Here is an 85763-nt window from a genome sequence, read left to right as displayed (position 1 = left end):
GGTGCCGTCGCGGCCGGGCGCGAATCAGCCGCGGCCCAGGGTGACGCCGACCGCGCCGACGACCACGCCGAGCGCGGCGATCAGCCGCCGCCACATGTCGCGCTCGCCCAGGAACCGCGCCCCGAGGAACACCACCAGCAGCACGCTGACCTCGCGCAGCGGCGCGACCACGGTCACCGGGGCCATCGTCATCGCGGTCAGGGCCAGCATGTACGCCCCCGGCGAGCAGATCGCGGTGCCGAACACCTCGCGCCGGTGCTCGCGCCACACCTGCTTGACCTTCGTCCGGTGCCGGATCAGCCACGGGGCCAGCAGCAGCGCCCGGCCGGTGTCGCCGCCCCAGTTGACCAGGATCGGCGACAGCACGGCGACCGCGACCGCGTTGCGGTCCCACAGGGTGTACGCGGCGATGAAGACGCCTGTCGCCAGCGCGTACAGGATGGGGGCCTTGCGTTTGAGGGCGTCGGGGGAGGGCTTGCCGATCAGTGCGACGCTGACCGACAGCGCGAGCGTGCCCGCCCAGCCGAGCAGGCCGGGGTCCTCGTCGAAGAACGGCACCGCGACGGCGCAGATCAGCACCGGGCCCAGGCCCCGGGCGACCGGGTACACCACCGACAGGTCGCCGACCGCGTAGCCGCGCTGCAGCAGCAGGTAGTAGCCGGTGTGCAGCAGCGCCGCGCCGCCGAGCAGGACCAGGCTGCCCCAGCCGAGTGCGTCCCAGCCGGTGACCAGCGCCCAGATGCCGAACGGGGCCCAGATCAGCGCGGCGACCACGGACCAGACCGCGACGAACACGGTGCCCGCGACGGCGGCCCGCTTGGACAGCAGGTTCCACGTCGCGTGGCACAGCACCGACGCGGCGACCAGGGCGAAAGCGGCGAGCGACACGTCAGGCCACCGCGACGGGCTCGGCGGTCGCGGCAGGCTCTGCGGCCGGGGCGGGCCGGCGCTCGGGCACCAGGGACGTGCCCGCGAGGTGGCTCTCGCCGATCAGGGGCTGGCCGAGCACCGCCAGCACGGTCGGGGCGACCGAGACGTGGCTGACGTCGGCGGGCGGCGTGGCGCCGATGCCCGCTCCGCAGGCGGCCAGCCACGCCGTGCGCTCCCAGCGGCTGCGACCGCCGTGGCCGCCCTCGTCGCGGTGCCCGTGGTCGGTGACGACGAGGACCGTCCAGCTCTCCTCGGCATACCGGGGGCGGGCGCGGACGGCGTCGAGGACCTGGCCGAGGCGGCGGTCGGCGCGCTCGATGGCGGCCGTGTACTCGGCTCCGGTGCCCAGTTCGTGGGCGACCTCGTCGGGTTCGCCGAGGTAGACGAAGGAGGCGTGGAACGTGCCCTGGCCCAGGGCCCGCGCGGCGGCGTCGGCGACGTGCTGGTCGGCGGTGTCGTGGCCGAGCGTGTGTCCGTCGGCGAAGGTGAGCAGGCTGGGCGAGGCGAACATCGGGCCGCCGTACGCGGTGGTGACCAGCGGGGCCCAGCTCGCCCCGACGAACGTGGTGAAACCCCGGCGCTTGGCCGTGGTGAACACATCGGGGAAGGCGTCGAGGCGGTGGCCGGAGAACACGTTGCCGTAGATGCCGTGCACCCGCGGCCACAGCCCGGTCGCGACCGACGCCCAGGTCGGCCCGGACAGGGTGGGCGCGTCGGTGCTCGGCTCGAACTCGGCCAGCCACCCTTCACGCTCGATCGTGTCCAGGTGGGGGGTGTGCGCCGCGCGTGCGGTGTCCAGCCGGACTCCGTCGATGCCGACGACCAGGATGTGTGCGCTCATGCGGTGGCTCCAGGGTGTTCAGGGCATGGTCGTGGTCCTGCCCGCCGCGGGCTGGCGGGCAGGTGGGTCAGGGCAGGTCAGGCGACGCGCATCCAGACGGCGCTGTTCGGGGCGACCTTCAGGTCCTCCAGCGGGTCGCTGGTGAGCAGGAGGTACTCGTAGGGCGGCAGCTCGGCGGGGGCGTCGCTCAGGTTGACCAGGCAGGCGAAGCCGTCGCCGCGCTGGAACAGCAGCACGCCGTCGGGGGAGGGCAGCCACTGCATCGGGCCGTCGCCGAGGTCGGGCTCGGTGCGGCGCACGTGCAGGGCGCGGCGGTACAGCTCCAGCATCGAGCGCCGGTCCCCGGTCTGCGCGGCGGCGGACAGCCGGGCCCAGCTCGCGGGCTGCGGCAGCCACGGGTCGGCGGCCGCCCTGTCCGGGCTGAAGCCGTACGGCACGGCCTCGCCGGACCAGGGCAGCGGCACCCGGCACCCGTCGCGGCCCCGGTCGGTGAAGCCCGAACGCAGCCAGCGCGGGTCCTGCAGCAGTGCGTCGGGGATGTCCTCGACCTCGGGCAGCCCCAGCTCCTCGCCCTGGTACACGTAGGCGGAGCCGGGCAGCGCCAGGGTCAGCAGCGCGGCGGCGCGGGCGCGGCGGGTGCCGAGCGCGAGGTCGCTGGCCTCGAAGTGCTTGGCGTCGTCGAACGAGTGCGCGGTGTGCGCCCGGCCGTAGCGGGTGACGTGCCGTACCACGTCGTGGTTGGACAGCACCCAGGTCGCGGGCGCGCCGACCATGGCGTGCGTGGCCAGCGTCGTGTCGATGACGTCGCGGAACGCGGCCGCGTCCCAGGGGCAGGACAGGAACGGGAAGTTGAAGCCGGTGTGCAGCTCGTCCGGGCGCAGGTAGCGGGTGAACCGGTCGGGGTCGTCGTCCCACAGCTCGCCGACGAACACCCCGCGCTGCGGGTACGAGTCGGCGATCTTGCGCCACTCGCGGTAGATCTCGTGCACGCCCTCCTGGTCGCGCCAGGGCCGGATCACGTTCGGGCCGAGGGTGGCCACGTCGGGCAACGCCGGGTCCTTGACCAGGTGATCGGCGACGTCGATGCGGAACCCGTCGACGCCCCGGTCGAGCCAGAAGCGCAGCGTGGTCTGGAAGTCCTCGGGCACCGCCGGGTTGTCCCAGTTCCAGTCGGGCTGCTCGGGGGCGAACATGTGCAGGTACCACTCGCCGTCGGGGACCCGGGTCCAGGCCGGGCCGCCGAAGTGCGAACCCCAGTCGGTGGGCGGCAGCTCGCCGTGCTCGCCGCGGCCGGGGCGGAACCAGAACAGCTCCCGCTCGGGCGAGCCGGGTCCGGCGGCGAGCGCGGCCTGGAACGCCGGGTGCCGGTCGGAGCAGTGGTTGGGCACGACGTCGACGATGACCCGCAGGTGGTGCTGGTGGGCCTCGGTGATGAACCGCTCGGCCTCGGCGAGGGTGCCGAAGACCGGGTCGATGTCGCGGTAGTCGGCCACGTCGTAGCCGGCGTCGGCCATCGGGGAGACGTACCAGGGGCTCAGCCAGACCGCGTCGACGCCGAGGTCGCGCAGGTACGGCAGGCGCTCGCGCAGGCCGGTGAGGTCGCCGAGGCCGTCGCCGTTCCCGTCGGCGAAGCTGCGCGGGTACACCTGGTAGATGACGGCGTCACGCCACCAGGGGTGTTCGTGTCGTGAGGACATGTCCGGCTCCGATGGGCGAGTGCGGGTACGTGGCCCGATGGTAACGCGATGGAAAACGTTTTCCATCGCGGTCGCCCACCCTACCGGGACCTTTCACTCACGGTCAACGGCCCGTTCACCTCGTTGATCGCCCGACTTGCCCGGCACCTGTGCGTATCTTGAGCGCGTTTCCCACAGGTGCCAGGCAATTCGAGCGATCTTGGTGGGCGCCCGGACCGAACGGGGCGGCCACGGCCCCGTGCGACGGCGGGTCCCGTGCAACAGCGCTCTCGGGCGTGCTCGCAGGTTCAACGAGAAAGCGCAGGAGCGGCGGTAGTGGGCGGCCCGATGGCCTACGAATGCAGGGCGAGCAGGGCGGCGACGCGGTCGACCGGCAGGCCTTCCGACGTGTTGCCGCTGCGGCCGACCACCGTCGGGGCGTTGAGCAGGCTGTTGAGGACGCTCTCCTCCGTCGCCTCGACCACGGCGGCGAAGAACGGGTCGAGCTGGCGGCCCTGCAGCGGGGTGACGGTGGAGGCCGTGCCGCGCGGGGCGCGCAGGCCGGTGGCCAGGGCCAGGAAGATCTCGCCGCTGGCGTGGTGCGCGGTGGAGCCGGTGCGGGCCAGGCCGAGCCCGGCGCGGCGGGCCAGCCGCCGGCAGCCCGCCGGATCGATCGGCGCGTCGGTGATCACGATGACGATGCAGGAGCCCGCCGGCGGGGCGGTCGGGGCGGGCGCGGGCGGCAGCAGCTGTCCGACCGGGACACCGGACACCGTCAGGCGACCGCGCTCGCCGAAGTTCGTCATCACGAGCACACCCAGGGTGTGACCCGACGGCAGCACCCGGGACGCGGTGCCGATGCCGCCCTTGAAGCCCAGGCAGCTCATACCGGTGCCCGAGCCGACCGCGCCTTCGGCGGGCGCGGCGGGGGGCCGTCCCACCGCGCGGTCGGCCTCGGCGGCGGCGGCGCTCGCCCGCGCGGCGTCCAGCGCGGCGGCCACGTCGTCGCGGGTCACCTGCATGCGGCGGGACTCGGACAGGAAGCTGTCGTCGCATTCGGCCACCACCGGGATGACCACGTCGTCGTCGCCGATGCCGGGCTCGGACTCCATCAGCAGCTCGCAGGCGGCGTCGTACACCCGGCCCAGCTGCATCGTGGAGGTCAGGAAGATCGGCGTCTCGACCAGGCCCCACTCCTGCGCGGACATGAAACCGGTGCACTCGCCGGCCCCGTTGAGGATCGCGCCGCCCGCCGGGATCGGCTCGCGGAACGCGTTGCCGCCCGGGTCGAGCACGGTCACCCCGGTGCGGGCGACACCCCGTCCGGCCGGCGGAGGCTCCTCGTCGCGCCACACGGTGGTGTGGCCGACGCCCACGCCGGGCACGTCGAGGATGGAGCGGCTGGGGCCGCTGGGCAGCTCACCGATGGTGATGCCGAGGTCGTCAACACGAGGCATGGGCGCAGCCTAACTGAGTCTCGACTCAGTAACGATCCCCGTCGCGGGCCGTCTGCGCTGGCATCATGCCGGGATGGCGAAGCTGGACCTGCCCGTGGTGTGGAGCGACGACGTGCTGCGGCACGTGCCGGACGCGGAGATCTGGATCGGGGTGCGCACACCCGGCACGGAACTGCCCGAGCGGGCCACCGTGCTGCGCTCGGCGCTGGTGCGGGCCGGGGCGCGGCTGGTCGAGGCGCGGCCACTCGGGGACGAGTTGCTCGCCCAGGCGCACACGCCGGAACTGCTGGCGCACCTCGAAGGCGTCTACGGCCAGTGGGCCGACGGCGGTTACGTGGAGTATCAGGACCGGGTGGTGCCGTACGTCTTCCCGACCCCGGCGATGCTGGAGGGGCTGCCGGTGCGCCGGCCCACGGCCACGCATGCGCGGGCGGGGCAGTTCTGCTACGACACGATGACCCTGGTCGGTCCGGGCACCTGGCCCGCGGCACGGGCCGCCGCGCACGCCGCCGCGACCGCGGCCGACCTGGTCGCCGCGGGGGAGCGGGCCGCGTACGCCATCTGCCGCCCGCCCGGCCACCACGCCACCCGCAGCGGTTTCGGTGGCTCGTGCTACCTCAACAACGCCGCCGTGGCGGTGCTGGCGCTGCGGCGGGCGGGCGTGGCCCGGGTCGCCGTGGTCGATGTGGACGCCCACCACGGCAACGGCACTCAGTCGATCTTCTATGACCGCGCCGACGTGCTCTACACCTCGGTGCACGTGGACCCGGGCGAGGGCTGGTTCCCGCACTACGCGGGTTTCGCCGACGAGGCCGGCGCCGGTGCGGGCGAAGGCGCGAATCTGAACGTGCCGCTGGCCCCGGGCACCGGCGACGAGGGCTGGCTGGCCGGGGTACGCCGGCTCGTCGAGTTCGTCGGCGACCGGGCCGACGCGGTGGTGCTCTCGCTGGGCGTCGACGCGGCCAAGGACGACCCGGAGAGCCCGCTGCAGGTCACCGAGGACGGCTACGGCCGCACCGGCGAGCTGGTCCGTGAGCTGGGCCTGCCCGTCGTCGCCGTGCACGAGGGCGGCTACCACCTGCCGACGCTCGGCCCGCTGACGGTCGCCACCCTGGCGGGCGTCACCGGAACCCGCTAACCTCTCTGCGGTAAGCGCTTTCCGCAACGGGAGAGGTGGCGGGTCCGCGTGGAGTTCACGGTGGCGGGACGGGTGGTCGCGGCATACCGCTCGGGCCTGGAGATCGAGGCGACCCTCGGGCCGCGGCCCCACCTGCATCCGATCCGGACGCTCGCCGGGACCGTGGTCACCGACACGCTGCCGGCCGACCACCGGTGGCACCTGGGCCTGTCGCTGGCCATGCAGGACGTCAACCGCAACAACCTCTGGGGCGGGCGTACGTACGTGCGCGACCAGGGGTACACCTGGCTCGACGACCACGGGTCGATCACCGGCGAGGGCTTCGACGAGGTGCGGCCGGACGGGTTCGCCCAGCGGCTGGCCTGGCGCGGCGCGGACGGCAAGGTGCTGCTGTCGGAACGGCGCACCATGGCGGCGACCTACCTCGACGAGCGGTCCTGGGCGCTGGACCTGGGCTGGGCGCTGACCGCCGAGCAGACCGTGACGCTGGGCAGCCCGGCGACGAACGGGCGGCCGGGCGGGGCCGGCTACGGCGGGTGCTTCTGGCGTGTCGCGCCGGGGCCGAACCTGGGGCTGACCGCGGGAGACCTGACCGGCGAGGAGCAGGTCAACGGGAGTGCGGAGCCCGAGCTGGTCTGGCGGGGCGAGTCGGGCGGGGCGGCGTACACCCTGCGGTTCTCGGGCCTGGGCGACGGCGACCGCTGGTTCGTGCGGACCACCGAGGGCTCGACCGGGTATCCGGGCGTCTGCGCCGCCTGGGCCTACGAGCACACCCGGGTCATCGAGCCGGGCGATACCCGCACCGGCGCCCTCCGCGTGGTGATCAGCGACTGAGGCAGGCAGGTCGCGGCAGTTTCGGGGAAACTGCGGCAATAGCGGCGCTGATTCGTGCAGTTTCCGGAAAGTGCGCGCCGGCCCGGCCGTGTGACGGCGGGGCGTCAGGCCAGGGCGGCGGGGTCGAGGCCTACTTCGCGGGCAGCGGTCATGCGCATCCATTCGAAGGCCTGTTTGCGGGAGATGGCCTTTTCGTGGACGGTGAGCTGGACGGCGAGGCCGTCGATGATGGCGTTGATGCGCCAGGCCGCGCCGGCCGGGTCGTCGCAGGTGAACGAGCCGTCGGCGACCCCGTTGGCGATGACCTCGGTGAGGCCCTCCTTCCAGCGCAGGTCCATGCGGCGCGACACCTTCTCCAGCTCAGGGGTGCGCAGCGCCTCCGACCAGCCGTCAATCCACATCATCCAGGACTTGGACCGCCCGGTCGGGGCGAGCAGCTTCACCAGTTTCTTGAGCTTCTCGACGGACGACGCGTTGGAGTCGATCACCGCGTGCAGCCGGGCCATGTCCTGCTCGGCGGCGTACGCGAACGCCTGCGCCAGCAGCGCGTCCTTGCTGGTGAAGTGGTAGAACACCAGCGCCTGGCTGACCCCGGCCGCCTTGGCGACGTCGGCGGTGCGGGTGTTGGCGAAGCCGCGCTCGACGATCACGTCCACTGCGGTGCGCAGCAGCGCGTCCAGGCGCACTTCGGCAGTTCGTCGAGCCACCGCTGAACCCTAACGCACGCCCGTCCATGCCCCACCATCCACCAACTCGCCGACCAGGCCCTGCCCACCGGCCCGCGCGCCCGCCCCGGCCAGTCGCAACTCTTACGGACTAGCGGCCTCACGGGAGCCATGAGGCCGCGACTCTTTAAGAGTTGCGGCAGGTCAGGGGGTCAGTGGGCGGCGGCGGGGGTGGGGAAGGCGGCGGGGTCGGGGTTGGCGGCGGCGTCGGCGGCGATGCGGCGGCTGGCGGTGATGGCCAGCAGGGCTCCGGTGCCGACCATGGCGGTGGCGATCAGGATGACGACACTCAGGCTGGTGCCCTGGTTGATGATCAGGCCGGAGATCGACGAGCCGGCCGCGAAGCCGACGTAGATGCCGGTGCCGACCCAGGTGAAGGCCTCGGTGCTGCGCCCGGCGGGGGCGATCCGGGTGACCAGCGCGCACTCGACCGCGGTGGTCGGGGAGATGACCATGCCGCCCAGGAACAGGATCAGCGCCAGGCTGGGCAGGCCGAAGGCCAGCAGCATCGCGCCGAAGCCGACCGTGTTCAGGCACAGCAGCAGCGCGAACAGCTTCGCCTGGCCGAGTTTCGGGTTCATCCCGGAGAACCAGACGCCGCCGACGATGGAGCCCGCGCTCCAGGCGGCCACCACCGCACCCGCGGCCTGCGGCGCGCCCAGGTCGGCGGCGTACTTGGGGATCGCCACCTCCATCACGCCGTAGGCGGCCGCCTCCAGCGCGCCGACGACCAGCACGACGACCAGGCTCAGCCGCATCAGGCGGTTGGCGCGCAGCGCGCGGGTGCGAGCGGCGGCGCTGAGGTCCGAGGTGGTGGCCGCGGCGGCGAGCGCGGCGGTGCGCACCTCGCGGTAACGGGCGGTCAGCCCGGGTGCGGCGGCCAGGCCCAGCGAGCCCACGGTGGCCAGCAGGGCGGTGACGATCACCGCGACGTACGGGTTGGTGGCCGCCGTGACCAGGGCGATCAGCATCGGCCCGAGCACGTAGGTGAGCTCGACGGTGATGGCGTCGAAGGCGTACGCCGTCTGCACGTGTGCCGGGGCCAGGCCGGGCAGCACGACGCGGGTGACCGCGCCGACGGGCGGGTTCGCGGCTCCGGCCAGCGCGGCCAGGCCGATGATCAGGGCTACCGGCTGGTGCGTCCACAGTGCGGCGACCATGCCGGTGAGCAGCAGCGCGTAGAGCACGCCGGTGACCCGCAGCACCGCGACGGCGTGCCCGCGGTCGCACAGCCGGCCCAGCCACGGCGAGGTGAACGCCGTGATGGCCGAGTGCGCGCCGGTGGCGATGCCGGCGACGGCGTACGAGCCGGTGCCGTGCTGGACGGCGAGGATGAACACGAGGGTCGCCATGCCGTAGGGCAGGCGGCCGATGAGGGACGGCAGCGCCACCCGGGCGACACCCGGGCTGGCCATCAGGGCACGGTAACGGCGGGCAGCGGTGACGACCGCGAGGCCGGACATGGAAAGGGCTCCCAAGCAGGAAGTGAGGAAAGGGTCGACGTCGGCGCGGTGGGCGGCGTCAACCGAAGCGGCGGGCCGCCTGGTGGTTCCAGCAGCGCTTGCTCACGACGGCGGCGCCGTCGTACGCCTGCAGCGTGATCGCGACCGTCAGGTGGTCGGCGTCGGCGGTCAGTTCGACCGCGCATTCGGTGCTCACGCTGGTCTCGCCCCAGGTGAGCGTGAACCGGGCGGTGGACGTCGACGTCTGCCGCCAGGTGCGCCGGTCGACGGTGACCGAGGCGCTGTACCGGTCGGTGCAGGTGCCGCCGGCGATGTCCCAGGTCGAGCCGTGCTCCACGGTGGCCGTGGTGACACGGTCGATCACGTCGTCGCTGATCCGCCACGCCACGGCGTCGCCCTCGACCGCACGCTGCCCCTGGTCGTAGCGGGGCGCCGGGTCGTGGTTCTGCGGGGCGGGCAGGTGGATCGTGCTGCGGTCGCCGTCCACGGCCAGGGTCACCGGGCGCGGCGGCGCGACGGTGTTCGGCCAGTCCACGCCGCTGACCGACAGCCGCAGCCGGCGTCCGGGCAGCACCGTGTAGGCGCAGGTCTCCAGCTCGACCTCGACGTCGGTGAACTCGACCGGCGTGAGCGGGACCGGCTCGGTGTGGCCGGCGCGGTGGGCCAGGTTGAGGAATCCGCGCGTGATCAGCGTCGAGGTGCCGTCGTCGGCGACGTCGCACAGCTTGACGGACACGCTCGCCAGCGGCTGGTCGGCCGCGACGCGCAGGCTGACCCAGCCGGGCCCGATGAGCGTCAGCGGCTCCGTCTCGGTGGGGAGATCCCAGGTGAGCGAGGCGGCGTCGTCGAAGCGCTGGTCGGTGGGCTGGCCCCAGGGCAGCCGCCCGGCGCAGCTGTTCCACGCCGCGGTGCCGGTGTCGGCGCGCACCGCGAGCACCCGCGTGCCACCGCCGATCGCCCAGGACCGCGGGCAGCGCCAGGTCGTGTTCGGCCAGTCCGGCATGCTCCGCCAGGACCCGGCGACCTGCGCCGCGTCCGGCTCCGGGGCGCCGCCGGATTCGCGCAGGAAGAAGGTGTACGGCGGCTCCGCGTCCACCCCGTTGTCCGCGCCCCGCAGCCAGCGGTCGAACCAGCGCGCCAGCTCGGCGACCAGGTCGAGGTGCGGTCCGGGCAGCGCGGACTCGGCGGACATGTGGCTCCACGGCCCGGCCAGCAGCCGTGCCGGGGTGCCCGCGTCACGCAGCTGCGCGACGGTGCGGAAGCTGTTGTTGCGGTAGCCGTCGGCCCAGCCCGCGACGACCATCGTGGGCACGGCGATCCGGGCGTAGTCGTTGCCGTAGCTCTCGCCGGTGTCCAAAGACGAGTCGCGCAGCGAGCCGTGCCGCCAGTAGGGGCCGTCGAGGGGCTCGTCGAGCCAGCGCAGCAGCCAGGGCTCGGTGCGGTCGAGCCGGTCGTGCCAGCGCTCGCGCCAGTCCGGCCCCGCGATCGACGGCACCGGCGGCAGCGCGTTCATCGCGATCATGTACGTCGGGTAGTCGACGACGTCGAGCAGCCGCAGCGAGCCGCCCATGTAGTGCACGTCGTCGGTGTAGCGGTCGTCGGTCGCGTAGATCGGCACGATCGCCTTCAGCGCCGGCGGGCGGCGCATGGCGACCTGGATCGCGTTGAACCCGGAGTAGGACGTGCCGTACATGCCGACGCCGCCGTCGCACCAGGGCTGAGCGGCCAGCCAGGCGACGACGGCGACCAGGTCGTCCTGTTCGCGCAACGGGTACTCGTCGACGGCGACGCCCTGGCTGGAGCCGGTGCCGCGCAGGTCGACCCGGCATACGGCGTACGAGAACTCGTCGCGCAGGCGCTCGTACTCCTCGGTGTACGAGGAGGTGATGTCGTCCTTGCGGTAGGGCAGCGCCTCCAGCAGGCAGGGCTGCGGGGCGTCGCTGGCGGGGAGGAACAGGGACGCGGCAAGCCGGATGCCGTCGTCCATGGTGATCCAGACCTGCTCGCTGCGCCCTGCGGCCCGCGTGGCCATGCCGACACCCCTCCCGGTTCCCCGCAAGGTTACTTGCTGACTGAGTCATCAGTCAACAAAGCGCGCATGAACCGCAGCGGTCACCCAGGTCACAGCCGTATGACCGGGTCTCAGTTCTTGTCAGGAGAGTGCAGGAGTGCCGTGATGCCGGCGAGGAAGGTGTCCGGATCGGGCCGGCCGAGCAGCACCCGCTGCAACGCGTACCCGGGCACCATGCTGAACAGCACCGCGCCGACCGCCTCGGGGTCGGCGTCGGCGGGCAGCCGCCCGGCGGCCTGCTGGTCGCGGGCGATCTCGTCGAAGTGGCCGCGGACCCGCCCGTAGATGGTGCGGACGAACGCGGCCAGCTCCGGGTTGCGCAGTGACTCGGCCCAGACCTGCAGCGCCATCGGGAACACGCCCTCCGGGCTGAACTGCGGGTCGACGGTCTGCAGCAGGCGGCGCATCACGTCCTCGATCGGCGGTGGCGGGTCGATCGCGCGCACCTCGTCGAGCAGGTCGCTGACCCGCCCGATCACCTGCTCGGCGATGGCGGTGACGAGCTCCTCCTTGCTCTTGAAGTAGCGGTAGAACGCGCCGACCGACAGCCCGGCCTCGGAGATCACGTCCTGCATCGAGGTGGCGTGGAAGCCGTTGCGCGCGAAGCAGGCCCGTGCGGCGTCGAGGATCTGCTGGCGGCGGGCGGCGAGGTGGGCTTCGGAGACGCGTGGCATGGCTCTCATCATAAAACGAACGATCGTTCTTGACAGGTGGCGGGGATCGGGCGCATGGTTCTGCTAAAGAGAACGAACATTCGTTTTAAGGAGATCCACCATGCGCCGCACCCCGCCCCCGGCGGCCCTGGCCGTGGTCATCGCCGTCGGGGTGATGGCCCTGCAGGCCCTGCTGCTGCCGTTGTTCGCCGGGCCCGCCGCCAACCTGGGTCCGCGTGACCTGCCCGTGGCCGTCGCCGGACCCGCGCCGGCCGTCGAGGCGTTCACATCCAAGATCGAGTCGATGAGCCCGGGCGCGTTCGAGGTCACCGCGGTCGCCGACGCCGCGGCGGCCGACGCGGCGGTGCTCGACCGGGAGGCGTACGCCGCGTTCATCCTCAGCCCCACCGGCGTCACCCTGCACACCGCCTCGGGCGCCGCCCCGGCCGTCGCGAACCTGTTCGCCGCCGCCGCCACCCAGCTCGGCGCGGGCACCGGCATGCAGGTCACGGTCAAGGATCTGGCCCCGCTGACCGCCGACGACCCGCACGGGGCAGGCTTCGCCGCGGGCTTCTTCCCGCTGATCATCACCGCCATGGCCGCCGCCATCGCGCTCTACTTCGCCGTGCCGGGCTTCGCGGCCCGAGTCGTCGGCCTGTTCACCTTCGCGGCGCTGGCCGGCGTAGGTGGCGCGGCCGTGCTGCACAGCTGGCTCGGGGTCGTCGGCGGCGACCGGTGGGCGGTGGCCGGCGTCATCTCGCTGCTCACCATGGCCATCAGCGCCACCATCCACGGCCTGGCCACCGTCGCCGGCCCGCGCGGCATCGGCGTGGGTGCGGTGCTCATCCTGCTGGTCGGCAACGCGCTCGGCGCGGTCGGCGCGGCCCCGGAGATGCTGCCGCAGCCCTGGGGCGAGTTCGGCCAGTGGCTGCCCATCGGCGCCGGGGCGACCCTGCTGCGCTCGGCCGCCTGGTTCGGCGGCGCGGGCGGCGGCCCGGCCGCCTGGGTGCTGGCCTCGTGGGCGCTGCTCGGCCTGGCCCTGGTCGGCCTCGGCCGGCTCGGGCGCAAGGAGCAGGGGCTGCCGGAGGAGGCGGAGGCGCACGAGGCGGCCCGCCGGCTCGGCGCTACGGTGGCAGCCTGAGCTGACGTACGCCGGGCGCGCCCGCCTGCGCGCCCGGCGTATCCCCCTGCGGAACGGGGTTCCGTTAGACGGCGGCGCGGGAATCCGGAACGATGGTGTTCCGGAACAGGAATGCGCTCCCCGTGCGCGTTGTTGGCTTCGGTGGAACGACCATCTGCAGGAGGCGAACGACGTGCTCGACCCACAGAAGCTCTACCAGCTGACCGACGAACTGCCCGAGCTGGGCCGTCCGGTCCTGCTGCACGCGCTCTCCGGGTTCGTCGACGCCGGTTCGGCCGGCAAGCTCGCCCGCGAGCACCTGCTCGACTCGCTGGAGTCGACCGTGGTGGCCGAGTTCGACCTCGACCAGCTCTACGACTACCGCTCCCGCCGTCCGCTGATGCACTTCTCGGCCGACCACTGGGAGGCGTACGACGAGCCCAAGCTGGAGCTGCACGCCCTGCGCGACCACGACGACACCCCGTTCCTGCTGCTCACCGGCCCCGAGCCGGACTTCCAGTGGGAGCGGTTCGTGGCCGCCACGACCGGGCTGATCGAGCAGCTCCAGGTGCGGCTGACCATCGGCGTGCACGCGATCCCGATGTCCGTGCCGCACACCCGCCCCGCCGGCATCACCGCCCACGGCACCCGGCCCGAACTGGTGGTCGGGCACGAGCCCTGGATCGCCGACGTGCAGGTCCCGGCGAGCATGACCAACCTGCTGGAGTACCGGCTGGGCGAGGCCGGGCACGACGCCATGGGCTTCGCCGCGCACGTGCCGCACTACCTCGCCGACAGCGAATACCCGCAGGCGGCCGAGCTGCTGCTGACCTCGGTGTCGCGGGCCACCGGCCTGCTGCTGCCGACCGAGGACCTGCGCGAGGCCGGGGACCGGGTGCGCGCCGAGATCGAACGCCAGCTGACCGACAACCACCAGGCCGCGGCCGTGGTCAAGGCGCTGGAGGAGCAGTACGACGCGTTCATGCGCGGCCGCGCCAGCAACCTGCTGACCGAGCCCGCGCCGCTGCCGACCGCCGACGAGCTGGGCGCGGAGCTGGAGCGTTTCCTCGCCGAGCACAGCAAGGGCGACAAGAGCGAGGGCTGACCAGGTACGACGGAAAAGGGGCGGCACGCGTGGCGTGCCACCCCTTCGCCATGTCTGCTCAGGTGGCCAGGGCGAACTGGAAGCCGGTCGAGACGTCCTTCGGCTTGTCCAGCCCGGTCACCACGGTCGCCGGGACGAGCACCGGGTCGAACCCGGTGAAGCCGATGCCGACCTGGCCGGACGCGTTGTCGCCCCAGGCCTTGATGACGCCGTTGCTGATGGCGACGGTGAAGCCGCCGTCGAGGCCCGCTCCGGACCCGTTGGTGGAGATGTCGACGACGCCGGTGAGGCCGACCGCCTCGGCGGGGCGCAGCTGCGGGGTCGCGGTCGTGCCGAGGCCGAGCTGGCCGTCGCCGTTCGCGCCCCAGCCCTTCACCCGGCCGTTGGCCAGGATCGCCAGGCTGGAGAAACCGCCCGCGTTGACGGTCCTGGCCCCGGTGAGGTCGACGACCGGGGTCGGGGTCGGCACCGGGGCGGTGCTGGCGGTGCCGGTGCCGACCTGGGCGCGCGAGTTCTCGCCCCAGCCGCGTACCGTCCCGTTGCCGAGCACCGCGAGCGCGTGGCTGTCACCCGCGTCGACCTGCTTGACCCGTACGCCCGCCAGTCCGCCCACCGTCACCGGCGTGGTCTGCGGGTCGAGGCTTGCCTCGCCGGTGCCCAGCTGGCCGGAGCGGTTGTCGCCCCAGGCGCGCAGCGTGCCGTCGGCCAGCAGCGCCAGGCTGAACTGCGAGCCGGCCGCGATGCCGACGACCTTCAGCCCGGTCAGCCCGGTGACGGGGACCGCGGTGGTGCGGTCGTCGGTGGTGCCGTCGCCGAGCTGGCCGCGGGCGTTGTCGCCCCAGGCGAGCACGGTGCCGTTGTTGAGCAGGGCGAGGCTGTGCGCCCCGCCCGCGGCCAGGGCCTTCACCCCGCGCACGTTCGGCACGGAGCCGGGGATCGGCCGGTCGATGGTGGTGCCGTCGCCGAGCTGGCCGTCGTCGTTGTCGCCCCACGCCTTGACCGTGCCGTTGTGCAGCAGCGCCAGGCTGAACCGGCCGCCGCCCTCGACGTCGCGGACCTCGTCCGGCACGGCGGCGCTGACCGCGCTCGGCCGGGTGATCAACGTGCCGTCGCCGAGCTGGCCGGAGTCGTTGAAGCCCCAGGACTCGACGCCCGCGACCGGCGCCTGCGGTTTCGGCTTCGGCTTCGGTTTGCCGTGGCTGCCGCCACCGTGGCTGCCACCGCCTTTCACGTCCTCTGCCCAGACGGCGTGTGGCGCCGCCAGGGCGATCATGGTGGTGACGGCGACGGCCCCCAAGGCGCGCAGTCCTGTCGTGACAGGTCGCATGTACGTTCCCCCGCATGGTTGCGACATGAGTCGGCCGCACCGAGCGCGCGATGAAAGCGCAGCTCACGGCCTCGTGCTAGTTGTATCGCAGGGCGGTCCGGCGATCATCGCGACGCGCGACGGCGGACCGGTCCGGATCGTCGCCGACCGTTGCCGGGGTATTGCCGAACGGTGAACGTGCACGCATGATGACGGAACTTCGACGTGCACCGCGTACGAGAGTGAGGCGACGATGCCCTTTTCCAGCCCCATGGCCGACGTGGAGATCCCTGAGGTCTCCGTCCCGCAGCTCGTGATCGGACCCGCGGCGGCACGCGGCGATCATCCCGCGCTCGTCGACGGCCGCACCGGGCAGACGCTGACGTACGCGCAGCTCGCGCACATGGTGGACCGGCTCGCCGCCGGGCTGGCCGGGGCCGGGCTGCGGCCGGGCGACGTGCTGGCCCTGTTCAGCCCGAACACGCTGCTCTACCCGGTGGTGTTCCACGCCGCCCTGGCCGCCGGGGCCACGGTCACCACCGTCAACGCGCTGGCGACCCCGAAGGACCTGACCACCCAGCTCGCCGACTCCGGCGCGAAGCTGCTGGTCACCGTGTCGCCGTTCCTCGACCGCGCGAGCGCCGCCGCCGCGCAGGTGCAGGAGATCCTCGTCTGCGACACGGCCGAGGGATACCGCTCGGTCCAGGAGTTGATGGCCACGGCCGAGCCCGCGCCGGTGGTGGACATCGACCCGGCGGCGGCGCTGGCCGTGCTGCCGTACTCCAGCGGCACCACCGGCGTGGCCAAGGGCGTCATGCTCACCCACCGTAACCTGGTCGCCAACATCGCGCAGACCCAGCAGGTGGTGAAGTACGACCCCGCCGACAAGGTGCTGGCGGTGCTGCCGTTCTTCCACATCTACGGGCTGACCGTGCTGATGAACATGGCCCTGTCGAAGGGCGCGACGCTGATCGTGCTGCCGCGCTTCGACCTGGTCGAGTTCCTGACCGCGATGCAGGACCAGAAGGTCAGCCGCGCGTTCGTCGCGCCGCCGATCGTGTTGGCGCTGGCCAAGCACCCGCTCGTCGACCAGTACGACCTGTCGGCGTTGCAGGTCGTGTTCTCCGGCGCGGCCCCGCTCGACGGCGAACTCGCGCAGGCCTGCGCGACCCGGCTCGGCTGCGTGGTGCAGCAGGGTTACGGCATGACCGAGCTGTCGCCGGTGTCGCACGCGCAGGTCCACGGCGACACCCGGGTCAAGCCCGGCACGGTCGGCCCGCTGATCCCGAACACGCTGGCCCGGGTGGTGGACGTGGCCACCGGCGACGACCTCGGCACCGGCGAGCCCGGCGAGCTGTGGATCAAGGGACCGCAGGTGATGCAGGGTTACCTGGGCCGCCGCGAGGACACCGACGCGACCGTCGACGCCGACGGCTGGCTGCACACGGGCGACGTGGGCCTGGTCGACGCCGACGGGGACTGGTTCATCGTCGACCGGGTCAAGGAGCTGATCAAGTACAAGGGTTACCAGGTGCCGCCGGCCGAGCTGGAGGCGGTGCTGCTGGGTCACCCGCTGATCGCCGACGCGGCCGTGGTCGCCGGGCACGACGCCGAGGGCGAGGAGATCCCGCACGCCTTCGTCGCGGCCGCACCCGGCGCCGAGCTGAGTGCTCAGGACGTCAAGGACTACGTCGCCGAGCGGGTCGCGCCGTACAAGCGGGTCCGTGCCGTCACCTTCGTCGACGCCATCCCCAAGAGCGCCTCCGGCAAGATCCTCCGCAAGGACCTCCGCGCCCAGCTCTGATGGGCAAGGGAAGGGCGCCTTCTTAACGCTCCGCGTTACAGAAGGCGCCCTTCTTAACGCGGGGAGCGGGGTGAGCAGGGGCAGGCGGGCCCGACGGCCCGGTGGGCGTGTCCGGCACCCGGCCGCGCGGGCGTGTCGGGTGGAGGACTAGCGTGACCAGGTGTTCGCCGCGTTCGCTCCGATCTGGATGATCACCGCCCTGGGCTGGGGCACGATGCGGTTCGGGGTGCTGACCCGGGCCACCCAGCAGGCGCTGGCGAACTTCACCTTCGTCATCGCGATCCCGTGCGTGCTGTTCACGTCACTGGTCAAGGTGCCGCTCGGCGACCTGCCGCTGCGCCCGCTGGCCGCCGTCGCGCTGAGCACGCTGCTGATCGGGTTGTCGGTGTACCTCGTCGCGCGCCGGCTCATGCCCGGCCCCGACGGGGACCGGGTCATCGCGGCGATGGCGTCGGCGTACGTCAACGCGGGCAACCTCGGCGTGCCGGTGGCGGTGTACGTCCTCGACGACGTTTCGCTGATCATGGCGGTGCTGGTCTTCCAGACCATGCTGGTGACCCCGTTGATCGTCGGGCGGCTCGACGCCTCCGCGCACCGGGCCGAGCTGGACCGGCCGGCGTCCGGTCCGGAGGACGGCACCGGGGCGGGGGAGCGGGCCGGGAGCGCCGCGGCGTCGCGCTGGCGGCGGCTGGCGATGCTGCCGCTGCGTACCCCCGTGATCCTGGGGTCGATGGCGGGTGTGACCGCGAGCGCGGCCGGGTGGCTGCCGCCGGAGTGGCTGCTGCGGCCGCTGGAGCTGCTGGGCGGCGCGGCGGTGCCGGCGGCGCTGTTCGCGCTGGGCATGTCGCTGCACCAGACGGACACGGAGTCGTGGCGGCTGCCCGGGCGGGAGGTCACCGTGGCGGTGCTGCTCAAGGTGGTCGCGCAGCCGGTCGCGGCATACGTGATCGGGCGTTGGCTGCTGGGCCTCGACGGCGCGGCGCTGCTGGCGGTGACGCTGATCGCGGGCCTGCCGACGGCGCAGAACACCTTCGTGTACGCGTCGGAGTTCCGCGCCTCGACCGCGCTGAGCAGGGACGCGATCCTCTTCTCCAGCCTGCTGTCGATGGGCACCCTCACGCTGATCCTCTGGCTGCTGGGCCCGGCCTGACGCGGACCTGCTCCGCGCCTGCTCACCGTGGGTGGAGCGTTAACAAGGTGCCCTTGCGCTACGGAGAGCGATGTGAAGGTGCCCTTCCTTTCCTCGGTGGGGGAGGGAATGATGGGGGGTGGAGCTGAGGCGCCGCGTGCGAAGGGCAGAACCATTCGGTCGTACGCGAGGCGTCGGGCCGCGCCGTCTGTCGTAGCCGGGTCCGGGCAGGAATCTGCACGTCGACCGTTGCACAGACGTCTCAAGGAGAATGCGTTGACCCCCGATCCCCAGTCATCGCCACGCCGTCGCCGCCGGGCTGACCGCCGCCTGGTCGCGCTCGGCGCGGCCGCCGCCATGACCGCCGCCACCGCCCTGGCGGGGGTGCTGCTGGCGAGCACCGAAGCCGCCGCCGGCACGTTGAGCGGCAGTTTCTACCGCGATCCCACGTCCGGCGTGAACCAGTGGCTCGCGGCGAACCCGAACGACTCCCGCGCGTCGCTGATCAGCCAGCGCATCGGCAGCCAGCCGCAGGCGCGCTGGTTCGCCAACTACAACCAGAGCACCATCCAGTCCCAGGTCACGTCGTACGTCAACGCCGCGAACAGCGTGAACCAGATCCCGGTGCTGGTGCCGTACATGCTGCCCAACCGTGACTGCGGCGGGGCGAGCGCGGGCGGCGCGCCGAACATCAGCGCGTACCGCACCTGGATCGACAGCTTCGCCGCGGGTCTCGGCACGCGCACCGCCGTGATCATCCTCGAGCCGGACTCGCTGGCCCTGCAGACCTGCCTGTCGTCGAGCGACAAGGCCGACCGCAACTCCGCGCTCAGCTACGCCGTGACGAAGTTCAAGCAGGTCAACTCCAACGCGAAGGTCTACCTCGACGCGGGCCACTCGGCCTGGAACAGCGCGTCGGACACCGCGTCGCGGCTGCAGGCGGCTGGTGTGTCCAACGCGGCCGGCTTCTACTCCAACGCGTCCAACTTCCGCTGGACCGCCGACGAGGTCAACTTCGGCCGCAACGTGCTCAACGCGCTCGGCAACGGCAACCTGCACCAGGTCATCGACACCGCCCGCAACGGCAAGGGCCCGCTGGGCAGCGAGTGGTGCGACCCGGCCGGCCGGGGCACCGGGCAGGCACCGACGACCGCCACCAACGAGTCGACCGTCGACGCGTTCATCTGGATCAAGCCGCCGGGCGAGGCCGACGGCTGCGCCGCGGCTGCGGGGCAGTTCGTGCCGGACCTGGCGTACTCGCTGGCCCAGAACGGCATCGTGACCAGCCCGCCGCCAAGCCCGTCCACGGTGCCGTCGCCGTCGCGCTCGGCCTCGCCGTCCCCGTCGGCTCCGCCGTCGCCCTCGGCTTCACCGTCGACCCCGCCCTCGCCGTCACCGTCGGCGAGCCAGGGCACCGGGGCCTGCTCGGTGAGCTACAAGGTGGACAGCCAGTGGAACAACGGCTTCGTCGTCTCGGTGGTCATCACCAACCGCGGGCCGGCGATCACGTCGTGGACGCTGACCTGGACGTACAGCGGCAACCAGGCGGTCACCAACGCCTGGAACGCCACGGTCACGGCCAGCGGGGCTAACGTCACGGCCCGCAACGCCGCGCACAACGGCAACATCGCCACGAACGGGACGGCCAGCTTCGGCTTCCAGGCGTCCTACAGCGGGACCAACACCAACCCGACCGCCTTCAAGCTGAACAACGTCACCTGCAGCTGAACGCCGCTGAGCAGGACCGGAGGGCCGATACGCTGCGTATCGGCCCTCCGGCCGCCGGTGGTGGGAACAGCCGCGCCGAGGTCGGTGTTCGACCTGGGCGGACACGAATACGATTCGGGTCCTACGGTGGATGTTCCGGTGACAGTGGAGGCAGGCATGGCGAAGGCACGTGGTCCGCAGGTGGGCGAGGTGGCCCCCGACTTCGAGCTGCCCTCGCAGGGCGGTGAGACGGTGCGGCTCAGCGACTTCCGGGGCAAGCAGACCGTCGTCCTGTACTTCTACCCCAAGGACAACACGTCCGGCTGCACCGCGGAGGCCTGCTCCTTCCGGGACAGCTACGAGGTCTTCACCGAGGCGGGCGCGCAGGTCATCGGCGTCAGCTCCGACTCCGTCGAGTCGCACGACGGCTTCGCCCAGCGCTACAAGCTGCCGTTCCTGCTGCTGGCCGACGCGGGCGGCGAGGTCCGCAAGGCGTACGACGTCCCGGCCACCTTCGGCCTGCTGCCCGGCCGGGTCACCTACGTCATCGACCGCGAGGGCGTGGTCCGCAACGTCTTCTCCTCACAGGCCAACATCGGCAAACACGTCACCAGCGCCCTGGAAGTCGTCCAGTCCCTCGCCTGACCGAGGGCAAGGAAGGGCACCTTCTTAACGCTCCGCGTTGCAGAAGGTGCCTTCTTAACGCCCGATGGTGCCCGAGCAGGGCGGGAGCGGCGCCACCGCGACGGCGTGACGCAGGCCGCCCTGGCCGCACCGGTCGCCGTCGCCTAGGCTCGTGCCCGGACTTCGAAGGCGAAGGGCTGCTCGCCGCACCCGAGGACCCCCCGAAGCGCGCGGGCCGCCCGGCGAGGCAGGTAACGAACATGGCGCTGGCCCAGCACCCCCTTGACCACCGCTACCACGGCGAACACCCGGTACGCACCGTCGCCTACCTGCTGCGCGAGGACCGCTGGCGGCTGCTGCTCGGCGTGCTGGCGTTCGCCGTCAAGCACAGCCCGACCTGGCTGCTGCCCCTGGTCACCGCCAATGTGATCGACGTCGTGGTGCGCCACGAACCCGTCGAGCGGCTGTGGTGGAACGCGGGCCTGATGCTCGCCTGCCTGAGCCTCAACTACCCGTTCCACGTGCTGTTCGTCCGCAACCACAGCGGCTCCGTCCGCCGCATGGGCACCCGGCTGCGTTCGGCCCTGTGCCGCCGCATGCAGGAGCTGTCCATCGGCTACCACTCCCGCTCCAGCGCGGCCGTGCTGCAGTCGAAGGTGATCCGCGACGTCGAGGCGATCGAGCAGATGGTGCAGCAGGCCGGCGACGTCGGCGTGGGCGCGCTGATGATGCTGCTCGGCGGCACCGTCGTCATCGCGCTGCGCGCCCCGCTGTTCCTGCCGGTCTTCCTGGTGCTGGTGCCCTGCGCGGCGTTCCTGGTGATGAAGCTGCGCAACCGGATGCGCACCGACAACGAGTCGTTCCGGCGCGAGGTCGAGCGGCTGTCGTCGCGGGTCGCCGAGATGACCACGCTGATCCCGATCACCCGCGCGCACGGCCTGGAGCGCGACGCGCTGCGCCGGGTCGACGGCTCGCTGGACCGCGTACTGCGCGCGGGTCTGCGCCTGGACCTGCTCAACGGCCGCTTCGGCGCGCTGGCCTGGACCCAGATGCAGGTGCTGAGCGTGGCCTGCCTGGCCGGCTCGGCGCTGGTCGCGTACTACGGCTGGGCCCCGATCACCGAGGGCGACGTGGTGATGCTCAGCGCGTACTTCTCCACGCTGACCGGCTCGGTGATGACGCTGATGAGCCTCGGCCCGATCTTCGTCAAGGGGCTGGAGTCGGTGCGCTCGGCGGGCGAGCTGCTGCAGGCCCCCGACCTGGAGGTCAACGCGGGCAAGCTGCGGGTCGACGAGGTGCGCGGCGCGGTGCGCTTCGAGGGCGTGGGTTTCGCGTACGACGGGGCAGCCGGCAGCGCCGTCCGCGACTTCGACCTCGATGTCGCGGCGGGCGAGCGCATCGCGCTGGTCGGCCCGTCGGGCGCGGGCAAGTCCACCATCCTGAACCTGGTCATCGGCTTCCTCCGGCCGACCTCCGGCCGCCTCCTGCTCGACGGCCGCGACATGGAGACCCTGGACCTGCGCACCTACCGGCGCTTCGTCTCGGTGGTGCCGCAGGAGCCGATCCTGTTCGAGGGCAGCATCTTCGACAACGTCACGTACGGCATGGCCGACGTGCCCCTGGAGCGGGTGCGCCAGGCGCTGGCCGACGCGAACGCGCTGGACTTCGTCGACCAGCTCACCGACGGGCTGGACACGGTGGTCGGTGAGCGCGGCGCGCGCCTGTCCGGCGGCCAGCGCCAGCGCCTGGCCATCGCGCGCGCCCTGATCCGCGACCCGCGGGTGCTGATCCTCGACGAGGCGACCTCCGCCCTGGACACCCACTCCGAGGCGCTGATCCAGCAGGCGATGGAGCGGCTGGTGGCGGGCCGCACCGTCTTCGTCGTGGCGCACCGCCTGTCCACCATCCGCAACGCCGACCGCATCATCGTCATGCGCGACGGCCGCGTCGAGGAGATCGGCCCGCACGACGAGCTGCTCTCCCGCCGCGGCTCGTACGCCCGCCTCCAGTCCACCCAGCTCGCCTGAAAAGCGGAGGAAGGGCACCTTCTACAACGCTCCGCGTTGTAGAAGGTGCCCTTCCCATCATGCTGCGCGGGTCGGCGCTGGTGGCAGGGCTCAGCCGGCGGCGAGGGTGTGGAAGGCGCCTGCGGCAACCTGGCGTACGCCGGTCAGGTCCACCACGTCCACCGGCAGGTTGCTCTGCGGCAGGTTGGTGCCGAGGCCGAGCTGGCCGCGGTTGTTGTCGCCCCAGGACTTCACCGTGCCCTTCTTCACCAGGGCCAGGTCGTGGCTCTCCCCGGCGGCGATGCCGCGCACCCCGGACAGCCCGGCCACGGCGACGGGCAGGTTGCTCTCGGCGACGTTGCTGCCGTTGCCCAGTTCGCCGGAGCCGTTCGAGCCCCACGTGCGCACCGTGCCGTCGGACAGCAGCGCCATGCTGTGTGCGCCGCCCGCGGCGACCGCGGTGACCTTGGCCAGCCGGGACACCGCGACAGGAGTGCGGCTGATACCGCCGGTCACGCCGTTGCCGAGCTGCCCGGAGCCGTTCGCGCCCCAGGCGACCACGCTGCCGTCGCCGAGCAGGGCCAGGGTGTGGTCCGCGCCCGCCGCGACGGCCTTGACCCCGGTCAGCGGCTTGGCCGCCGCCCGCAGCACCTGGACGGGGACGCTGCTGAACCCCGTGGCCACGCCGTCGCCGAGCTGGCCGCGGGTGTTGTCGCCCCAGGTCCAGACGGTGCCGTCGGCGCGTAGCGCGACACTGTGGAACGAGCCCGCGGCGACGGCCTTCACGTCGCTGAGGCCGACCACGGTGCCGGGCGTGAACCGGATGTCCTGGGTGCCGTCGCCCACCTGGCCCCGGTTGTTCTGCCCCCAGCCGCGCACGGTGCCGTTGATGAGCAGGGCGAGGCTGTGCTGGAATCCGGCGGCCACGGCCTTCATGCCCGCGTTGCCGGCGACCGCGATCGGGGTGACCCGGTCGTCGTCGGTGGCGTCGCCGAGCTGCCCGACGCCGTTGGCACCCCAGGCGTCGGCGTACGGCGTCTCGACCACGGCCTCGACCAGGTGCCGGGCGGGTTCGGGACCGGCCCAGGCCGATCCCACAGCGGGTAGCGTGAGCAGCGCGCCGAGTGCGGCGGCGCCGAGTCGGCGCCGAGTGAGGTGTCGGTCGGTCATGTGTTCCCCCGTGTCTGCGGACTGTCGGACCTGGATGGTCAGGCGTGGCGAAACCACTGGTCCTGGCCGTGCACGGTGTACCAGGTCGGAGAGGTCGTCCCGGAGCGGACACGCGGTGCCCCGCGAGGTTCTGCGTTCGGCGGACGATGCGTGCGCGCAGGAGCGCAGGCCCGCCGTCGCTGGACCCGGTCAGGCGGGCGTTTCGGCCGTGCGCCGTTCAGCCGGGGCTAGCAGGAACAGGGCTACCGGCACGCACAGGCCCGCGACCAGAGTGAACAGGCTCGCCGTGAGGTCGAGCCCGGCGAGCGTGCCGTGATGGAAGGTGTGGTAACCGAGGTGCAGGGCGTTGAACGACATCGAGCCGGTCAGTGCCAGCCGGGCCGTCGTGCGGCGGTAGCGCACCGCGGGCACTGCCAGCAGGACGGCCAGGGTCAGGAAGGTCGCGCCGAGGTCCGCGGTGAGGTGCTCGTTGAACGGCGGGTACGCGGCCGTCCAGTGGTGTCCGAACCCGGGGAACGTGGCGAAGAAGTGGCGCGGGGCGGCATACGCCCACAGCCCCCACCACAGGTGCACCACCGCCATGCCGGCCAGCCCGAGCCGGACGATCACCCGCCGCATGCTTGGCCGCCGATCCCACGACTGGCTCGCTGCCGCTCGCTCATGCCCGCAGTGTGCCCTACACCTCCAGTTGCTGTACGGCCGCCTCGATGGCGCGGTGGAAGGTCGGGTACGCGTAGATCATGTGCTGCAGGACGTGCACCGGGACCTGGGCGTGCACGGCGACGGCCAGCGCGCTGAGCACCTCGCCGCCGGTCGGCCCGGCCGAGGTCGCGCCGACCAGCACGTCCCGGTCGCGGTCGGCGACGAGCTTGATGAACCCGTCGTTGCCGGCCTTGTGGATCCAGCCGCGGGTGGACTCGGGCAGTTTCGTGTACGCGGTCTGCACGTGGATGCCCTGGTGGCGGGCCGCCTCCTCGGTCAGCCCGACCGAGCCGATCTCGGGGTCGGTGAAGGTGACCCGGGGGTGCGCCCGGTAGTCGGCGGGCGGCCCCTCCTGGCCGAGGATGTCGCGGATCGCGATGGCCGCCTGGTACATCGCCATGTGCGTGAACGCGCCGTGGCCGGTGCAGTCGCCGACGGCCCACAGCCCGTCGGCGGCCCGCATGTGCCCGTCCACGGCGATCTCCTTCGCGGCCGGGTCCAGGCCGACCGTGTCCAGGCCGAGCTTGTGCAGGTCGGCGGTGCGCCCGGTGGCGACGAGCAGCTTCTCCGAGGCGAACTCCCGGCCGTCGGCCAGGTGCACGGTGTTGCCGTCGACTCGTATCGCCCGGCAGCCGGTGTGTACGGCGACGCCGTCGCGCTGGAGCACCTCGGTGATCAGCTCCGACGACTCGGGCTCCTCGTACGCCATCAGCCGGTCCATGGCCTCGATGACGGTGACCCGGACCCCGAAGCGCTGGAACATCTGGGCCAGTTCGAGGCCGATCGCGCCGCCGCCGAGCACGGTCAGCGACGTCGGCAGCTCCTCGACCTCGATGGCCTCCTTGTTGGTCCAGAACGAGGTCTCGGCCAGCCCCGGGATCGGCGGGATCGCGGCCTTGGTGCCGGTGCCGACGACGACGCCCTTGCGCGCGGTGTAGACCTGCCCGTCGACCTCGACCCGCTTCGGCCCGGCCAACCTGCCGGTGCCGCGCAGGAAGCGGCCGCCGCGCCCGGTGAACCGGTCGACGGCGACCTTGTCGTCCCAGAAGTCGGTGGCCTCCTCCCGGATGCGCTTGGCGACCGGGGCCCAGTCGGGGAAGACCTCCGCGGAGCCCGCCATGCCGTTGATCCGGCGGCCCTCCGCGAGCAGGCCGGAAGCCCGGATCATCATCTTGCTGGGGATGCAGCCCCAGTACGGGCACTCGCCGCCGACGAGCCGGTTCTCGATGCCGAGCACGCTCAGCCCGGCCATGGCCAGCTTGCCGCCGACCTCCTCGCCGCCGACGCCCATGCCGAGGACGATGACGTCCACTTCTTCAGCCATGAGTCCTGTATATCCGAATCCTGTCAGGCTGATGCGCGTACCACGAGTTCGGTCGGCAGGACCACGGCCGGCGGGACCTCCTCGCCCGCGATGACCCGCAGCAGCTGGCGGGCCAGCTCCCGGCCCAGTTCCAGGATCGGCTGGCGGACCGTGGTCAGCGGCGGGTCGGTGTACCGGGAGATGTCGAAGTCGTCGAAGCCGACCACGGCGACGTCCTCGGGGATGCGCCGGCCCAGCTCGCGCAGCGTGGTGATGGCCCCGTGCGCCATCAGGTCGGAGGCCACGAAGACCGCGTCGAGCTGCGGGTCGTCCTCCAGCAGCTGGCGCATCGCGGTCGCGCCGGACTCGCGGGTGAAGTCGCCGACGGCCACGATCGAGCGCCGGTCGGAGCCGCGCAACTCGGCCCGGTAGCCGGCGAGCCGGTCGATGCCGGCGACCATGTCCTGCGGCCCGGCGATGGTGGCGATGCGGGACCGGCCCGAGTCGAGCAGGTGGCGCACGGCTGCCCGTACGCCGCCGATGTGGTCCACGTCGACGTACGGGACCGCCGAGCGGCCCAGGGGGCGGCCGCTGACGACGACCGGCATGCCGAGCCGGTGCAGCTGTCCGGGCAGCGGGTCCACGCCGTGAGTAGAGGCGAACAGCACTCCGTCCACGTGTCGCGCGGTGGTGTAGCGCTCGACCCGCTCGTATCCGCCGACGGTGTTGGTCATCATCAGCACGAGCTGCTTGTCGGCCGCGTCGAGCTCCTGGCTGACGCCGTGGATGATGCTCGGGAAGAACGGGTCGTCGGAGAAGACGCGGCTGGCGCTCTCCGGCAGGACCAGGGCGATCGAGTCGGTGCGCTGGGTGACCAAACTCCGGGCGGCCGCGTTGGGGATGTAACCCAGCTCCTCGACGGCCCGCCGCACCGCGCTGCGGATCGGTTCGGCGACCTTGGGCGAGCCGTTGACCACCCGCGACACGGTCGCCCGGGACACCCCGGCCAGACGCGCCACGGCCTCCAACGTAGGCCGCTCATGTGCCTGGCTCATGCGTGCTCCCTGTTCCTGTGCGACCCGCCCCGGGCGGGTCCGACGAAGGTGACCTTACCTCCTCCCCGTTACGGCACGAAGCCGCACGTGAGAGCGCTTTCAGGGAGAGAGCGATTGCACAGCTCGGTAACGAGAAGGTAATCAACCCTTGACAGGGCCTAAGTCCGACTCCATTCTCTGCTGTGAGAGCGCTCTCTCAACCCGGCCGCGAATTGCCCTGATGAGCGGCCGGGTTCCTACTGACACCCCCAAAGGAGGGTCGTCATGCGTGCCTCCCTGCGCCGCCTGCTGGTCCCGATCATGGTGACCGGACTGCTGGCGACCGCCGCGTGCGGTTCCGACGAGCAGCCCAGCGGCAACGAGAAGATCACTTTGAACGTCGCACTCTTCGGCGACTTCGGCTTCAAGCCGCTGTACGAGGAGTACTCCAAGGCACACCCGAACATCACGATCAAGGAGCGGATCTCCGACTACGCCGCGCACCACCAGAGCCTGATCTCGCACCTGGCCACCGGCAGCGGCGCGGCCGACATCGAGGCCGTCGAGATCGGCTACCTGTCCAGCTTCACCGCCACCCCGAACCGCTTCCACAACCTGCTCGACCTGGGCGCGGGATCGCTGGAGAGCCAGTGGCTGCCGTGGAAGTGGCAGCAGGGCCTGTCGACCGACAAGAAGACGCTGATCGGCCTCGGCACCGACGTGGGCGGCATGGCCATGTGCTACCGCACCGACCTGTTCAAGGCGGCGGGCCTGCCGACCGAGCGTGAGGCCGTGTCCAAGCTGTGGCCGACCTGGGAGGAGTACGTCGCCACCGGCAAGAAGTACAAGGCCGCCGCGCCGAAGTCGTACTTCATGGAGGCCTCGGGCAACATGTTCCGGGCCATGGTCGAGCAGGCCCCGACCGGCGTGTACGACGACGCCGACAAGCTCATCGTGGACAGCAACTCCTCCGTCAAGAAGGCCTGGGACCTGACCGTGGACGCGATCGCCTCGGACCAGTCCGCGAAGCTCGCGGCCTGGACGCCGGAGTGGAGCGCGGCGTTCGGCAAGGGGACCTTCGCCACCATCGTGTGCCCGGCGTGGATGACGGCGTACATCGAGACCAACGCCAAGGACGCGGCCGGCAAGTGGGACATCGCGGCGGTCCCGGGCGGGGCGGGCAGCATGGGCGGCTCGCACCTGGCGCTGCCCAAGCAGGGCAAGAACGCGCAGGCGGCGTACGACCTGATCAAGTGGCTGACGGCGCCCGAGCAGCAGAAGAAGATCTTCAAGGCGACCGGCAACTTCCCGTCGACCCCGTCGCTGTACACCGACCCGGACCTGACCGGGTTCAGCAAGCCCTTCTTCAACAACGCGCCGCTCGGCAAGATCTTCACGGCCTCGGCGCAGGCGGTGCAGCCGCAGCACCAGGGCCCGAAGCAGGGCGACGTGTTCAACACGATCGGCGCCGGGCTGGGCCGCATCGAGCAGGGCAAGCAGTCCGCCGACGACGCCTGGAAGCAGGTCCTGTCCGACGTGGCCAAGCTGGGCTGACGCGTTTCCACCGATTTCCGGGGGCCGGGCGGCGCACACCGATGCCCGCCCGGTCACCGGGCCCTTTCAGGGAAGGGGAGCGCTCCGTGCGCACCTGGCTCTACAAGGCGGACACGCAGCTGTCCCCGTACGTCTACATCTCGCCGTTCTTCATCCTCTTCGCGGTCTTCGGCCTGTTCCCGCTCGGCTACACCGCCTGGGTGTCGCTGCACGACTGGAGCCTGCTGTCCGACGAGCACTCGTTCGTGGGCCTGGGCAACTACTCGGAACTGCTGGCCGACCCGTACTTCTGGAACGCCCTGCGCAACACCCTGTCCATCCTGGCCCTGTCCACCATCCCGCAGCTGATCCTCGCGCTGATCCTGGCGCACCTGGTGAACCGGCCGCTGCGGGCCAAGACGCTGTGGCGGCTGGGCATGCTGCTGCCGAACGTCACCAGCGTGGTCGCGGTCGTGGTCATCTTCAGCCAGCTGTTCGGCCGCGACTTCGGCCTGATCAACTGGCTGCTGGAGAGCTTCGGCCTCGGGCGCATCGACTGGCAGGCGGGTGTCGCCTCCTCGCACGTGGCCATCGCCGCGATGATCACGTGGCGGTGGACCGGCTACAACGCGCTGATCTTCCTGGCCGCGATGCAGGCCGTGCCCAAGGAGCTGTACGAGTCGGCCACGCTCGACGGGGCCACCGCCGGCCAGCAGCTCCGGAAGATCACCATCCCGTCGATCCGGCCCACCATCATCTTCGTGGTCATCGTGTCGACCATCTACGGCCTGCAGGTCTTCGCCGAGCCGCAGCTGTTCGCCGGGGGCGGGCCCAACGGCATCATCGGCGGCCCCGACCGGCAGTTCCAGACCCTGACCCTCTACATGTACGAGCACGGCTTCAACCGCGGCTTCGAGTTCGGCTACGCCTCGGCCACCGCCTGGGTGATGTTCGGGCTGATCGTGCTCGCCGCCGCCGTCAACTACCTGATCACGCGCCGGATCCGGAGCTCCCGATGACACGCAGACTCGTCTACCTGACGCTGACCGGGGTCCTGATGCTGACCGCGTTCCCGCTGTACTTCAGCGTCGTCGTGGCCAGCCAGGACAACTCGGCGCTGTCGCAGGTGCCGCCGCCGGTGCTGCCGGGCGCGAACCTGGTCGAGAACATCAAGCGGGTCTTCGAGACCGTGCCGTTCGACCAGGCGCTGCTCAACTCGGTCATCGTGTCGGGCGTCAACACCGCGTCGGTGGTGCTGTTCTCGACGCTGGCCGGGTTCGCGTTCGCGAAGCTGAAGTTCAAGGGGCGCACCGCGCTGCTGCTCACCGTGGTCGGCACCATGATGGTGCCGATGCAGCTGGGCATCATCCCGCTGTTCATGCTGGTCACCAAGCTGGAGTGGCACGACACGCTGCTCGCGGTGACGGTGCCCGCCCTGGTCAACGCGTTCGGCGTGTTCTTCATGACGCAGTACCTGTCCGAGGCGCTGCCGACCGAGCTGCTGGAGGCCGGGCGCATCGACGGCGCGGCCACGCACCGGCTGTTCTGGCACGTGGTGCTGCCCGTCGCCCGGCCCGCCGCGGCCGTGCTCGGCATGCTGACCTTCCTCAACGTCTGGAACGACTACCTCTGGCCGCTGGTCGTGCTGGCCTCGCCGGAGAACCAGACGGTCCAGGTCGCGCTGTCCCAGCTGCGGGCCGGCTACGTGCAGGACTACTCGCTGGCGTTGACCGGCACGATGCTGGCCACGCTGCCGCTGCTGCTCGTGTTCGGCCTGCTCGGCAAGCAGCTGATCGGCGGCATCATGCAGGGCGCGGTGAAGGGATGAGCACAGTGCAGGTGCAGGCATCGGCGGCGGCGCTCCGGTTTCCGGAGGGCTTCCGGTGGGGGGCCGCGACGGCGGCGTACCAGATCGAAGGGGCCGCGGCCGAGGACGGGCGCGGACCGTCCATCTGGGACAGCTTCGCCCGCCGGGACGGCCGGGTGTTCGCCGGGCACACCGGGGACGTCGCGTGCGACCACTACCGGCGCTACCGCGAGGACGTCGCGCTGATGGCCGAGCTGGGCATCGGCACGTACCGGTTCTCGATCGCGTGGCCGCGGGTCAAGCCGGACGGGACCGGGCCGGTCAACGTGCGCGGGCTGGACTTCTACGACCGGCTGGTGGACGAGCTGCTGGCGCACGGGATCGAGCCGATGGTGACGCTCTACCACTGGGACCTGCCGCTGGCGCTGCAGTCCCACGGGCGGGGCGGCTGGGGGGACCGGGACACCGCGGCGTACTTCGCCGAGTACGCCGCGGTGACCGCGTCCCGGCTCGCGGACCGGGTCGGCACCTGGACCACGCTGAACGAGCCGTGGGTCTCGGCGTTCCTCGGTTACGCCAGCGGCGACCACGCGCCGGGGCACACCGACAACCGGCAGGCCTTCCGGGCCGCGCACCACCTGCTGCTCGGGCACGGGCTGGCCGGGCAGGCGCTGCGCGCGGCGGGCGTACGCGAGCTGTCGCTCACCGTGAACCTGGCCCGGGTCAGCCCCGACGACCCGGGCGACCCGCACGACGTGGCGGCGGCCTGGCGCGTCGACGGGGTGCTCAACCGGATCTTCCTGGACCCGGTGCTGCGCGGCCGGTACCCGCTGGACATGCTGGGGCTGTTCGAGCGGTTCGGCGCGGCGGACGCGATCGCCGACGGGGACCTCGCCGTCATCGGCGCGCCGATCGACCTGCTGGGCATCAACTACTACCAGCCTGCCCTGGTACGGGCCCAGGTCGGCGCGGCGGCGCACCCGATGTACCCGGGCAGTGAGGGGGTGGCGTTCCTGCCGCAGCCCGGCCCGGTCACCGACATGGGCTGGACGGTCGACCCGAGCGGCCTGTCCGACCTGCTGCTGCGGTTGTCCAAGGAGTATCCGGGCACGCCGCTGATGGTGACCGAGAACGGCGCGGCGTACGCCGACGCGCGGGCCGGGGACCGGGTGGCCGACCCGGAGCGCATCGCGTACCTCGACGGCCACCTGCGAGCCGTGCACACGGCCCTGTCCGGCGGCGCGGACGTGCGCGGCTACCTGGCGTGGTCGCTGCTGGACAACTTCGAGTGGGCCTTCGGCTACGACAAGCGCTTCGGCCTCGTCTACGTCGACTACGAGACCCAGCGGCGCTACCCGAAGGACTCGGCGCTCTGGTACCGCGACGTGACCCGGGCCAACACACTCTGACGAGCGGCGGCGATCCCGCACGGGGAGCGGACGACGACGTGTCGGCCGGCCCGCGCGGGATCGCCGCGTTCGGCCGTCAGTAGACGGAGACGTTGTACTTGCCCAGCGCCTCCATCACCGGCTGGAAGTAGGTGATGCCGCCGGTCCGGCAGTTGCCCGAGCCGCCGGAGGTGAGGCCGAGCGCCGTGTTGCCGGAGTAGAGCGGGCCGCCGCTGTCGCCGCCCTCGGCGCAGATGTCGGTGCGGATCATGCCTTTGACGGTGCCCTCGGCATAGTGCACGGTCGCGTTCAGGCCGGTCACCGTGCCCGAGCGGGTGCCAGTGGTGCTGCCGCGGCGGGTCGCCGACTGGCCGACCACCGGGTTGGCGGCGGAGCTGAAGCCACCGGTCTTGGTGATGGACGTGTTGGTGTACCGCACGATGCCGTAGTCGTTGCCGGGGAAGCTGGTGCCGGTGCGGTCGCCGAGCTTGGTGGTGTGGGTCGAGTTGGAGAACCACTCGGTGGCCAGGTCGGTGCAGTGTCCGGCGGTCAGGAAGTAGTACGTGCTGCCGTTGCGCACGTTGAAGCCGAGCGAGCAGCGGTACCCGCCGCCGTAGATCGCGTCGCCCGCCCCGATGGTCGGGGTGAGCCGCCCGGCGACCGCCTGCAGCCGGGCCGCGCCGCCGGAACGGGCGACCGCCTGCGCGAGGCCGGTGTAGCGCACGCCGGTGACGGTGCTGTCGACGTCCACGACGATCTGGTTGGTCACCGGATCGACGGACCAGGCGGTGCCGACCAGGCCGCGGTCCAGCGCCGCCATGAGCCGGTCGAGCTGCCGGGTACTGCGGGTGACGAGGCGCGCCTGCGCGCCTGTGGCGCGTACCGCGTCGGCGGCCGCGGCGTCGGTGACGTTGACGATGGTGCGCCCGGCGGCGTCGACGTAGCTGCCGGCGCTGCGGTCGTCGCCCAGCGAGGCGGCGAGAGCAAGCCCGTCCACGTGGGACGGTGCCGCCTGAGCGGGTGCGGTGATCCCGACGAGGCCGGCTGCCACGGTGGCGGCGGTCGCGATCGCCAGGGCGATTCTGGTGGCCTTCACATGTCCTCCCCTGATGAGCTCCGCCCGGTGGGACGGATCACGCATCGATTGATGGACATGGTTCCAAGCCGATGGGGTGCGCCTCAACGGACCTTCGGGGGGTACGCCGTCACGCCGCCCGCGACACGGTCGGTGTCACGAGCGGCGGATACGGGGTCACTGCGCTGAGCCGTCGCCGCAGGTGAGCGCTCGGGCTGCGGCAAGGAGGCGCCCTTCCGCCACCTATGGCGATGTGAAGGTGCCCTTCCTTTGCCCTTAGGCGTCGAAGATGAGGCAGGTGGAGGTGGCGTGGGCGAGGAGGCGGCCTCGGTCGTCGGTGAGCTGGGACTGGGCCAGGGCGGTGCGGCGGCCGCGGGAGATGACGGTGCCCTCGCAGCGGAGCAGGCCGGAGTCGACGCTGACGGGGCGCAGGAACTTGGTGGTCAGGTCCAGGGAGGTGTAGCCGACGCCGGCGGGCAGCGTGCTGTGCACGGCGCAGGCGGCGGCGGTGTCGAGCAGGGTGGCCAGGATGCCGCCGTGCACGCCGCCGAGCGGGTTGTAGTGGAACTCCTGGGCGCGCATGGTGACCACGACGCGGCCCTCCTCGGCCTCCAGGCCCTCCATGCCGAGCAGGTGCATCACCGGCGGCGCGGGAAGCTCGCCGCGCGACATCGCCTGCAGCAGTTCCAGGCCGCTGGAACGGCCCAGCTCGGCGGCGTTGCGGCGCGGGTCGGACCAGGAGAAGGTGCGCGTGCGCTCCGGGGTCGCCAGGGTCGCGGTCGGCTGGGTCTGGGTCTGGGTCATGGACTCAGCCTGGCAGGCGGTTGCTGAGTCTGTCAACGAGACTTAGCCTGGTGGGGTGAGACCTACCGCACTCGACTGGTCGGCCGAGAACTGCACCGTCGCTCGGGCCATGGCCGTGCTCGGCGAGCGGTGGACGCTGGTGGTGCTGCGGGAGGTCTTCAACGGCATCCGCCGGTTCGAGGACATGCGCGAGCACAGCGGCATGCCCCGGCAGGTGCTGACCAACCGGCTCAACATGCTGGTCGAGCAGGGTGTGCTGCGCCGAGTGCCATACCGGGAGCCCGGCGAGCGCGAGCGCCACGAGTACCGGCTGACGGAGAAGGGCTTCGACCTGTATCCGGTGCTGGTCGCCGTACGGGAGTGGGGCGACCGGTATCTCGCCGATCCGGCGGGACCGCCGGTGGACATGGTGCACCGGGACTGCGGGTCGGCCGTGCACGTGTCGCTGGCCTGCGCCGACGGGCACGAGGTGGGCTCGCCCCGGGAGGTGGTGACCCGGCCGGGGGCGGGGGCGATCCGGCGGGGGCGTACGCCCACCGCCGCGGAAGCGGCCTGACCCTGCCCGGCGGCGGACCGCGGCGACCTGGAAACGGGCTGGCCCCGCGCCGCGTCGGCTGGCAGCATGGCGCGGCGTGGAACGAGTGCTGATCCTGCCGCCGCGAGTGACGGAGACCGGGCTGGCCTTCGCCGACGCCGCGCGCCGGCGCGGCCTGGACGACGCCCCGGTGCTGGTCAGTGACGTGGTGCGGTTCGAGGTCGAGTTTCGGCTGTTCGTGGCGGCGGGCCGGGTGCTCGCGGCGAGCAGGTACGCCGTGGACGGGGAACTGGATCTCGCCGCGTCCGTGGCGGACCCGCGGTGCGCGGAGGCGGCGGCCTTCGCGTCGACGCTGTTCGCCGCGGGGATGCCCGAGTTGCCGAGTGCGGTGGTGGTCGACGTCGGGCTGCTCGCCGGCGCGGGGGCCGGGGGTCCGGAATGGGCGGTGATCGAGGCGAACGCGGCCTGGGCGAGCGGGCACTACGCGGCCGACCCGGACGGGGCGCTCGACGTGGTGCTCGCGGCGAGCCGCCCGGTGGCCGGGATCGCGCCGGAGGACCGGCGGTTCCTGCGCCACCTGCCGGCGGTGTCGCGCTGATTCGCGCCGGTCGTCCGGCACCGCGCCGCGCCGGGCCTGGTCGGCGGTGCGGTGCCCGGTCAGGCGCGGGTGCTGCCACCGCAGGGGGTGACGGTGATGGAGGTGAAGCCCTGCTGGGCGGTGGCGCCCTGGATGGTCACGGTGACGAAGATGTTGGTCGCCGCGCCGGTGAAGTGCTTGTTCTCCAGCTTGGGCAGGGTCGCGGTGTACCGGGCCATGGTGGCGTCGCGGGTCAGCGTGACCTCGCCGGTGTAGTTGCCGCCGGTCATGGCGTACCGCGCCTTGGCGGTCACCGGTGTGCCGCCATCGGCGATCTCGGCGGTCACCGCGACGGTCTGGGGCAGGGCACCGCCGCAGGTCGGGTTGCCGACGGCGGCCACATTGGACTCGACGCGGCTGATGGTGGCGCCGGCGGACGCCGTGGCGGCGGCCGGGCTCCCGGTGGGCCGCGCGGCGGCTGGTGAGGTGGCGACATCGGGTGCGGCCTGGTCGCGGGTCCACGAGTCGCCGACCCCGATGCAGCCCTGCAGACTGAACATGGTCACCACCGCGAGCACCGCCGTCACCGGCGCACGGAATCTGATCACCGTCTGAGCTTAGCCAGGCTAACGGCGTTCGTGGGATCACCACCGCATCCGATCCCACCCCCGGGCTACGTGTCCGGACCCTCGCTAGGTGATCATGAGGTTATGGCGGCGACACGCCGTCGAACACGGCCACAAGTTCATGATCAACGCGACGGGGTGGGGTGGGGGTGGTGGGTCAGCCAGCGGGTGTACGTGGGGGACTGGTGGATGGCGTCGGTGTAGGACTCTTCGGCGTAGTGGATGAGGCGGGGGGCCACGCGGGCGGCGGGGGAGTCGGGGTGCCAGCCGAGGAGGTGGCGCCAGCGTAGGGGGGTGCCGGCCAGGGGGACGGCGCGTACGCCGGCGATCTCGCGGAAGGTGGGCTGGCACAGGGCCACGACGCTGCCGCCGCGGACCAGGTCGGAGCAGCCGCCGAGATCGCTCTCGTGGATCGGGCTGGGGGTGAAGCCGGCGCGGGCGCAGGCGGCGGCGAAGCAGTCGGCGAAGCAGCCGTCGCCGGGGGTGGCCGCCCAGCGGGAGCCGGCCAGGTCGGCGAGTTCGATCTCGTCGGCGTCGGCGTACGGGTGGGAGGCGGGCAGCAGCACGAAGACCGGTGCGACGGCCACGGTGTGCCAGACCAGGCGGCCGTCGTCGGGCGGGGTGGTCTCGCCGCAGGCCCCGATGAACGCGAAGTCGAGCCGGGCGTCGGCGAGCATCGCCGCCAGCTCCGCCGACGACCACGACGGGTACGTGCTCAGCAGCGCGCTGGGCTGCGCGGCGGCCAGCCGGTGCACCACGCCGCCGATGAGCGGGCCGTTCACCGCGCCGAAGCGGTAGCCGGGCAGCCCGTCGCCGCCGGAGTCGCGGGCCAGCCCGGCGAATCGGGTCGCCTCGTCCTGCAAGCCCTGCACCGCGGGCAGCAGCACCCGGGCGCGGGCCAGCACCAGCTCGCCGAGCGGGGTGGGGCGGGCGCCGCGGCGGTCGCGTTCGAACAGCCGGCCGCCGAAGGCCTGCTCGATGCGCTGCAACTGGGTGGTGAGGGCGGGCGCGGCCAGGCCGAGGACCGCCGCCGCCTTGGTCACGCTGCCGGCGTCGGCTATCGCGCAGACCACCCGCAGGTGCCGCAGCTCCAACCTCACCCGCTGATGTTATGGCCGTACCGGCAGCCCGGGAAGGTGTGGGCCGCGATCACCCGATCGGCCGATATGGACGGAGATCGAATTTCGTCGGTAGGGTCGATCCGCACGACGGCCCGGCCGGGCCTGGTCCAGGAGGTGGCGATGCAGCGCAGAGCGGCGCTGATCGGGCTGCTCGGCGCCGAACTGGTGTCGACCGTCGGCTCGCGTATGTCGTTTCTGGCCATTCCCTGGCTGGTCCTGGTGACGACCGACGACCCGACGAAGGTCGGCGTGGTGGCGTTCGCGGAGGCGCTGCCGTACATCCTGGCCGGGATCTTCGGCACGCCGCTGGCGGACCGGTTCGGGGTGCGCGAGGTGTCCATCGGCACCGACCTGGGCAGCGCGCTGGTCGTCGGCGCGATAGCCGCGTTCGGCGGCGGTGACTTCACCGTGCTGGTGGCGCTCGTCGCGACGCTGGGCGCGCTGCGTGGGGTGGGCGACAAGTCCAAGCGGGTGCTGCTGCCGCCGGTGGTGGAGGCGTCGGGCACGCCGATGGCGCGGGTCACCGCGGTGTTCTCCGCGCTCAACCGGATGGCGATGGTGATCGGCGCGGCGGTGGCCGGGGTGCTGATCGCCTGGCTCGGCCCGGTCGGCGCGATCTGGGCCGACGCGGCGACCTTCGCGGCCTGCGCGGGTGTGGTGGTGGCGCTGGTGCGCATCACCCGCGAGCAGAACCACCCGGCCCGCGGCGCGCAGGAGTCCTACTGGCAGGGGCTGCGCACCGGGTTCGGCTTCGTGCGGCGGGAGCGGCTGCTGCGCAGCCTGGTCGGCATGATGTTCGTGACGAACCTGTTCAACCAGGCCAGCGCGGTCGTGTTCATTCCGATGTGGGTACGCGAGCACCTCGGCTCGCCGGTGGCGCTGGGCTGGATCGGCGGGGCCTTCGCGTTCGGCGCGATCGCGGGCGGGGCGGCGTTCGCGGCGCTGGTGACGCGGCTGCCCAGGTACGCGACCCTCGTCATCGGATACTTCATCGGCGGTGCGCCGCGCTTCCTGGTGCTGGCGCTCAGCGACGACCTGCGGGTGGCGCTGGCCGTGTCGTTCGTGTCCGGGGTGGCCATGTCCTCGGTGAACCCGACGTACGGGCTGCTGATGTTCGAGCGGGTGCCGCGGGCGATGCAGACCCGGGTGTTCGGGCTGACCGGCGCGATCACGTTCGGTGGCATCCCGCTGGGCGGCATGGTCGGGGCGTGGGCGGTGGAGACGCTCGGCCTGTCCGGCGGGCTGTGGCTGGCGGGCGCGGCGTACTTCACGGCCACGCTGACTCCGGTGTTCGGGTGGCGGCTGTGGCGGCAGATCGACGACATCAAACCGGGCAGGGCCGCCCCCGACCTGCCGCTGTGGCAGGAGTACCTGTCCGAGCTGGGCCGCCGGATGGGCCTGGTGGACACCGGGCCCGCCGTGCCGGTGTCGGTGACGCTGGCGTACGCCGGGGGCGGCTGGACCGTCACCGCACGCCGGGGCAGGCGGCGGCTGGCACGGCCGTACGCCGTCACGTCCACCGCGGCGCTCCAGCACGTCGCCGCGCTGGAGCTGCCCGAGGTGTACGAGACGGTGGAAGAGGTGCACCTGGCCCGCCGCCGGGACGCCGAGCGGCGGGCGGCGATGGTGCGGGCGAACCTGCGCGAGCTCGAGTCGACGCTGACCGAGCTGCGGGCCGCGTCGGCTCAGTGGCCGTCCGGCCAGCCGGGGGAGCGGCCAAGGTAGGCGACGAGCCGGTCGCCGGGTGAGGCGTCCGCGGCCGGTTCGACCATGACACCGAAGGCCTTGCTGGGGCGGTCGGTGGGCCAGCGCAGCGCGATCTTCATGGCCGACGCGCTCAGGTCAGGGTCGAGCGTGGCGTCCGCGCCGGTCGACTTGGCCACGTCCCAGGCGTGCACCAGGAAGTCGACGAAGTGCATGCCGAGCACCGTCTGCGCGGTGAAGGTCCCGTAGCCGTACACCTCGATCTTGCGGTCCAGCAGCGTTTTCGTGCTGAACGCCTTGGTGACCAGGGTGACGGAGTCGGCGAACGCCCGGCGCGGGTCGGCGGGCGGGGTCAGGTCGTCCCAGACGGCCGGATCGGTGGGCTTGCCGGCCGCCGCGGCGGCGAAGCCGCGGTTGTGGCCGATCATGTGCCCGATCAGCTGGCCGAGGGTCCAGTCGCCGCACGGCGAGGGCCGGGCGAGATCGGCGCGCTTGACTCGGTTCACGGCCGCAGCGGCCGCGGCGAGCGCACGCCGGTCGAGGTCACGAAGGTCCATATCTCGCACCATAGTGGCGCAGCTCGGTGCGCTCCACCGCTGACACCGCCAGGCGGTAAAGCTGTCCGGACCGTCCAATCAGCTGAGTCGGCAGATATTGACTCGTGCAAACATTTCTTCGTAATTTGGGTGCCGCACACCCCCCACGACGGTGCGTGGCTCGCTGCCCCGCCCAAGGAGGTTCTCCCCTGTGAAGCACCCCTCGACGCGGCGGGCGCTGCTCGCCGCGGCCCTGCTGGCCACGACCCTCGGCGTCCTGGCCGGGCCCGGTGGCGGGGCCACCGCGGGCGCAAAGGACGAGTGGGTCGGCTCCTGGTCGGCCGCGCCCACCGGGGCGGGCGCGGGCCTGTCCGGCACCGGCTTCGCCGACCAGACCATCCGCATGATCGTGCACACCTCGGTGGGCGGCAGCGCGGCCCGGATCCGGCTGTCCAACACCTTCGGCGCCGGCGCGGTGACCATCGGGCACGCCACCGTGGCCCGGCCCGACGCGGCCACCCCGGCGCTCACCGACGTGCTGCCCGCCAGCGTCGCCGAGCTGACCTTCAACGGCGCGCCCGGCATCACCATCCCCAAGGGCGGCCAGGTCGTCAGCGACCCGCTGCCGGTGCCGGTGCCCGAGCTGTCCGACCTGGTGGTCAGCATCTACCTGCCCGTCGCCACCGGCCCGGCGACCTGGCACTGGACCTCGCGGCAGGCGACGTACTACGGCAGCGGCGACACGGTCGCCGAGCCCACCGGCGCGACCCTGACCGGCACCCGCAACTCGTGGTTCTTCCTCACCGGCGTCGACGTGCTCAGCCGCAGGTCGCCGGGCTCGGTGGTGGTGCTCGGCGACTCGATCACCGACGGCAGCCAGTCCACGATCAACGGCAACGCCCGCTGGACCGACCGGCTGGCCGCGCGCCTGCTGGCCGGGCACGCCCCGCACACCGAGGTCGGCGTGCTCAACCAGGGCCTGGCCGGCAACGCGGTGAGCCACGACGGCACCGAGATCGGGTACGCCGAACTGGGCGTCAACGGCCTGGCCCGGCTGCAGCGCGACGTGCTCAGCCAGACCGGCGTGCAGACGGTCGTGCTCGCACTGGGCATCAACGACCTGCAGATCTACGCCGACCCGGCCGACAAGGTCATCGGCGGGCTGCGGCAGCTCGCCGCCCAGGCCCGGCTGGCCGGGGTGGACGTGGTGATCTCCACGATCACGCCGTTCGAGGGCTTCTCGTCCTGGACGCCGGAGAAGGAGCAGAGCCGCCTGGCGATCAACGAGTACCTCCGCACCCACCGGGCGGAGTTCACCGGCGTGGTCGACTTCGACCAGCTGCTGCGCGACCCGGCCGCGCCGTCGAAGCTGCGGGCGGAGTGGGACAGCGGCGACCACATCCACCCCAACGACGCCGGATACCAGGCCATGGCCGACTTCGTGCCGCTGTGGCTGCTGTCGTGAGCCGCCGCGTTCGCGGGTAGGAACATCGACAACTGTTGACATGACGGGATCGGCGCGTGAGGCTGTGCGTGCCGATCCCGCATATCGGACACCACCGGGGTCGAGAGGAAGAGGCATGGCCGTCCACGACGATCGTCCGCTGCTGCTGATGGTCCGCACCGGCAAGCGCGAGTTCCGCGAGTACCTGCTCCGCTCGCTGGCCCCGGCCTACCGGGTGCACGTGTTCACCGGGGTCGCGCCGACCTGGGAGCTGGACTACGTCGACGGCGCCACCGAGCTGGGCAGCCTGCTGGACGTGACGGCGATGGCCGAGGCCGCCCAGCGGCTGCCCGACGGCCCGGTCGCGGGAGTGTTCACCTGGGACGAGGCCCGCACGCTGCAGACCGCCGAGCTGGCGGTGGCGCTGGGACTGCCCGGCGACCCGGCCGTGACGGCCCGCTGCCGTGACAAGCTGCTGACCCGCCGCGCCCTGGCCGCCGCCGGGGTCGCCCAGCCCGCGTCGGTGCCGGTGGGTTCGCTGTCGCAGGCCTTCGCCGAGGCCGCCCGGATCGGCTACCCGGTCATCCTCAAGCCCAGCGACCTCGCGCTCAGCGTCGGCGTGATCAAGGTGACGGGGCCCGAGGAGCTGGCCGCGGCGTACGAGTTCACCAGTGCCGTGCGGCACGGCGCGCTACCGGACTGGCGACCCCAGGTCCTGCTGGAGGAGTACGTCGACGGCGAGGAGATCAGCGTCGACGCGGCGGTGCACGACGGTGCGGTGACGCCGCTGTGCCTGGCCCGCAAGGAGATCGGGCACCCGCCGTACTGCATCGAGATCGGACACTACGTGCACGGCGACGACCCGCTGCTGCACGATCCGCAGCTGCTGCGGCTGCTGCAGGACGCGCACACGGCGCTCGGGTTCCGCGACGGGGTCACCCACACCGAGATCAAGCTGTCCTCGCGCGGACCGCGCATCATCGAGGTGAACGGGCGGCTCGGCGGCGACATGATCCCGTACCTGGGCCTGCGCGCCACCGGCGTCGACGTGGCGCTGGCCGCGGCCGCGGTCGCCTGCGGGCTGCCCCCGGCCGCCGCGCCCGACCGCAAGCTGGTGGCGGCGGTGCGCTTCTTCTACCCGGCACAGCCCGGCACCGTCATCGAGACGCTGGCCTTCGACCGGGCCGGGCTGCCGAGCGCCGTGGACGAGCTGGCGCTGCTGGCCGAACCCGGCGACCGGCGCTCACCGCCGCCGCAGGGCACGGTCAACGGCCGGGTCGCGTACGGCACCGCCGTCGCCGCCACCGCGGCCGAGTGCGAGCAGGCGCTCGACGCCGCGGGCGCGGCGCTGCGGGTCAACGGCGAGCCGCCGGCCGAGCACGGCTGACGCGCCGGGTCACCACTCGTAGCCGAGGCGCTCCACGAGGTCGCCGTAGCGGGCCCGGAACGCGGCGAGGTGCTCGGCGGCGAGATGGTTGCGCCAGTCGCCCGCGACCCCGCGCCGGTAGTGGCTGTGCACGTCCTCCTGCCCTGGCTCGCGTCCCTTGGCCAGGCGGCTGAACGAGAACCGGGCGCAGGCGTCGGCCACGTACGCGCCGGGCAGGCGGCGCAGGGGCAGCCGGGGCAGCACGTGGCGCGGGTACGCCAGCGCCTTCGGGATGCCCCGGCGGGCGGCGACGTTCCAGCGGACCGCGGCCATCCGGGCCTGCTCCGGGCCGGAGCCCTCCGGGGTGAGCAGGTCCAGGTGGTGCAGGATCTGGGTCCAGGACTTCACCGGGTCGGTGATGGCGTCCTCCATGCGCACCTCCAGCACCCCCGGGCGGGCGTAGTCCCACTGCGCCATCGGGTCCAGGAACATGCCGCTGAACTCCACCTCGGCCAGCAGCCCTCCGGACTCGTCGAGGGTGCGCAGGTTGCGCCGGTGCGTCACCAGCTCGGGCCAGGGCACCCCGCCGACCACCTCGGGGTGGCTGTTGAGGTGGCTGAAGTAGCCGGAAACCACGATGTCGCGCGGGTCGCGGATGAGGTGGAACGCCCGCGTCTCGGGCAGCGTGTCGACCCATTCCGGCTTCGCGTTCGTCATGATCAGGAGATCGGGGCGGGTGGCCCGCACGTAGTCGCCGAGGCTGTCGTAGGGCGCCCACTGGTCCGGCACGTGGATCGTGTCGACCTTGAGGTTCAGCGCGAAGGCCGCCTCGTGCAGGATGGATCTGGCCCAGGTCGACGCAGATTTGTGGCGCGCGAAATACGCACGAAGCACCGGTTCACTCCCTGACGAAAGTCCTGATGGGACGCATTGTCGACGCGGCGCGATAGCTGCGTTGACAATAAATACATCTATGCAGGAAGTGTTAACAGTGTCAAGAACGTGAATATGGCGCGGCCGTCAGTCCGGCGCCAGCCCGGCGGCCTTGAGGATCTTCTTGCGCTCCTTGGCGGTCAGCCGGTCCACGTAGACCGTGCCGTCCAGGTGATCGCACTCGTGCTGCAGGCAGCGCGCGACCAGCTCCGTGCCCTCGATGCGCACCGGCTCGCCGTGCATGTCCACCCCGGTCACCACCGCGACCGCCGTACGCGCCACCTCCCCGCGCTGGCCCGGCACCGACAGGCAGCCCTCCCCGGACACCGCCAGCTCGCGCGGCGGCGGGGGCAGCTCCAGGACCGGGTTGACCACGTGGGCCACCACGTTCGGGCCGCCGGTCGTGTCGGGGCAGTCCATCACGAAGACGCGCAGGCCGACGCCGATCTGGTTCGCGGCCAGGCCGACCCCGTTCGCCGCGTACATGCTGGCGAACATGTCGGCGACCAGCCGGTGCAGGTCCGGCCCGAAGTCGGTGACCTGCGCCGTCGGCCGGTGCAGCACGGGCGTGCCGTACATGGTGATGTCCCGGGCGACCCCGGCCCCGACGGCCTGCCCGCTCATGCCGCGGTCCCGGCGGGCGGCAGCTCCCCGGTCTCCCGGGTGCCGCCCGAGCACGGCGCGCCGACCTCGGGCGCGGCGTTGCGGCGGGCGGCGTTGATGAAGAAGTCGATGCGCGGGTCGTCCGCGCTGTCCACCTTGAGCTGGTAGCCCCAGGCCTGCAGCGAGACCGCCTTGTCCTGGCCCGGGAACGGGCTCAGCATCAGGTAGTCGCGCCCGGACACCTTCGCCGCCAGCGCCCGGACGTCGCCGTCGCCGAGGCCGGGCCGGTAGGTGATCCACACCGCGCCGTGCTCCAGGCTGTGCACGGCCCGCTCGCTGGCGATCGGCGCGTCGTAGACGGCTCCCGAGCAGTTCTGCCAGGTGCCGTTGTGCTGCCCGCCGACCGGCGGCTGCTGCGGGTAGACCACCGCGCCCGGGGCGTGGTCCTGGCTCAGCTCACCCTCGGCCAGGTAGTTGCGCACCCCGTCGATCCCGGCGAGCTGCTGCTGCCACGTCCCCGTCGGCGGCTTCGCCGCCGGGCCGCCCGGCTCCTCGCTGCCGGGCCGCAGGTAGTAGAACAGCGCCCCGGCCACCCCGAGGCAGCAGCAGAGCAGCACGGCCACCCCGCCCGCGACCCACGCCCACACGGGCACCGCCGGCTTGCGCGGCGTATTCGTGTAATCCACCATGGCGCGGCCTCCCCAGGAACTCGATTCGCCGCGCCGATCCTATCGACCCCCACCTAGCTGTGCGGAAAGGAAGGGCACCTGCACATCGCCATAGGTAGTGGAAGGGCATCGTCGGCTCGCGTCAGCGAGACGAGCGGCAGCTCTTCCCAACCACGCGGGGCGGGAGGGGCAGGTCAGGCGGTGGGGAGGATGTCGAAGCCGGACAGGCCCTCGGGGCTCTCCTCGAAGACCGCGACGTCGTCGACGATGGCCAGCTCGGGGCCGTGCCGGGTCCAGGCGACGAGGCGGTCCACGCCGTCGGGCGTACCCTCGAAGACCGCCTCCACCGTGCGGTCGGGCCGGTTGCGCACCCACCCGGCGACGCCCGCCGCCCGCGCCTGCCGGCGGCAGGTGTCGCGGTAGTAGACGCCCTGCACCTCACCCGAGACCACAACCCGCCTGCGGATCATCCATCAACCGTAGACTGGCGGCATGGCCCGGCCCAACGAGGTCGTCGCGGCGGCGCTGCAGGAGTACGCCGATCTGATCGCGATCACCGGCGGTGACGCCTTCCGGGCCCGCACCTACGAGAAGGCCGCGCGGGGTGTGGCCGGTCACGCCACCGACGTGGCGACGCTCGACCTGAAGGGTCTGGAGCAGATCCCCGGCGTCGGCAAGTCGACCGCCGAGAAGATCGTCGAGTTCCTCACCACCGGCCGGATGGCGGCCCTGGAGCAGCTGCGGGCCAAGGTGCCCGCGGGAGTGCTGGAGCTGATCGCGATCCCGGGCCTGGGCCCGGCGAAGGCCATGGCGCTGCACCGCGAGCTGGGCGTCTCCTCGGTCGACGAGCTGGTGCACGCGATCGAGGCGGGACGGCTGAGCGGCCTGCGCGGGTTCGGGGCGAAGACCGCGGCGAACATCCTGCACGGCATCGAGGTGCTACGGCACAGCGGCGGCCGGGTGCTGGTCTCCGCGGCGCTGGAGGTCGCCGAGGAGGTCATCGCGGCGCTGTCGGCGTTGCCGGGGTGCGAGAAGTGCACGTACGCCGGGTCGCTGCGGCGCGGGCGGGACAGCATCGGCGACGTGGACGTCCTGGTCGCCTCCCGCGACTCGAAGCCGATCATGGCGGCGTTCACGGAGCTGCCGCTCGTCGGCGAGGTCATCGCGGGCGGCCCGGCGAAGACGTCGATCCGCACCACGACCGGGCTGCAGGTGGACCTGCGGGTCGTGCCGCCGGAGTCGTGGGGCGCGGCGCTGCAGTACTTCACCGGCTCCAAGGAGCACAACATCCGGGTACGCGAGATCGCCGTGCGCAAGGGCCTGAAGCTGTCCGAGTACGGGCTGTTCCGCGCCGAGGACGACACGCTGCTCGTCTCGGAGACCGAGGAGGAGGTGTACGAGCGGCTCGGCCTGCCCTGGATCGCGCCCACCCTGCGCGAGGACCGCGGCGAGGTGGCCGCCGCCCGCAACGGCACGCTGCCGGACCTGGTCACCGAGGCCGACATCCGGGGCGACCTGCACACGCACACGAACCTCACCGACGGGGTGTCCACGCTGGAGGAGATGCTGGCAGCCGCGCGGGCCCGCGGTTATCGCTACTACGCGGTCACCGACCATGCCAAGAACATGCCGATGCAGCGGATGACGGACGCGAAGATGCTCGCCCAGCGCAAGAAGCTTCAGGCGCTGGCCGAGGGCGGCAAGATGGCGCTGCTGCACGGCAGCGAGCTGAACATCGACCCGGACGGCGCGGTGGACTGGGACGCGGACTTCCTGGCCGGGTTCGACATCTGCGTCGCCTCGGTGCACTCGCATTTCACGCAGACTCCGGCGGAGCTGACCGAGCGGTTCGTGAAGGCGTGCGAGAACCCGTACGTCAACATCATCGGGCATCCGACCACGCGGTTGATCGGGCGGCGCAAGCCGGTCGAGCCCGACTGGGACGCCGTCTTCGACGCGGCCGCCGCGACCGGCACCGCGATGGAGGTGAACGCGTTCCCGGACCGGCTCGACCTGCCCGACGAGCTGATCATGCGGGCGCGCGAGCGCGGGGTGAAGTTCGCGATCAACACGGACGCGCACTCCACGGTGCACCTGGACATGCTGCGCTTCGGCATCGCGATCGCCCAGCGCGGCTGGCTGACCCCCGCCGACGTCATCAACACCTGGACGCTGACCAGGCTGAAGGCTTTCATCGCCGCCAAACGCCGCACGGCCTGACAGCCCGCCCCGCCTCGGGCGCCCCGCCCGGCCCGGGCGCAACTCTTAAAAAGTTGCGGTCACGTGCACCCGCCGAAGCCGCGACTCTTTAAGAGTTGCGGCAGGTGGGGGGTGGGGGTGGGGACGTGGTCAGGTGAGGTGGTCGGTTAGCCAGGTGGTGAGTTTGGTCCAGGCTTGGGTGGCGGTGGGGGCGTTGTAGCGGGCACCGGTGTCGTTGAAGAAGGCGTGGTTGACGTCGGGGTAGGTGACGATCTCGTACGTCAGGCCGGCTTTGCGCAGCGCGTCGCGGGCGGTGTCGCGGCTGGCGTTGACCCGGTCGTCGAGCTGGGCGTACACGCCGAGCACGGCGGCCTGGGGGGAGCCGGACAGGGAGGCGTCCGCGGGGAACGGGCCGTAGAAGGGGATGGCGGCTGACAGGCGGGGTTCGCCCGCGGCCAGCAGGGACCAGACCATGCCGCCGCCGAAGCAGAAGCCCGTCGCGCCGACGGTGTGCCCGGGGTTGCGCCGGAGCAGCTCGTCGATGCCGGCTCTCAGGTCGGCGATGAACCTGGCCGGCGGGGCGGCGTTGAGCGCGGCGGTGGCCTGGGCGGGGTCGGTGAACGTCGCGGTGCCGCCCTCCTCGGAGAGCAGGTCGATGGCGAGCGCGGACCAGCCCGCCGCGGCCAGCCGGCCCGCGATCGAGGCGATGTGCTCGGTGAGGCCCTTGTTCTCGTGGACCACCAGCATCGACCCCTTGGGGGTGACGGCGGCGGCCCAGCGCCCCTGCAGCTGCCCGTTCGGGCCGGGGAAGGTGATCGGCTCGGTGGGGGCCGGGCTGGGACCGGCCGGGCCGGTGATCGTCGGCGTCGGCGCCGCCTGCGGAGGTGTGGTGGTGCCGCGCTGGGCGTCGCACGCGGCCAGCAGCGGGGTCGCGACCGCCGCGCCGACGCCGAGCAGGCCCAGGCGGCGCAGCGCCTCGCGGCGGGAGATCAGACCGTCGGCGTAGTCGACGACGACCTCGCTCGACAGATATTCGCCCAACTCAGACATGTCTCATTCATACTCCCCCGACCGGGCGGGGTGCGGGAGCCGGGCCCGCGCACGCGGCGCGGGCCCGGCCGAGGCCGCCGGCGAGCGGATCAGCGCTCGTCGAGGCTGTCGACGATGTTCTGCCGCCAGGTGGCGTGGTAGTCGACGAGCGGGTCGAACTTCGGGCCGGTCCTGGGCGGGGTCAGGCGCAGCCGGTCGTCGAGGCTGATGCTGCGCCGGCCGACGGCCCACGCGGTGACCGGGTCGAACAGGATCTCGATCGCCGAGTTCCCGTCGGTCTGGCGGATCGCCAGCAGCTCGATGTCATCGATCATGACCTTGCCGGCGGTGAGCCCGTCCATGCCCTGGAACGCGCGCAGCAGCGCGGCCCGCAGTCGCGGGCTGAGCAGGATGTCGCAGCTCTGGTAGAGGTAGGTCATGGCGTCCCAGAGCTGATGGTCCTTGGTGAACGTCTCGTTGTCGGGGACGTCGGCCCGCAGCAGGGCCAGCAGCGCCTGCGGTTGCGTTGTCAGTCCGGCAAGCCACTGCGGGGTCGGCGACACGATGCTCGGGCCGTTGTCGCGCAGGAAGTTGCGGGCGTGCTCCAGGTCGCCCTCGCGGTCGGCGCGCCCGCTGTCGAACATGTTCTCGTCGCCGTTCAGCACCTTCAGCGGGATCATGCCCTGCGGGTCCAGCCACAACTCGCGCGGCTGGAACTCCACCGTCCCGGTCCAGCCGTCGGTGAGGTGGACGGCCCAGCCCTCGATGAGCACGTGGACGAACTGCCCTGCTCGCAGGTCGGCGGTCTGGGCGCGCTCGGCGGTGCGGGCGAGCTCTTCCAGCACCGCGATCGCCTCCGGGGTGGTCTTCGTCAGCGCGGGGTTCGTGCCCCGCACGGTGGGCAGTGGCTGGTGGGAGGCCTCGACCAGGGCGATGTTCGGGGTGGCGAACCGGTGGCCGCCGACACCGCCGACGGTCACCGCGCCGAGCGCGACCGCCGTCACGGTCAGGCCCGCGGCGACCGGGACCAGCCACCGGGCCGGCCGCCGCGGAGCCCGGCCGCGTGCGGCGGCCTGCCGGGCGCTGAGCAGGTACCAGGTGCGGGAGACGGACTCGTCGGACGGGTCGGGCGAGCCGGGGGGCAGGTCGCGGACCGCGGTGAGGTCGGCGTCGGTGCGGGTCATCGGGAACCTCCGGGGGCGGCGAGCGCGGACTTGATCTTCGTGCGGGCGCGGTGCAGCGCCGACTGCACCGAGCCCAGCGGGATGCCGAGCGCCTGGGCGATCTCGGCGTACTCCAGCTCGGCGACGGCGAACAGCAGCAGCACCTCGCGCTGGCGGCGGGGCAGCTTGGCCAGGGCGGTCGCGACGCGGGCCACGGCGCGCTGCGCGTCGACGCGCTCCGCGGAGCGGGCGTCCGGCGCGACCTCGTCAGCGGCGTGGAACTGGGCGGCGGCCACGGCGCGCAGCGCCCGGACCTCGGTGCGGCGGTGGCGGCGCAGCAGGTTGCCGCAGATGCCGTACAGCCAGGGCAGCATCGCGCCGCGGGTGCTGTCGTACTGGTGGCGCTGCTCGTACGCCACGAGGAAGGTCTGCGCCACGACGTCCTCGGCGACCTGCTCGCCGACCCGCCGGCCGGCGTAGCGGAGCAGGTCACGCGCGTACGCGTCGAACATCGCGCCGAGGTCCGCCGGGTCGGGCGGCTCGGCGGTCCCGGCCGGCGGGCCCGCGCCCGGCAGCGGGTCGTGCTTTGTCGTCACGGTCATGCCAGTACTTGCCCGCACGTGCCGGCCATGTTCCCGGCTCCTTCCGCCGTGCCCCGACCGGCCCGCGCTGCCCGGTTCTCGCCTCGCCCGGTCCTCGCGGCGTCCGGTTCTCGCGTCGGCCGGGACGCCGAGGCTACGGGTCGGCGCGGTGGCGCGCTCGCCCGCTTCCCGGAGCGTTTTCCGGACGACTGTCGCGTTTCCATGGACCGCTGGACGGGCGATGCGGGAGGCTGGACGGCATGAGTGCGGACGAGCGGGTATTCGTCATCGTCGGTGCGTCGCTGGCCGGGGCCAGGGCCGCCGAGGCGCTGCGGGCCGAGGGGTTCACCGGCCGGGTGCTGCTGATCGGGCAGGAGGAGGAGGTGCCCTACGAGCGGCCCCCGCTGTCCAAGGGCTTCCTGCAGGGCAAGGACCCGCGGGAGAAGGCGTATGTGCATCCGCGCGAGTGGTATGCCGAGCAGGGTATCGAGCTGATGCTCGGCCGCCGCGCGCTGGCGGTGAACCCGGCCGCCCGCACGGTGACGCTCGACTCCGACGAGCAGGTCTCGTACGACAAGCTGCTGCTGGCCACCGGCTCGAAGGTACGCACCCTCGACGTGCCGGGCGCGGACGCGGACGGGATCCACTACCTGCGCGCGTACCCCGACTCCGAGGCGCTGCGTCAAGCCCTGACGGTCGATCCGCGGCCGCAGGTCCTGGTCGTCGGCTCGGGATGGATCGGGCTGGAGATCGCGGCGGCGGCCCGGGGTTACGGCTGCCCGGTCACCGTCGTGACGCCCGACCGCGCTCCGCTGCGGCATGTGCTCGGCGACGAGCTGGCCGCGCTGTTCCGGGCGCTGCACGAGGCCAACGGGGTCGAGTTCCGGTTCGGCACCGGGGTGCGCGAGTTCGGCAGCCTCGACGGCGCGGTGCGCAGCGCGGTGCTCGACGACGGCACCGAGCTGGCCGCCGACCTCGTCGCCGTCGGCATCGGCATCCGGCCCGCCACCGAGCTGGCCGAGCAGGCAGGACTGGCCGTGGACAACGGCGTCGTCACCGACGCCGGCCTGCTCACCTCCGATCCGCACATCTACGCCTGCGGCGACGTGGCCTCATCCCTGAACCCCCTGCTGGACCGGCATCTGCGGACGGAGCACTGGGCCAACGCCCGCGCCGGCGGCAAGGCGGCCGGCAAGGCGATGGCCGGCCAGGAGGTGTCCTACGCGCAGGTGCCGTACTTCTTCACCGACCAGTACGACCTGGGCATGGAGTACTGCGGCTGGGCCGGCCCCGGCGACTACGCGCGGGTCGTCTTCCGCGGCGACCCGTCCCTACGCGACGGCAAGGCCCCCGAGGTGATCGCCTTCTGGCTCACCGACGACGACCGCGTCGTCGCCGCCATGAACATCAACATCTGGGACGTCCAGGACGACCTCTCCGCCCTCGTCAAAGCCGGCTTCGCCGGCACCCCCGCCGACCCCGCCCGCCTCACCGACCCGTCCGCCCCCCTCCCCGCCACCCTGTTGCGTTGATCATGAACTTATGGCACGGGTCGTCGGTGTGTCGCTGACATAACTTCATCGCCGACGGGCGGCCGCTGGCCGTGCTCAAGGGCGCCGAGCTGCCGGGAGGCGGCGTGCACCGGCCGTTCCAGCGGGAGAACGAGAGCTGGGCGGAGCTGGTGGTGCGGACCGGCCGGGCGATCATCGACATCGCGTACCGGCACGCGGGCGAGACGGTGGTGCTGGTCGGGCACAGCGAGACGGTCAACAGCTCGTTCCACGTCCTGGGGATGCAGCCGCTGCTGCGCGCCTTCGACACGGCGCTACCGGCAGGGCTACTGCGACGGCTTCAAGGACGCGAAGGAAGACTGCCAGCGCTCGTACGCCAGCCGCCAGTTCGACAACTGGAAGTTCGCCCAGGGGTATGAGGCCGGCTTCGGCGACGGCTGGGAGGCCGGGGTGGCCCGGTACTGCTAGCACCGCAGTCTCATGAGGACGGAGCAGCCGAGGGCGCCCCGACGTCGGGGCGCCCTCGCCATCGCGTACGGACCGCGGGTCAGTCCCGCGGGTACTCGAAGTTCTCCGGGGTCCACTGCTTCTCCTCGACGAGGACCAGCCAGTTGCCGGAGTTGTCGCGCATCACGGCCTCGACGCCGTACGGGCGGTCGGCCGGCTCCTGGAGGAACACCACACCCTTGGCGCTGAGCTCCTCGAACGTCTTGCGGCAGTCGTCGACGCTCAGCCCGAGCCCGCCCATGCCGCCCTTCTCCAGCTGGCGGCGTACGAAGTCGGCGGCGTCGGCGTCCAGCGGCGGCCCCGGCGTCATCAGCGTGACCTGGAGTTCGGGCTGGCTGGGGTGGCGGACGGTCACCCAGCGGAAGCCCTCGCCCATGGTGATGTCGGTGCCGGGCTGGAAGCCGAGCACGTCGACGTAGAAGTCGCGGGCCTTGTCCTGGTCGAGGCAGTACACCGTGACCAGCGAGATGTTTGTGATCATGTAGGAAAGCCTAGGACTCGGCGCTGAGCTGGGGCTTCTCCGAGATTGCACTGTCTGGTGGGTTCCGGTTCGGGTGGCCGGTGGTGCCGCCGAGGTCGAAGACGCCCCGCATGAACAGGTAGCAGCCGGGCACGTGCGGCTGGCCCCGGGCGGCCCAGCGGTCGCGGTAGCCCGTCGGGGTCTGGCCGGTCAGCGCCGTGAACCTGGTCGAGAACGAGCCGAGGCTGGCGAACCCGACGATCATGCACACCTCGGTCACCGTCAGGTTGGCCAGGCGCAGCAGGTCCTGGGCGCGCTCGATGCGGCGGCGGGTGAGGTAGCGGATCGGGGTCTCCCCGTACGTCGCCTCGAAGCAGCGGACGAAGTAGAACTTCGACACCCCGGCGACCCGGGCGAGCCGGTCGAGGTCGAGCGCCTCGGCGTAATGGCGGTCGATGTGGTCGCGCGCCCGCCGCAGGTGGGGCAGCAGTTCCACCGCCACCGGCCGGTTCAGCCTCGCCATGGGTCCGAGCCTAGAGCGGGCCGCTGACGAAATCGGCGATCGCGGGCCTATCGGTGGACTCGTGGGGCGACCGCGGACTCCGGCACGCGGCGGGAACCGGGCGAGGTGGCAGACTCGCGCGATGACCGATGGACTGGTGATCCCCGAACTGGATGCGGGACCGTTCCTGCTGCGCCCGTTCCGGCCCGGCGACCTGCCGCTGATCGAGGAGGCCGCCGCGGACCCGTACATCCCGGTCATCAGTTCGGTGCCGGTGCCGTACACCGAGGCTGCCGGGTTGGCGTTCGTCCAGCGGCAGCACGATCGGGCACGGGAGTGCGTCGGCTACTCCCTGGCGATCGCCGATCGGGACGGGGACCGGGCGGTCGGGCAGATCGGTCTGTGGGTCACCGAGCTGGCCGAGGGCCGGGCCGCGACCGGCTACTGGATCGCGCCCTCGGCGCGGGGGCGGGGAGCGGCCGGGCACGCGCTGGCGGCGGTGGCCCGCTGGGCGCTGACCGACCTCGCCATACCGCGAGTGCATTTGCACGTCGAGCCGTGGAACACCGCCTCGATCCGCACCGCCGAGCGCGCCGGGTTCCAGCGCGAGGGCCTGCTGCGCAGTTGGATGGAGCTGGGCGGGGTGCGCCGAGACATGCTGCTGTACGCCCGCGTGGCCGCCGACGGTCAGGCCGCGCCCACGGACTGACCGGTGCGCCGGTTCCGTGGCGCGCCGCGCGTGTGCCTGCGTTCCAGACGGCCGTGCGGGGCGCGCCCGGCTGCTGACGGCCCGCGCTCGGGTTCAGCCGTTGAGGGCGTCGAGCAGCAGGTCGCGGGCGGTGGCGTCGAAGGCGACGAGGCGGATGCGCGCCACGCGAGTCGGGGTGGACCGCAGGGTCGTGACCGCGATGCGGGCCGCGCGCTCGGCGGGGAAGCCGTACACGCCGGTGGCGATCGCGGGGAAGGCGATGCTGTCCGCGCCCAGCTCGTCGGCCACTTCGAGGCAGCGGCGGTAGCAGGAGGCGAGGGTGTCGTCCTCGCCGTACGTGCCGCCCTCCCAGACCGGGCCGACCGTGTGGATCACATGGCGGACCGGCGGATCCAGGTCGAACGCGGGCGTGGCCTTGGCGTCGCCGGGGTCGCAGGGCGCGATCGCCCCGCCCGCGCGGGCCAGTCCGGGCCCGGCGGCGCGATGGACCGCCCCGTCCACCCCGCCGCCGCCCAGCAGCGACTCGTTGGCCGCGGTCACGATGGCGTCGACGTCCTCGGCGGTGATGTCGCCGAGCACGACCTCGATGACGGTCATGCCGTCGATGATGTCACCGGAAGCCGACGGATGCCGCGCGGTATCGTCGCCGGATGGCCGCACCCCCGCAGCGATGGCCGCTGGCCCCCCGTGAGCTGGACGAACCGCATCCGTCCCGGCTCCGCGAGGACCACCCGGAGCGGTCCGAGATCCTGGCCCGGCACGCGGAGGCGCTGCGCGAGGGCTCGCCGGGTTACCTCGATCCCTCGTCGGGGCTGTTCGTGCTCAGCGCCGGCTTCCTCGCCAAGCGCGGTTTCTGCTGCACCCGGGGCTGCCGGCACTGCCCGTACGTGACCTGATCGGCAGAGGCAGGGCCTGAAGCGGGCCGGTCGGCGGGGCGGCTGCCGTGCCACGGTTCGGCTAGCCTGCGGTTCGTGATCGAGACGCGGCGAGCGGTGACAGCGGATGCGGCGGAACTGGTCAGGCTGCGGGCGGTGATGCTCGGCGCGATGGCGGGGCGGCCGGTCGAGCCGGGGCCGTGGCAGCAGGAGGCTGTGGCGCTGCTGCGCTCGCGGCTGGAGGAGCCGGAGCCGGTCATGGCGGCGTACGTGGTGGACGTGCCGGGCGGGGCGGGGCTGGCGGCGTGCGCCGTGGGCGCGATCGAGCTGCGGCTGGGCGGGCCGGGCAACCCGTCCGGGCGGACCGGGTACGTGTACAACGTGGTGACCGATGAGGCGTACCGCCGCCGGGGGTTCTCGCGGGCGTGCATGGAGGCGTTGCTGGGCTGGTTCGCCGAACGCGGCGTGTCGACGGTCGACCTGCGGGCCACGGCCGACGGCGAGCCGCTCTACCGGGCGCTGGGGTTCGCGCCGGTCTCGCACACCGCGCTGCGGCTGGCCGTCGGGCGGCGGTGACCTCGGCCGAAGCCTGCACCTCGCATGGTCGGTCGGGGGACGCGCCGGAAACCGCCGGGTGTGATGATGGCGCCAGATCTCAGCCGCGCCGGCGGTCGGGTCCCACGAGGTCCCCGGACGCGGCGCACCCACGCTGGGCACGACCTGGAGGCGTCAGGCGGGACCTGTCTCTGCATGGTGAGACAGGTCCCGGACTGTAACGCCCGTCGTTCTTCCTCCCACCGCAGCCCGGCCCGCATGCCGGGTTAATAAGGTGCCCTTCCTCTACGCATTTGCTTGGGAAGGTGCCCTTCCTTTGGGGGGAGGTTGAGGCGGCCGGTGAGGGTGGCGCGAAGGCGGAGCGTGGTGCCGGAGGGCGGGCTGGTCGGCAGGGTGGTGGCGGGGGCGGCGATGTCGAGGGCGATGGCGGGGTGGACGCGTAGACGCAGCCAGTGGAAAGGTTCGCCGGTCAGGGTGTTGGTGCGTAGTTCGGCGAGGCGGACGGTGCCGTGCAGGCGGGCTCGGGGGGTCGGTGTCCAGGACGGGTCGGCCTGGTGGGGGCGGGTGAGGCCGTCGCAGACGAGGCCGGGCGGGGTGGGGTCGTCCGGGGTGGGCGGCGGCTGCGGTTCGAGGGATTCGGCCAGGGCGGACAGCGTGAGCTGACCGCGCGGGAGGGCGCCGCCGGCGACGTGCAGGGCGGTGTGGTCCTCCAGATGGATCGCGACGGGGCAGAGCAGGCCGCCGTCGGTCTCGTCGAGCAGGTCCATGACCGCGGTGCGGTCGTCGATCAGGCGGATGTTCTCGCAGGCCACTGCCGCCGCGCCGCCGGCCAGTGAGGGCTGCACGTGGTGGATGCGGCCCCAGCGGGCCCGGGCCACCACCCGGGCGCCGGAGGCGTCGGTCCACACGTGGTCGCAGAAACGGCGGGAGTGGGGCACCGCCACGCCGTCGGTGACGACCGCCATGGTGAACCGTCGCAGGTCCGCTCGGGCGAGGTCGACGCCTATCGAAGCGAAAAGGCCTGTCACCTTGCCCTCCCCATCAAGGTCGGTCGGCCTACCAACGTACCCCGCAACCGAGGGCTGTCCCGTTGAACGCGCCACGGTACGGTGGGCACTCGGCGCACGCGGGAGACGGAGGCAGAGATGTTCTGGTGGAGGAGGCGAAAGTCGGCCGCCGGCAAGTGGATTGTCGTGGTCAGCCGCGTTCGTCCGCTTGACCCGAATGGTGGCGGACGGGACGAGCTGCGCTGGCCGGAGCAGCGCGATGCCGAGCACACCACCGAGTCCCGTGACGCCGCGGACAGCCTCGCGGGTCGGCTGACCGCCGCAGACGGCGTGCAGCGGGGCCAGCACCGGGTGAAGGTCCTCTTCACCGGTCACTGACCTGAACGGACACTCGGACGGTTTGTCCGAAAAAGACCTTTCACCCGTTTTGTAGTGACGGTGGCCGGCCGGGCCGCCGTCACTGGTCGGCGGGGCGCAACCGCCGCGGATCGGGATCGCGTTCGGGGAACCGCTGCAGGTACTCCAGCTCCAGCTCGCGGCTGCGCTGATCATGGTTGGCCAGCGCGTGGTCGGAGCCGTGCACGAACGTGTCGTGCCGCGTACGGTGCAGCGACGCCAGCTCGCGGGACAGCTCGTGGTTGCTCAGCGCAGCGGCGGGTATGCCGCTGCGGTCGGCCACGTCGGACCTCATCATGCACCTCCGGGTGGGTCAACCGGGCCGAACGGGCACGTCCGGCTCGGTACGATCACAGTGGGCATGTACCCACCGGTCGCGGTGGCTCACCTTTCCAGTCTGGCCTGCTCGGGTGGGCCGCACCGGCCGAACCGGGGCACGCCGGCCGAACGAGGCCGAATGAGGGGGTGCGCTGATGGCGGTGCGGACCGTACGCGAGGTGATGTCCGCGCCGGTGGTCAGCGTGGGCACCGCGACGCCGTACAAGGAGATCATCGACCTGCTGGCCGAGCACGGGATCAGCTCCGTGCCGGTGCTGGACCCCGGCGGCCTGGTGGTCGGCATCGTCTCCGAGGCCGACCTGCTGCACAAACTGGCCCTGAGCGGCGAGGAGCCGCAGCGGCACCTGTTCGAGCGGCGGCGGCGTGCGGTCGCCCGCGCCAAGGCCGAGGGCGATCAGGCCGAGGACCTGATGACCAGCCCGGTGATCACGGTCGCGCCGGACGCCTCCGTCGTGGCGGCCGCCCGCCGCATGGAGGACGAGCAGCTCAAGCGGCTGCCGGTGGTGGACGCCGAGGGCATGCTGGTGGGCATCGTGTCGCGGCGCGACCTGCTGCGCACGTACCGCCGCTCGGACGAGGCGATCCGGCACGACGTCGTGCACGACATCATCCAGGGCATGCTCTTCGTGCAGCCGCCCGAGATCGACGCGACCGTGGACGAAGGCGTGGTGACCTTGACCGGCGGCACCGGCCGGCGCAGCTCGGCCCAGATCACCGAGCGCCTGGTGCGCGGCGTGCCGGGCGTGGTCGACGTGGTCAACGCGCTGACCTTCGAGTACGACGACACCCCGCGGCTGGACAAGCGCTACGAGTTCAACGCCGAGGTGGATGGGCCCGAACGACCCCGCGACGGCACGCTGGGGATCGTCGAGTAGGCAGGATCGAAGGAGCGGGAGGCCCGATGCCGATCCAACGGGAGATGCGCAGCAAGCTGCGCTACCAGTCGAGTCAGACCAAGGAGCAGCTGCTCGGCATGGCCAAGAAGCTCAACGTCACCGGACGCTGGCACATGACCAAGGCCGAGTTGGTACGGGCCATCGAGAAGGCCAACAACACGGCGCGCCGCCACCGCGGCGACCAGGACTGATCAGGGAGACTCCAGCCGGTGCTGATTCCGCTCGCTCCCGGCGACCTCGCGCCGGGCTCACCCGTGCTGGCCGAGCTCGCGCAGCTGTACGCCGGCAACGCCGCATTCCACCGCCTCAGCGGCGAGTTCGGGCCGGACCCGGAGACCGTCAGCCCCGCCGAGGTGGCCGGCGCGCTCTCCGGCGAACTGGCGATGCCCGGCGTCGAGGTGCTCCTCGTGCGCGTGTCGCGCCCCGAAACCACTCCTGACGCGGGCGGCGAGTCGTTGGCCGGGGTGGTGGCGCTGCTGGACACGCACCCGGTAGACGGCTTTCCGTGGATCGGGCTGCTGATGGTCGACGCGCGGCGGCAGGGCCGCGGGCTGGGCCGGGAGGTGGCGGAGGAGGTCCACGAACGGCTGCGCCGCGCGGGCCGGCCCGGGGTGCGGCTGGCGGTGCTGGTGAACAACCCGGCCGCGCTCGCGTTCTGGACCAGGCTGGACTACACCGAGATCGACCGCCGACCGGACCTCCAGGCTGGCCGCGACTGCGTCGTGATGCACCGCGACCTGTGACCCCGGCGCCGCGCCGCCCCGCGCCGCCGCGCCGCAACTCTTAAAGAGGTGCGGTCTCGATCGCCCGTCGAAGCCGCACCTCTTTAAGAGTTGCGGCAGTGGGGTGGCCGTAGGCTGTCGAGGTGCAGCAGCGAATCCTCGGCCGGACGGGCCGGAATGTGAGCGTGGTCGGGCTCGGCGCGTGGCAGCTCGGCGCGGACTGGGGCAGCGTCAGTGAGGACGACGCCCTCGCGGTGCTCGCCACCGCCGTCGACGCGGGTGTGAACTTCATCGACACCGCCGACGTGTACGGCGACGGCCGCAGCGAGACCCTGATCGGACAGTTCTTGCGGCAGGGGGGCCTGCGGGAGCGGGGGGCCGACCACGGGATCACCGTGGCCACGAAGATGGGCCGCCGGGTCGCCCAGGAGGCCGCCAACTACAACATGGACAACTTCCGGGCCTGGAACGACCGGTCCCGGGCCAACCTCGGGGTGGACACGCTGGACCTGGTCCAGCTGCACTGCCCGCCGACCGAGGTCTACTCCGACGAGGCCGTCTACGACGCGCTGGACACCCTGGTCGAGGAGAAGCGCATCGCCGCGTACGGCGTGAGCGTGGAGACCTGCGACCAGGCGCTGACCGCGATCGCCCGGCCGCACGTGGCGTCCGTGCAGATCATCTTCAACGCCTTGCGGCTCAAGCCGCTGGAGCGGGTGCTGCCCGCCGCCGCGGCCGCCGGGGTGGGCATCATCGCCCGGGTGCCGCTGGCCAGCGGGCTGCTGTCGGGGCGCTACGACGAGCACACCACGTTCGCGGCGGACGACCACCGCACCTACAACCGCCACGGTGAGGCGTTCGACGTCGGCGAGACGTTCTCCGGCGTCGACTTCGCCACCGGCCTGGCCGCGGTGCGCCGCCTCGCCCCGCTGGTGCCGTCCGGCGCGACCATGGCCCAGTTCGCGCTACGCTGGATCATCGACCAGCCCGGCGTCACCGTGGTCATCCCCGGTGCCCGCAACCCCGAGCAGGCCCGCGCCAACGCCGCCGCCGCCGACCTGCCCGCCCTGCTGCCCGACCAGCTCCGCGTCGTCACCGAGGTCTACGACGACCTGATCCGCCCCCAGATCCACCACCGCTGGTAACCCCGGCGAAGGAAGGGCACCTTCTTAACGCTCCGCGTTGTAGAAGGTGCCCTTCCCATCCTTGCGGGGTCGCGATCTGTGGGAATGGGCCGTGTGGCGGCCGGTGGCGCTGTTGCGGCAGGGCGGCCGAAAGCGCCCCGGCTCAGTGCGCCGGTGCGAGGGGCAGCCGGAGCACGTTCCAGGACAGGGGCGGCAGGACGGCCGTGAGGCGTCCGTCCTCGACTTCCGGAACGGCCAGGGTCCGGGGCGTCACCCGGTCCGGTGCGGTCATCGTGTTCGCGGCAGCGGGATCATCGTCGGCGAGCACCGAGTGGACGGCGGGACCGCCCGCGGTGAAGCCGCCCAGGTGCACCGTCAGCGGCAGGTCCGCCGCCGGATCGCGGTTGACGGCGAAGACGGTGAGCACGCCGTCCTCGCCGTGCACGGCCGTGGCGTGCAGCAGCGGCACGTCGCCGAACTTCGGGGTCTCGTACGTCGGCGACTCGACGTGCAGTTGCAGCACCTGCCCGCGGCCGTACCGGGCGGCCTGGGCGAACGGGTGGAAGATGGTCTGCCGCCAGGCCGGGCCGCCGGGTTCGGTCATGATCGGGGCGATGACGTTGACGAGCTGCGCCAGGCAGGCCGCGGTGACCCGGTCGCAGTGGCGCAGCAGCGTGATCAGCAGGGTGCCGAAAACGACGGCGTCGGTGACCGTGTACACGTCCTCCAGCAGCCGCGGGGCCCGCGGCCACTCGCCCTGGCCGGGCCGCTGCCGGGACATGTACCAGATGTTCCACTCGTCGAACGACAGGGACAGCCGCTTCGCCGAGCGGTGCCGGGCGCGGGCCGCGTCGCACAGCGCGATCACGTCGGTGATGAACCGCTCCATGTCGCAGGCGCTGGCCAGGTAGGACGCCGGGTCGTTCGCCTCGGGGTCGTAGTAGGCGTGCAGGGAGATGTAGTCGACCTGGTCGTACGCGTGCGCGAGCACCGTCGACTCCCAGTCGCCGAACGTCGGCATGCCCGACCCGGAGCTGCCGCAGGCGATCAACCGCACCGACGGGTCGATCATCCGCATCAGCCGGGCGGTCTCGGCGGTCAGGCGGCCGTACTCGTCGGCGGTCTTGTGCCCGACCTGCCACGGCCCGTCCAGCTCGTTGCCCAGGCACCACAGCGCGATGCCGTACGGCTCCGGCGCGCCGTGCGCCCCGCGCAGGTCCGACAGCGTGGTGCCGCTCGGGTGGTTGCAGTACTCCAGCAGGTCGGCGGCCTCGGCGGGCCCCCGGGTGCCGAGGTTGACCGCCATCATCGCCTCCAGCCCGGCGGCCCGGGTGAACGCGGTGAACTCGCCGAGGCCGAACCGGTTGGTCTCGATCGTCCGCCAGGCGGGGTCGAGCCGCCGGGGCCGCAGGTCGGCGGGCCCGACGCCGTCCTCCCAGCGGTATGCCGACACGAAGTTGCCGCCCGGGTAGCGGACCATGGTCACGCCGAGCTCGCGGACCAGGGCCAGCACGTCGGTGCGCAGGCCGGCGGCGTCGGCGGCCGGGTGGTCGGGTTCGAACAGTCCGGTGTACACGCACCGGCCCAGGTGCTCGACGAACGAGCCGAACAGCAGCGGGTCGACCTCACCGACGGTGAAGTGCGGGTCGAGGAAGACTACGGCGGAACGGGGTGGCGGCATGACGGCCAGCTTCGCGTACCCGGCGTGCGCCGTCCACAGCCGCGAAACTATCGGCTCGTCCTGCCGCCACCCCGCCGGTGGCCGGGTTCAGTCGCGGGGGCGCGGGCTGGGGCGGCGGCGCAGCGTGGCGACGGCTCCGGCGGCCTGTGCCTTCAGGCGGGTGCCCTCCAGGCGGCGGGACAGCGCGGCGGCCAGCCACAGCGCGCCCGCGCCGAGCAGCAGCACGGTCAGGCCGGTGAGCACCAGCGTCGACGTGGACGGCCCGGAGGTGCCGGTGCGGGGCAGCTCGTCATCGCCGCCGCCACCGCCGTTGTGGTCGCCGCCGTCATCGCCGCCGTTGTCGTCATCGTCATCGTCATCGTCATCGTGGTGGGCCCCGGAGACGCCGGTCGTCGGGGTCGACGAGTCGGTGGGGCCGTCGGACGGCCACTCGGACGGAGCGGCGGACGGTGCGGTGGACGGGTCGGTGGGCGCGGTGGACGGGCTGTGCCCACCGGGCCCGGTCGGTGTCGCCGAGTGGGTGCCGTACCCGCGGTGCTTGGCGCGGTCGTCAGGGCCGGCGGTGCTCGGCGCGACGAACATGAACATCACCGAGGCGACCACCATCGCGGTGACCGCGGTCGCGACGGCGGCGAGCCAGGCCAGGCGGGACTGCTCTCGGGACATACGCATGGGTCGTCCTTCTCTGGCCGTCCGGGCGGGCGGCGGGTAGGAGGGCTGGCCGGGCTGCGGCACCACCTGGTCAACGCGCTTCTCCTGTCCCGGATACGTGTGATCAGGGATGGAACCGCACGAAACGGGCACTTGCCGTCCCGACCTCGGGGCCGTTTCCCGGCCGGTACGTCCCGAGTTGAGCCCGCGGAGCAAGGGGGACTCATGGCGGCGGATCCAGCGCAGGTGGCACGTCGGCGGCTTCGTCCCGGGCCGGTACTGGCGGTTGTCGCCGGGCTGGCCGGGGTGGGGCTGGCCGCCTGGTGGGCGACCGGCGGCGCGCCCGGCCCGGCGGCCGGGTTCGCCGACGACGGCCACGACCACGGTCCGCTGCTGGGGCGGCTGACGGCCGAGTTCACCGGGCTGGTCGGGCGGCAGGAGCTGACGCCGGGCTTCGCCGCGCTGGCCATGCTGGTCGCCCTGGCGCTGGGTGCGGGGCACGCGCTCGCCCCGGGGCACGGCAAGCTGCTGATGGCGACATACCTGGTGAACGAGCGGGGATCGCTGCGCCAGGCGGTGTCGGTGGCGGGCACGGTCGCGCTCACCCATACCGCCGGAGTCCTGGTCCTGGGAGTGGTGCTGGCGCTGCTGGGCATCGGCCTGCTGCTGACCCGGCTGCGCGACCGGTGGGAGCGGGCTCCCCGCGCCTGGATGGCGCACCGGGGGTGGCGGCTGCTGCCGCTGGTCACCTCGTCCGCGGTGATCCTGGTCGGGGTGGGTGTGGCGACCACGGCGCTGTTCGCCTGACCGTCGTTTGTAGAACCCCGTCAATCTGGCATGGACATTAACAGTTAAGAGAGTTAATAATCAGGGCCATCCATCCTTAGGAGGGCCCGTGACCAGAAGACCACTCGCACTCTCCGCCGCCCTGTCTCTGCTGGTCGCGGTCGGCGTCCTGGCCGTCGCCACCCCGGCCTCGGCGGCCAACCTGCTGGCCAACCCCGGTTTCGAGACCGGCACGCTGTCCCCGTGGAGCTGCACCGGCGGCCTCGGCTCCGTGGTCGGCACCCCGGTCCGTTCCGGCACCAAGGCGCTGCAGGGCGCGGCGTCGTCCTCGGACAACGCCAAGTGCAGCCAGACCGTCGCGGTGCAGCCGAACACGGCATACGCGCTGACCGGCTGGGTCCGCGGCAACTACGTCTACCTCGGCATCGACGGCGGCGCGTCCACCTGGACCCCCGGCGCGGCCGCGTTCACGCAGCTCACCGTCAACTTCACCACCGGCGCGTCGCAGACCAGCGTGGTCGTCTACACGCACGGCTGGTACGGCCAGGGCACCTACTTCGCCGACGACATCAGCCTCGACGGCCCCGGCGGCACCGGCGTGCCCGGGGTGCCCGGCAACCCGTCGGTCGGCACCATCACGAACACCTCGATCGCCCTGTCCTGGGGCGCGTCCAGCGGCACGGTCACCGGCTACCGGGTGTACGAGGGCACGACCGTGCGGGCCACCGTGACGGGCACCTCGACGACCATCACCGGCCTGGCCGCGTGCTCGGCGCACACCTACACCGTCGCCGCGTACAACGCCTCCGGCGAGTCGGCCAAGAGCGGCGGCGTCAGCGCCACCACCACGGGCTGCACCACGGTCCCGCCGACGCCGACCGGCCTGGCGGTCACCGGCACCACGAACACGTCGGTGTCGCTGTCCTGGTCCGCGTCCTCCGGCGCGACCGGCTACCGTGTGTACGAGGGCACCACGCAGGTCGCCACCGGCACCGGCACCACGGCCACGGTCAGCGGCCTGGCCACCTGCTCGGCGCACGCCTACACGGTCGCGGCGTACAACGCCTCCGGCGAGTCCGCCAAGAGCGGGGCGGTCAGCGCGACCACCACCGGCTGCGTCAACACCGGGCTGCCCAAGCACGCGCTCATCGGCTACCTGCACGCCAGCTTCGCCAACGGGTCCGGATACCTGCGGATGGCCGACGTGCCGTCCTCGTGGGACATCATCAACCTGGCCTTCGGCGAGCCGACCTCGGTGACCTCGGGTGACATCCGGTTCCGGCAGTGCCCGGTGGCCGAGTGCCCGAACGTCGAGAGCGAGGCCGACTTCATCGCCGCCATCCGGGCCAAGCAGGCCCAGGGCAAGAAGGTGCTGATTTCCATCGGCGGCGCGAACGGGCAGGTCCAGCTCACCTCGACCGCGGCCCGGGACACGTTCGTCAGCTCGGTCAGCGCCATCATCGACAAGTACGGCCTGAACGGTCTCGACATCGACTTCGAGGGCCACTCGCTGTACCTCAACGCCGGTGACGGCGACATCCGGAACCCGACGACCCCGGTCATCGTGAACCTGATCTCGGCGCTGCGCACGCTGAAGGCGCGGTACGGCTCGGGCTTCATCCTGACGATGGCCCCGGAGACGTTCTTCGTGCAGCTCGGGTACCAGTTCTACGGCGGCACGTGCAGCGGCTGCGACAACCGGGCCGGGTCGTACCTGCCGGTGATCTACGCGCTGCGCAACGACATCACGGTGCTGCACGTGCAGGACTACAACTCGGGTCCGATCATGGGGCTGGACAACCAGTACCACAACATGGGCGCGGCGGACTTCCACATCGCCATGACCGACATGCTGGCCGCGGGCTTCCCGGTGGCCAACACGGGCGTCACGTTCCCCGCGCTGCGCGAGGACCAGATCGCGTTCGGCGTGCCGGCCGCGGTCAGCGCCGGTGGCGGATACACCACCCCCGCCCAGGTCCAGCAGGCCGTCAACTGCCTGGTCAAGAACCAGAACTGCGGCGGCTACACCCTGCGCGGCGGCACCAGCCCCGACTTCCGCGGCCTGATGACCTGGTCCATCAACTGGGACCGCTACTACAACTGGGAGTTCTCCAACTCCCACGAACCCTTCCTCAACGCCCTCCCGTAACCCCCGCTCCACCCCGAGCCCCGCCGCGGCCCTCCAGCCCGGCGGGGCTCCCGCTTTCGCTGCGTTGATCATGAACTTATGGCACGGCTCGACGGCGTGTCGCTGCCACAACTTCATGATCGACGAGGTGGGTGGGCGCAGCGGTCAGTCGAGGAGGTGGAGGCGTTTCATGTCCATGCCGCCTAGGCCGCGTGGTATGTCGGGATCCGAGTGGAGGTCCTTGCCGGCGCTGACGGCGTCGCTGGTACTGGTGCGCTCGTGCTCGCTGGCGAAGTCGGCCTCCTCGGCGAGTACCTCGTCCAAGCTCAACGATTCGCGCAGTTCAGGCTGCATGTGGCCATTGTCCGCCCGCCCGAGGGTTCGAGATCGCCCGATCGGGGAATCCCACAGTCGGCCCCGCCCCATCCGCCTGGCATCGATCATGAAGTTAGGGCAGCGACACGCCGTCGAACCTTGCCATAAGTTCATGATCAACGTGAAAGAACGGGGTGGGGGTGCGGTTGGGGGAGTAGGTTGGGCGGTCTCACGGGCCGGTGGTGGATGGGCGGGGGTGAGTGCGGTGGTGCAGGTGGTGCGGGACGCGGGGGTGCGGATCGCGGATCGGGCGGAGGCCGAGGGGTACGTCGCCAAGGTGTGCTTCAAGACGGGGCCGCCGGGGCGGGTGGGCATCGAGCTGGAGTGGACCACGCACCACCTGGACGATCCGGCGCGGCCGGTCGATCCGGGGGTCCTCGGCTCGGCGCTGGGCGAGCACGCCCCGCGCAGCCTGGTGCCGGACAGCCCGCAGACTCCGCTGCCGTACGGCGGCCGGGTCACCCTCGAACCGGGCGGGCAGGTGGAGATCTCCACCGATACCAGCGACTCCCTCGCCGGGCTGCTCGACGCCACCATGGCGGATCTTCAGCAGCTGACCGGCCTCCTCGACCGCGCGGGCCTGGCACTGGACGGGCAGGGCTGCGACGCCCACCGGCGGCCGGGCCGCATCCTCGACACGCCGCGGTACGCGACCATGGAGCGCGTCTTCGACCGCTTCGGCCCGTACGGCAGGCAGTGGATGTGCGGGACGGCCAGCGTGCAGGTGTGCCTCGACGCGGGACTGCCCGAGCGGGTCGCGCCGCGCTGGCGGGCGCTGCACGCGGTGGGCCCGGCGCTGGTCGCCGCGTTCGCCAACTCGGCGCGTGCCGCGGGCACGGACACCGGCTGGGCGTCGGCCCGGATGCGGGCCTGCCTGGCCGCCGACCCGATGCGCAACGGGCCGCCGGCCGACGACGCCGATCCGGTGGCCGGCTGGGCGCGGCGGGTGCTGGACACACCCGTGCTGTGCGTACGCCGCGACGACGGCTCGTGGGACGTCCCGCCCGGGATCACGTTCGCGGACTGGATCGGCGGCGCGATGACGCCCGCACCGACCTATGCGGACCTCGACTACCACGTGAGCACGATGTTCCCGCCGGTACGCGCCCGCGGCTACTTCGAGGTGCGCTACCTGGACATGCAGTCCGGTCTGGACTGGGTGGCCCCGGTCGCGGTGCTGGTGGCGCTGTTCGCCCGGGAGGAGACCGTCGACGCGGCGGCGGCGCTGGCCGCGCCCGCGGCGGGGCGCTGGGTGCAGGCGGCCCGGCACGGCCTGGCCGATCCGGCGATCGCCGCGGTCGCGCCGCGCCTGCTGGACCTGGCCTGCGGCGCACTGGAGCACACCGACCTGCCGCCCGCGACCGTCGAGGCGGTGGCGGCCGTGGTGGAGCGGCGGCTGCGCGAAGGAGGACTGAGATGAGCACCGGACTGCGGGAGCGGGCCGCCGCCGAACTGACCCGGACCAGGCAGCGCAGTGTCGGGCTGACCGACGCGGTGGACGACGACGACCTGGTGCGCCAGCACTCCCGGCTGATGTCGCCGCTGGTCTGGGACCTGGCGCACATCGGCAACCAGGAGGAGCTGTGGCTGGTGCGCGACGTGGGCGGCCGCGAGCCGGTCCGCGCCGACATCGACCAGCTCTACGACGCGTTCAAGCACCCGCGTGGCGAGCGCCCGCAGCTGCCGCTGCTGGGACCGGCGCAGGCGCGGGAGTACGTGCGCACCGTGCGCGAGAAGGTGCTGGACCTGCTCGACTCGGTGGAGCTGGCGGGCCGTCCGCTGGTGGAGCAGGGCTTCGCCTTCGGGATGATCATCCAGCATGAGCAGCAGCACGACGAGACGATGCTGGCCACGCACCAGCTGCGCACCGGCGACCCGGTGCTGGTGGCCGAACCGGCTCCGCGCTCGCGGGTGATCGTCGCGGGCGAGGCGCTGATCCCTGGCGGCCCGTTCGAGATGGGCACCTCGCTGGAGCCGTGGGCGCTGGACAACGAGCGGCCCGCGCACGCCGTCGAGGTGCCGCCGTTCTTCATCGACCGCGCCCCGGTCACCAACGCGATGTACCAGGCGTTCATCGACGCGGGCGGGTACGACGACCCGCGCTGGTGGACGGAGCGGGGCTGGGCGCACCGGCAGGAGGCCGGACTGGCCGGGCCGGCGCACTGGCACGGCGACGGCACGTACACCCGGTTCGGGCGGCGGGAGCCGATCGTGGGCGACGAGCCGGTGGTGCACGTGAACTGGCACGAGGCGAGCGCGTACGCGACTTGGGCCGGGCGGCGGCTGCCCACCGAGGCCGAGTGGGAGAAGGCGGCCCGCCTCGACCCGGCGACCGGGCGCTCGCGGCGCTACCCGTGGGGCGACGACGATCCGACGCCCGAGCACGCGAACCTCGGCCAGCGGCACCTGTCGCCCGCGCCGGTCGGCGCGTACCCGGCCGGGGCCTCGCCCGCGGGTGTGCACCAGCTCATCGGCGACGTGTGGGAGTGGACGAGTTCGCCGTTCGGCGGCTACCCGGGGTTCCGGGCGTTCCCGTACCGGGAGTACTCCGAGGTGTTCTTCGGCGACGACTACCGGGTGCTGCGCGGCGGCTCGTTCGGCACCGACGCGGCGGCCGTGCGGGGCACGTTCCGCAACTGGGACTACCCGATCCGGCGGCAGATCTTCAGCGGCTTCCGCTGCGCCCGCGACCCGCGACCGGGGGAGCTGGCCGCCTGATGTGCCGCCACCTGGTCTATCTCGGTCCGCCGGTGCCGCTGGCGGCCCTGCTGGTGGAGCCGCCGTACGGGCTGCAGCACCAGTCCTGGGCGCCCCGCGACATGCGCGGCGGCGGGACGATCAACGTGGACGGTTTCGGGGTGGGCTGGTACACCTCCGCCGGACCGGTGCGCTACCGGCGCGCGGTGCCGATCTGGACGGACCGCAACTTCGCCGCGATCGCCCGGGTCACGGTCACCGGCTCGCTGCTGGCGGCGGTGCGCTCGGCGACGCCGGGCCTGACGGTCACCGACGACGCCTGCGCGCCGTTCAGCGGCGACGGCTGGTTCTTCAGCCACAACGGTTTCGTCGCGGGCTGGCCGGACACGGTGGCGAAGCTCGCCGAGCGGCTGCCGGTGACGGACCTGATGACGATGGACGCGCCCACGGACGCCGCGTTCGTGTGGGTGCTGGTGCGCAACCGCCTGCGCGCCGGGTACGGCCCGGCGGACGCGTTGCGCGCGACGGTGGCGGAGGTGAGCGCCGCCGCGCACGGCTCCCGGCTGAACCTGCTGCTCACCGACGGAGACAAGGCGTACGCGACGACCTTCGGGCACGCGCTGGCGGTCCACCACTCGCCCGGTCGGGTGGTGGTCGCCTCCGAGCCCTTCGACGACGACCCCGGCTGGGTGCAGGTGCCCGACCGCCGACTGGTGGTGGCGCACCCGGCCTCGTACACCGTGGAGGAATCATGAAGCTCGACGTGTACCTCACACCCGACGACCTGAGCGAGCAGCTGCGCGAGGACGCCCGCGAGGGGCTGACCTCGTCGCCGAAGTGGCTGCCGCCGAAGTACTTCTACGACGCGTACGGCAGCGACCTGTTCGAACGCATCACCAAGCTGCCCGAGTACTACCCGACCCGCGCCGAGCGCGCGGTGCTGGCCGAGCACGCCGCCGACATCGCTCGGGAGACCGGCGTGAAGACGCTGGTGGAGCTGGGTTCGGGCTCGTCGGACAAGACCCGGCTGCTGCTGGACGCCATGCACGACACAGGCACGCTGGCCCAGTTCGTGCCGCTGGACGTGTCGGAGACGGCGCTGCGCTCGGCCGCCAAGGCGATCGACGGCGACTACCCGGACCTGGAGGTGCACGGCATCGTCGGCGACTTCAGCCACGACCTGCACCGCATCCCCGAGGGTGGCCGCCGGATGGTGGTGTTCCTGGGCGGCACCATCGGCAACCTGCCCCCGCTGGAGCGGGCCGCGTTCCTGGAGGAGCTGCGCGACGTGCTGCACGAGGGCGAGTGGCTGCTGCTCGGCACCGACCTGGTCAAGGACCCGCAGACGCTGGTCGCGGCGTACGACGACGCGGCTGGGGTGACCGCGGAGTTCAACCTCAACGTGCTGCGGGTGCTCAACCGCAACCTGGGCGCGGACTTCGACCTGACCGCGTTCGAGCACGTGGCGCTGTGGGACCCGAAGCACAACTGGATCGAGATGCGGCTGCGGGCCACCCGGGACATGCGGGTGGAGGTGCCCTCGCTCGACCTGGACGTGGACTTCAAGGCGGGGGAGGAGCTGCGCACCGAGGTGTCGGCGAAGTTCGACCGGGTGCGGGTCGAGGCGGAGCTGTCCCGGGCCGGCTTCGAGGCGGCGCGCTGGTGGACCGACCCGCAGGGCCGCTTCGCGGTGACGCTGGCGCGGGCGGTGGAGTAGCCGGTTCGGCCCCTGCGCCGCTGCGTCGGTGGTGAGAATGTCGGGTATGGGGGATCTGCGGCCCCCGGCTGCCCGGCGAGGCCGTCGAGAAGCCCCGCCTGACCTGGCTCGACTTCGTCGTCACCGCCGTCGCGCTGCTCGTCGGCCAGCTCGACGAACTGGTCGGCGTCAGCTCGCCGGGGCTGCTCGGCCTGTCGCCGGCGGGCGAGGTGCTGACCATCGCCGGTGGCCTGTCCCTGCTGGGCCGCCGGCGGTGGCCGCTGCTGGTCACCGTGTTCGTCGCGGTCTGCCACCTGCTGGCGTTCTTCGCGTTCGCGGTGATGATGTACACGATGGGGGTTTTCACCCGGCTCTGGTGGCAGCTGGGGGTGCTCGCGGTGTTCGGGGTGGGCGTTCAGGCGCTGTCGGCGGCCGAGGGGCCGGCCCCCGACGTGCGCGCGTGGGCGTACACCCTGTCGTTCGCGCTCGGTCCGCTGCTGCCGGGCTATGCCGCGGGGGTGCGCCAGGATCTGGTGGTCAGCCTGCGGGAGCGGGCCGGGGACCTGGAGCGCGAACGGGACATGATGGCGCAGACCGCACGCCGCGCCGAGCGCGCCCGGATCGCCCGCGAGATGCACGACGTGGTGGCGCACCGGGTGAGCAACATCGTCGTCACCGCGACGGCGCTGCAGACCGTCCCCGAAGCCCAGGCCCTGAGCCAGAGCCGGGGCGGCTGGGCGAAACGGGCAGAGCGCGCTGTGGCGGGCGTTACTCGGCGAATATTTCATCATGCGTTGACTTGGCGAGGGGAGGGCGCGTTAAGCTTGCGTTAACGCATTAGTTGCGAAGGCGCAAACAATTGGGGGTCGCCGTGGAGCCGCAGCTCGACCAGCTCGCCCAGGACATCGGGCTGTTCCGGCGTGCGCTCATCCCCGACTTCCTGCTCGGGCTGGTCCGCCGGATGGGCGACGAGGAGCCCAACCTGCTCCAGATGGCCACGCTCTACGTGCTCGACAGCGGCCCGGAGCCGACCGTGCGCGACCTCGCCGAGCAGCTCGGCCGCTCGATGTCGGTGACCAGCCGGCTCGTCGAGCACATGGTGCGGCGGGACTGGATCGAGCGGACCGAGGACCCGGCCGACCGCCGGGCCAAGCGGCTGCGGATCACCCGGGCCGGCCGCGACTACCTGCGCGCGTTCGAGCGCGTCCGGGCGCAGGCGCAGCAGCAGCTGATGACGTACCTGACCGACGACGAGCAGCGCCAGGTGAGCGAGGCGATGGCGCTGCTCGGCAAGGCCTCGAGGAGGCACCTGGATGAGCGAGCGCAGGGAGCAGACCATGTGGGCTGAGTCCCGTGGCGGCGACGAGCGCGGCGAGGTGACGGCATGAGCGCGACGCTGAGCCCGGCCACCGACCTCGTCCTCGACTTCGCCGACATCGACGCCGAGATGCTGGCGGTGGTCGGCGGCAAGGCCGGCAACCTGGGCGTGCTGACGCGGGCCGGGCTGCCGGTGCCGCCGGGCCTGTGCCTGACCACGGAGGCGTACCGGGTGGTCGCCGGCACGGCGCACCTCGACGAGATCCACGAGGCGCTGGCGCGCACCGCCCCGACCGACGTGCCCGCGCTGACGGCGCTGGCCGGCCGGGCGCGGGAAGCGCTGCTGGCGGCCCCGATCCCGGCGGACATCGCCGCGGCGGTCGCCGCCGGGTACGCCCGGCTGGGCGACGACGTGCCGGTGGCGGTGCGCTCCTCGGCGACCGCGGAGGACCTGCCGTTCGCCAGCTTCGCCGGACAGCAGGACACCTACCTGAACATCGTCGGCGAGGACGCGGTCGTCGACGCGGTACGCCGCTGCTGGGCGTCGCTGTGGACCGACCGGGCCGTGGTCTACCGGGCCACGAACGACATCGACAACCGCACGGTACGGCTGGCCGTGGTCGTGCAGCGCATGGTGGACTCGGCGGTGGCCGGGGTGCTGTTCACGGCGAACCCGGTGACCGGGCGGCGCCGCCAGGCCGTCATCGACGCCAGCCCCGGCCTCGGCGAGGCCGTCGTCTCCGGCGCGGTCAACCCGGACCACTTCGTGGTGGACACGGCGAACGCGGCCATCCTCGACCGGCGGCTGGGCGACAAACGGCTGGCCGTCCGGTCGCTGCCCGGCGGCGGCACCGAGCACGTGACCCTGCCGGCGGGCGGCGACACCGCCTGCGTCACCGACGCGCAGGTGCTCGCGCTGGCCGCGCTGGGCGACCGGGTGGAGGCGCATTACGGCACGCCGCAGGACACCGAGTGGGCCATCGACGGCGACGGGGTGCTGTGGCTGACCCAGGCCCGTCCCATCACGACACTGTTCCCGCTGCCCGAGCACGCCCCCGCGCCCGGCACGGACACCCGGGCCTACTTCTGCTTCAGCGTGGCCCAGGGGCTGTACCGTCCGATCACGCCGATGGGCATGGCCGCGTTCCGGGTGTTGGCCTCGTCGGCCGCGCGTCTGTTCGGGTTCGGCGTCGCCGACCCGCTCGCCGGGCCCGCGGTGTTCGCCCCCGCGGGGCAGCGCGTCTTCATCGACGTCACGACCGCCGTACGCAGCAGCATGGGCCGCACCCTGCTCCCGAAGATCCTCGGGGTGATGGAGGCCCGCTCCGCGGCGATCTTCCTGAACCTGTTCGAGGACCCCCGGTTCTCGAACACGCGCCCTTCACGCCTGCCGTTCGTCCGCCGGGTCGGCGCGGTGGCCGCGCAGCACCGGGTGCCGCTGAAGCTGGTCGGGGCACTGGTCAAGCCGCAGCGCGGGCTGGCCGCGGTGGACCGGGTCGGCGTGGAGCTGGAGCGCCGGCTCGCCGCGCCGGAGCAGGCCTCCGCCGCGCAGCGCCTGGACTTCGTCGAGACGGTGCTCGGCACCGAGATCGTTCCGCTGCTGCCCCGCGTCATGCCGGTGGCCGCGGCCGGCTTCGCCGCGCTGGGCATCGCCGACAAGCTGCTCGGGTCCGCTGCCGCCGTCGGTGACGTGCAGGCCGTGCTGCGCGGCATCCCGCACAACGTCACCACGGACATGGACCTGGAGTTGTGGCACCTGGCGGTCCGGCTGCGCGCCGACGAGGCCACCGCGCGACTGTTCGGGTCGGCGAAGGTCGACGAGCTCGCGCACCGGTACGGCGCGGGCACCATGCCCGCCGCGGCGCAGACCGGGATCGCCGAGTTCCTGGCCCGGTACGGCCACCGCGCCGTCGCGGAGATCGACATGGGTATGCCGCGCTGGTCCGACGACCCGCGCTACATCCTCGGCGTGCTCGCCAACTACCTGCGGATGGACCCGGCCGACGGGGCCGCGCTGACGCCCGACCGGCTGTTCGCCCAGGGCGCGGCCGAGGCCGAGGCGATGGTCGAGACCCTGGCCGGGCGGGCCGCCGAGCGCAGCCGCCTGCGCGGCAAGGTGGTGCGGACGATGCTCGGCCGGGCGCGAATGCTGGCCGGGGTACGCGAGCTGCCGAAGTACTACATGGTGCGGATCATCGCCGCCTGCCGGCAGCAGGTCGCCCTGGTCGGCGCGGAACTGGCCAAGGAGGGGCGGCTGCGGCAGGCCGACGACGTGTTCTTCCTCGACCTCGCCGAGGCCCGCGCGGCACTGTCCGGAACGGATCAGCGCGACCTGGTCGAGGCGCGCCGCCGGGCGTACGACGAGGAACTGCGCCGCCGCCACATCCCGCGCGTGCTGCTGTCCGACGGCACCGAACCGCAGGCGAAGCCGACCGCGGGCAGCGCCGACGGGGCGCTCGTGGGCACTCCCGCCTCGGCCGGCCGGGTCACCGGGACCGCCCGGGTGATCCTCGACCCGGTCGGGGCGCACCTGGAGCCCGGCGAGATCCTCGTCGCCCCGTCCACCGACCCCGGCTGGACCCCGCTGTTCCTCACCGCGGGCGGCCTGGTCATGGAGATGGGCGGGGCGAACTCGCACGGAGCCGTGGTCGCCCGCGAGTACGGCATCCCCGCCGTGGTCGGCGTCCCCGACGCCACCCACCTCATCGCCACCGGCCAACAGATCGCCGTCGACGGCGCCGCCGGCACCATCACCCTCACCTGACCGCCCATCCCGCCCCGCCGCCCCGCCGCCCTGCCCCCTGCCGCCCTGCCCCCTGCCGCCCTGCCGCAACTCTTAAAGACTTGCGGCGTCGGCGGGGCGGCGAGACCGCGACTCTTTAAGAGTTGCGGCAGGTGGGGAGGGTGGGTGTGGTCGGTCCAGTGTCATTGGCCGAGGGCGCGTTGGAGGGCTCGGTAGATCTTGCCGAAGCGGGCGGCGTCGTCGATGCGGAGCAGGAGGACCTGGGTGCCCCCGATCTCGGCCCAGGCCTCGTAGATGGCGTTGCCGCGGTCGTAGCTGTCGTCGACGCGGTGCAGCGCCCACTCCCACAGCAGCGGCACCAGCCCGAGTGCCAGCAGCAGCACCGCGACCAGCAGCAGCGTGTCCCGCGGGAACGGCAGCCTGCCGAGCGCGGCGGCGACGCGGGATTCCCCGTATGCGGCTGCGATCAACCCGACCAGCGCGATGAACCCGGCGAAGGCGGACAGGATCATCAGGAGGTTGAGGATCCCGCGACCGGCCGTGCGGCGGCGTACCCGCCAGTCCGGGCGCTCCTGGCGGTGCCAGACGTAACGCAGCTCGGAAAGGCGGAACCGGCGGTCCTCGACCTGGACATACGTCGAGGTCACCGCCACCGTCTCATCACGATAGTAGGTGATCACGACCCCTCCGACGCTTCAGCGTTGTCTTAGGATCGCGCAGAGTGACCAAGTCGTCCGTGAGTGAATCCACGGCCCCTTGATCGTCCGACTTGCCCGGCACCCGTGCGTATCTTGGGCCCGCTTCCGCCCACCTGCCTGGCAAGTCGAGCGATCATGGGCGGGCGGCGGCCCTCGTGCGGTGGCCTGGCGCGGGGTCGACATACTGGGATGATGTTCACCCTGGACGAAGCGCGCACCCGGCTCGCCGCGCTGATGCCGCGGCTCGAAGAGCTCGTCGGCGTACGGGCCGACCTCGCCGAGCTGCGCGCCGATCTGGACACCGGCGGGCACAGCGAGCTGGGCGGGCTGGCCGAGGCGAAGGCGCTGGAGGCGCGGCTCTACGCCGCGCTGGAGGAGATCGCCGACCAGGACATCGAGGTCAAGGGCTTCGCCCCGCTGCTGCTGGACTTCCCGGGTGAGCTCGACGGCCGCGCGGTGCGCTGGTGCTGGCTGGAGGGCGACGAGGGCATCGACTGGTACCACCGCAGCGACACCGGGTTCGCGGGCCGCCGTCCCTGCTGAACCCTGGTCAGCCGACGCGATGGGCGCGGGCGGGCATCTGCGACTGGGGGCGCAGCAGCAGCCCGGCCTGGGCGGCGGGGAGCGGGCGGGACAGCAGGTAGCCCTGGCCGAGGCGGCAGCCCAGGGCGCGCAGGGCGGCGCGCTGGTCCTCGGTCTCGATGCCCTCGGCGATGGCGACCAGCCCGAGCGAGTCGGCGATGGCCAGGATGGCCCGCACGATGCTCAGGTCGAGGTGACCGCCCCCGGGGCCGGTGACGCCGCTGACGAAGGATTTGTCGATCTTCAAGATCTCGATCGGCAGCCGTTTGAGGTAGCTCAGGTTCGAGTACGCCGTGCCGAAGTCGTCGAGCACCAGGTGCACCCCGGCCGCGCCGAGCGCCCCGGCGTACTCGGTGACCTCGTGGCGCAGGTAGCTGTGTTCGGTGATCTCCAGCCAGATGTCGGCGGGGTGCAGCCCGGCGGCGCGGATGACGTCGAGCGTGCGTTCGGCGGCCTGCGGCTGGTGCAGCTGCACGGGGGAGAGGTTGACGCTCATGCCCAGCCCGCGGCCCTCGGGCAGCCGGTGCCACTGGGCGAGCTGGCGGCAGGCCTGGGCCAGCACCCACTGGCCGATCTCGACGATGGCCCCGGTCTCCTCGGCCAGCGGGATGAACACGTCCGGCGGCACGGTGCCGTGGTGCGGGTGGGTCCAGCGCAGCAGCGCCTCGAAGGCGACGATGGCGCGGCTGTCGAGCGCGAAGATCGGCTGGTACGCCAGGTGCAGCTGGCCGCGAGAGCGGGCGAGCAGCAGCTCGGCGCGTAGGTCGAGCCGGTCGCGGGAGCGGTGCGAGGCGTCCTCGTCGAACACCTCGACCTGGCCGCTGCCGCGGGCCTTGGCGACGTACATGGCGGCGTCGGCGTCGCGCAGCATGGTGCTGGGGGTGGCCTTGCCGCGTACGCCGAGCACGCCGCCGATGCTGGCGGAGACGTGCACCTGCTCGCCGCAGACCACGAGCCGGTCGTCGAGGTCGGCGCAGACCCGGGCCCCGATCTCGGCGACCTCGGACAGCTGCTTGACCCGGTCGAGCACGATCACGAACTCGTCGCCGCCGAAGCGGGCGAGCAGGTCGTCGGGGCGCACGCTGCCGCGCAGCCGGTCGGCGACCTGGATCAGCAGCTCGTCGCCGGCCTCGTGGCCGAACAGGTCGTTGACGGACTTGAACCCGTCGAGGTCGCAGAAGAGCACGCCGACCCGGGTCGGGTCGTCGGCGGACAGCAGGGTGTCCAGGTGCGACACCAGCGCGCTGCGGTTGGCCAGCCCGGTGAGCGGGTCGCGGGTGACCCGTTCGGCGAGCGCGTGATACAGCTCGGCATTGGTCAGCGCGACGCCGAGGTGGTTGGCGAAGATCGTCATGATGTCGTGGGTGCCCGGCGCGAACGGGCGGGGCTGCTCGCGTCCGGCGTACAGCAGTGCGGTGGCGCCGTTCTCCCGGGCGACCGCGACCTTGAGCACCTCGGGCAGCCCTGAGTCGCAGGCGGGCAGGTCGTCGATGCTCTGCGCGAGGACGGGCCACGCCGCGGTGATCTCCGGCGGCAGGCCGCGGTGCGCGCGCAGCCGCCCCTCGCCGCCCTCGACGGTGACCACCCAGGCCCGGTCCGCGCGGGTGAGCTGTAGCAGCAGCCCGGCGGCCTCGTCGAGCAGCGGCTGCACCTCCAGGTGCCGGGCCAGCAGGTGGCCGTGGTGGGCGAGCTGCTCGATGACCGCGTGGTGTTCGCGCTCGTCCAGCGCCAGACGCAGGCGGACCGCGACCGAGGTCAGCATGCGCAGGTCGGCGACGGCGAACGGCTGGTCGAGGCTGCGGAGCAGGATGAGCAGGCTGTCGGCGTAGCGCTGGGCGGACAGCGGGATCCAGGCGGCCGACCTGATGCCCAGGCCCGCCACCGAACCCGGGACGTCGTCGCCGCGTACCTCGCCGTGCAGGGCGGTCGGCTCGGCGGTGGCCAGGGTGTGGCGCGCGGCCTCGCCCACCGGCCAGCCGTCGGCGTACGCCTGGTCGTCCTCGGGCAGCCCGCACGACCCGGACACGACGAGCCGGTCCCCGGCCACCTCGGCCATGCAGACGACGTCGGCGAAGAAGGCGTCGGACAGCACGTTCAGCATGTCGCCGATGAGCTCCGCCGACTCGGCCGGGCGGCCCAGCAGGTCCAGCAGCTGGATGAGGCGGGTGGTGTCGCGGTAGGCGTCGCGGGCCGCGTCGACGGCTTCGGCAAGCTGCCGTCTGAGCTGCTCGGTCTCGCTGTCGGCGGGCACGGCGGCGGTCACAGCGCGATCGCGGTCAGTGTCGCGTTGTGGTATCCGGCGACGCGGGTGGTCCGGGCGAACTCGCCGTAGGTGTAGAAGCCGAACGTGGCCACGTCGCCGGCCGCGTCCTGGATCAGCGCCGCCTCCTCAGCCCCCTGCTCGGCCAGCACGTCCAGGCGGGCCACGCAGCTGAATGCGAGCAGCACCGACGCGTCGCGGCCGGCCAGGCTCTGCCGGACCACGTCTCCGGTGACGCGCAGCAGGTCCTCGGCCTTGCAGGAGACGATCTGCACCGGGGCGTACAGCGGCAGCGGGCTGAACGTCTTGAGCTCGCCGTCGGAGTCGATGTACGCGCCGCGCACGATCTTGCTGCCGTCGGGCTGGATGAGCCCGAAGGCGTACGCGGACAGGTAGCCGGGCGCGGGTTTGATCAGGCCGGGCCGTTCGAAGTCGACCTCGTCGTGGAAGTGCTCGCGGAACACCTCGACCGCGGGGCGGCCGGCGATCTCCTGGATGACCAGGCCGTCGGACTTGGTCACCAGCAGCGGCAGGCCCACGTCGTGCCAGCCGTGCTCGGCGACCACGGCCAGCGGCGTCGGGGAGGCGATCCAGACGGCGGTGGCCCCGCCGTCGGTGAGCACGTTGTCGTTCTCGAACACGCAGGTGCGGATGAGCAGCCGGTCGTCGCCGGCGCTGCCGCCGACCACGGGCACCGGCGCGCCGACCACCTTGTGCACCCCGTTGAGCAGTTCCTGCTGGTGCCCGGCCAGGCCGGTGGTGAGCAGCAGCACGGCGGCGTGCGCGGACGGCTCCGGCCCGGCGGCCGTTCGGGCGGCCCGCGCCAGCCGCTGCCCGGCGTCGTCGCCGTTCTCGGTGACGCCGGTGACCGAGGCGGTGCCGAAGCGGTAGGGCCCGGCGGACAGGGCGAGCACGGACACCCCGAGGCCGGGGTCGATCAGCCTGCCGTCGTGGAACTGCCCGCTGGTCGTCGCGCCGACCAGCGGCGCCTTGCCGGTCGCGCGGCGGATCGTGTGCAGCAGGGCGATCAGGTCGTAGGAGACGGAGGCGTACACGATGATCAGTTCTGGTGGTGTGCCGTTCAGGCCCGCCAGGGCCTCGGCGGCGGCGGCGCGCCCGGCGGTGACCGCGTCGGCCGCGTTGCTGTGGCCCACTCCCACGCGCAGCGGCTCGGTGGCAGGCGGGACGGCGGCGGGCCGGGGCGCGGGTATGTCGGCCGGCATGATCACTCCTGGCACCCGACGGAGGGCCTCGCGGGCCGCCTGACCTGGCACTTCACAAAGCGACCATAACTCGCTAACCGGGCGGTACGCCAAAGATCACGTCTCATGGCAGCGCCCCCGACAGGGCCACGATCAGCGGCCCGAGCAGCGGCAGCAGCACCGCCGAGAAGGCATAGACGATGGTGTACGACAGCAGCGGCGTGGTGTTGCCCGCCGCCTCCCGCACCGCGTCGACCGCCGGGGTGCTGCACTGCTGGCCCGCGATGGACCCGGCGACCAGCGGCGCGGGCAGCTTCATCAGCCGGCCGCCCACCCACAGGCTCAGCAGCGCCGGGATCGCCGTGACCAGCACCGCCACCACCGGCAGCAGCACCCCGTAGCGCTTCATCAGGGAGATCGCGGCGGGGCCGGCGCCGAGCCCGACCGCGCACACGAACGTGGCCAGCCCGAACTGCTGGATCACCTGGGCCGCCGCCGGGTGGTACTGCCCGTACGTCGGGTGCCGCGCCCGCAGCCAGCCGAAGAACAGCCCGCTGAACAGGCAGCCGCCGCCGATGCCCAGCGCCAGCGGCACCCCGCCCACCGGCATGGCCAGCTTGCCGACCAGGATGCCCACCACCACCCCGAGCGCGATGAAGCTCAGATCCGCCTTGACCGCCGGGTTGATCCGCACCCCGAGCAACGGGGTGTACGCGGCGAGGTCGTGCGTCGCGCCGGTGAGCCGTACCGTGTCGCCGGTGGTGATGTCGGTCGACGGTTTGATCGGCAGGTCGTGCTCCATCCGGGACAGCCCGGTGACGAACACGCCGCGCGGCGGGACCTGCCGGTGCAGCTGCTCCAGGGTCCAGCCGCGGTAGCGCGGGTCGGTGATGACGACCTCGACCACGTCCAGGCTCAGCGGGTCGCCGCCGGTGCCCAGTGTCTCCGGTCCGATCAGGCGCTCCGCGTGGATCAGCGTCTCGCGGTGGCCGACCACGACCAGCCGGTCCCCGTTCTGCAGCACCGTGCCGGGTTCGAGCGGGGTTATCTCGCCGCCGCGGCGCAGCCGCTCCACCGCCGCGCCGTCGCCCAGCTCCTCGGTCAGCTGCGCCAGGGTGCGCCCGTGCGCGGCGGCCACCACGTACACCCGGCCCACCACGCCGGGCACGGCCCTTCTCGTGCTCTCTGAGCGTTCGGGCTCGCCGCCCAGCTTGCGCCACAGCGCGTCGGCCTGCTCGCGCAGGTCGACGCGCATCAGCATGGGCACCAGCTGACTGGTGAACATGATCAGCGTGACCAGGCTGAAGATGTAGGCGATCGAGTACGAGGTGGCCAGGTTGGACTGCAGCTCGCGGACCCGCTCCGGGCCCACGGGCAGCGCGCCGATCGCCTCCCCGGCGGTGCCGAGCACCGACGACGACGTCGTGCCGCCGGCCAGCAGCCCGGCCGCGGTGCCCTGGTCCAGCCGGAACACCAGCGTCGTCAGGCAGACCAGGGCGACCAGGGTCACCACCTGGATCACCGTGAACACGGCGTACCGCAGCGCCCGGCGGTTGAGGTGGGCGAAGAACGACGGCCCGGCCAGGTAGCCCAGCGTGAAGATGAACAGGGCGAAGGCGACGTTGCGCAGCTCGGGGCTGAGGGTGACGTTCAGCAGGCCGACGGCGAGCGCGACCAGCAGCGTGCCGGCCACCCCGCCGAGAGTGATCTTCCAGAAGCGCACCCGGCCCAGCGCGAAGCCGGCTGCCAGGCAGGTGAACAGCGCCAGCCCCGGGGTGCTGCGGAGCAGGTCGCCCAGCCAGTCGAGCACCGCGCACCCCCGCCCCATGAGTTCACCTCATATTAGGACAAAGGGTGTGCTCGGCTACGGCATCTCCACGGTCTCGGCTCGCATGATCTCCGCGAACGCGGCCGCCAGGTACGGCTCCAGCCGCCGACCCGAGACCGTCAGCAGGTAGGCCAGCAGCACCGGCGCGTGCCAGGCGAGCCTGCGCGGGTCGGGCCGGGGTGCCCCGTCCTCCTGCTGGTGCACGCCCAGCGCGCCGGTCAGCACGGTGACCAGGGTGTCCACGTCCAGGTCCGCGGTCCACGACAGGGTGTCGCGTACGCACTGCTCCAGCACGTCCTGGATGTCCTCGCCGGCCAGCCCGTCCGGGTGCAGGTCCTCCAGCAGCGCGCGGACCACGCTGCCCAGGACCAGGCCGACGTGCTCGGTGTCGGCGGCCGCGAGCCGGTCGGCCGCCTCGTTCAGCGCCTCGGCGTCGCGTGCCTGTGCCGCGTCCACCGCGTCCACCGCGGCCTCGGCGATCCCGCGTGCCACCGCCGGCAGGCGCCGCAGCTCCCCACTCAACATCCTCGGATACTCCCACGCCCCACCGACCGCCACGCCTGCCCACCCGCCCCGCGGCCGCGGGCCGCCCCTCGTGCCGCAACTCTTAAAGACTTGCGGCCTCGGAGGTGATCCGAGGCCGCAAGTCTTTAAGAGTTGCGCCAGGTGGGGTGGGGGCGGCGGTGAGGGCCGCCCCCGGGGTGGGTCAGCTGGGTTGGCCGGAGCGGAGTGAGATCGCCTTGAGGAAGATCTCGCCGATCTTGGCGGGGTCCTTCGCTGAGAAGACGCCGCCGCCGGTCAGCTTGGTGATCTTGTTCAGCGGGTCGGTGCTGACGTCGCCGATGGTGAGGATGACGACCTGGATCGGACGCGCCGGGTCGGCGATCTCCTTCAGCTTGGCCAGCAGCGCCTCGTGCGAGATGCCGTTGTTGTCGTCGTTGTCGCCGTCGGTCATCAGCACCACGGAGTTGACCCGGCCGGGATCCCAGTCCTTCTGCACGGTCTGGTACGCGGCGAGGATCGTGTCGTAGAGACCCGTGTCACCGGTCGGCTTGGGCCTGATGGCGGCCAGCGTCGACAGCATCTTGGTGCGGTTCGAGGCCAGCGGCCCGATCGGCATCAGCTGCTTGTAGTCCTTGCTGCCGTCGAGCTCGGTGGAGAAGGTCCACAGGCCGACCGCCCACGAGTCGTCGAACAGCCCCAGGCCGCGCCGTGCCGCCTCCAGGGTGACCTGGGCGCGGGTCGCGCCGCCCGCGGTGGCGACCTGCTGCAGCATCGAACCGGACACGTCGATGACGGCGAGCATGCGCGCCGGCAGCGTCACGGCCACCCAGGTGGACAGGATGCGCTCGACGGCGGCGGTGGTGGTCGCGGCGGTCGGCGAGGCGGCCGGCGCGGGGGCGCCCATGACCTCGGGCGCGCCGCGCGGGGTCGTCGCGCCGGTGCCGAAGCCGCCGTCCGGCCCGCGAAGGCCGATCTTGGCGAGCCGGTCGCGGAACGTGGGCGTCTGCAGCGCCTCCAGCATGCGGGCGGCCGTGGCCTGGCGCTCCGGCTCGATGCCGGGCATGACGGCGTACGGGTAGTCCAGCGCGATCGGCGCGGGCTCCAGGTAGAGCCCGGCCAGCGGCACCGGCGGCTTCGCCGCGTTGTAGGCGATGACGGCCTGCTCGGACAGCGGGGCCGCGCCCAGCCCGGAGGCGATCGCGGCGGGGTCGTTGGCGCGAGGGAAGCGCGCGAGGATGTCCTGGCGCAGCACGGAGCGGCCCGCGGCCAGGGTGCGCAGCGCGCCGGTCGTGGCGGCCTGCGCGTTCGGCGACGTGCTCGCCGCCGACGCCATGGCCAGCAGGCCGGACAGGCCGGCGGAGTCGCGTGTCGGCTCGACGATGCCGACGTGCAGCTTGGTGCCGGAGGTCATCTGCTGGAGCAGCGCCGGCCAGGTCAGCTTCGCCGACGGCCAGCCCAGGCCGGTGGCCGCGGGTTCGGGCATGGCCACCACGACCGGGCTGCGCGCGATCGAGGGCGCCTCCTGGACGGCGGTGTTGGGGGCGGCGGCGCTCACCCGGGCCAGCCAGGTCGCGGAGTCCGGGATCCAGACGTCGGGCACCTGCGTGCTGCCGCTGGGCTGGCCGACGCCGGTCAGCGAGAGCCCGCGCAGCGCGGCGACAGCGGCCGCCACGTCGGCGGGGTCGGCCGCGGTCACCTGTACGGCGATGCAGGCCCCGTCGATCTCGGCCTTCTGCGCGGAGAGCGCCGCGGCGGTCTCCTGCAGCGCCGGCGCGATCTCCGGCGGCGCGGCCACGGTCAGCGACGCCTCCCCGGAGCAGGCCGGCTCGGCGAGCTGGCGGTAGACGAGGAAGGCACCCGAGACGACCAGCGCGACCGCGAAGACCGCGGCGATGGCGCTGGTGACGGGGTGGAGACGACGTGTGTTGCGATGGCGGCCCGGCACAAGAAGCTATGTTTCGTCAACGTGAAGGCGTCTCGCCACATACGTTCGGACGAATGTTACCGGGAAGGAACTTCTTGAATCGACCTTCTGTACTGCCTGAACACCGCTAACCCGACGGAAAGATCACCCGTTACTCCTTCTGGCGGACCGGAATTCATCCCGTCCCGTCCCATTCCCCGGGACTTCTGGAGGTGCGGCGATGTGGACGTCCCGAATGCGAGGTTCGGCGCGGCGGCCCGCGGCGGACCCTCCGGGCGGAACCGGCGGAATCGCCCTGGATGACATATCTCACGCCGATACCGCCCCTCATCGGGCCCGATACGGTGCCGGCGGTGACCCGGAGACCGCGCTCGCCGAGTCCTACGACCGGCAGGTGCGCCGCGGTCGCCGGCGGCGCGAGCAGGCCGACTCGGAGCAGCCCGGGACCGACGCGTCCGAGTCGTGGGACGAGCCCGGCGGCCCGGTGGAGCCGCCGGCCGGGTGGGCGGGACAGCCCGAGCCCTGGGACGGAGACCGGAACGGCTCGTCCTGGGACCGCCGGGCGGGCGAGCAGGACGGGTCGCGGGGAGGCGTGGAGCTGACCCGGGCGCGGCTGCTCAGCTTCACGCCGTACCAGCCCAAGCGCGATCGGCTGTGCACCGACACCGCGTCGCTGCTGCGGCCGCTGGTCCGGGCGGGGATCATCGACACCTGGGCCACCGACCACAGCTACCCGTCCCACCGGGCGTGGAAGCTGCTGCCCTCGCGCCTGGCGATGCCCCGGCAACTGCCGCTGGACGGCTACGTCGAGCCCGACGGCGGCATCACCCTGCTGCCGCTGCCCGACAGCTACGACGAGCCGCCCCTGTGCATGCTCGACTGGGTCATCGACTGGACCGCCGCGGGCCGCCTCGACAGCCGCTGGTGGACGACCGCCGTGCACGTCACCGCGTCCGCCGGCCTGCCGCCCACGGGCACACTGCGCCCCTGACGGCAGGCCGCGCGGTCAGCCGGCGGCCGCGACCCAGGCGGGCAGCGGCTCGCAGGCCGCCCGCCAGGTCGCGGGCACCGCGTCGAGACCGGTGCGGGCGGCCACGATGCCGCCGACGACGGCGCACGTCGTGTCGATGTCGCCGCCCGCCGACGCGGTCGCCCACAGGGCCTCGGGCAGGTCGTCGAGGTGCCGGGCGGCACACCACACGGCGTACGGGACCGTGTCCGGCGCGGAGATGCGCAGCCCGCAGCCGACCTCACCGGCCACCCAGGTCGGATGCCGGTCGAACGGCAGCCGGGCCACCCGGCGCAGTCCCGAGGCGACCTCGCCGTCCGGGGTCCGGGCGAGCACGCCCTCGATCAGCTCGCTCCCGGCGATCCCCGAGACCGCCAGCGCCGCCGCCACGGCGACCGCGACCGCGCCCGCCACCGCCTCGGGGTGCGCGTGGGTGACCTCGGCCGAGGCACGGGCCTGCGCGACGACCAGGTCCAGGTCCGCGGAGAACCACGCGCCCAGCGGCGCGACCCGCATCGCCGCGCCGTTGCCCCACGAGCCCTGGCCGCCGAACTGCCGCCCGGTGACCTCGCGCCAGTGCTCGCCCTCGAACACCGCACGCAGCACCCCGTGCATGGACGGCCCGTAGTTGCGGTACGGGTCCGCGTCGTACGCGTTCGCGAACGCCGCCGCCAGCGCGTCCTGCTCCACCTCGCCGTGCTCGGTGAGCACGCGCATCAGGGACAGCGCCATCGCGGTGTCGTCGGTCCACGGCCAGGGGCCGGAGCGGGCCTGCCGCTCGTCCATCAGCCACTCGAATTTGTCTGCGGGCTGGAAGAACCAGGTCTCGCCGAAGGCGTCACCCAGGGCCAGCCCGCGCAGCGAGCACAGCGCCGCGGCACGGTTCGGGGTCATCATTCGATCATCGCCGGGCCCGCAATCGGATTCCGCCCGCCGAGGCCCCGATCGGCGCACGGCGGGCGGTGCGGCGGCGGAACAATCAGGGCGTGGGTCTGGGAGTACGCGAGCCGGCGCGGCTCGGGCAGGTGCGGCTGGGCGACGGCCGGCGGCTGGGCTGGGCGGAGTGGGGCCCTCCGGACGGTGCCCCGGTGCTGTTCTGCCCGGGTGCGGCCACGAGCCGGCGGCTCGGGTTCGGGGCCGAGGCGGTCGAGGCGTTCGGCGTACGGCTGATCTCGCTGGACCGGCCAGGACTGGGTGCGTCCGATCCCGCCCCAGGCCGCACGCTGTCCGATTGGGCCGCCGACGTCGCCGAGTTCACCGGTCTGGTGCGGCTGCGGCGGCCGGCCGCGGTCGGTTTCTCGCAGGGCGCGCCGTTCGCGCTGGCCTGCGCCGCCGCTGGGGCCGTCGCCGCGGTGGCGGTGGTGTCCGGGACCGACGAACTGGCCCGGCCGGAGGTGGCGGCGGCGCTGCCGGAGCAGGTGCGGTGGCTGGTCACCTCGGCCGCCGACGATCCCGACGAGGCCGAGGCGTACTTCGCACAGCTCGACGCCGAGCGGCTGCTGCTCATGGTTACCGCGATGAACGGACCGGACGACCGTGCGGTGTACGAGGATCCGGCGTTCGCGGCCCCGTTCCGCCGTGCGCTGGCGGAGGGCTTCGCGCAGGGGTCGGCCGGGTACGCGAGGGACACGCTGCTGTCGATGACGCCGTGGCCGTTCGACCCGGCCGCGATCACGGTCCCGGTCGAGTTCTGGTACGGCGGGCTGGACACCAGCCCCGTCCACTCGCCCGACTTCGGCGAGTCGCTGGCCGCCCGCATCCCGCACGCCCGCCGCCACCTGCTCGCGCACGCCGGGGGCGCGCTGCCGTGGACGCACGGGGAGCGCATCCTCGTCTCCCTGCTGCGCCTGTCCGGAGTCCTGCCCCCACCGGACTCCTGACCCGTTGCCGCCGACCGGCCCGGGGCGGGTCGGGTTCCGCGCGACCGGGGTGAGGGGTGATGCTGGTCGGGTGGACATGACCCTGAACGACGTCAGCCGCCCCGGCCGTCTGGCCGCCCCGGACGAGGGCATCAGCGCCGAGGAGCTGGCGCTGGCCGCCCGCAACCACGGCATGCCGCTGGAGGCGCTGCGCTACGACGTGACCCCGGCAGGTCTGCACTACCTGCTGATCCACTACGACATCCCGTACGCCGAGGAGGCGTCCTGGCAGGTCGCGGTCGGTGGGCTGGTCGATCGGCCGCTGACCCTGGACCTGGCGGCGCTGCGCGCGATGCCGTCCCGGACGGTACGGGTGACCATGGAGTGCGCCGGCAACGGCCGGGCCCGGCTGCTGCCCCGCCCGGTCAGCCAGCCGTGGCTGGTGGAGGCCGTCGGCACCGCGGAGTGGACCGGCGTGCCGCTGCGCGACGTGCTGGCGGCGGCGGGGATCGACCCGTTCGCGGTCGAGGTGGTGTTCACCGGGGCCGATCACGGGGTGGAGCGCGGGGTCGAGCAGGACTACCAGCGCAGCCTGCCGGTGGACGAGGCGCTCGGCGAGGACGTGCTGCTGGCGTACCAGATGAACGGCGCGCCGCTGCTGCCGCAGCACGGCTTCCCGGTGCGGCTGGTGGTCCCGGGCTGGTACGGCATGGCGCACGTGAAGTGGCTGCGCGAGATCACCCTGGTGGACCGGCCGTTCGAGGGTTTCCAGCAGGCGGTGGCGTACCGGGTGCGCCGCGACGCCGAGGACCCGGGCGTGCCGGTGACCCGGATCGCGCCCCGGGCGCTGCTGGCACCGCCCGGTTTCCCCGACTTCATGTCCCGCACCCGGGTGGTGCGCCCGGGGCCGGTGCTGGTGCAGGGGCGGGCCTGGTCCGGCCGCGCGCCGGTGTCCTCGGTGGAGGTCAGCGTTGACGGAGGGCAGACCTGGTCGGCGGCCGAGCTGGAACCGGAGACCGGGCACCGGTGGGCGTGGCGGCGCTTCACGTACGCGTGGGACGCGGTGCCGGGCTCGCACCTGCTGACCGCCCGCGCCGTCGACGCGCTGGGCGGGGAGCAGCCGATCGACCAGGCCTGGAACCGCGGCGGCTTCGCCAACAACGCCGTGCAGCAGGTGCCGGTCGCCTGCCTGGACTAGTTCCGGCTACTGCGCCGCAGGCCAGGCGTGGTCGAGAGTTAAGAAGGGCACCTTCTACATCGCGGAGCGATGTGAAGGTGCCCTTCCTAGCGCTCAGGGGTGGCGGGGCCACCAGGTGCGGGGGCCGACGTGGTGGACGAGGGCGGGGACCAGGAGGGTGCGGACGACGAAGGTGTCCAGCAGGACGCCGAGGCCGACGAGGATGCCGACCTGGACCATGAAGACGATCGGCATCAGGGACAGCACCGCGAACGTGGCGGCGAGCACGACGCCGGCGCTGGTGATCACGCCGCCGGTCACGGACAGGGCGCGGGTGACGCCCTGGGCGTGGCCGTGTTCGGCGACCTCCTCACGGGCCCTGGTCATCAGAAAGATGGTGTAGTCGACGCCGAGCGCGACCAGGAACAGGAAGCCGTGCAGCAGCACGGAGCGGTCGATCGCGGGGAAGCCGATCGCGTGGTAGACCAGCGCGGCCGCGCCGAGCGCCGCGCCGAAGGACAGCAGCACGCTGCCGAGCAGGAGCAGCGGCGCG

At 72.6% G+C, this 85763-nt stretch carries 83 protein-coding genes (1 of these 83 running past the window's edge); 42 read left to right on the top strand and 41 right to left on the bottom strand.

Features of this window, described 5'->3' with window-relative positions; translation table 11 throughout:
• Positions 1-24 precede the first annotated feature (24 nt).
• From ACFQO7_RS15775 to ACFQO7_RS15760, 4 genes are all read right to left on the bottom strand, one after another.
• On the bottom strand, positions 25-888 hold the full coding sequence (locus ACFQO7_RS15775) for an EamA family transporter (protein WP_376807029.1): 864 nt from the start codon (positions 886-888) through the stop codon (positions 25-27).
• 1 nt (position 889) lies between these two features.
• Positions 890-1771: an alkaline phosphatase family protein gene (locus ACFQO7_RS15770; RefSeq protein WP_376807028.1), complete on the bottom strand. Its 882-nt coding sequence runs from the start codon at positions 1769-1771 to the stop codon at positions 890-892.
• A 77-nt stretch (positions 1772-1848) separates the two neighbouring features.
• Positions 1849-3468 carry a glycoside hydrolase family 13 protein gene (locus ACFQO7_RS15765; protein ID WP_376807027.1) on the bottom strand — a complete coding sequence of 540 codons (1620 nt, stop codon included), beginning with the start codon at positions 3466-3468 and terminating at the stop codon, positions 1849-1851.
• Between the two features lie 332 nt (positions 3469-3800).
• Positions 3801-4904, bottom strand: a complete 1104-nt coding sequence (locus tag ACFQO7_RS15760; protein ID WP_376807026.1) for a P1 family peptidase — start codon at positions 4902-4904, stop codon at positions 3801-3803.
• Positions 4905-4977: 73 nt separating this feature from the next.
• Between ACFQO7_RS15760 and ACFQO7_RS15755 the strand changes: the two genes are divergently transcribed.
• Together ACFQO7_RS15755 and ACFQO7_RS15750 are read left to right on the top strand one after the other, a co-directional pair.
• Positions 4978-6042: an arginase family protein gene (locus ACFQO7_RS15755; RefSeq protein WP_376807025.1), complete on the top strand. Its 1065-nt coding sequence runs from the start codon at positions 4978-4980 to the stop codon at positions 6040-6042.
• 48 nt (positions 6043-6090) lie between these two features.
• Positions 6091-6876 (top strand): DUF6807 domain-containing protein, encoded by a 786-nt coding sequence (locus ACFQO7_RS15750; protein ID WP_376807024.1) that lies wholly within the window; start codon positions 6091-6093, stop codon positions 6874-6876.
• A gap of 104 nt (positions 6877-6980) precedes the next feature.
• Here ACFQO7_RS15750 and ACFQO7_RS15745 read toward each other — a convergent pair whose 3' ends face one another.
• From ACFQO7_RS15745 to ACFQO7_RS15730, 4 genes are all read right to left on the bottom strand, one after another.
• Complete coding sequence (locus tag ACFQO7_RS15745; protein WP_360528321.1) at positions 6981-7583, bottom strand: TetR/AcrR family transcriptional regulator; 603 nt, start codon at positions 7581-7583, stop codon at positions 6981-6983.
• A 170-nt stretch (positions 7584-7753) separates the two neighbouring features.
• The gene (locus tag ACFQO7_RS15740; protein WP_376807023.1) at positions 7754-9064 is read right to left on the bottom strand and encodes an MFS transporter; all 1311 of its coding nucleotides are present in this window, start codon (positions 9062-9064) and stop codon (positions 7754-7756) included.
• Between the two features lie 58 nt (positions 9065-9122).
• Positions 9123-11096 carry a CocE/NonD family hydrolase gene (locus tag ACFQO7_RS15735; RefSeq protein WP_376807022.1) on the bottom strand — a complete coding sequence of 658 codons (1974 nt, stop codon included), beginning with the start codon at positions 11094-11096 and terminating at the stop codon, positions 9123-9125.
• A 110-nt stretch (positions 11097-11206) separates the two neighbouring features.
• Positions 11207-11809: a TetR/AcrR family transcriptional regulator gene (locus ACFQO7_RS15730; protein ID WP_360528330.1), complete on the bottom strand. Its 603-nt coding sequence runs from the start codon at positions 11807-11809 to the stop codon at positions 11207-11209.
• 100 nt (positions 11810-11909) lie between these two features.
• Here ACFQO7_RS15730 and ACFQO7_RS15725 point away from each other — a divergent pair, with 100 nt between their 5' ends.
• A complete protein-coding gene (locus ACFQO7_RS15725; RefSeq protein WP_376807021.1) occupies positions 11910-12929 on the top strand; it encodes a hypothetical protein in 1020 nt (339 codons plus the stop codon).
• A gap of 172 nt (positions 12930-13101) precedes the next feature.
• Positions 13102-14013, top strand: coding sequence for a proteasome assembly chaperone family protein (locus tag ACFQO7_RS15720; protein WP_376807020.1), 912 nt, complete (start codon positions 13102-13104; stop codon positions 14011-14013).
• A 58-nt stretch (positions 14014-14071) separates the two neighbouring features.
• Here the strand turns inward: ACFQO7_RS15720 and ACFQO7_RS15715 are convergent, their stop codons facing one another.
• Positions 14072-15340 (bottom strand): RCC1 domain-containing protein, encoded by a 1269-nt coding sequence (locus tag ACFQO7_RS15715; protein WP_376807019.1) that lies wholly within the window; start codon positions 15338-15340, stop codon positions 14072-14074.
• A gap of 232 nt (positions 15341-15572) precedes the next feature.
• Between ACFQO7_RS15715 and ACFQO7_RS15710 the strand changes: the two genes are divergently transcribed.
• The 5 genes from ACFQO7_RS15710 to ACFQO7_RS15690 all read left to right on the top strand — a co-directional run bounded on the left by ACFQO7_RS15710 (position 15573) and on the right by ACFQO7_RS15690 (position 22610).
• On the top strand, positions 15573-17123 hold the full coding sequence (locus ACFQO7_RS15710; RefSeq protein ID WP_376807018.1) for an AMP-binding protein: 1551 nt from the start codon (positions 15573-15575) through the stop codon (positions 17121-17123).
• 160 nt (positions 17124-17283) lie between these two features.
• On the top strand, positions 17284-18273 hold the full coding sequence (locus tag ACFQO7_RS15705) for an AEC family transporter (protein WP_376807017.1): 990 nt from the start codon (positions 17284-17286) through the stop codon (positions 18271-18273).
• A 255-nt stretch (positions 18274-18528) separates the two neighbouring features.
• Entirely contained in the window at positions 18529-19980 is a 1452-nt protein-coding gene (locus ACFQO7_RS15700) for a glycoside hydrolase family 6 protein (RefSeq protein WP_376807016.1), read from the top strand.
• 156 nt (positions 19981-20136) lie between these two features.
• On the top strand, positions 20137-20604 hold the full coding sequence (locus ACFQO7_RS15695; protein WP_360528350.1) for a peroxiredoxin: 468 nt from the start codon (positions 20137-20139) through the stop codon (positions 20602-20604).
• A gap of 239 nt (positions 20605-20843) precedes the next feature.
• Positions 20844-22610, top strand: coding sequence for an ABC transporter ATP-binding protein (locus ACFQO7_RS15690; RefSeq protein ID WP_376807015.1), 1767 nt, complete (start codon positions 20844-20846; stop codon positions 22608-22610).
• Positions 22611-22700: 90 nt separating this feature from the next.
• Here the strand turns inward: ACFQO7_RS15690 and ACFQO7_RS15685 are convergent, their stop codons facing one another.
• From ACFQO7_RS15685 to ACFQO7_RS15670, 4 genes are all read right to left on the bottom strand, one after another.
• Positions 22701-23759, bottom strand: coding sequence for an RCC1 domain-containing protein (locus ACFQO7_RS15685; RefSeq protein ID WP_376807014.1), 1059 nt, complete (start codon positions 23757-23759; stop codon positions 22701-22703).
• A gap of 189 nt (positions 23760-23948) precedes the next feature.
• Positions 23949-24368: a hypothetical protein gene (locus ACFQO7_RS15680; protein WP_376807013.1), complete on the bottom strand. Its 420-nt coding sequence runs from the start codon at positions 24366-24368 to the stop codon at positions 23949-23951.
• Positions 24369-24435: 67 nt separating this feature from the next.
• A complete protein-coding gene (locus ACFQO7_RS15675; RefSeq protein ID WP_376807012.1) occupies positions 24436-25785 on the bottom strand; it encodes a dihydrolipoyl dehydrogenase family protein in 1350 nt (449 codons plus the stop codon).
• A 23-nt stretch (positions 25786-25808) separates the two neighbouring features.
• Entirely contained in the window at positions 25809-26819 is a 1011-nt protein-coding gene (locus tag ACFQO7_RS15670; protein WP_360528363.1) for a LacI family DNA-binding transcriptional regulator, read from the bottom strand.
• Positions 26820-27083: 264 nt separating this feature from the next.
• Here ACFQO7_RS15670 and ACFQO7_RS15665 point away from each other — a divergent pair, with 264 nt between their 5' ends.
• The 4 genes from ACFQO7_RS15665 to ACFQO7_RS15650 are packed head-to-tail and all read left to right on the top strand — an operon-like array spanning position 27084 to position 31547.
• Positions 27084-28352, top strand: a complete 1269-nt coding sequence (locus ACFQO7_RS15665; RefSeq protein ID WP_376807011.1) for an ABC transporter substrate-binding protein — start codon at positions 27084-27086, stop codon at positions 28350-28352.
• Between the two features lie 41 nt (positions 28353-28393).
• Positions 28394-29350 (top strand): carbohydrate ABC transporter permease, encoded by a 957-nt coding sequence (locus tag ACFQO7_RS15660; protein ID WP_376807010.1) that lies wholly within the window; start codon positions 28394-28396, stop codon positions 29348-29350.
• Complete coding sequence (locus tag ACFQO7_RS15655) at positions 29347-30159, top strand: carbohydrate ABC transporter permease (protein ID WP_376807009.1); 813 nt, start codon at positions 29347-29349, stop codon at positions 30157-30159. Before ACFQO7_RS15660 ends, ACFQO7_RS15655 begins: the two co-directional genes overlap by 4 nt.
• Positions 30156-31547 carry a GH1 family beta-glucosidase gene (locus tag ACFQO7_RS15650; RefSeq protein WP_376807008.1) on the top strand — a complete coding sequence of 464 codons (1392 nt, stop codon included), beginning with the start codon at positions 30156-30158 and terminating at the stop codon, positions 31545-31547. The genes ACFQO7_RS15655 and ACFQO7_RS15650 overlap by 4 nt, the downstream gene beginning before the upstream one ends.
• A gap of 76 nt (positions 31548-31623) precedes the next feature.
• Here ACFQO7_RS15650 and ACFQO7_RS15645 read toward each other — a convergent pair whose 3' ends face one another.
• Both ACFQO7_RS15645 and ACFQO7_RS15640 read right to left on the bottom strand, forming a co-directional pair.
• Positions 31624-32622 (bottom strand): S1 family peptidase, encoded by a 999-nt coding sequence (locus tag ACFQO7_RS15645; RefSeq protein ID WP_376807007.1) that lies wholly within the window; start codon positions 32620-32622, stop codon positions 31624-31626.
• Between the two features lie 255 nt (positions 32623-32877).
• Positions 32878-33405, bottom strand: coding sequence for a PaaI family thioesterase (locus ACFQO7_RS15640; protein WP_376807006.1), 528 nt, complete (start codon positions 33403-33405; stop codon positions 32878-32880).
• Positions 33406-33460: 55 nt separating this feature from the next.
• Between ACFQO7_RS15640 and ACFQO7_RS15635 the strand changes: the two genes are divergently transcribed.
• Both ACFQO7_RS15635 and ACFQO7_RS15630 read left to right on the top strand, forming a co-directional pair.
• Positions 33461-33961: a winged helix-turn-helix transcriptional regulator gene (locus tag ACFQO7_RS15635; protein WP_376807005.1), complete on the top strand. Its 501-nt coding sequence runs from the start codon at positions 33461-33463 to the stop codon at positions 33959-33961.
• Positions 33962-34037: 76 nt separating this feature from the next.
• Entirely contained in the window at positions 34038-34538 is a 501-nt protein-coding gene (locus ACFQO7_RS15630) for an ATP-grasp domain-containing protein (protein ID WP_376807004.1), read from the top strand.
• 59 nt (positions 34539-34597) lie between these two features.
• Here the strand turns inward: ACFQO7_RS15630 and ACFQO7_RS15625 are convergent, their stop codons facing one another.
• Together ACFQO7_RS15625 and ACFQO7_RS15620 are read right to left on the bottom strand one after the other, a co-directional pair.
• Entirely contained in the window at positions 34598-35125 is a 528-nt protein-coding gene (locus ACFQO7_RS15625) for a hypothetical protein (RefSeq protein ID WP_376807003.1), read from the bottom strand.
• Positions 35126-35268: 143 nt separating this feature from the next.
• The gene (locus tag ACFQO7_RS15620; RefSeq protein ID WP_376807002.1) at positions 35269-36243 is read right to left on the bottom strand and encodes a LysR family transcriptional regulator; all 975 of its coding nucleotides are present in this window, start codon (positions 36241-36243) and stop codon (positions 35269-35271) included.
• 141 nt (positions 36244-36384) lie between these two features.
• On the opposite strand from ACFQO7_RS15620, the gene ACFQO7_RS15615 reads away from it, so the two are divergent.
• Positions 36385-37989 carry an MFS transporter gene (locus tag ACFQO7_RS15615; RefSeq protein ID WP_376807001.1) on the top strand — a complete coding sequence of 535 codons (1605 nt, stop codon included), beginning with the start codon at positions 36385-36387 and terminating at the stop codon, positions 37987-37989.
• On the opposite strand, the gene ACFQO7_RS15610 is transcribed toward ACFQO7_RS15615, so the two are convergent.
• Positions 37950-38525, bottom strand: coding sequence for a TIGR03086 family metal-binding protein (locus ACFQO7_RS15610; RefSeq protein ID WP_376807000.1), 576 nt, complete (start codon positions 38523-38525; stop codon positions 37950-37952). The two genes, ACFQO7_RS15615 and ACFQO7_RS15610, sit on opposite strands and share 40 nt — an antisense overlap.
• Positions 38526-38715: 190 nt before the next feature.
• Here ACFQO7_RS15610 and ACFQO7_RS15605 point away from each other — a divergent pair, with 190 nt between their 5' ends.
• Both ACFQO7_RS15605 and ACFQO7_RS15600 read left to right on the top strand, forming a co-directional pair.
• Positions 38716-39969, top strand: a complete 1254-nt coding sequence (locus tag ACFQO7_RS15605; protein WP_376806999.1) for an SGNH/GDSL hydrolase family protein — start codon at positions 38716-38718, stop codon at positions 39967-39969.
• A gap of 115 nt (positions 39970-40084) precedes the next feature.
• Positions 40085-41335, top strand: coding sequence for an ATP-grasp domain-containing protein (locus tag ACFQO7_RS15600; protein ID WP_376806998.1), 1251 nt, complete (start codon positions 40085-40087; stop codon positions 41333-41335).
• A 9-nt stretch (positions 41336-41344) separates the two neighbouring features.
• Here ACFQO7_RS15600 and ACFQO7_RS15595 read toward each other — a convergent pair whose 3' ends face one another.
• The 4 genes from ACFQO7_RS15595 to ACFQO7_RS15580 all read right to left on the bottom strand — a co-directional run bounded on the left by ACFQO7_RS15595 (position 41345) and on the right by ACFQO7_RS15580 (position 43988).
• Entirely contained in the window at positions 41345-42208 is an 864-nt protein-coding gene (locus tag ACFQO7_RS15595) for a sulfotransferase family protein (RefSeq protein ID WP_376806997.1), read from the bottom strand.
• A gap of 126 nt (positions 42209-42334) precedes the next feature.
• Positions 42335-42871 (bottom strand): peptide deformylase, encoded by a 537-nt coding sequence (gene def, locus ACFQO7_RS15590; RefSeq protein WP_376806996.1) that lies wholly within the window; start codon positions 42869-42871, stop codon positions 42335-42337.
• Entirely contained in the window at positions 42868-43539 is a 672-nt protein-coding gene (locus tag ACFQO7_RS15585) for a DUF3105 domain-containing protein (RefSeq protein ID WP_376806995.1), read from the bottom strand. Before ACFQO7_RS15585 ends, def begins: the two co-directional genes overlap by 4 nt.
• A gap of 173 nt (positions 43540-43712) precedes the next feature.
• The gene (locus ACFQO7_RS15580; protein ID WP_376806994.1) at positions 43713-43988 is read right to left on the bottom strand and encodes an acylphosphatase; all 276 of its coding nucleotides are present in this window, start codon (positions 43986-43988) and stop codon (positions 43713-43715) included.
• A gap of 22 nt (positions 43989-44010) precedes the next feature.
• On the opposite strand from ACFQO7_RS15580, the gene polX reads away from it, so the two are divergent.
• On the top strand, positions 44011-45738 hold the full coding sequence (gene polX / locus ACFQO7_RS15575; RefSeq protein WP_376806993.1) for a DNA polymerase/3'-5' exonuclease PolX: 1728 nt from the start codon (positions 44011-44013) through the stop codon (positions 45736-45738).
• A 129-nt stretch (positions 45739-45867) separates the two neighbouring features.
• On the opposite strand, the gene ACFQO7_RS15570 is transcribed toward polX, so the two are convergent.
• The 3 genes from ACFQO7_RS15570 to ACFQO7_RS15560 all read right to left on the bottom strand — a co-directional run bounded on the left by ACFQO7_RS15570 (position 45868) and on the right by ACFQO7_RS15560 (position 48511).
• Positions 45868-46767: a dienelactone hydrolase family protein gene (locus tag ACFQO7_RS15570; protein WP_376806992.1), complete on the bottom strand. Its 900-nt coding sequence runs from the start codon at positions 46765-46767 to the stop codon at positions 45868-45870.
• A gap of 89 nt (positions 46768-46856) precedes the next feature.
• Positions 46857-47930, bottom strand: a complete 1074-nt coding sequence (locus ACFQO7_RS15565) for a hypothetical protein (protein WP_376806991.1) — start codon at positions 47928-47930, stop codon at positions 46857-46859.
• Positions 47927-48511: an RNA polymerase sigma factor gene (locus tag ACFQO7_RS15560; protein ID WP_376806990.1), complete on the bottom strand. Its 585-nt coding sequence runs from the start codon at positions 48509-48511 to the stop codon at positions 47927-47929. The genes ACFQO7_RS15565 and ACFQO7_RS15560 overlap by 4 nt, the downstream gene beginning before the upstream one ends.
• A gap of 239 nt (positions 48512-48750) precedes the next feature.
• On the opposite strand from ACFQO7_RS15560, the gene ACFQO7_RS15555 reads away from it, so the two are divergent.
• Positions 48751-50022 carry an NAD(P)/FAD-dependent oxidoreductase gene (locus ACFQO7_RS15555; protein WP_376806989.1) on the top strand — a complete coding sequence of 424 codons (1272 nt, stop codon included), beginning with the start codon at positions 48751-48753 and terminating at the stop codon, positions 50020-50022.
• A 104-nt stretch (positions 50023-50126) separates the two neighbouring features.
• On the top strand, positions 50127-50420 hold the full coding sequence (locus ACFQO7_RS15550) for a histidine phosphatase family protein (RefSeq protein WP_376806988.1): 294 nt from the start codon (positions 50127-50129) through the stop codon (positions 50418-50420).
• A 128-nt stretch (positions 50421-50548) separates the two neighbouring features.
• Here the strand turns inward: ACFQO7_RS15550 and ACFQO7_RS15545 are convergent, their stop codons facing one another.
• Positions 50549-50989: a VOC family protein gene (locus tag ACFQO7_RS15545; protein ID WP_376806987.1), complete on the bottom strand. Its 441-nt coding sequence runs from the start codon at positions 50987-50989 to the stop codon at positions 50549-50551.
• A 10-nt stretch (positions 50990-50999) separates the two neighbouring features.
• Positions 51000-51491, bottom strand: a complete 492-nt coding sequence (locus tag ACFQO7_RS15540; protein ID WP_376806986.1) for a helix-turn-helix transcriptional regulator — start codon at positions 51489-51491, stop codon at positions 51000-51002.
• Positions 51492-51612: 121 nt separating this feature from the next.
• Between ACFQO7_RS15540 and ACFQO7_RS15535 the strand changes: the two genes are divergently transcribed.
• Positions 51613-52179 carry a GNAT family N-acetyltransferase gene (locus ACFQO7_RS15535; RefSeq protein WP_376806985.1) on the top strand — a complete coding sequence of 189 codons (567 nt, stop codon included), beginning with the start codon at positions 51613-51615 and terminating at the stop codon, positions 52177-52179.
• Between the two features lie 93 nt (positions 52180-52272).
• Here the strand turns inward: ACFQO7_RS15535 and ACFQO7_RS15530 are convergent, their stop codons facing one another.
• Positions 52273-52776 carry a macro domain-containing protein gene (locus ACFQO7_RS15530; protein ID WP_361052398.1) on the bottom strand — a complete coding sequence of 168 codons (504 nt, stop codon included), beginning with the start codon at positions 52774-52776 and terminating at the stop codon, positions 52273-52275.
• Positions 52777-52829: 53 nt separating this feature from the next.
• Here ACFQO7_RS15530 and ACFQO7_RS15525 point away from each other — a divergent pair, with 53 nt between their 5' ends.
• Positions 52830-53075 carry a DUF5522 domain-containing protein gene (locus ACFQO7_RS15525; RefSeq protein WP_376806984.1) on the top strand — a complete coding sequence of 82 codons (246 nt, stop codon included), beginning with the start codon at positions 52830-52832 and terminating at the stop codon, positions 53073-53075.
• Positions 53076-53150: 75 nt separating this feature from the next.
• Positions 53151-53630, top strand: coding sequence for a GNAT family N-acetyltransferase (locus ACFQO7_RS15520; protein ID WP_376806983.1), 480 nt, complete (start codon positions 53151-53153; stop codon positions 53628-53630).
• A gap of 245 nt (positions 53631-53875) precedes the next feature.
• On the opposite strand, the gene ACFQO7_RS15515 is transcribed toward ACFQO7_RS15520, so the two are convergent.
• The gene (locus ACFQO7_RS15515) at positions 53876-54637 is read right to left on the bottom strand and encodes a hypothetical protein (RefSeq protein ID WP_376806982.1); all 762 of its coding nucleotides are present in this window, start codon (positions 54635-54637) and stop codon (positions 53876-53878) included.
• A 117-nt stretch (positions 54638-54754) separates the two neighbouring features.
• On the opposite strand from ACFQO7_RS15515, the gene ACFQO7_RS15510 reads away from it, so the two are divergent.
• A complete protein-coding gene (locus tag ACFQO7_RS15510) occupies positions 54755-54994 on the top strand; it encodes a hypothetical protein (protein WP_360528459.1) in 240 nt (79 codons plus the stop codon).
• Positions 54995-55073: 79 nt separating this feature from the next.
• On the opposite strand, the gene ACFQO7_RS15505 is transcribed toward ACFQO7_RS15510, so the two are convergent.
• Positions 55074-55307, bottom strand: a complete 234-nt coding sequence (locus tag ACFQO7_RS15505; protein ID WP_239167130.1) for a DUF6158 family protein — start codon at positions 55305-55307, stop codon at positions 55074-55076.
• Between the two features lie 178 nt (positions 55308-55485).
• On the opposite strand from ACFQO7_RS15505, the gene ACFQO7_RS15500 reads away from it, so the two are divergent.
• The 4 genes from ACFQO7_RS15500 to ACFQO7_RS15485 all read left to right on the top strand — a co-directional run bounded on the left by ACFQO7_RS15500 (position 55486) and on the right by ACFQO7_RS15485 (position 58114).
• Positions 55486-56226, top strand: coding sequence for a CBS domain-containing protein (locus ACFQO7_RS15500; RefSeq protein ID WP_376806981.1), 741 nt, complete (start codon positions 55486-55488; stop codon positions 56224-56226).
• A 26-nt stretch (positions 56227-56252) separates the two neighbouring features.
• On the top strand, positions 56253-56438 hold the full coding sequence (locus ACFQO7_RS15495) for a hypothetical protein (RefSeq protein WP_360528465.1): 186 nt from the start codon (positions 56253-56255) through the stop codon (positions 56436-56438).
• An 18-nt stretch (positions 56439-56456) separates the two neighbouring features.
• A complete protein-coding gene (locus ACFQO7_RS15490; protein ID WP_360528468.1) occupies positions 56457-56990 on the top strand; it encodes a GNAT family N-acetyltransferase in 534 nt (177 codons plus the stop codon).
• A 122-nt stretch (positions 56991-57112) separates the two neighbouring features.
• The gene (locus ACFQO7_RS15485; RefSeq protein ID WP_376806980.1) at positions 57113-58114 is read left to right on the top strand and encodes an aldo/keto reductase; all 1002 of its coding nucleotides are present in this window, start codon (positions 57113-57115) and stop codon (positions 58112-58114) included.
• 142 nt (positions 58115-58256) lie between these two features.
• On the opposite strand, the gene arfA is transcribed toward ACFQO7_RS15485, so the two are convergent.
• Together arfA and ACFQO7_RS15475 are read right to left on the bottom strand one after the other, a co-directional pair.
• A complete protein-coding gene (gene arfA / locus ACFQO7_RS15480; RefSeq protein WP_376806979.1) occupies positions 58257-59774 on the bottom strand; it encodes an arabinosylfuranosidase ArfA in 1518 nt (505 codons plus the stop codon).
• Positions 59775-59861: 87 nt separating this feature from the next.
• A complete protein-coding gene (locus tag ACFQO7_RS15475) occupies positions 59862-60446 on the bottom strand; it encodes a hypothetical protein (protein ID WP_376806978.1) in 585 nt (194 codons plus the stop codon).
• Positions 60447-60650: 204 nt separating this feature from the next.
• On the opposite strand from ACFQO7_RS15475, the gene ACFQO7_RS15470 reads away from it, so the two are divergent.
• Positions 60651-61232: a hypothetical protein gene (locus ACFQO7_RS15470; RefSeq protein WP_376806977.1), complete on the top strand. Its 582-nt coding sequence runs from the start codon at positions 60651-60653 to the stop codon at positions 61230-61232.
• Positions 61233-61320: 88 nt separating this feature from the next.
• Positions 61321-63360, top strand: coding sequence for a fibronectin type III domain-containing protein (locus ACFQO7_RS15465; RefSeq protein ID WP_376806976.1), 2040 nt, complete (start codon positions 61321-61323; stop codon positions 63358-63360).
• Positions 63361-63504: 144 nt separating this feature from the next.
• Here ACFQO7_RS15465 and ACFQO7_RS15460 read toward each other — a convergent pair whose 3' ends face one another.
• Positions 63505-63693 carry a hypothetical protein gene (locus tag ACFQO7_RS15460; RefSeq protein WP_360528485.1) on the bottom strand — a complete coding sequence of 63 codons (189 nt, stop codon included), beginning with the start codon at positions 63691-63693 and terminating at the stop codon, positions 63505-63507.
• A gap of 217 nt (positions 63694-63910) precedes the next feature.
• Between ACFQO7_RS15460 and ACFQO7_RS15455 the strand changes: the two genes are divergently transcribed.
• From ACFQO7_RS15455 to ACFQO7_RS15425, 7 genes are all read left to right on the top strand, one after another.
• Positions 63911-65134: a glutamate-cysteine ligase family protein gene (locus ACFQO7_RS15455; RefSeq protein ID WP_376806975.1), complete on the top strand. Its 1224-nt coding sequence runs from the start codon at positions 63911-63913 to the stop codon at positions 65132-65134.
• A complete protein-coding gene (gene egtB, locus ACFQO7_RS15450) occupies positions 65131-66432 on the top strand; it encodes an ergothioneine biosynthesis protein EgtB (protein ID WP_376806974.1) in 1302 nt (433 codons plus the stop codon). The genes ACFQO7_RS15455 and egtB overlap by 4 nt, the downstream gene beginning before the upstream one ends.
• A complete protein-coding gene (gene egtC, locus ACFQO7_RS15445) occupies positions 66432-67166 on the top strand; it encodes an ergothioneine biosynthesis protein EgtC (protein WP_360528494.1) in 735 nt (244 codons plus the stop codon). Before egtB ends, egtC begins: the two co-directional genes overlap by 1 nt.
• A complete protein-coding gene (gene egtD / locus ACFQO7_RS15440) occupies positions 67163-68128 on the top strand; it encodes an L-histidine N(alpha)-methyltransferase (protein WP_376806973.1) in 966 nt (321 codons plus the stop codon). The genes egtC and egtD overlap by 4 nt, the downstream gene beginning before the upstream one ends.
• Positions 68129-68337: 209 nt before the next feature.
• On the top strand, positions 68338-68940 hold the full coding sequence (locus ACFQO7_RS15435; RefSeq protein WP_376806972.1) for a histidine kinase: 603 nt from the start codon (positions 68338-68340) through the stop codon (positions 68938-68940).
• Between the two features lie 26 nt (positions 68941-68966).
• On the top strand, positions 68967-69455 hold the full coding sequence (locus tag ACFQO7_RS15430; protein ID WP_376806971.1) for a MarR family winged helix-turn-helix transcriptional regulator: 489 nt from the start codon (positions 68967-68969) through the stop codon (positions 69453-69455).
• 36 nt (positions 69456-69491) lie between these two features.
• A complete protein-coding gene (locus ACFQO7_RS15425; protein ID WP_376806970.1) occupies positions 69492-72188 on the top strand; it encodes a PEP/pyruvate-binding domain-containing protein in 2697 nt (898 codons plus the stop codon).
• A 161-nt stretch (positions 72189-72349) separates the two neighbouring features.
• Here ACFQO7_RS15425 and ACFQO7_RS15420 read toward each other — a convergent pair whose 3' ends face one another.
• A complete protein-coding gene (locus ACFQO7_RS15420; RefSeq protein ID WP_360528512.1) occupies positions 72350-72847 on the bottom strand; it encodes a DUF6232 family protein in 498 nt (165 codons plus the stop codon).
• A gap of 210 nt (positions 72848-73057) precedes the next feature.
• Between ACFQO7_RS15420 and ACFQO7_RS15415 the strand changes: the two genes are divergently transcribed.
• Positions 73058-73408, top strand: coding sequence for a DUF2203 domain-containing protein (locus tag ACFQO7_RS15415; protein WP_376806969.1), 351 nt, complete (start codon positions 73058-73060; stop codon positions 73406-73408).
• Positions 73409-73415: 7 nt separating this feature from the next.
• Here ACFQO7_RS15415 and ACFQO7_RS15410 read toward each other — a convergent pair whose 3' ends face one another.
• The 5 genes from ACFQO7_RS15410 to ACFQO7_RS15390 all read right to left on the bottom strand — a co-directional run bounded on the left by ACFQO7_RS15410 (position 73416) and on the right by ACFQO7_RS15390 (position 81186).
• On the bottom strand, positions 73416-75710 hold the full coding sequence (locus ACFQO7_RS15410; RefSeq protein ID WP_376806968.1) for a putative bifunctional diguanylate cyclase/phosphodiesterase: 2295 nt from the start codon (positions 75708-75710) through the stop codon (positions 73416-73418).
• The gene (locus tag ACFQO7_RS15405) at positions 75707-76930 is read right to left on the bottom strand and encodes an FIST signal transduction protein (RefSeq protein WP_376806967.1); all 1224 of its coding nucleotides are present in this window, start codon (positions 76928-76930) and stop codon (positions 75707-75709) included. Before ACFQO7_RS15405 ends, ACFQO7_RS15410 begins: the two co-directional genes overlap by 4 nt.
• A 103-nt stretch (positions 76931-77033) precedes the next feature.
• Positions 77034-78737: an aspartate-alanine antiporter gene (gene aspT, locus ACFQO7_RS15400; protein ID WP_376806966.1), complete on the bottom strand. Its 1704-nt coding sequence runs from the start codon at positions 78735-78737 to the stop codon at positions 77034-77036.
• A gap of 36 nt (positions 78738-78773) precedes the next feature.
• On the bottom strand, positions 78774-79262 hold the full coding sequence (locus ACFQO7_RS15395) for a hypothetical protein (RefSeq protein WP_376806965.1): 489 nt from the start codon (positions 79260-79262) through the stop codon (positions 78774-78776).
• Positions 79263-79443: 181 nt separating this feature from the next.
• Positions 79444-81186 (bottom strand): VWA domain-containing protein, encoded by a 1743-nt coding sequence (locus ACFQO7_RS15390; RefSeq protein WP_376806964.1) that lies wholly within the window; start codon positions 81184-81186, stop codon positions 79444-79446.
• Positions 81187-81559: 373 nt separating this feature from the next.
• On the opposite strand from ACFQO7_RS15390, the gene ACFQO7_RS15385 reads away from it, so the two are divergent.
• Positions 81560-82156 carry a hypothetical protein gene (locus tag ACFQO7_RS15385; RefSeq protein ID WP_376806963.1) on the top strand — a complete coding sequence of 199 codons (597 nt, stop codon included), beginning with the start codon at positions 81560-81562 and terminating at the stop codon, positions 82154-82156.
• Positions 82157-82171: 15 nt separating this feature from the next.
• On the opposite strand, the gene ACFQO7_RS15380 is transcribed toward ACFQO7_RS15385, so the two are convergent.
• Positions 82172-83068, bottom strand: coding sequence for an ADP-ribosylglycohydrolase family protein (locus tag ACFQO7_RS15380; protein ID WP_376806962.1), 897 nt, complete (start codon positions 83066-83068; stop codon positions 82172-82174).
• Between the two features lie 194 nt (positions 83069-83262).
• Here ACFQO7_RS15380 and ACFQO7_RS15375 point away from each other — a divergent pair, with 194 nt between their 5' ends.
• Together ACFQO7_RS15375 and ACFQO7_RS15370 are read left to right on the top strand one after the other, a co-directional pair.
• On the top strand, positions 83263-84054 hold the full coding sequence (locus ACFQO7_RS15375; RefSeq protein WP_376807034.1) for an alpha/beta fold hydrolase: 792 nt from the start codon (positions 83263-83265) through the stop codon (positions 84052-84054).
• 76 nt (positions 84055-84130) lie between these two features.
• Complete coding sequence (locus ACFQO7_RS15370; RefSeq protein WP_376807033.1) at positions 84131-85231, top strand: sulfite oxidase; 1101 nt, start codon at positions 84131-84133, stop codon at positions 85229-85231.
• Positions 85232-85324: 93 nt separating this feature from the next.
• Here ACFQO7_RS15370 and ACFQO7_RS15365 read toward each other — a convergent pair whose 3' ends face one another.
• Positions 85325-85763: the final stretch of an MMPL family transporter gene (locus tag ACFQO7_RS15365; RefSeq protein ID WP_376806961.1), read on the bottom strand. 1616 nt of this gene lie beyond the right edge of the window; 439 of the gene's 2055 nt are visible here — the last part of the coding sequence; the start codon falls outside the window, past its right edge; its stop codon occupies positions 85325-85327.

The sequence above is a fragment of the Catellatospora aurea genome (assembly GCF_042663325.1).
Taxonomy (GTDB): domain Bacteria; phylum Actinomycetota; class Actinomycetes; order Mycobacteriales; family Micromonosporaceae; genus Catellatospora; species Catellatospora aurea.
Note: the sequence above shows the minus strand (reverse complement) of the source record. Positions and strands in the feature narration are given on the sequence as shown.

Excerpts from the sequence above, each read along its gene's own strand:
- ACFQO7_RS15770 (WP_376807028.1), bottom strand. The coding sequence starts at position 1,771 with ATGAGCGCACACATCCTGGTCGTCGGCATCGACGGAGTCCGGCTGGAC.
- ACFQO7_RS15765 (WP_376807027.1), bottom strand. The coding sequence starts at position 3,468 with ATGTCCTCACGACACGAACACCCCTGGTGGCGTGACGCCGTCATCTAC.
- ACFQO7_RS15760 (WP_376807026.1), bottom strand. The coding sequence starts at position 4,904 with ATGCCTCGTGTTGACGACCTCGGCATCACCATCGGTGAGCTGCCCAGC.
- ACFQO7_RS15755 (WP_376807025.1), top strand. The coding sequence starts at position 4,978 with ATGGCGAAGCTGGACCTGCCCGTGGTGTGGAGCGACGACGTGCTGCGG.
- ACFQO7_RS15740 (WP_376807023.1), bottom strand. The coding sequence starts at position 9,064 with ATGTCCGGCCTCGCGGTCGTCACCGCTGCCCGCCGTTACCGTGCCCTG.
- ACFQO7_RS15735 (WP_376807022.1), bottom strand. The coding sequence starts at position 11,096 with ATGGCCACGCGGGCCGCAGGGCGCAGCGAGCAGGTCTGGATCACCATG.
- ACFQO7_RS15730 (WP_360528330.1), bottom strand. The coding sequence starts at position 11,809 with ATGCCACGCGTCTCCGAAGCCCACCTCGCCGCCCGCCGCCAGCAGATC.
- ACFQO7_RS15725 (WP_376807021.1), top strand. The coding sequence starts at position 11,910 with ATGCGCCGCACCCCGCCCCCGGCGGCCCTGGCCGTGGTCATCGCCGTC.
- ACFQO7_RS15715 (WP_376807019.1), bottom strand. The coding sequence starts at position 15,340 with ATGCGACCTGTCACGACAGGACTGCGCGCCTTGGGGGCCGTCGCCGTC.
- ACFQO7_RS15710 (WP_376807018.1), top strand. The coding sequence starts at position 15,573 with ATGCCCTTTTCCAGCCCCATGGCCGACGTGGAGATCCCTGAGGTCTCC.
- ACFQO7_RS15695 (WP_360528350.1), top strand. The coding sequence starts at position 20,137 with ATGGCGAAGGCACGTGGTCCGCAGGTGGGCGAGGTGGCCCCCGACTTC.
- ACFQO7_RS15690 (WP_376807015.1), top strand. The coding sequence starts at position 20,844 with ATGGCGCTGGCCCAGCACCCCCTTGACCACCGCTACCACGGCGAACAC.
- ACFQO7_RS15685 (WP_376807014.1), bottom strand. The coding sequence starts at position 23,759 with ATGACCGACCGACACCTCACTCGGCGCCGACTCGGCGCCGCCGCACTC.
- ACFQO7_RS15675 (WP_376807012.1), bottom strand. The coding sequence starts at position 25,785 with ATGGCTGAAGAAGTGGACGTCATCGTCCTCGGCATGGGCGTCGGCGGC.
- ACFQO7_RS15670 (WP_360528363.1), bottom strand. The coding sequence starts at position 26,819 with ATGAGCCAGGCACATGAGCGGCCTACGTTGGAGGCCGTGGCGCGTCTG.
- ACFQO7_RS15665 (WP_376807011.1), top strand. The coding sequence starts at position 27,084 with ATGCGTGCCTCCCTGCGCCGCCTGCTGGTCCCGATCATGGTGACCGGA.
- ACFQO7_RS15660 (WP_376807010.1), top strand. The coding sequence starts at position 28,394 with ATGCCCGCCCGGTCACCGGGCCCTTTCAGGGAAGGGGAGCGCTCCGTG.
- ACFQO7_RS15655 (WP_376807009.1), top strand. The coding sequence starts at position 29,347 with ATGACACGCAGACTCGTCTACCTGACGCTGACCGGGGTCCTGATGCTG.
- ACFQO7_RS15650 (WP_376807008.1), top strand. The coding sequence starts at position 30,156 with ATGAGCACAGTGCAGGTGCAGGCATCGGCGGCGGCGCTCCGGTTTCCG.
- ACFQO7_RS15640 (WP_376807006.1), bottom strand. The coding sequence starts at position 33,405 with ATGACCCAGACCCAGACCCAGCCGACCGCGACCCTGGCGACCCCGGAG.
- ACFQO7_RS15615 (WP_376807001.1), top strand. The coding sequence starts at position 36,385 with ATGCAGCGCAGAGCGGCGCTGATCGGGCTGCTCGGCGCCGAACTGGTG.
- ACFQO7_RS15610 (WP_376807000.1), bottom strand. The coding sequence starts at position 38,525 with ATGGACCTTCGTGACCTCGACCGGCGTGCGCTCGCCGCGGCCGCTGCG.
- ACFQO7_RS15600 (WP_376806998.1), top strand. The coding sequence starts at position 40,085 with ATGGCCGTCCACGACGATCGTCCGCTGCTGCTGATGGTCCGCACCGGC.
- def (WP_376806996.1), bottom strand. The coding sequence starts at position 42,871 with ATGAGCGGGCAGGCCGTCGGGGCCGGGGTCGCCCGGGACATCACCATG.
- ACFQO7_RS15585 (WP_376806995.1), bottom strand. The coding sequence starts at position 43,539 with ATGGTGGATTACACGAATACGCCGCGCAAGCCGGCGGTGCCCGTGTGG.
- ACFQO7_RS15580 (WP_376806994.1), bottom strand. The coding sequence starts at position 43,988 with ATGATCCGCAGGCGGGTTGTGGTCTCGGGTGAGGTGCAGGGCGTCTAC.
- polX (WP_376806993.1), top strand. The coding sequence starts at position 44,011 with ATGGCCCGGCCCAACGAGGTCGTCGCGGCGGCGCTGCAGGAGTACGCC.
- ACFQO7_RS15570 (WP_376806992.1), bottom strand. The coding sequence starts at position 46,767 with ATGTCTGAGTTGGGCGAATATCTGTCGAGCGAGGTCGTCGTCGACTAC.
- ACFQO7_RS15565 (WP_376806991.1), bottom strand. The coding sequence starts at position 47,930 with ATGACCCGCACCGACGCCGACCTCACCGCGGTCCGCGACCTGCCCCCC.
- ACFQO7_RS15560 (WP_376806990.1), bottom strand. The coding sequence starts at position 48,511 with ATGACCGTGACGACAAAGCACGACCCGCTGCCGGGCGCGGGCCCGCCG.
- ACFQO7_RS15555 (WP_376806989.1), top strand. The coding sequence starts at position 48,751 with ATGAGTGCGGACGAGCGGGTATTCGTCATCGTCGGTGCGTCGCTGGCC.
- ACFQO7_RS15545 (WP_376806987.1), bottom strand. The coding sequence starts at position 50,989 with ATGATCACAAACATCTCGCTGGTCACGGTGTACTGCCTCGACCAGGAC.
- ACFQO7_RS15540 (WP_376806986.1), bottom strand. The coding sequence starts at position 51,491 with ATGGCGAGGCTGAACCGGCCGGTGGCGGTGGAACTGCTGCCCCACCTG.
- ACFQO7_RS15535 (WP_376806985.1), top strand. The coding sequence starts at position 51,613 with ATGACCGATGGACTGGTGATCCCCGAACTGGATGCGGGACCGTTCCTG.
- ACFQO7_RS15530 (WP_361052398.1), bottom strand. The coding sequence starts at position 52,776 with ATGACCGTCATCGAGGTCGTGCTCGGCGACATCACCGCCGAGGACGTC.
- ACFQO7_RS15525 (WP_376806984.1), top strand. The coding sequence starts at position 52,830 with ATGGCCGCACCCCCGCAGCGATGGCCGCTGGCCCCCCGTGAGCTGGAC.
- ACFQO7_RS15510 (WP_360528459.1), top strand. The coding sequence starts at position 54,755 with ATGTTCTGGTGGAGGAGGCGAAAGTCGGCCGCCGGCAAGTGGATTGTC.
- ACFQO7_RS15505 (WP_239167130.1), bottom strand. The coding sequence starts at position 55,307 with ATGAGGTCCGACGTGGCCGACCGCAGCGGCATACCCGCCGCTGCGCTG.
- ACFQO7_RS15500 (WP_376806981.1), top strand. The coding sequence starts at position 55,486 with ATGGCGGTGCGGACCGTACGCGAGGTGATGTCCGCGCCGGTGGTCAGC.
- ACFQO7_RS15495 (WP_360528465.1), top strand. The coding sequence starts at position 56,253 with ATGCCGATCCAACGGGAGATGCGCAGCAAGCTGCGCTACCAGTCGAGT.
- arfA (WP_376806979.1), bottom strand. The coding sequence starts at position 59,774 with ATGCCGCCACCCCGTTCCGCCGTAGTCTTCCTCGACCCGCACTTCACC.
- ACFQO7_RS15475 (WP_376806978.1), bottom strand. The coding sequence starts at position 60,446 with ATGCGTATGTCCCGAGAGCAGTCCCGCCTGGCCTGGCTCGCCGCCGTC.
- ACFQO7_RS15470 (WP_376806977.1), top strand. The coding sequence starts at position 60,651 with ATGGCGGCGGATCCAGCGCAGGTGGCACGTCGGCGGCTTCGTCCCGGG.
- ACFQO7_RS15460 (WP_360528485.1), bottom strand. The coding sequence starts at position 63,693 with ATGCAGCCTGAACTGCGCGAATCGTTGAGCTTGGACGAGGTACTCGCC.
- egtB (WP_376806974.1), top strand. The coding sequence starts at position 65,131 with ATGAGCACCGGACTGCGGGAGCGGGCCGCCGCCGAACTGACCCGGACC.
- egtC (WP_360528494.1), top strand. The coding sequence starts at position 66,432 with ATGTGCCGCCACCTGGTCTATCTCGGTCCGCCGGTGCCGCTGGCGGCC.
- egtD (WP_376806973.1), top strand. The coding sequence starts at position 67,163 with ATGAAGCTCGACGTGTACCTCACACCCGACGACCTGAGCGAGCAGCTG.
- ACFQO7_RS15425 (WP_376806970.1), top strand. The coding sequence starts at position 69,492 with ATGAGCGCGACGCTGAGCCCGGCCACCGACCTCGTCCTCGACTTCGCC.
- ACFQO7_RS15415 (WP_376806969.1), top strand. The coding sequence starts at position 73,058 with ATGTTCACCCTGGACGAAGCGCGCACCCGGCTCGCCGCGCTGATGCCG.
- ACFQO7_RS15405 (WP_376806967.1), bottom strand. The coding sequence starts at position 76,930 with ATGCCGGCCGACATACCCGCGCCCCGGCCCGCCGCCGTCCCGCCTGCC.
- aspT (WP_376806966.1), bottom strand. The coding sequence starts at position 78,737 with ATGGGGCGGGGGTGCGCGGTGCTCGACTGGCTGGGCGACCTGCTCCGC.
- ACFQO7_RS15395 (WP_376806965.1), bottom strand. The coding sequence starts at position 79,262 with ATGTTGAGTGGGGAGCTGCGGCGCCTGCCGGCGGTGGCACGCGGGATC.
- ACFQO7_RS15380 (WP_376806962.1), bottom strand. The coding sequence starts at position 83,068 with ATGACCCCGAACCGTGCCGCGGCGCTGTGCTCGCTGCGCGGGCTGGCC.
- ACFQO7_RS15370 (WP_376807033.1), top strand. The coding sequence starts at position 84,131 with ATGACCCTGAACGACGTCAGCCGCCCCGGCCGTCTGGCCGCCCCGGAC.